Origin of the sequence: Pseudomonas sp. MWU16-30323 (assembly GCF_020515595.1) — a bacterium.
In the GTDB taxonomy this organism is placed as follows: Bacteria; Pseudomonadota; Gammaproteobacteria; order Pseudomonadales; family Pseudomonadaceae; genus Aquipseudomonas; species Aquipseudomonas yamanorum.
In genome coordinates, this window is record NZ_JAIWYM010000022.1 from 1 (window position 1) to 107,229 (window position 107,229).

100 protein-coding genes and 1 pseudogene are annotated in these 107,229 nt (G+C 61.2%); 30 read left to right on the forward strand and 71 right to left on the reverse strand.

Annotation, left to right across the window (positions count from 1 at the left end; genetic code table 11):
- Nucleotides 1-58 precede the first annotated feature (58 nt).
- Genes sixA through LIY45_RS21925 form a run of 3 tightly spaced genes read right to left on the reverse strand, consistent with a single transcriptional unit; the run spans nt 59 to nt 1,888 of the window.
- A complete protein-coding gene (gene sixA, locus LIY45_RS21915; protein ID WP_226477585.1) occupies nt 59-508 on the reverse strand; it encodes a phosphohistidine phosphatase SixA in 450 nt (149 codons plus the stop codon).
- Nucleotides 505-852: a DUF4389 domain-containing protein gene (locus tag LIY45_RS21920; RefSeq protein ID WP_226477586.1), complete on the reverse strand. Its 348-nt coding sequence runs from the start codon at nt 850-852 to the stop codon at nt 505-507. The genes sixA and LIY45_RS21920 overlap by 4 nt, the downstream gene beginning before the upstream one ends.
- Before the next feature lie 10 nt (nt 853-862).
- A complete protein-coding gene (locus LIY45_RS21925; RefSeq protein WP_226477587.1) occupies nt 863-1,888 on the reverse strand; it encodes an NAD(P)H-dependent glycerol-3-phosphate dehydrogenase in 1,026 nt (341 codons plus the stop codon).
- 195 nt (nt 1,889-2,083) lie between these two features.
- Between LIY45_RS21925 and LIY45_RS21930 the strand changes: the two genes are divergently transcribed.
- The 5 genes from LIY45_RS21930 (at nt 2,084) to fabB (ending at nt 9,042) form a co-directional block, all read left to right on the forward strand.
- Nucleotides 2,084-4,216, forward strand: coding sequence for a TonB-dependent receptor (locus tag LIY45_RS21930; protein WP_226477588.1), 2,133 nt, complete (start codon nt 2,084-2,086; stop codon nt 4,214-4,216).
- 20 nt (nt 4,217-4,236) lie between these two features.
- Nucleotides 4,237-5,148 (forward strand): ABC transporter substrate binding protein, encoded by a 912-nt coding sequence (locus LIY45_RS21935; RefSeq protein WP_226477589.1) that lies wholly within the window; start codon nt 4,237-4,239, stop codon nt 5,146-5,148.
- Entirely contained in the window at nt 5,145-7,046 is a 1,902-nt protein-coding gene (locus LIY45_RS21940) for an ATP-binding protein (RefSeq protein WP_226477590.1), read from the forward strand. Before LIY45_RS21935 ends, LIY45_RS21940 begins: the two co-directional genes overlap by 4 nt.
- A gap of 248 nt (nt 7,047-7,294) precedes the next feature.
- Nucleotides 7,295-7,810, forward strand: coding sequence for a 3-hydroxyacyl-[acyl-carrier-protein] dehydratase FabA (gene fabA, locus LIY45_RS21945; protein WP_003210552.1), 516 nt, complete (start codon nt 7,295-7,297; stop codon nt 7,808-7,810).
- Between the two features lie 11 nt (nt 7,811-7,821).
- Nucleotides 7,822-9,042 carry a beta-ketoacyl-ACP synthase I gene (gene fabB / locus LIY45_RS21950; protein WP_017480195.1) on the forward strand — a complete coding sequence of 407 codons (1,221 nt, stop codon included), beginning with the start codon at nt 7,822-7,824 and terminating at the stop codon, nt 9,040-9,042.
- Between the two features lie 360 nt (nt 9,043-9,402).
- On the opposite strand, the pseudogene LIY45_RS21955 reads toward fabB, so the two are convergent.
- Together LIY45_RS21955 and LIY45_RS21960 are read right to left on the reverse strand one after the other, a co-directional pair.
- A pseudogene (locus tag LIY45_RS21955) lies at nt 9,403-9,582 on the reverse strand (methyl-accepting chemotaxis protein); the annotation flags it as partial.
- 147 nt (nt 9,583-9,729) lie between these two features.
- Nucleotides 9,730-10,734, reverse strand: a complete 1,005-nt coding sequence (locus LIY45_RS21960; protein WP_226477591.1) for an amidohydrolase family protein — start codon at nt 10,732-10,734, stop codon at nt 9,730-9,732.
- A 140-nt stretch (nt 10,735-10,874) separates the two neighbouring features.
- Between LIY45_RS21960 and LIY45_RS21965 the strand changes: the two genes are divergently transcribed.
- Together LIY45_RS21965 and LIY45_RS21970 are read left to right on the forward strand one after the other, a co-directional pair.
- Nucleotides 10,875-11,291: an OsmC family protein gene (locus LIY45_RS21965; protein ID WP_226477592.1), complete on the forward strand. Its 417-nt coding sequence runs from the start codon at nt 10,875-10,877 to the stop codon at nt 11,289-11,291.
- A 63-nt stretch (nt 11,292-11,354) separates the two neighbouring features.
- On the forward strand, nt 11,355-12,227 hold the full coding sequence (locus LIY45_RS21970) for a pirin family protein (protein WP_226477593.1): 873 nt from the start codon (nt 11,355-11,357) through the stop codon (nt 12,225-12,227).
- A 135-nt stretch (nt 12,228-12,362) separates the two neighbouring features.
- Here the strand turns inward: LIY45_RS21970 and LIY45_RS21975 are convergent, their stop codons facing one another.
- The 4 genes from LIY45_RS21975 to LIY45_RS21990 all read right to left on the reverse strand — a co-directional run bounded on the left by LIY45_RS21975 (nt 12,363) and on the right by LIY45_RS21990 (nt 16,077).
- Nucleotides 12,363-13,091 carry a dienelactone hydrolase family protein gene (locus LIY45_RS21975; RefSeq protein WP_226477594.1) on the reverse strand — a complete coding sequence of 243 codons (729 nt, stop codon included), beginning with the start codon at nt 13,089-13,091 and terminating at the stop codon, nt 12,363-12,365.
- Between the two features lie 66 nt (nt 13,092-13,157).
- Nucleotides 13,158-15,062: a molecular chaperone HtpG gene (htpG, locus tag LIY45_RS21980; protein WP_026077971.1), complete on the reverse strand. Its 1,905-nt coding sequence runs from the start codon at nt 15,060-15,062 to the stop codon at nt 13,158-13,160.
- 89 nt (nt 15,063-15,151) lie between these two features.
- The gene (locus tag LIY45_RS21985; protein ID WP_226477595.1) at nt 15,152-15,604 is read right to left on the reverse strand and encodes a PaaI family thioesterase; all 453 of its coding nucleotides are present in this window, start codon (nt 15,602-15,604) and stop codon (nt 15,152-15,154) included.
- Nucleotides 15,601-16,077, reverse strand: a complete 477-nt coding sequence (locus LIY45_RS21990; RefSeq protein WP_226477596.1) for a PaaI family thioesterase — start codon at nt 16,075-16,077, stop codon at nt 15,601-15,603. The genes LIY45_RS21985 and LIY45_RS21990 overlap by 4 nt, the downstream gene beginning before the upstream one ends.
- Nucleotides 16,078-16,235: 158 nt before the next feature.
- Between LIY45_RS21990 and LIY45_RS21995 the strand changes: the two genes are divergently transcribed.
- On the forward strand, nt 16,236-16,478 hold the full coding sequence (locus LIY45_RS21995) for a hypothetical protein (RefSeq protein ID WP_017477534.1): 243 nt from the start codon (nt 16,236-16,238) through the stop codon (nt 16,476-16,478).
- 356 nt (nt 16,479-16,834) lie between these two features.
- Here the strand turns inward: LIY45_RS21995 and LIY45_RS22000 are convergent, their stop codons facing one another.
- The 11 genes from LIY45_RS22000 to sdhC all read right to left on the reverse strand — a co-directional run bounded on the left by LIY45_RS22000 (nt 16,835) and on the right by sdhC (nt 30,227).
- Nucleotides 16,835-17,011 carry a hypothetical protein gene (locus tag LIY45_RS22000; RefSeq protein ID WP_226477597.1) on the reverse strand — a complete coding sequence of 59 codons (177 nt, stop codon included), beginning with the start codon at nt 17,009-17,011 and terminating at the stop codon, nt 16,835-16,837.
- 91 nt (nt 17,012-17,102) lie between these two features.
- Nucleotides 17,103-18,416, reverse strand: coding sequence for a branched-chain amino acid transport system II carrier protein (gene brnQ, locus LIY45_RS22005; protein ID WP_063028206.1), 1,314 nt, complete (start codon nt 18,414-18,416; stop codon nt 17,103-17,105).
- Nucleotides 18,417-18,833: 417 nt separating this feature from the next.
- On the reverse strand, nt 18,834-19,715 hold the full coding sequence (gene sucD, locus LIY45_RS22010; protein WP_003210566.1) for a succinate--CoA ligase subunit alpha: 882 nt from the start codon (nt 19,713-19,715) through the stop codon (nt 18,834-18,836).
- Nucleotides 19,715-20,881: an ADP-forming succinate--CoA ligase subunit beta gene (gene sucC, locus LIY45_RS22015; protein ID WP_003210567.1), complete on the reverse strand. Its 1,167-nt coding sequence runs from the start codon at nt 20,879-20,881 to the stop codon at nt 19,715-19,717. The genes sucD and sucC overlap by 1 nt, the downstream gene beginning before the upstream one ends.
- 214 nt (nt 20,882-21,095) lie before the next feature.
- Nucleotides 21,096-22,532 (reverse strand): dihydrolipoyl dehydrogenase, encoded by a 1,437-nt coding sequence (gene lpdA / locus LIY45_RS22020; protein ID WP_017477531.1) that lies wholly within the window; start codon nt 22,530-22,532, stop codon nt 21,096-21,098.
- A gap of 95 nt (nt 22,533-22,627) precedes the next feature.
- Entirely contained in the window at nt 22,628-23,857 is a 1,230-nt protein-coding gene (odhB, locus tag LIY45_RS22025) for a 2-oxoglutarate dehydrogenase complex dihydrolipoyllysine-residue succinyltransferase (protein WP_226477598.1), read from the reverse strand.
- Between the two features lie 44 nt (nt 23,858-23,901).
- Nucleotides 23,902-26,733, reverse strand: a complete 2,832-nt coding sequence (locus LIY45_RS22030) for a 2-oxoglutarate dehydrogenase E1 component (protein ID WP_226477599.1) — start codon at nt 26,731-26,733, stop codon at nt 23,902-23,904.
- 262 nt (nt 26,734-26,995) lie between these two features.
- Nucleotides 26,996-27,700, reverse strand: a complete 705-nt coding sequence (locus tag LIY45_RS22035; RefSeq protein WP_003210571.1) for a succinate dehydrogenase iron-sulfur subunit — start codon at nt 27,698-27,700, stop codon at nt 26,996-26,998.
- An 11-nt stretch (nt 27,701-27,711) separates the two neighbouring features.
- On the reverse strand, nt 27,712-29,487 hold the full coding sequence (sdhA, locus tag LIY45_RS22040; protein WP_226477600.1) for a succinate dehydrogenase flavoprotein subunit: 1,776 nt from the start codon (nt 29,485-29,487) through the stop codon (nt 27,712-27,714).
- A gap of 3 nt (nt 29,488-29,490) precedes the next feature.
- The gene (gene sdhD / locus LIY45_RS22045) at nt 29,491-29,859 is read right to left on the reverse strand and encodes a succinate dehydrogenase, hydrophobic membrane anchor protein (protein WP_003210573.1); all 369 of its coding nucleotides are present in this window, start codon (nt 29,857-29,859) and stop codon (nt 29,491-29,493) included.
- On the reverse strand, nt 29,853-30,227 hold the full coding sequence (sdhC, locus tag LIY45_RS22050) for a succinate dehydrogenase, cytochrome b556 subunit (protein WP_008433998.1): 375 nt from the start codon (nt 30,225-30,227) through the stop codon (nt 29,853-29,855). The genes sdhD and sdhC overlap by 7 nt, the downstream gene beginning before the upstream one ends.
- A 363-nt stretch (nt 30,228-30,590) precedes the next feature.
- Here sdhC and gltA point away from each other — a divergent pair, with 363 nt between their 5' ends.
- Nucleotides 30,591-31,880, forward strand: coding sequence for a citrate synthase (gene gltA, locus LIY45_RS22055; RefSeq protein ID WP_003210575.1), 1,290 nt, complete (start codon nt 30,591-30,593; stop codon nt 31,878-31,880).
- Between the two features lie 162 nt (nt 31,881-32,042).
- Here the strand turns inward: gltA and LIY45_RS22060 are convergent, their stop codons facing one another.
- The 3 genes from LIY45_RS22060 to LIY45_RS22070 form a co-directional block, all read right to left on the reverse strand.
- Entirely contained in the window at nt 32,043-33,701 is a 1,659-nt protein-coding gene (locus LIY45_RS22060; protein WP_017477527.1) for a cation acetate symporter, read from the reverse strand.
- A complete protein-coding gene (locus tag LIY45_RS22065) occupies nt 33,698-34,009 on the reverse strand; it encodes a DUF485 domain-containing protein (RefSeq protein ID WP_017477526.1) in 312 nt (103 codons plus the stop codon). Before LIY45_RS22065 ends, LIY45_RS22060 begins: the two co-directional genes overlap by 4 nt.
- Before the next feature lie 239 nt (nt 34,010-34,248).
- The gene (locus tag LIY45_RS22070) at nt 34,249-35,100 is read right to left on the reverse strand and encodes a glycine betaine ABC transporter substrate-binding protein (protein ID WP_026077970.1); all 852 of its coding nucleotides are present in this window, start codon (nt 35,098-35,100) and stop codon (nt 34,249-34,251) included.
- Nucleotides 35,101-35,431: 331 nt separating this feature from the next.
- Between LIY45_RS22070 and LIY45_RS22075 the strand changes: the two genes are divergently transcribed.
- Nucleotides 35,432-36,985, forward strand: a complete 1,554-nt coding sequence (locus LIY45_RS22075; protein ID WP_226477601.1) for a glycosyl hydrolase family 17 protein — start codon at nt 35,432-35,434, stop codon at nt 36,983-36,985.
- 87 nt (nt 36,986-37,072) lie between these two features.
- Here the strand turns inward: LIY45_RS22075 and LIY45_RS22080 are convergent, their stop codons facing one another.
- Entirely contained in the window at nt 37,073-37,441 is a 369-nt protein-coding gene (locus LIY45_RS22080) for a hypothetical protein (protein WP_063028197.1), read from the reverse strand.
- A gap of 236 nt (nt 37,442-37,677) precedes the next feature.
- On the opposite strand from LIY45_RS22080, the gene LIY45_RS22085 reads away from it, so the two are divergent.
- From LIY45_RS22085 to LIY45_RS22095, 3 genes are all read left to right on the forward strand, one after another.
- The gene (locus tag LIY45_RS22085) at nt 37,678-38,976 is read left to right on the forward strand and encodes a serine protein kinase PrkA (protein ID WP_010166231.1); all 1,299 of its coding nucleotides are present in this window, start codon (nt 37,678-37,680) and stop codon (nt 38,974-38,976) included.
- The gene (locus tag LIY45_RS22090) at nt 38,969-39,757 is read left to right on the forward strand and encodes a VacJ family lipoprotein (protein WP_003210582.1); all 789 of its coding nucleotides are present in this window, start codon (nt 38,969-38,971) and stop codon (nt 39,755-39,757) included. Before LIY45_RS22085 ends, LIY45_RS22090 begins: the two co-directional genes overlap by 8 nt.
- A 153-nt stretch (nt 39,758-39,910) precedes the next feature.
- The gene (locus LIY45_RS22095; RefSeq protein ID WP_226477602.1) at nt 39,911-40,927 is read left to right on the forward strand and encodes a hypothetical protein; all 1,017 of its coding nucleotides are present in this window, start codon (nt 39,911-39,913) and stop codon (nt 40,925-40,927) included.
- A 30-nt stretch (nt 40,928-40,957) separates the two neighbouring features.
- On the opposite strand, the gene LIY45_RS22100 is transcribed toward LIY45_RS22095, so the two are convergent.
- The 5 genes from LIY45_RS22100 to LIY45_RS22120 form a co-directional block, all read right to left on the reverse strand.
- Nucleotides 40,958-41,941 carry a GlxA family transcriptional regulator gene (locus LIY45_RS22100; RefSeq protein ID WP_226477603.1) on the reverse strand — a complete coding sequence of 328 codons (984 nt, stop codon included), beginning with the start codon at nt 41,939-41,941 and terminating at the stop codon, nt 40,958-40,960.
- 95 nt (nt 41,942-42,036) lie between these two features.
- Nucleotides 42,037-43,458: an efflux transporter outer membrane subunit gene (locus tag LIY45_RS22105; protein WP_226477604.1), complete on the reverse strand. Its 1,422-nt coding sequence runs from the start codon at nt 43,456-43,458 to the stop codon at nt 42,037-42,039.
- The gene (locus tag LIY45_RS22110; protein ID WP_275948715.1) at nt 43,455-46,586 is read right to left on the reverse strand and encodes an efflux RND transporter permease subunit; all 3,132 of its coding nucleotides are present in this window, start codon (nt 46,584-46,586) and stop codon (nt 43,455-43,457) included. Before LIY45_RS22110 ends, LIY45_RS22105 begins: the two co-directional genes overlap by 4 nt.
- Nucleotides 46,586-49,648 carry an efflux RND transporter permease subunit gene (locus LIY45_RS22115; protein WP_226477605.1) on the reverse strand — a complete coding sequence of 1,021 codons (3,063 nt, stop codon included), beginning with the start codon at nt 49,646-49,648 and terminating at the stop codon, nt 46,586-46,588. Before LIY45_RS22115 ends, LIY45_RS22110 begins: the two co-directional genes overlap by 1 nt.
- A 13-nt stretch (nt 49,649-49,661) precedes the next feature.
- Entirely contained in the window at nt 49,662-50,789 is a 1,128-nt protein-coding gene (locus LIY45_RS22120) for an efflux RND transporter periplasmic adaptor subunit (protein ID WP_226477606.1), read from the reverse strand.
- 241 nt (nt 50,790-51,030) lie between these two features.
- Here LIY45_RS22120 and LIY45_RS22125 point away from each other — a divergent pair, with 241 nt between their 5' ends.
- Together LIY45_RS22125 and LIY45_RS22130 are read left to right on the forward strand one after the other, a co-directional pair.
- A complete protein-coding gene (locus LIY45_RS22125; RefSeq protein ID WP_177070624.1) occupies nt 51,031-51,636 on the forward strand; it encodes a TetR/AcrR family transcriptional regulator in 606 nt (201 codons plus the stop codon).
- A gap of 206 nt (nt 51,637-51,842) precedes the next feature.
- On the forward strand, nt 51,843-52,301 hold the full coding sequence (locus LIY45_RS22130; protein ID WP_081253099.1) for a transposase: 459 nt from the start codon (nt 51,843-51,845) through the stop codon (nt 52,299-52,301).
- 115 nt (nt 52,302-52,416) lie between these two features.
- On the opposite strand, the gene LIY45_RS22135 is transcribed toward LIY45_RS22130, so the two are convergent.
- The gene (locus LIY45_RS22135; RefSeq protein ID WP_226477607.1) at nt 52,417-52,857 is read right to left on the reverse strand and encodes a heme-binding protein; all 441 of its coding nucleotides are present in this window, start codon (nt 52,855-52,857) and stop codon (nt 52,417-52,419) included.
- A gap of 267 nt (nt 52,858-53,124) precedes the next feature.
- Here LIY45_RS22135 and gcl point away from each other — a divergent pair, with 267 nt between their 5' ends.
- The 8 genes from gcl to LIY45_RS22175 all read left to right on the forward strand — a co-directional run bounded on the left by gcl (nt 53,125) and on the right by LIY45_RS22175 (nt 62,556).
- Nucleotides 53,125-54,900, forward strand: a complete 1,776-nt coding sequence (gcl, locus tag LIY45_RS22140) for a glyoxylate carboligase (RefSeq protein WP_063028181.1) — start codon at nt 53,125-53,127, stop codon at nt 54,898-54,900.
- A 10-nt stretch (nt 54,901-54,910) separates the two neighbouring features.
- Entirely contained in the window at nt 54,911-55,693 is a 783-nt protein-coding gene (gene hyi / locus LIY45_RS22145; protein WP_226477608.1) for a hydroxypyruvate isomerase, read from the forward strand.
- A gap of 163 nt (nt 55,694-55,856) precedes the next feature.
- Nucleotides 55,857-56,747 carry a 2-hydroxy-3-oxopropionate reductase gene (locus tag LIY45_RS22150; RefSeq protein ID WP_226477609.1) on the forward strand — a complete coding sequence of 297 codons (891 nt, stop codon included), beginning with the start codon at nt 55,857-55,859 and terminating at the stop codon, nt 56,745-56,747.
- Between the two features lie 153 nt (nt 56,748-56,900).
- A complete protein-coding gene (locus LIY45_RS22155) occupies nt 56,901-58,181 on the forward strand; it encodes a glycerate kinase (protein WP_226477610.1) in 1,281 nt (426 codons plus the stop codon).
- Nucleotides 58,171-59,586, forward strand: a complete 1,416-nt coding sequence (gene pyk / locus LIY45_RS22160; protein WP_226477611.1) for a pyruvate kinase — start codon at nt 58,171-58,173, stop codon at nt 59,584-59,586. Before LIY45_RS22155 ends, pyk begins: the two co-directional genes overlap by 11 nt.
- Nucleotides 59,587-59,714: 128 nt before the next feature.
- On the forward strand, nt 59,715-60,590 hold the full coding sequence (locus LIY45_RS22165; RefSeq protein WP_226477612.1) for an urea transporter: 876 nt from the start codon (nt 59,715-59,717) through the stop codon (nt 60,588-60,590).
- A 31-nt stretch (nt 60,591-60,621) separates the two neighbouring features.
- Nucleotides 60,622-61,446, forward strand: a complete 825-nt coding sequence (locus LIY45_RS22170; RefSeq protein WP_017477506.1) for an ion transporter — start codon at nt 60,622-60,624, stop codon at nt 61,444-61,446.
- Nucleotides 61,447-61,551: 105 nt separating this feature from the next.
- Entirely contained in the window at nt 61,552-62,556 is a 1,005-nt protein-coding gene (locus LIY45_RS22175) for a sulfate ABC transporter substrate-binding protein (protein WP_226477613.1), read from the forward strand.
- Nucleotides 62,557-62,697: 141 nt separating this feature from the next.
- On the opposite strand, the gene LIY45_RS22180 is transcribed toward LIY45_RS22175, so the two are convergent.
- A complete protein-coding gene (locus LIY45_RS22180) occupies nt 62,698-63,312 on the reverse strand; it encodes a DUF5666 domain-containing protein (RefSeq protein WP_226477614.1) in 615 nt (204 codons plus the stop codon).
- A gap of 178 nt (nt 63,313-63,490) precedes the next feature.
- On the opposite strand from LIY45_RS22180, the gene LIY45_RS22185 reads away from it, so the two are divergent.
- Complete coding sequence (locus tag LIY45_RS22185; RefSeq protein ID WP_226477615.1) at nt 63,491-64,687, forward strand: MFS transporter; 1,197 nt, start codon at nt 63,491-63,493, stop codon at nt 64,685-64,687.
- On the opposite strand, the gene LIY45_RS22190 is transcribed toward LIY45_RS22185, so the two are convergent.
- The 15 genes from LIY45_RS22190 to phnC form a co-directional block, all read right to left on the reverse strand.
- Nucleotides 64,688-65,092: a type II toxin-antitoxin system HicB family antitoxin gene (locus LIY45_RS22190; protein WP_017477502.1), complete on the reverse strand. Its 405-nt coding sequence runs from the start codon at nt 65,090-65,092 to the stop codon at nt 64,688-64,690.
- A 134-nt stretch (nt 65,093-65,226) separates the two neighbouring features.
- On the reverse strand, nt 65,227-66,735 hold the full coding sequence (locus tag LIY45_RS22195) for a M10 family metallopeptidase C-terminal domain-containing protein (RefSeq protein ID WP_226477616.1): 1,509 nt from the start codon (nt 66,733-66,735) through the stop codon (nt 65,227-65,229).
- Nucleotides 66,736-67,080: 345 nt separating this feature from the next.
- Nucleotides 67,081-67,830 carry a phosphonate metabolism protein PhnP gene (gene phnP, locus LIY45_RS22200; RefSeq protein ID WP_226477617.1) on the reverse strand — a complete coding sequence of 250 codons (750 nt, stop codon included), beginning with the start codon at nt 67,828-67,830 and terminating at the stop codon, nt 67,081-67,083.
- On the reverse strand, nt 67,821-68,384 hold the full coding sequence (gene phnN, locus LIY45_RS22205; protein ID WP_226477618.1) for a phosphonate metabolism protein/1,5-bisphosphokinase (PRPP-forming) PhnN: 564 nt from the start codon (nt 68,382-68,384) through the stop codon (nt 67,821-67,823). Before phnN ends, phnP begins: the two co-directional genes overlap by 10 nt.
- Entirely contained in the window at nt 68,384-69,532 is a 1,149-nt protein-coding gene (locus LIY45_RS22210; protein WP_226477619.1) for an alpha-D-ribose 1-methylphosphonate 5-triphosphate diphosphatase, read from the reverse strand. Before LIY45_RS22210 ends, phnN begins: the two co-directional genes overlap by 1 nt.
- The gene (gene phnL / locus LIY45_RS22215; RefSeq protein WP_226477638.1) at nt 69,522-70,241 is read right to left on the reverse strand and encodes a phosphonate C-P lyase system protein PhnL; all 720 of its coding nucleotides are present in this window, start codon (nt 70,239-70,241) and stop codon (nt 69,522-69,524) included. Before phnL ends, LIY45_RS22210 begins: the two co-directional genes overlap by 11 nt.
- A complete protein-coding gene (gene phnK, locus LIY45_RS22220; protein ID WP_226477639.1) occupies nt 70,241-71,050 on the reverse strand; it encodes a phosphonate C-P lyase system protein PhnK in 810 nt (269 codons plus the stop codon). Before phnK ends, phnL begins: the two co-directional genes overlap by 1 nt.
- On the reverse strand, nt 71,011-71,877 hold the full coding sequence (locus LIY45_RS22225; protein ID WP_226477620.1) for an alpha-D-ribose 1-methylphosphonate 5-phosphate C-P-lyase PhnJ: 867 nt from the start codon (nt 71,875-71,877) through the stop codon (nt 71,011-71,013). Before LIY45_RS22225 ends, phnK begins: the two co-directional genes overlap by 40 nt.
- On the reverse strand, nt 71,870-72,946 hold the full coding sequence (locus tag LIY45_RS22230) for a carbon-phosphorus lyase complex subunit PhnI (protein WP_226477621.1): 1,077 nt from the start codon (nt 72,944-72,946) through the stop codon (nt 71,870-71,872). Before LIY45_RS22230 ends, LIY45_RS22225 begins: the two co-directional genes overlap by 8 nt.
- Nucleotides 72,946-73,536 (reverse strand): phosphonate C-P lyase system protein PhnH, encoded by a 591-nt coding sequence (phnH, locus tag LIY45_RS22235; RefSeq protein WP_226477622.1) that lies wholly within the window; start codon nt 73,534-73,536, stop codon nt 72,946-72,948. Before phnH ends, LIY45_RS22230 begins: the two co-directional genes overlap by 1 nt.
- Nucleotides 73,536-73,985, reverse strand: a complete 450-nt coding sequence (phnG, locus tag LIY45_RS22240; protein ID WP_026077963.1) for a phosphonate C-P lyase system protein PhnG — start codon at nt 73,983-73,985, stop codon at nt 73,536-73,538. The genes phnH and phnG overlap by 1 nt, the downstream gene beginning before the upstream one ends.
- Nucleotides 73,985-74,689 carry a phosphonate metabolism transcriptional regulator PhnF gene (gene phnF, locus LIY45_RS22245; protein WP_177025426.1) on the reverse strand — a complete coding sequence of 235 codons (705 nt, stop codon included), beginning with the start codon at nt 74,687-74,689 and terminating at the stop codon, nt 73,985-73,987. The genes phnG and phnF overlap by 1 nt, the downstream gene beginning before the upstream one ends.
- A 36-nt stretch (nt 74,690-74,725) precedes the next feature.
- Nucleotides 74,726-75,508, reverse strand: coding sequence for a phosphonate ABC transporter, permease protein PhnE (gene phnE, locus LIY45_RS22250; protein WP_003210621.1), 783 nt, complete (start codon nt 75,506-75,508; stop codon nt 74,726-74,728).
- 149 nt (nt 75,509-75,657) lie between these two features.
- Nucleotides 75,658-76,659, reverse strand: a complete 1,002-nt coding sequence (phnD, locus tag LIY45_RS22255) for a phosphonate ABC transporter substrate-binding protein (RefSeq protein WP_226477623.1) — start codon at nt 76,657-76,659, stop codon at nt 75,658-75,660.
- 32 nt (nt 76,660-76,691) lie between these two features.
- Complete coding sequence (phnC, locus tag LIY45_RS22260; protein ID WP_226477624.1) at nt 76,692-77,525, reverse strand: phosphonate ABC transporter ATP-binding protein; 834 nt, start codon at nt 77,523-77,525, stop codon at nt 76,692-76,694.
- Nucleotides 77,526-78,035: 510 nt separating this feature from the next.
- Here phnC and LIY45_RS22265 point away from each other — a divergent pair.
- Together LIY45_RS22265 and LIY45_RS22270 are read left to right on the forward strand one after the other, a co-directional pair.
- On the forward strand, nt 78,036-78,458 hold the full coding sequence (locus LIY45_RS22265) for an NUDIX domain-containing protein (RefSeq protein WP_226477625.1): 423 nt from the start codon (nt 78,036-78,038) through the stop codon (nt 78,456-78,458).
- Between the two features lie 298 nt (nt 78,459-78,756).
- A complete protein-coding gene (locus tag LIY45_RS22270) occupies nt 78,757-79,110 on the forward strand; it encodes a DUF6124 family protein (RefSeq protein ID WP_087694315.1) in 354 nt (117 codons plus the stop codon).
- 158 nt (nt 79,111-79,268) lie between these two features.
- Here LIY45_RS22270 and LIY45_RS22275 read toward each other — a convergent pair whose 3' ends face one another.
- Nucleotides 79,269-80,165, reverse strand: a complete 897-nt coding sequence (locus tag LIY45_RS22275; RefSeq protein ID WP_226477626.1) for a LysR family transcriptional regulator — start codon at nt 80,163-80,165, stop codon at nt 79,269-79,271.
- Between the two features lie 136 nt (nt 80,166-80,301).
- Here LIY45_RS22275 and LIY45_RS22280 point away from each other — a divergent pair, with 136 nt between their 5' ends.
- Nucleotides 80,302-81,504, forward strand: a complete 1,203-nt coding sequence (locus LIY45_RS22280) for an MFS transporter (RefSeq protein ID WP_346269019.1) — start codon at nt 80,302-80,304, stop codon at nt 81,502-81,504.
- Between the two features lie 147 nt (nt 81,505-81,651).
- Here LIY45_RS22280 and LIY45_RS22285 read toward each other — a convergent pair whose 3' ends face one another.
- The 10 genes from LIY45_RS22285 to ccmA all read right to left on the reverse strand — a co-directional run bounded on the left by LIY45_RS22285 (nt 81,652) and on the right by ccmA (nt 89,019).
- A complete protein-coding gene (locus LIY45_RS22285; protein WP_003210627.1) occupies nt 81,652-82,056 on the reverse strand; it encodes a hypothetical protein in 405 nt (134 codons plus the stop codon).
- A 15-nt stretch (nt 82,057-82,071) separates the two neighbouring features.
- Nucleotides 82,072-83,265, reverse strand: a complete 1,194-nt coding sequence (gene ccmI, locus LIY45_RS22290; RefSeq protein ID WP_226477628.1) for a c-type cytochrome biogenesis protein CcmI — start codon at nt 83,263-83,265, stop codon at nt 82,072-82,074.
- A complete protein-coding gene (locus LIY45_RS22295; RefSeq protein ID WP_010166149.1) occupies nt 83,258-83,731 on the reverse strand; it encodes a cytochrome c-type biogenesis protein in 474 nt (157 codons plus the stop codon). Before LIY45_RS22295 ends, ccmI begins: the two co-directional genes overlap by 8 nt.
- Nucleotides 83,728-84,264, reverse strand: coding sequence for a DsbE family thiol:disulfide interchange protein (locus LIY45_RS22300; RefSeq protein ID WP_017477483.1), 537 nt, complete (start codon nt 84,262-84,264; stop codon nt 83,728-83,730). The genes LIY45_RS22295 and LIY45_RS22300 overlap by 4 nt, the downstream gene beginning before the upstream one ends.
- Nucleotides 84,261-86,249, reverse strand: coding sequence for a heme lyase CcmF/NrfE family subunit (locus tag LIY45_RS22305; RefSeq protein ID WP_226477629.1), 1,989 nt, complete (start codon nt 86,247-86,249; stop codon nt 84,261-84,263). Before LIY45_RS22305 ends, LIY45_RS22300 begins: the two co-directional genes overlap by 4 nt.
- 3 nt (nt 86,250-86,252) lie before the next feature.
- Nucleotides 86,253-86,708 carry a cytochrome c maturation protein CcmE gene (gene ccmE, locus LIY45_RS22310; RefSeq protein WP_008434786.1) on the reverse strand — a complete coding sequence of 152 codons (456 nt, stop codon included), beginning with the start codon at nt 86,706-86,708 and terminating at the stop codon, nt 86,253-86,255.
- The gene (gene ccmD / locus LIY45_RS22315) at nt 86,705-86,881 is read right to left on the reverse strand and encodes a heme exporter protein CcmD (protein WP_008434788.1); all 177 of its coding nucleotides are present in this window, start codon (nt 86,879-86,881) and stop codon (nt 86,705-86,707) included. The genes ccmE and ccmD overlap by 4 nt, the downstream gene beginning before the upstream one ends.
- A complete protein-coding gene (locus LIY45_RS22320) occupies nt 86,878-87,633 on the reverse strand; it encodes a heme ABC transporter permease (protein ID WP_003210634.1) in 756 nt (251 codons plus the stop codon). The genes ccmD and LIY45_RS22320 overlap by 4 nt, the downstream gene beginning before the upstream one ends.
- A gap of 85 nt (nt 87,634-87,718) precedes the next feature.
- Complete coding sequence (ccmB, locus tag LIY45_RS22325; protein WP_003210635.1) at nt 87,719-88,387, reverse strand: heme exporter protein CcmB; 669 nt, start codon at nt 88,385-88,387, stop codon at nt 87,719-87,721.
- Nucleotides 88,384-89,019 (reverse strand): cytochrome c biogenesis heme-transporting ATPase CcmA, encoded by a 636-nt coding sequence (gene ccmA / locus LIY45_RS22330; RefSeq protein WP_226477630.1) that lies wholly within the window; start codon nt 89,017-89,019, stop codon nt 88,384-88,386. The genes ccmB and ccmA overlap by 4 nt, the downstream gene beginning before the upstream one ends.
- Before the next feature lie 198 nt (nt 89,020-89,217).
- On the opposite strand from ccmA, the gene LIY45_RS22335 reads away from it, so the two are divergent.
- The 3 genes from LIY45_RS22335 (at nt 89,218) to LIY45_RS22345 (ending at nt 92,519) form a co-directional block, all read left to right on the forward strand.
- Complete coding sequence (locus LIY45_RS22335; protein ID WP_226477631.1) at nt 89,218-90,801, forward strand: flagellar hook-length control protein FliK; 1,584 nt, start codon at nt 89,218-89,220, stop codon at nt 90,799-90,801.
- The gene (locus LIY45_RS22340) at nt 90,798-91,127 is read left to right on the forward strand and encodes an EscU/YscU/HrcU family type III secretion system export apparatus switch protein (RefSeq protein ID WP_003210638.1); all 330 of its coding nucleotides are present in this window, start codon (nt 90,798-90,800) and stop codon (nt 91,125-91,127) included. The genes LIY45_RS22335 and LIY45_RS22340 overlap by 4 nt, the downstream gene beginning before the upstream one ends.
- A 228-nt stretch (nt 91,128-91,355) precedes the next feature.
- The gene (locus LIY45_RS22345) at nt 91,356-92,519 is read left to right on the forward strand and encodes a hypothetical protein (protein ID WP_226477632.1); all 1,164 of its coding nucleotides are present in this window, start codon (nt 91,356-91,358) and stop codon (nt 92,517-92,519) included.
- 33 nt (nt 92,520-92,552) lie between these two features.
- Here LIY45_RS22345 and LIY45_RS22350 read toward each other — a convergent pair whose 3' ends face one another.
- The 14 genes from LIY45_RS22350 to flhA all read right to left on the reverse strand — a co-directional run bounded on the left by LIY45_RS22350 (nt 92,553) and on the right by flhA (nt 106,839).
- The gene (locus LIY45_RS22350; RefSeq protein ID WP_226477633.1) at nt 92,553-92,948 is read right to left on the reverse strand and encodes a DUF2802 domain-containing protein; all 396 of its coding nucleotides are present in this window, start codon (nt 92,946-92,948) and stop codon (nt 92,553-92,555) included.
- Nucleotides 92,949-93,434, reverse strand: a complete 486-nt coding sequence (locus LIY45_RS22355) for a chemotaxis protein CheW (RefSeq protein WP_226477634.1) — start codon at nt 93,432-93,434, stop codon at nt 92,949-92,951.
- 73 nt (nt 93,435-93,507) lie between these two features.
- The gene (locus LIY45_RS22360) at nt 93,508-94,311 is read right to left on the reverse strand and encodes a CheW domain-containing protein (protein WP_226477635.1); all 804 of its coding nucleotides are present in this window, start codon (nt 94,309-94,311) and stop codon (nt 93,508-93,510) included.
- Between the two features lie 151 nt (nt 94,312-94,462).
- Nucleotides 94,463-95,251, reverse strand: a complete 789-nt coding sequence (locus LIY45_RS22365) for a ParA family protein (RefSeq protein WP_093207498.1) — start codon at nt 95,249-95,251, stop codon at nt 94,463-94,465.
- A gap of 51 nt (nt 95,252-95,302) precedes the next feature.
- Nucleotides 95,303-96,190 carry a flagellar motor protein MotD gene (gene motD / locus LIY45_RS22370; protein ID WP_003210644.1) on the reverse strand — a complete coding sequence of 296 codons (888 nt, stop codon included), beginning with the start codon at nt 96,188-96,190 and terminating at the stop codon, nt 95,303-95,305.
- Nucleotides 96,191-96,205: 15 nt separating this feature from the next.
- Nucleotides 96,206-96,946: a flagellar motor protein gene (locus LIY45_RS22375; protein WP_017477474.1), complete on the reverse strand. Its 741-nt coding sequence runs from the start codon at nt 96,944-96,946 to the stop codon at nt 96,206-96,208.
- Complete coding sequence (locus tag LIY45_RS22380) at nt 96,946-98,067, reverse strand: chemotaxis response regulator protein-glutamate methylesterase (RefSeq protein ID WP_093207495.1); 1,122 nt, start codon at nt 98,065-98,067, stop codon at nt 96,946-96,948. The genes LIY45_RS22375 and LIY45_RS22380 overlap by 1 nt, the downstream gene beginning before the upstream one ends.
- Nucleotides 98,068-98,116: 49 nt before the next feature.
- Nucleotides 98,117-100,342, reverse strand: a complete 2,226-nt coding sequence (locus tag LIY45_RS22385) for a chemotaxis protein CheA (protein ID WP_226477636.1) — start codon at nt 100,340-100,342, stop codon at nt 98,117-98,119.
- Nucleotides 100,343-100,353: 11 nt separating this feature from the next.
- Nucleotides 100,354-101,142: a protein phosphatase CheZ gene (locus LIY45_RS22390; protein WP_017477471.1), complete on the reverse strand. Its 789-nt coding sequence runs from the start codon at nt 101,140-101,142 to the stop codon at nt 100,354-100,356.
- A gap of 18 nt (nt 101,143-101,160) precedes the next feature.
- Nucleotides 101,161-101,535 (reverse strand): chemotaxis response regulator CheY, encoded by a 375-nt coding sequence (locus LIY45_RS22395; RefSeq protein WP_005790040.1) that lies wholly within the window; start codon nt 101,533-101,535, stop codon nt 101,161-101,163.
- Nucleotides 101,536-101,705: 170 nt separating this feature from the next.
- Entirely contained in the window at nt 101,706-102,446 is a 741-nt protein-coding gene (gene fliA, locus LIY45_RS22400; protein ID WP_003214541.1) for an RNA polymerase sigma factor FliA, read from the reverse strand.
- Entirely contained in the window at nt 102,443-103,276 is an 834-nt protein-coding gene (gene fleN / locus LIY45_RS22405) for a flagellar synthesis regulator FleN (RefSeq protein WP_003192912.1), read from the reverse strand. Before fleN ends, fliA begins: the two co-directional genes overlap by 4 nt.
- A 105-nt stretch (nt 103,277-103,381) precedes the next feature.
- A complete protein-coding gene (gene flhF, locus LIY45_RS22410; protein WP_017477470.1) occupies nt 103,382-104,698 on the reverse strand; it encodes a flagellar biosynthesis protein FlhF in 1,317 nt (438 codons plus the stop codon).
- 11 nt (nt 104,699-104,709) lie between these two features.
- Nucleotides 104,710-106,839 (reverse strand): flagellar biosynthesis protein FlhA, encoded by a 2,130-nt coding sequence (gene flhA / locus LIY45_RS22415; protein ID WP_026077959.1) that lies wholly within the window; start codon nt 106,837-106,839, stop codon nt 104,710-104,712.
- Nucleotides 106,840-107,229: the final 390 nt, after the last annotated feature.

Here is a 107,229-nt window from a genome sequence, read left to right on the forward strand (position 1 = left end):
GGCCGTCACCGAAGAAACGGATATGTCCCCAAACCCAAACCCAAACCCAAACCCAACCTTAAGGATTCCGAACACTCAAAAGACTCATCAACCCCGCCAACGGAAAATCCCCCTCCAACTCCGCCAGACTCGCCGTACTCATAGCCTGCGGCTGCCGCAAATGCCCATGCTGCAAATAACTGATCAGCCCCCCCACAAACGGCTGATGGCTGACCAACAACACATCATCGTCATTATCGAGATGCTTGAGCACCTCCAGCGGATTACTCTCGGGCGTCAACCAAGGCACCGTGCGGACGTCGGGCTCAAACCCCAACGCCTCACGCACCAACTGCGCCGTCTGCTGCGCCCGCACATACGGACTGGCAATAATCGCCCGCACAGGCTGCCCAATCAGATGCCCCGCACTGCGCAAAACCTCCTCGCGCCCATGGGCCGTCAAATTGCGCTCAGCATCCGTGCGCGCATGCCCCTCGGCCTCACCGTGACGCAACACCCACACCTTCATAGCTTCGGCTCCTCATCACGCACAGGATGCGGCGCCGGCGGCACACTGTGGGCGGCCTCACCTTCCGGCGTACGCGGCGTCGGCCAATCAGCAAACGGCCAAGGCTTCTGATCACTGTGAAAGCTGCCAAACCGCCCAATCTGCGCCAAAAACTGACTCAAACTGTCACCAAAATTCATCAGCCCCAGGTTCGGCGCGCCGTACACCAACCGGTAAACCAGTTGCACTACCACCAGCGCACCCAGCAGGAACTGCGCCACTTGCCACACCAGGGCAAACACCAGCATCCACAGGACACGCAGGCCAATGGACTCGTACTTGGGAGCTGCTTTCGGATCGTTCATGACGCGTTCCTCAGTTGAAACCACTGGTGGAAATAAAGTCGACATCGGTCTTAGGCTCGGCCCGCATCAGCAACTCGATGACCTGGTTCAAGGTGCGCCCTTCAAACAGGATCGCGTGCAAACCCGCGACCAGCGGCATATACACCCCGACCTCCTGGGCCTTGGCCTTAAGCACCTTCAGGGTGTTGACGCCTTCGGCCACTTCGCCCAAACGCGTCACGGCGTCTTCCAGGCTCAGGCCCTGGCCAAGGGCAAAACCGACCTGATAGTTGCGGCTTTTCGGTGACGAGCAGGTGACGATCAGGTCACCCACACCCGCCAGGCCAAGAAAAGTCATCGGGTTGGCGCCCTGATTGACCGCAAACCGGGTCATCTCGGCCAGGGCGCGGGTGATCAGCATGCTCTTGGTGTTTTCGCCCATGCCCAGCGCAACCGCCATGCCGGCGATGATCGCGTAGACGTTCTTCAACGCCCCGCCCAGCTCGACGCCGAAACGGTCGGCACTGGCGTAAACGCGGAAGGTGCGACCGTGAAGCACTTCCTGCACCCGCTCGCAGAGTTCTTCGTCTTCACTGGCGATCACCGTGGCAGTCAGCGCGTGCTCAGCCACTTCCCGCGCCAGGTTCGGCCCGGACAACACGCCAATCCGCGCCTCGGGGGCGATTTCTTCAAGGATTTCGCTCATCAACTTGAAGGTGTGCGCCTCGATGCCCTTGGTCAGGCTGACCAGCAGCTTGCCCGCCAGCCGCTCGGCGTGAGGCGCGAGCACCGAACGCAAGGCACTGGAGGGCAACGCGACGAAGCACAGGTCGCACTCGGTCAACGTCGCCAGCAAATCTGTCACCGGCTCCACGGCCGGCAGAATCTTGATGCCTTTAAGGTAACGGGGGTTTTCCCGGTTGACCCGAATGGCCTCGGCTTGCTCGGGGTCACGCATCCATTGGCGCACCCGGTGACCATTTTCAGCCAGCAGATTAGCCACGGCGGTACCAAAACTTCCGCCTCCCAGGACCGCAATAGGGCGCTGTTCAGTCATATGCAATCCGTTAATCCATAGCAGTGGCGATGGCCGCATTATACGGAGCGACCCGCCTGCGGCCAGCCCCCGCGTCAATTCAAGCACTTGTCGGAAAATGCGACATTTGGGCGAAGTAATTACAGGGCCGACGACTGGCAAAAGGCCCCACCTCAGTTAACATGGGCGGCTATCCGTAATTATCAAGGCCGTGCCGTGTATTTGGGCCCTCCTCCTCGCTCATCCCTGCTGCTGACGCTGTTGTGCATGCCATGGTGCAGTGCACCGTTGCTGGCCGACGATCTGTTCCTCGACAGCCAACCGCTGCCACAGGTACTGACCGCCACCCGGCTCAAGCAATCGGCCGCCGCCGTGCCCGGCAGCATGACGGTGATCGACAGCGAGCTGATCAAGGCCAGTGGTGCGCGGGATATCCCCGAGCTGCTGCGGCTGGTACCCGGGATGATGGTCGGCTACACCACCGGCAACCAGGCCGCCGTGAATTACCACGGTACCCAGGCGGGCGACGCGCGGCGCATGCAGGTGCTGATCGACGGTCGCTCGGTTTACCGCGCGGGCCTGGCGACGGTGGACTGGAGCGATATTCCGGTAGCCCTGGAAGACATCGACCGCATTGAGGTCTTCCGCGGTCCCAATACCGTCAGCTACGGCGCCAACGCGCTGATGGCCGTGGTCAACATCCTTACCCGCTCGCCGGCCAACAGCCATGGCACACGGATGAAACTCACCCAGGGCGGCCGGGGGATCAACGACTGGTACGCCAGCAAGGGCATGGGCTGGGAAACCGGCGACTTGCGCCTGTCACTGTCCGGCCAACAGGACGATGGTTTTGACAGCGACCGCGTGGGCGCCGACCGCCGCGACGGTCGCCGCCTGAGCCGCTTCAGCCTGGCGGTAAGCCAGACCCTGAATGCGCAACAAAGCATCGACTGGCAACTGGACGCCAAGGAAGGCACCAACCAGCGCCCTTACACCTACCAACCGGTGTTCGACGGGATTACCGAAGGCGGTGACAATTCCGACGTCAGCGCCAAGGACTATGCCGGCTCCCTGCGCTGGAACTTCGACTTCAACCCCGACCACAGCCTGTATATCCAGGGCTCGGCCCAGCAGTGGGATCGCCGGCAGATCTGGCGCGCGTGCGACGCCAAGGTCTCGTTCAGCCCGGAACTGACCCAGCTGTGGCAACTCAATCCCAACTATGCCGAGCGACTGGCCCGGCACATGAACAACTTCAACCCCGGCAACCTTCCACCCGGCAGCGCCGCCGAGCAGGCACTGGCCCGCCAGGTGCTCCAGCAATGGAAGGACGGCGGCAAGGACCCGGTCTGCGGCAACATCGACCAAAGCACCAAGGAAAGCCGCTACGACCTCGAGATTCAGGACACCCTCAGCCTGTCCGACAGCCTGCGCCTGGTCAGCGGCATGAACTACCGCTACGACCGCGCCGACTCCGACACCTACTTCAACGGCACCCTGGACGACACCACCTGGCGCCTGTTCGGCCACCTGGAATGGCGCGCCAGCGAACACTGGCTGCTCCAGGGCGGTGCGATGTACGAAGACACCCACCTGAGCGGCAACTCGCTGACGCCCCGGGTGGCCGTCAACTACCTGATCAACCCGCGCCACGGCCTGCGCGCGGTGTACTCCGAAGCGATCCGTTCGCCGGACATGTTCGAGAACAACGTCAACTGGAGCTACCGTGTCACCAACCTCAGTTCACCGGCCTACGGCCAGAATTCCGGCCAATATTTCGTGGTGACCCGCGGCCCGGGCAACCTCAACAAAGAGCTGATGCGCTCCCGGGAACTGGGCTACAACGGCTTTTTTGCGGATATCGGGCTGAACGTGGACGTGAAGCTGTTCTACGACGAAATCAGCGACATGGTCAGCGAGCCGCTGCGTAACAACCAGTACATCGCCAGCAACTCGAACAGCTCGCGTTTCACCGGCACCGAGACCCAATTCGACTGGCACATGAGCACCGCCGACCGGCTGCGGCTGACCTATGCTTACGTGGATGCCAGCGCCACCAACCCTCTGGACAGACAGCAAACCGCTCGCAACAGCGGCTCGGCCGGCTGGATGCGGGAATGGGGCCATGGCTGGTCCAGCGCGGTGTTCTACTACGGCGACGACGCGCTCAACCAGTATCGCTTCGAACGGGTCGACCTGCGCGTGGCCAAGCGCATTGCCCTGGGCAAAGCCAACGTGGAGCTGGCCGGCATGTTGCAACAGCGTCTCGACAATCAGCCCACCACCTGGCCCGACAACAACTATGACCAACGCCACGTGCTCTACTTCAGTGCGGAGCTAGAGTTCTAGTGGACAGCGACTCGTCACGGATGACCCCCTCCTTTACCGCCCGACTCTGGCGGTGCTGTGTGTTGCTTGGGGTTTTACTGTTTGCCGCACCGACATGGGCGGCGGAAATCCTGCTGACCGCCGACGAAGACGGCCCGGGCGTACAAGCATTCGTCCAGGCCCTGAGCGAACAGCGCCCCGAAGACCATGTGAAGTTCACCCCGCTCAAAGACCTTCCCGCCCCTGCGCACCTACCGGCCAGCACCCGCCTGATCCTGCTGGACCTGCCCAGCCTCGACTGGCGCCTGCAGGACACCCAGGGCCCTCCGACCCTGGTGCTGCGCATCAGCCGCCTGCAAGCCCGCCAGCGCCTGGGTGACCGCGTGCCGCCCAAGATCAGCCTGTTGTGGAGCGACCCGCCGCTGGACCGCCAACTGCGCCTGATCAGCGGCATCCTGCCCCAGGCCCGGCGCATCGGCGTGCTCTATGGCGTCGACAGCGAATTCCTGCTGCGCGAGCTGAGCCAGTACGCAGCCCCCATGGGCCTCGAGATCGTGCCCCAGCTTTGGGGCAACACTAATGACAGTCGCCCGCTGCAAAGCCTGTTCAAGAACAGCGACGTCTTGCTGGGGCTGGATGATCCCCAGCTGTACAACCCGAAAACCGCGAAAAACCTGCTGCTCAGCAGCTACGCCAGGCAATTGCCCCTGGTCGGACCCAACGCCGGGTTCGTCAAGGCCGGCAGCCTGGCCAGCACCTACAGCGATCAGGCCGACTGGCTGAACGTACTTGACCGGCTACTGGACCATGCGCCCGCCAACTGGCCGCGCTCGCTGTACCCGGAACGTTTCAAAGTCGTGGGCAACCCGCAGGTTGCGCGCTCACTGGGGATCGAACAGGTGGACGAAACCAACGTCGCCGCCCGCCTGGCCGAAGGAGAAAAACGCCCATGACATTTCGTCGCCGTTGGGACATCAACACCCGAACCCAGCTCATCACCCTGGGTCCGGCACTCCTGCTGACACTGCTGTTGATCAGCTTCTTTACCTTCGTGCGGATCCAGGACTTGCGCCAGGAGCTGGACCACACCGGCCAATTGATCGCCAACCAATTGGCACCGGCCACCGAATACGGGGTTATTTCCGGCAACAACGACGTGCTCGAAAGCCTGTTGCGGGCCACCCTGGCCACGCCCCATGTGCGCTTTCTGGAGATACAGGACAGCACGGAAAACATTCTGGTGTATGTCGAGCAACCATCGGAGAAGCACGACCGTTCGCTGTCGGTGAAAGTGTTTCAGGCGCCGATTCGCCTGCAACATATCCAGCTGGGTAATGACTTCTTCCAGGACAACATCGCCGAGCCCAAGGCGCCCCGTGCGGATTACCTGGGCCGGGTGATTGTGGGTATGTCCAACGATGCGTTCAGCCAGCGCCAGCAGGAAATCCTGTTCAAGGCCGGGATTCTCGCGCTGTTCGCCTTGTTGTTTACCTTCCTGCTGGCCCGGCGCCTGGCGGCCAGCCTGTCGCAACCCATCAGCGCCATGGGCAATGCGGTCAAGGCGATCCAGCAGGGCGATTACCAGACGCCACTGCCTATCGTCGATGACTCGGAACTGGGCGACTTGTCGCGCCACATCAATAACCTGGCCGACGGTTTGAACCAGGCCAGTCGTGAACAGCACCAGGCCATGGCCCAGTTGATCCAGACCCGCGAGGAAGCCGAGCGGGCAAACAATGCCAAGTCGGACTTCCTGGCGATGATGAGCCATGAACTGCGCACGCCGATGAACGGGGTGCTGGGCATGCTGCAGCTGCTGGAAACCACCGACATGACCGAGGAGCAAACCGAATACGCGGCGCTGGCCTCGGAGTCCACCGAACACCTGCTGAAGGTGATCAACGACATCCTCGACTTCTCGCGCATCGAGCGCGCGGCCCTGGAGCTTGAGCACATTCCGTTCGACCTGGTGGAGCTGATCGGCAGTTGCGCCCAGGCTTTCCAGCATGCCGCCCAGCAACGCGGGCTGGCGCTTGAAGTGCCGATCCCGCAGGGCCTGGGCTCGCTGCAAGTAAAGGGCGACCCGACCCGCATCCGGCAGATCCTGGTGAACCTGATCGGCAATGCCCTCAAGTTCACCGAGCACGGCACCGTCACCGTCAAACCCCATTGGCAGACCCTGGACCATGAATTGCTGTGGTTCACCTGCACCGTGCGCGACAGCGGGATTGGCATTTCCGCCGAGCGCCTGGAACTGATGTTCGACGCGTTCCAGCAAGCCGACAGTTCCATTTCAAGACGTTACGGCGGCACCGGCCTGGGCCTGCCTATCGCACGCACCCTGGCCGAACGCATGGGCGGCACCCTTCGCGCCCAGAGCCAGGAAGGCCAGGGCTCGGTATTCACCCTGGAAATCCCCCTGGCGATCTACCAGCAGAGCTTGCCGGTGCTCGTGCCGAACGCCGAAGGCAGTGACAGTGCAGGCGAAGGCCGCAACGTATTGCTGGTGGAAGACAATCCGGTGAACCGCACGGTGGTCGAAGCCATGCTGCGCAGCCTGGGGTTCGAGGTGAGCATCGCCACCGACGGTGCCGAGGCGATTCGCAGTGCCGAGAGCCTGATTTTTACTGCGATCCTGATGGACTGCCGACTGCCGGGCATCGATGGCTACGAGGCTACCCGGCAGATTCGCCAGTTGCCCGGCTGTGCCGACCTGCCGATCATTGCCCTCACGGCCAACGCCTTGCAGGGCGACCGCGAAGCCTGTCTGGCAGCCGGAATGAACGATTACCTGGCAAAGCCGTTCAAACGCACGGATTTACAGCAAATCCTGCAGCGATGGGTGCAGTAACACGGTGCCATCAACCAACTGCGACTGGCGTGAAAGACGAAAGTGCGGCAGTCTTAGGCACCCGAACGGGCCCGTAAACCGGCCCGGTTTATAATTTCAGTGCACAAGTGTACATTCATGACCTTGACGCTGTGACTTTCACTACAACGCAATAGTCTATGTGTAGGCTGCCGATATGAGGCATGAACGCTTCAGTCGGCCGGGAAGATTTGCCCTGCCCTGCCGCATGGGATTATTGAGGAGCTCGCATGACCAAACAAAACGCCTTTACTCGGGAAGACCTGCTGCGCTGCAGTCGCGGTGAGCTGTTCGGCCCAGGTAACGCGCAACTGCCCGCCCCGAACATGCTGATGGTGGATCGCATCACCCATATCAGCGAAGAGGGTGGCAAGTACGGCAAAGGTGAATTGGTCGCCGAGCTGGATATCACCCCTGACCTGTGGTTTTTCGCCTGCCATTTCGAAGGCGATCCGGTGATGCCGGGCTGCCTGGGCCTCGACGCCATGTGGCAGCTGGTGGGTTTCTACCTGGGCTGGCAAGGCCTGCCGGGCCGCGGTCGCGCCCTGGGTTCGGGCGAGGTGAAGTTCTTTGGCCAGGTCTTGCCGACCGCCAAGAAAGTCACCTACAACATTCAAATCAAGCGCGTCCTCAAGGGCAAGCTGAACCTGGCCATTGCCGATGGTTCGGTGACTGTCGACGGTCGCGAGATTTATACTGCCGAAGGCCTTCGGGTCGGCGTATTCACTTCCACTGACAACTTTTAAGGGTTATCCGCATGCGCCGCGTCGTTATCACTGGTCTGGGCATCGTTTCGTGCCTGGGCAATGACAAAGAGACCGTCTCCGCTAACCTGCGTGCAAGTCGCCCTGGCATCCGCTTCAACCCGGAATATGCCGAAATGGGTCTGCGTAGCCAGGTTTCCGGCTCCATCGACCTGCCCCTCGAAGAACTGATCGATCGCAAGATCTATCGCTTCGTCGGCCACGCAGCTGCTTACGCCTACCTGGCCATGAAGGACGCGATCACCGATTCCGGCCTGAGCGAAGACCAGGTGTCCAACGTGCGCACCGGCCTGATCGCCGGTTCCGGTGGCGCGTCGACCTTGAACCAGATGGAAGCGCTGGACATCCTGCGCGAGAAAGGCGTCAAGCGTGTTGGCCCGTACCGCGTCACGCGGACCATGGGCAGCACCGTTTCCGCCTGCCTGGCCACGCCGTTCAAGATCAAAGGCGTGAACTACTCGATCTCCTCCGCTTGCGCCACCAGTGCTCACTGCATCGGTACCGCTGTAGAGCAGATCCAGCTGGGCAAGCAAGACATCGTGTTTGCCGGTGGTGGTGAAGAAGAACATTGGAGCCAGTCGTTCCTGTTCGACGCCATGGGCGCCCTGTCGACCCAGTACAACGAAACCCCGGAAAAAGCTTCCCGCGCCTATGACAAAAACCGTGATGGTTTCGTCATTGCCGGCGGTGGCGGCATGGTGGTGGTCGAGGAGCTGGAACACGCCCTGGCCCGTGGCGCGAAGATCTACGCGGAAATCGTTGGCTACGGCGCGACGTCCGACGGCTACGACATGGTTGCGCCAAGCGGCGAAGGCGCCATCCGCTGCATGCAGATGGCCATGTCCACCGTTGATACCCCGATCGACTACCTGAACACCCACGGTACTTCGACTCCGGTCGGCGACTCCAAGGAAATGGAAGGCGTGCGTGCGGTATTCGGCGACAAGGCACCGGCGATCAGCTCTACCAAGAGCCTGTCGGGTCACTCCCTGGGCGCCGCCGGCGTTCACGAAGCGATCTACTGCCTGCTGATGATGGAAGGCAACTTCATGGCAGGTTCTGCCAACATCGAGGAACTGGACCCGGACGTGGCTGACATGCCTATCCTGACCAAGACCCGTGAAGATGCGACCATCAACACTGTGATGAGCAACAGCTTTGGCTTTGGTGGCACTAACGCTACCTTGGTGCTGAAGCGCTGGCAGGGTAAGTAAAAGCCCCTGCGGCTTGATCGTCTGAAAACGCCCCGACTGGTTCGGGGCGTTTTTTTTTGCGTCGGTTGTGGGGTGTATATCCATTATTTGGGGGATGGCGGATAGGGGTTCCGCTTTTACAGCGGGTCACTTTTGGAAAAGAGCCCGGAATGCCGGCCCAGCCAAAAGTAACCAAATGGGCTCTTGCCCCACCACTCGGCACCTCGCCTAGGCTCGGTGTGCCTAAGATCAAGATCAACAGCAAGAGCACAGCGGCCTCCGCTTCAGATTTGGCTTTCGCTCTGGATCTTGCCTTTGCGTTTAACACTCCTTGTTCAGCGTCACCAGTTCACGCAGGGTGCCGGCCAACTCATCGGCCAACTGGTTCATCTCGCCGACCGCCATCACCCTGGGCAGCCAGTTGTTTTCCACCTGGTCCGATTGCTGGCGCATATTGCCCATCTGCAACAAGGCGAACCCGCCCAGGGCAAACACCATCAGCGCCAGCAAACCAAACCCCAGGCCGGCGCGAGGGGCGATATTCAGACTTCTGATATTCATGCTCGGATCCTTCCAAATGCGCTGCATCCACCTGCAGCGGGCTCTTGAAAGGTATCGTCGAGTAGAGACTTTTGCGTAAGACGAAAGCGCGATATCAAAACGCCTTATGATCGCCCCGCCTCGGCTATAGCGATTCAGCTAAACCCATCACCTGGCCTTGGGCAGAATCGCCAGGAAATTGTCCCGTGCGACCTTTCTGGCCACGTCTTCAGGCAGCGCATCAAGGAACGGGTCAAAGCTGCGCATTTCCTTACCCAGCTTGTTGAACCGTCCTACCACGTCTGAGCCGAGCATGAAGCGGTCCGGGAAGCGCTCTACCAGCTTTATCCACTCAGGGCGTGGCTTTCCCGCCTCATCCAGCAAGTAAGGCGTGAGCACGCTCCAGGACAGGTCGACGTACAGGTTCGGATAAGCCTCCAGCATCCGCGCCAGGGTCGGCAGCAGGAAATCCATCTGCGTCTGGTGCCGGTGGATTTCCATGCTGCTGCCCGCGTGGGCCCAGATAAACCGGGTGTGCGGATGATTGCGCAGCGGCTCTTCCATTTCCGCCAGGTACAACGGATTTTTCTCACGCTTGGAGGTGATGTTGGAATGCACCATCACCGGCAGATCGTTCTCCGCCGCCAGGTGATAGATGCGCGTCATCGCCTCGTTATTGGCCCTCGGGGTGTCGCCGGAGGTCAGCGCAGTCAGGTCGTCGTGACGGGTGAAGACTTCACCGATGCCTTGCCACAGCCCTGGATTGAGGTCGAGCATGCGCTGGATGTGGGACGCGGCGTTTTTATCGTTGGGGTTGAAACCGCTGAGGAACGGGTGAAAGTGCCGGCGTTGCTCCGGGGCCAGCTTATTCACCGCATCGGCGACAAAGACGTCAGTGGCGCTGTACCAATACGCGTCGGCATCGTCGCCGGCGTAATAACGCGGACGCTTGGGTTCGTCTTCATGCCATTTCTTGGCCACGGGAATGCCGGAAATCATCACATGCTCGATGCGATTATCGGCCATGGCCTTGAGCAACTTGCCCATGCCCGCCGACTCCTGGAAGAAGTCGACGTAGTGCAGGTGTGCATCGCTGTAGGCATAGTCGCGGGCCTGCACCGCAAGGCTCGCGGCGGCCAGTAACAGGGCAATACTCAGGCGGGTCCGGCGCACAGGGGTCTCTCAAACAAGGGCTAATGAAGGTAGACCTCAGGCCTCATCCGCGGGTTCAGCGGTAAACAATGGGGAACACCAAGGTGCCAGCATGCTCTATAACTGCATGACCTTCTCCCTGCCACCCTGTGAGGTTTGCCATGCCTGTTACCGTGAACACGCTGAACGCCGAAAACTTTCGCCACAGCGTCAACATCAATAACCATGAGCTGTTTACCGACCTGCCCAAGAGCCTGGGCGGCGACGATTCGGCGCCCTCTCCCCACGATTACTTCGATGCCGCGCTGGCGTCGTGCAAAGCCCTGACGGTCAAGCTCTATGCGCAGAAAAAAGACATTCCGCTGACCGGCGTCACCGTGGAAGTCACCCACGACAGCACCGAAGAGCAAAAGGGCAAATACAAGCTCAGCGTCAAACTCACCCTCAAGGGCGTACTCACCGACGAGCAGCGTGATGAACTGCATCGCGTGGCGGATCGCTGCCCGGTGCACAAGCTGATGACCACCGCCGAAGTCACCATCGAGACCCAGCTCTCGGAAGGCGCCTTCAGCCAGTAGCGGCAACCTCCCGTCGAGCGGGTTATGCTCATGCCATCTAACCCGCTCAGACTGGGATGCACCATGACCACAACGACCGTGATCCGCCCGCGCGCCGAAGATGTGGAAGGCCAACCGATCCTGCGCCCGCTGCCCTCCCGGCAATGCCGCAGCGTCGGGCCTTTCGTGTTTTTCGACCATATGCTGCAAACCCGTTATGCCCCGGGCACCGGCATGAATATTCGCCAACACCCGCATATCGGCCTCTCCACCCTGACCTACCTGTTTGAAGGCGAACTCCTGCACAAGGACAGCCTCGGCTCCGACCAGTTGGTCAAGGCCGGGGACGTCAGCTGGATGACCGCCGGCAGCGCCATTGCCCACGTTGAACGTAGCCCTGAGGCGTTGAAGGCCAGTGGTTTCAGCCTGCACGGGTTGCAAGTGTGGCTGGCCTCGCCCCGGGAACATGAGCAAGGACCGGGGCATTACAGCCATCACCCCGCCGCCAGCTTGCCGGTGAGTGACAACCTTGACGTGCAAATTCGCCTGATTGCCGGCAGCGGCTTTTGCCTCGAGTCCCCCGTGCCGGTGTTGTCGCCCACCTTGTATGCCGAGGTGCGGATGCAGACGGCTACGACGCTGCTGATCCCGGATGAGCATGCAGAACGGGCGGTGTATGTGCTCGAGGGTGAGGCGCAGTTGGATGGCGAGGTGCTGGAGGTGCATAGCCTGGTGGTGTTGCCGGCAGGCGAAAGCATGGCGCTGTTTGCCGAGACCGATTGCCATCTGGTGGTGTTCGGCGGCGCGGCGCTGGATGGGCCACGGCGGATTAACTGGAATTTTGTGGCGAGTGATCCTGCGTTGATCGAGCAGGCTCGGCAGCGTTGGGCGGCTGGGGATTGGCCGACAGTGCCGGGGGAAAGTGAGCGGATTGAGTTGCCTGGAGGCAAGGCTTAAACGCTTTATTGCCGGTGAAACAGCCTTCGCGAGCAAGCCCGCTCCCACATTTTGACCGTGTACACCCTGAAGGAACGCGGTCGAAAGGTGGGAGCGGGCTTGCTCGCGAAGGGGCCAGCTCAGGCAACCGAACTATCAGCCCTTGAACACTTCATCCAGCAAGTTATGCATCGACTGGAAGGCCCGTGCAGCGGTCTTCGCGTCATACATCATCTTGCCCGGCACGTTCGCGTGCGGATCGGTAAACGAGTGCACCGCACCGCCGTAGCTCAGCAATTGCCAATCCACACCGGCTGCGTTCATTTCATCTTCAAACGCAGGCAGTTGTTCTTTCGGCACCAACGGGTCGGAAGCACCGTGCAACACCAGCACGGAACCCTTGATGTTTTTCGCATCGGCCGGGTTCGGTGTGTCGAGGCTGCCATGGAACGAAACCGCTGCTTTCAACGGCGCGCCGGTACGCGCCAGTTCCAGGGAGCAGCAGCCACCGAAGCAGAAACCGAAGGTTGCCAGCTTCGAGGTATCCACCGCGGCTTCGGTCTGGGTTTTCAGGTGATCAAGTGCAACCTGCATGCGCTTGTTCAGCAGCACCCGGTCATTCTTCAACGGCATCATCGCCGCACCCGCCTCATCGCCATTCGAGGGGCGAACCGTTTGCCCGTACAGGTCGGCGAGCAGCACCACGTAGCCCTTGCTGGCCACGCTCCTGGCGATCTCTTCAGCACCGGCACTGACACCCATCCAGTTCGGCGCCATCAACAACCCTGGCAGCGGGCCCTTATGACTGGCATCAAACGCCAGGCGGCTTTCATAAGGCTGGCCATCAATCTGATAGACCACGGAACGCACGGTGATTTGGCTCATCATTTACTCCAGGTGAAAGGCTCTAGAACGAAAAAACCCGCCGAAGCGGGTTTTTCTACAACGCTGTTAAACCGACAGTTCAACCAACAGCTTGTTCAGTCGGCGCACATAAGCGGCCGGGTCTTTCAGGCTGTCGCCGGCAGCCAGGGCTGCCTGGTCGAAGAGGATGTGCGACAGGTCGCCAAACCGCTCTTCGCTCTGCTCGCCGTCGAGTTTCTCGATCAGCGGATGAGCCGGGTTGAATTCGAAGATCGGCTTGGAATCCGGAACCTTCTGGCCGCTGGCTTCCAGGATCTGACGCATCTGCATGCCCAGGTCCTGCTCGCCGATGGCCAGGATCGCCGGGGAATCAGTCAGACGGTGGGAAACCCGCACTTCGCTGACGGCATCGCCCAAGGCGGTCTTGATTCGCTCAACCAGGCCCTCTTTGGACTTGGCCACTTCTTCAGCGGCTTTCTTGTCTTCTTCGGAATCCAGGTTGCCCAGGTCCAGGTCGCCGCGGGCGACGTCAACAAAGCTCTTGCCGTCGAAGTCGCTGAGGTAGCTCATCAGCCACTCGTCGATCCGGTCGGTCAGCAGCAGCACTTCGATGCCTTTCTTGCGGAAGACTTCCAGGTGCGGGCTGTTCTTGACCTGAGCGTAGGTTTCGCCGGTCAGGTAGTAGATCTTGTCCTGACCTTCCTTGGCGCGAGCCAGGTAGTCGGCCAGGGAAACGGTCTGCTCACCGTCGTCACCGTGGGTCGATGCGAAACGCAGCAGGCCGGCGATTTTTTCCTTGTTGGCGAAATCTTCTGCCGGGCCTTCTTTCATGACCTGGCCGAAGTTTTTCCAGAAGCCCTTGTATTGCTCAGGCTCGTTCTTCGCCAGTTTTTCCAGCATATCGAGGACACGCTTGGTCAGCGCCGACTTCATCGAGTCGATGATCGGGTCTTTCTGCAGGATTTCCCGCGACACGTTCAGCGACAGGTCGTTGGAGTCGACCACGCCTTTGATAAAGCGCAGGTACAACGGCAGGAAGGATTCCGCCTGGTCCATCACGAACACGCGCTGCACGTACAGCTTCAGGCCTTTCGGCGCTTCACGCTGGTACAGGTCGAACGGAGCACGGGCCGGTACGTAGAGCAGCGAGCTGTATTCCAGCTTGCCTTCGACCTTGTTGTGGCTCCAGCTCAGCGGGTTCTCGTAGTCATGGGCGATGTGCTTGTAGAACTCCTGGTATTCCTCGTCTTTGACTTCGGTACGAGGACGGGTCCACAGGGCGCTGGCACGGTTGACCACTTCCCATTCCTGGGCTGGCGCCTCTTCGCCTTCGGCCGCCGCTTGTTCTTTCGGCAACTCGATCGGCAACGCAATGTGGTCGGAGTACTTCTTGATGATATTGCGCAGGCGCCAGCCATCGGCGAACTCGTCTTCACCGGACTTCAGGTGCAGCACGATGCGGGTACCACGGTCTGCCTTGTCGACGGTGGCGATTTCAAATTCGCCCTCGCCTTTGGACGACCAGTGCACGCCTTCGCTGGCAGCAAGGCCGGCGCGGCGGCTAAATACTTCAACCTTGTCGGCAACGATGAAGGCCGAGTAGAAACCCACGCCGAACTGGCCGATCAGGTGCGAATCTTTCTTCTGGTCGCCCGACAGGTTTTTCATGAAATCAGCGGTGCCGGATTTGGCGATGGTCCCCAGGTGGGTGATCGCATCGTCACGGCTCATGCCGATACCGTTGTCTTCGAGGGTGACGGTTTTCGCGTCTTTGTCGAAGCTCACACGGATTTTCAGTTCCGCGCCGCCTTCCAGCAACTCAGGCTTGGACAGGGCTTCGAAACGTAATTTGTCGACAGCGTCAGAGGCGTTCGAGATCAATTCGCGAAGGAAAATTTCCTTGTTGGAATACAGCGAATGGATCATGAGGTGCAGCAGTTGCTTCACCTCGGTCTGGAAGCCCAGGGTTTCCTTTTGAGTTTCCACACTCATGGTCATCAAACTCCAATTGGATGGCAGTGGCCGCGCCCTTGAGGGTTGGCGGCGGGTTGTCATCAAAGTTGGGGGCTAAGACCAGGATTTCAAGGGCGGCCCGGTTCCTCAATCTTGAAATGTGCACGGGCGGTGGCAATCGGCTCGGCCTGGGTACTTTGCCACGCGGTAATCGCCACATTGGCTACCCGTCGGCCCTGGCGCCACACCTGGCATTTGGCGTAAGTGTCGCGAAACTGGCCGGCGCGCAGGTAATCCAGGGAAAAGTCGATGATTTTGGGGACGCCTGGTGCACCGGTAAATACCAGCAAATGCAAGGCTGCGGACAGCTCCATAAAGCCTGCAATCACCCCACCGTGGATCGCCGGTAATATCGGGTTACCAATGTTGTCCTTGTTGGCCGGCATGCGGAACAGCAATTCGTCCCCCAGCCGCGTGCACTCGATGCCAATCAGCTTGGCGTAGGGAATCAGGTTGAGCAGCGCCTCGTAGTTGCCGCGCTCGTGGGCTTGCTGCAGACGGGTCTTGAACTGATGCTTCATGGCTGCTCTCCCTTGATCGTATTGCCCAGGCCCTGGCTGCCCTTGAGGCGCTTGCCCATGCGCATGAAGGTGCCCACCACATGGGCAATCGGTTGCTGCGGGTCGTCCTGATAGGCGAAGCCGCGGGTGAAGATCACGTCGGTGGTCACCCGGTAGCACTGGGCAAAACCGAATACCGGCTTGTGGGGCTCGGCCGGGTGCATGTAGTCGACACGCAGGTCCAGGGTCGGGCAGACCTCGAACTCCGGCAACACACACAAGGTGGCCATGCCGCAGGCGGTGTCCATCAAGGAGGTGAGCGCGCCGCCGTGGATCACGCCGGTCTGCGGATCACCGACGATATGCGGTCCATAGGGCAGCACCAGCGTCATGCCGTCTTCACTGGCGGCATGGACCTGGATCCCCAGCACCTGGCAGTGGCGCAAGGCTGAAACAAAGCGCGTGGCACGGGATAAAAGAGGATTTTCGGTCATTCAGTCTGGACTCTTATTAGTGTTGACCCGCGGTGTAGACAGTGCGGGTGAAAGTTCCTTGGCGGCTGTGGTTTATATATCTGTGTAATAAAAGGAACTAATGCTGAACCCCTACGCTCGAAAGGCCAGAAGATATCTTCAATAAGGAGAAACACCCAATGCGCAAGACTTTAGCTATTTCCATGATGCTGGCCGCTGCCCTCGGTCTCGCTGCCTGCGACAAGAAATCCGAAGACAAAGCCCAAGATGCCGCAGCACATTCTGAGCAAGCTCAGAAAGACATGGCGAAGGCTCAGGATAAAGTGAATGACGCTGCGAAAGAAAACGCCGATGCTGCCAAAGCTCAGGCCGAATCGAACGAAGCCGCTGCAAAAGAAGCAGCACCTGCAACCGGTTCTTGAGTCTGACGACTTGAACACCGTGGCTTGAAAAGCCAATGCTGCAAAGAAAGCCCGCCAAGTGCGGGCTTTACTTTGCCTGCTGTTTTTAATTGATCCGAATTCCATTCACGTCAAAACGTACGGTCTAACGCCCGGCGCAGAACGCATCCTGACATCTACACAAACGCTGTCCCAGGCACTGTTCGACAAGATCATGGAAGTGAACCTGAACCCGCTCAGCGGTTCGCCTGACAAAGAAACTGAGACCGCCTTTTACATTGATGGTGCATTTGCATCAGGCAGTCGCCCCGGGGTGTACCCCATCAGGATTGATGACAATACCGCCAATGGGGCCCTGCTAACCGACTGCTTCCTTATCACCAGCAAAGACGGATCGTCAGCTGAAGCGCCAGGCCGATGAGGTCAAGGAAACGCTGCAGTTCGCCTTCACCGCCGAGTCCGGCAAATATGGCACCGGGAATTTGCTGGATCCCGCAATCGCCACGGGCATCAATGACGCCGCCGACCTGTCGCTGCAATTTGATGGCAGCCATGCGATGCTCGCACGCAACGAAAAGCTAATGGAAAAATGCCCCGAATCGGTTGATACGGGGCATTTTCGATTACAGCACGTGAACCAGGGTTTTAAGCAATCGCTTCGCTACGTTTGCCCAGCACGCGGTCAACCACCACAGCGACGACCAGGGTCATCACCGAAGGCACCAGCCACGCCAGGCCCTGCTCGCTCAGCGGCAGGTGAGCCAGTTGCGACGGCATCCAGTCGGCCAGGCCAGCGCCCTTCAGTGCGTCAATGCAGCCGAAGATGAACGACACCAGCATCACCGGGCCGACGATCCGGCCCTGCTCCTGCCAAAAGTCCTTACAGAAGCTCAGGGCCACCAGCACGATGCATGGCGGGTAGATCGCGGTCAGTACCGGAATCGAGAACGCAATCAGCTTGGTCAGGCCCAGGTTGGACACAAACAGCGAGAACACCGCGAGGATCACCACCAGGGTCTTGTAGGACAGCGGCAGCACACGGCTGAAGTACTCGGCGCAGGCGCAGGTCAGGCCTACAGCGGTCACCAGGCACGCCAGGGAAATCAGCACGGCGAGGAAGCCGCTGCCCAGGGAGCCGAAGGTGTGCTGGACGTACGCGTGCAGCACGGCGGCGCCATTGGCGGCACCGGCGGCCACTTCATGGCTGCCCGAACCCAGGCGGAACAGGCTGATGTACACCAGCGCCAGGCCCACGCCGGCAATCAGCCCGGCAATGATCGCGTAGCGGGTAATCAGCTTCGGCGACTCGACGCCACGGGAGCGAATCGCGTTGACGATCACGATGCCGAACACCAGGGCGCCAAGGGTATCCATGGTCAGGTAACCATTGATAAAGCCCTGGGAGAACGGTGCAGCGACGTATTCAGGGGTAGCGACACCCACGTCACCGGCCGGCAAGGCAAAGGCAGCGATGCCCAATACGGCCAGGGCGATGATCTTCAACGGCGCCAGGAAGCGACCGACGGTATCCAGCAGACGGCCTGGGTACAGGGAGATGAAGAACACCAACAGGAAGTACACCGAGCTGTAGAGGAACAGCGCCAGCGGGCTTTCACCTGTCAGCGGCGCCAGGCCCACTTCAAACGACACGGTCGCGGTTCGCGGGGTAGCGAACAGCGGGCCGACTGCCAGGTAGGCAGCCGCTGCCAGCAAGCCACCGGCGATCTTGCCGATCGGACTGCTCAACGCGTCCATGCCACCACCGACCTTGGCCAGGGCGACCACGGTGATCACCGGCAAACCGACCGCGGTGATCAGGAAGCCCAGCGCCGCCATCCAGACATGAGGCCCGGACTGCAAACCGACGATAGGCGGGAAGATGATGTTGCCGGCGCCCACGAACAGGGCAAAAGTCATAAAGCCCAACGCCAGGATGTCCTGGCTTTTCAACACTTTCATTTGAGGAAATACCACACTACTGAATCGGAATTTAGAGAGGGCTTCCCTATGGATGAGGGAAATACTGCCGGTCCTGATGGGGACCGACCGGTCTGGCGCGGGGCTTCCTTTTGGGATGCGTACGCATAAAGAGGCGGCTAGCCTAACGAATTTGCGGGTCAAACGCACTGTTGCGGGGCGAACTGTCCGATAAGCGACATTTTTATGTCGCGTTTTTATATTTAAATTTTGAAATGCGATGGAATGTGGGAGCGGGCTTGTTCGCGAAGGCGGTCTTTCAGTTGTGAATCTGTTGACTGATACACCGCCTTCGCGAGCAAGCCCGCTCCCACATGTTGATCTCCACCAACCTGCAGAATGCACAAAGGCCACCCGAAGGTGGCCTTTGTGGGGTGAAGCGTCAGTTAAGCGCGAGGCTTACTTGACAGCCCAACCTGTCAGCTCGGACAAAGCCTTGCCGATGTCTGCCAGCGAACGCACGGTTTTAACGCCTGCGTCTTCCAGGGCAGCAAACTTCTCGTCTGCAGTACCCTTGCCGCCAGAGATGATTGCGCCAGCATGGCCCATGCGCTTGCCAGCAGGGGCAGTCACACCAGCGATGTAGGAAACAACCGGCTTGGTCACGTGTGCCTTGATGTAGGCAGCCGCTTCTTCTTCAGCCGAACCGCCGATCTCACCGATCATTACGATCGCTTCGGTCTTCGGGTCTTCCTGGAACAGCTTCAGGATGTCGATGAAGTTCGAACCCGGGATCGGGTCACCGCCGATGCCGACGCAAGTCGACTGACCGAAACCGGCGTCAGTAGTCTGCTTGACCGCTTCGTAGGTCAGGGTGCCGGAACGCGAAACGATACCGACTTTACCTGGCAAGTGAATGTGACCTGGCATGATGCCGATCTTGCATTCGCCTGGAGTGATCACGCCTGGGCAGTTAGGGCCGATCAGGACTACGCCCAGCTCGTCGCACTTAACTTTAGCGTCCAGCATGTCCAGGGTAGGAATGCCTTCGGTGATGCAAACGATCAGCTTGATGCCGCCGAAGGCTGCTTCCAGGATGGAGTCCTTGCAGAAAGGAGCTGGAACGTAGATCACGCTGGCGGTGGCGCCAGTGGCAGCTACAGCATCTTTCACGGTGTTGAACACTGGCAGACCCAGGTGCTCGGTGCCGCCTTTACCAGGCGTAACGCCACCGACCATCTTGGTGCCGTATTCGATGGCTTGCTGGGTGTGGAAACTACCTTGGGAACCGGTAATACCCTGGCAGATAACCTTGGTGTCTTTATTGATCAGGACGCTCATTATTTGCCCTCCGCAGCTTTGACAACTTGTTGAGCAGCGTCGGTCAGGCTGGTAGCAGCGATGATGTTCAAACCGCTTTCTGCCAGTACTTTAGCGCCCAGTTCAGCGTTGTTACCTTCAAGGCGCACAACAACCGGGATTTTAACGCCGACTTCTTTCACTGCGCCGATGATGCCTTCGGCAATCATGTCGCAACGAACGATGCCGCCGAAGATGTTGACCAGTACTGCAGCGACGTTGGAGTCGGACAGGATGATCTTGAACGCTTCGGTAACGCGTTCTTTGGTGGCACCGCCGCCTACGTCGAGGAAGTTGGCTGGTTTGCCGCCATGCAGGTTGACGATGTCCATGGTACCCATGGCCAGGCCGGCACCGTTGACCATGCAACCGATGTTGCCTTCCAGGGCTACGTAGTTCAGTTCGAACTTGGCAGCGTGCGCTTCGCGCGGATCGTCTTGCGACGGATCGTGGAAAGTCTTCAGCTTAGGCTGACGGTACATGGCGTTGGCGTCGATGTTGATCTTGGCGTCGAGGCAATGCAGATCGCCGTCAGCCTTGATCACCAGCGGGTTCACTTCCAGCAGGGCCAGATCGTGATCCTGGAACAGTTTGGCCAGACCTACGAAGATCTTGGCGAACTGGGCAACTTGCTTGCCTTCCAGACCCAACTGGAATGCCAGCTCGCGACCCTGGAATGGCTGAGCGCCAACCAGTGGATCGATAGTGGCTTTCAGAATTTTTTCTGGGGTTTCTTCGGCGATCTTCTCAATGTCCACGCCACCTTCGGTGGAGGCCATGAACACGATGCGACGGCTCGAACGGTCAACGACAGCGCCCAGGTACAGCTCTTTAGCGATATCAGTGCACGATTCAACCAGGATCTTGGTGACTGGCTGGCCATTGGCATCAGTCTGGTAAGTCACCAGACGCTTGCCCAGCCACTGCTGAGCGAAGGCCTTGGCGTCTTCTTTGCTGCGAACCAGCTTAACGCCGCCCGCTTTACCGCGACCACCAGCGTGAACCTGGGCTTTGACAACCCACTCGGTGCCGCCGATTTTGTCGCAAGCTTCTGCTGCTGCTTCCGGGGTGTCTACTGCGTAACCCTTGGATACTGGCAGGCCGTATTCAGCGAACAGCTGCTTACCCTGATACTCGTGAAGATTCATGCTTATTACCGTCTTCGTTAGGTACTGCGCATTCGGCGCTGCGCTCTTTATTGAGTGCCGCGCCACCTGTGACTGCTGCTTGCACAGTCAAACCACCAAAGGCCTGGACCCTGGGTGGTGAAACTGCGCAAGACTGCGTCCGGCGGATATTCCGCGGTGAGTCTTGCGCACAAGGCTCACGACGGGCAACCGCCGTGGTTTCTTATTATCTCGCTTAGCGCTTCTTCTTGTTGGCGATGTGGATGGCATGGCCATTCACTGCCAACGCGGCTTCGTGCAGCGCTTCAGACAGGGTCGGATGGGAGAAAACCATCATGCCGATGTCTTCGGCGCTGGTGCCGAATTCCATACCGATTGCGCCTTGCTGAACCAGTTCTGCTGCGCCTGGGCCAATCACGTGGACGCCCAATACGCGGTCAGTCTTGGCATCAGCGATGACTTTGACAAAACCACCGGTGTCGTTGGCTGCCATGGCACGGCCAGAAGCGGCAAACGGGAAGGTGCCGACGTTAACTTCAACGCCTTCAGCTTTCAACTGCTGTTCGTTCTTGCCGACCCATGCAATTTCCGGGTGGGTGTAGATAACAGACGGGATCAGGTCGTAGTTCATCTGGGTCTTGTGACCCTTGATGCGCTCGACAACCATGATGCCTTCTTCGGAAGCCTTGTGCGCCAGCATCATGCCGCGAACCACGTCACCAATGGCGTAGACGCCTGGCACGGTGGTAGCGCAGTGATCGTCAACGTGGATGAAGCCACGCTCGTCGATGTTCACGCCGCTGTCGGAAGCCAGCAGATCAGTGGTCACTGGACGGCGACCAACGGCTACGATCAGCTTGTCGAAAGTGATGGTCTTTTCGCCATCCTTGTCGGTGTAGGTCACGACGACTTCTTCGCCGTTAACCTTGGAACCGGTAACGCGAGCGCCCAGCTTGATGTCCAGACCTTGTTTGGTCAGGGTTTTCAACGCTTCTTTGGACACTGCGGTGTCGGCAGCCAGCAGGAACGTGTCCAGGGCTTCCAGCACGGTCACTTCGGAACCCAGGCGGGACCAGACCGAACCCAGTTCCAGGCCGATCACGCCAGCGCCGATCACGCCCAGACGCTTTGGAACCGATTGGAATTCCAGGGCGCCGGTCGAATCAACGATCACCTTCTGGTCAACAGGAGCCGGTGGAATGTCGATTGGACGCGAACCTGGAGCCAGGATCACGTTCTCGGCTTCGATGACTTCTACCGAACCGTCAGGCTTGGTGATTTCAACTTTCTTGCCAGCCAGCAGTTTGCCGTGTCCTTGCAGGGAAGTCACGCCGTTGGCCTTGAACAGGGTGGCAACGCCGGAAGTCAGGCCTTTAACGATGTTGGCCTTGCGGCCGACCATTGCTGGCACGTCCATGGTCACGCCAGCGTGGTTGATGCCGTGGATGGCAAAACCGTCTTGGGCTTCGTGGAATTTCCAGGAGCTGTCCAGCAGCGCCTTGGAAGGAATGCAACCAACGTTCAGGCAAGTACCGCCCAGCGCCAGTTTGCCTTCCTTGTCGGTGTATTTTTCGATGCAAGCAGTCGAGAGGCCCAGTTGTGCGGCCTTGATGGCGGCAACGTAGCCGCCAGGGCCTGCGCCAATCACTACAACGTCAAATTTCTGCGACATGAAAAAAAATCCTCTTTAGCTAAAAGCTTCAAGCCGTGAGCCGCACTCCGGCCTGCCTTGCGGCAGACCGGGCAGTACGGCGCACCGCCGCTTTATCAGATATCCAGCAGCAGACGAGCCGGGTCTTCCAGCAGGTTCTTGATGGTCACCAGGAAAGTCACGGCTTCTTTACCATCGATCAGGCGGTGATCGTACGACAGCGCCAGGTACATCATCGGGCGGATCACCACTTGGCCGTTGATCGCCATAGGACGCTGCAGAATGTTGTGCATGCCCAGGATCGCAGCTTGTGGCGGGTTGACGATCGGAGTCGACATCATCGAACCGAAAGTACCACCGTTGGTGATGGTGAAGGTACCACCGGTCATCTCGTCGATGGTCAGCTTGCCGTCACGGGCTTTCTTGCCGAAGTTGGCGATGCCGCCTTCGATTTCAGCCAGGCTCATCAGTTCGGCGTTACGCAGAACCGGTACCACCAGGCCACGGTCGCTGGAGACGGCAACGCCGACGTCAGCATAACCGTGGTAAACGATGTCGCCGCCATCGATGGAAGCGTTGACTGCCGGGAAGCGTTTCAGCGCTTCGGTGGCCGCTTTCACGAAGAACGACATGAAGCCCAGGCGCACGCCGTTGTGGGACTTCTCGAACAGATCCTTGTACTTCGAACGCAGGGCCATGACTTCGGTCATGTCGACTTCGTTGAAAGTAGTCAGCATCGCCATGTTCGACTGTGCTTCAACCAGGCGCTTGGCCACGGTGGCACGCACGCGGGTCATCGGTACGCGCTTCTCGGTGCGGTCGCCAGCGGCGAACACAGGCGCAGCGGCAGCCGGGGCAGCCGCCTTGGCAGGTGCGGCAGCCGGGGCGTTTTTCTTGGCTTCAACCGCAGCAACCACGTCTTCCTTGGTCACACGGCCGTCTTTGCCGGTGCCCTTGATGGAAGCCAGGTTAATACCGTTTTCGTCAGCCAGCTGACGCGCAGCCGGTGCAGCGATTGGATCTTCGCCACCCGCAGCCGGTGCAGCAGCTGGAGCTGCGGCAGCAGCGGCCGGTGCAGCAGCGGCAGCAGGAGCAGCGGTAGCAGCACCGCCCTCTTCGATCGAGCCCAGAACCTGGTTCGACAGAACGGTAGCGCCTTCTTCGGCAACGATTGCGCCCAGCACGCCGTCAGCTTCAGCCAACACTTCGAGCACGACCTTGTCGGTTTCGATGTCGACGATCAGGTCGTCACGCTTGACGGCCTCGCCTGGTTTCTTGTGCCAGGTGGCAACGGTGCCATCGGCAACCGATTCCGGGAATGACGGGGCTTTGATTTCGATAGCCATTATCTGTGGGTCCTTAAAATTCGGTTTCAGTCAGCGCGAAGGCGTTAAACAGTGAAAGCATCTTGCAGCAGTTTTTCCTGCTGCTCGGCGTGCATCGACGCATAACCACACGCAGGTGCAGCAGAAGCATCACGACCGGCGTACTCCAGGCCCAGGGCCTGTTTGTGGTTGCCGATGCTGCGACGCAGATGATGCTGACTGCTGTACCAAGCGCCCTGGTTCATCGGCTCTTCCTGACACCACACCACGTTGGTGAGGTTGGTGTAAGGCGCGATGGCCTCCATCAGGTCATCTTCCGGGAACGGGTAAAGCTGCTCGATCCGCACGATGGCGATGTCTTCGCGGCCTTCGGCACGGCGTTTTTCCAGCAAGTCGTAGTAAACCTTGCCGCTGCACAGGATCAGGCGAGTGACCTTGGCCGCGTCCAGGGTGTCGATTTCTGAAATAACGGTCTGGAACGAACCATCCGCCAGATCTTCCAGGGTCGAGATGGCCAATTTATGACGCAGCAGCGATTTCGGGGTCAGCACTACCAGCGGCTTGCGCAGCGGGCGGATCACCTGGCGACGCAGCAAGTGGTAGATCTGGGCCGGGGTCGTCGGCACGCACACCTGGATGTTGTGCTCGGCGCACAATTGCAGGTAACGCTCCAGACGGGCCGAGGAGTGCTCCGGCCCCTGACCTTCATAACCGTGTGGCAGCAACATGGTCAGACCGCACAGACGGCCCCACTTGTGCTCGCCGCTGGTGATGAACTGGTCGATAACCACCTGGGCACCGTTGGCGAAGTCGCCGAACTGGGCTTCCCAGATCACCAGCGCCTGAGGCGTGGTGGTCGAGTAACCGTATTCGAACGCCAGTACGGCTTCTTCGGACAGGAACGAATCGAACAGGTCGAAACGTGGCTGGCCTTCGTACAGGTTCTGCAACGGGATGTAGGTGCCCGCGTCTTTCTGGTTGTGCAGCACAGCATGACGGTGCGAGAACGTACCGCGGCCGATGTCCTGGCCAGTCATGCGAATCGGGTGACCTTCGAACGCCAGGGTCGCGTACGCCATGGTTTCAGCGTAACCCCAGTTGATCGGCAGGCCGCCGGCTTGCATCTTCTGACGGTCTTCGTAGATCTTCGCAACCTGGCGCTGTACGACGAAACCGTCTGGAATTTCCAGCAGCTTGGCCGACAGTTCCTGCAGGGTCTTCAGATCGAACGAGGTGTCGTGACGCGCAGTCCAGGCGTGGCCCAGGTACGGACGCCAGTCGACGAACAGCTCTTTGTTCGGTTCTTTAACCAGGCTTTTCACGACATGCAGGCCGTTGTCCAGCGCGTTGCGGTATTCATCGATCTTCGCCTGAACACGCGCATCGTCCACCACGCCGGCCTTGATCAGGCTATCGGCATACAGCTCACGGGTGGTGCGCTGCTTGGTGATTTGCTGGTACATCAACGGTTGGGTGCCGCTAGGCTCATCCGCTTCGTTGTGACCGCGACGACGGTAGCAGACCAGGTCGATGACCACGTCACGCTTGAACTGCATGCGGTAATCGATGGCCAACTGGGTCACGAACAACACGGCTTCCGGATCATCACCATTCACATGGAGGATCGGCGCCTGGATCATCTTGGCAACGTCGGTCGCGTACTCGGTAGAGCGCGCGTCCAGCGGGTTGCTGATGGTGAAGCCCACCTGGTTGTTGATGACGATGTGAACGGTACCGCCGGTCTTGAAGCCGCGAGTCTGCGACATCTGGAAGGTTTCCAGGACCACACCCTGACCGGCGAATGCCGCGTCACCGTGGATGGAAATCGGCAGGACCTTCTCGCCGGTGGAATCGTTACGACGATCCTGGCGAGCACGTACGGACCCCTCGACCACTGGAGAAACGATTTCCAGGTGGGATGGGTTGAACGCCATGGCCAGGTGAACTTCACCGCCGGTGGTCATTACGTTGGACGAGAAGCCCTGGTGGTATTTAACGTCACCGGAGCCCAGCTCGACCTTCTTCTTGCCTTCGAACTCGTCGAACAGCTCGCGCGGGTTCTTGCCGAAGGTGTTGACCAGCACGTTCAAACGGCCACGGTGGGCCATGCCGATCACGATTTCCTTGGTGCCGTAGGAACCGGAACGCTGGATCAGTTCGTCGAGCATCGGGATCAGGCTTTCGCCGCCTTCCAGGCCGAAACGCTTGGTGCCCGGGTATTTGGTACCCAGGTATTTTTCCAGGCCTTCCGCTGCAGTGACGCGCTCGAGCAAGTGGCTCTTGACGTCTGCAGACAGCACCGGGCGACCACGCACGCCTTCAAGACGGTGCTGGAACCAGTGGCGCTGCTCGGAATCAGTGATGTGCGTAAATTCTGCACCGATGGTGCGGCAATATGTCTGCTGCAACGCTTCGTGAATTTCGCGTAGGCTCGCTTCCTCTTTGCCGATGAACAGGTCGCCGGCACGGAAGGTCGTATCAAGATCGGCATTGGTCAAGCCGTAATGATTGATCGACAGGTCTGCAGGTGCAGGACGCTGCCACAGCCCCAGCGGGTCAAGCTGGGCTGCCTGGTGGCCACGCATACGGTAGGCCTGGATCAGTCGCAGTACTTCAACTTGCTTCTTCTCGTGCTCACTGCTCACGCTTGCGGCGGAAACCGGCTGGGCGCGGCGCTGGTTCTTTGCCAGCAGCACGAACTGATCGCGAATTGTTGCGTGCGATACATCGGTGGCAGCGTTGCCGTCTGAAGACAACGTCTGAAATTTGGTGCGCCATTCTTCTGGCACAGCGTTAGGGTCGTGCAGGTAGAGCTCATAAAGCTCTTCCACATAGGCAGCGTTACCACCTGAAAGATAGCCGCTGTTCCACATGCGCTGCATCACGCTTTCTTGCATGCTTGGTCACCCTCGATTTGGGGACACCACCGGCGAAAACACCGAGTTTGCTTGCAAAAGGCCAAGTGCAGCGACCAAAACAAGCCACTTAGGATCACGCTGATAGTTCGGGTACCAACCCGAATGCCCCTGCTTGTCTCATTTCTTCAAAATAAGAGCCGCGTCTTTGTAAGTCGCTGCTCAAGTTAAAACTACGGCGCCGGTTGAAGCCTGCGCCGTAGCATCTACGGGCACAACGGTCCTGCTTTTACTACAACGTCGGTTACACGCCGCTTTGCAGCAGCATGCTACGTACGTGACCAATGGCCTTAGTCGGGTTCAGGCCTTTGGGACATACGTTGACGCAGTTCATGATCCCGCGGCAGCGGAATACGCTGAACGGGTCATCCAGCGAAGCCAGACGCTCGGCAGTCTTGGTGTCACGGCTGTCTGCCAGGAAGCGGTACGCTTGCAGCAGGGCAGCTGGGCCCAGGAACTTGTCCGGGTTCCACCAGAAGGACGGGCAGGAAGTCGAGCAGCAAGCGCACAGGATGCACTCGTACAGACCGTCCAGCTTCTCGCGCTCTTCCGGAGTCTGCAGACGCTCGATGGCCGGAGCCGGCGTGTCGTTCTGCAGGAATGGCTTAACCTTCTCGTATTGCTTGTAGAAGATGCTCATATCGACGACCAGGTCACGGATAACCGGCAAACCTGGCAGCGGACGAACAACCAACTTGTTGCCTTTCACCACGGAAGACAGCGGCGTGATGCACGCCAGGCCGTTCTTGCCGTTGATGTTCATGCCGTCGGAGCCGCAAACACCCTCACGGCAAGAGCGACGATAGGAGAAACCTTCGTCCTGCTCTTTAACCAGGGCCAGCACGTCCAGCACCATCAGGTCTTTACCACCGGTATCGACCTGGAATTCCTGCATGAACGGCGCAGCGTCCTGATCAGGGTTGTAGCGATAAACACTGACTTTCAACATGGCAGCCACCCTTAGTAAGTCCGAATCTTCGGTTCAAACGTCGGAACCGTCTTCGGCGAGAAGTTCACGGCACGCTTGGTTACGCGCTTGTCACCCGGGAAGTACAGGGTGTGGCACAACCAGTTTTCGTCGTCGCGGTCTTCATAGTCTTCACGAGCGTGAGCACCACGGGATTCTTTACGAACCTCGGCGGCGATCGCAGTCGCTTCAGCCACTTCCAGCAGGTTTTGCAGCTCAAGGGCTTCGATTCGAGCGGTGTTGAACGCCTGGCTCTTGTCGTTGATCTTGACGTTGGCGATGCGCGTACGCAGGTCAGCCAGCTGGGCGATACCTTTCTGCATGTATTCGCCGGTACGGAACACACCGAAGTAGTTCTGCATGCAGCTTTGCAGTTCTTTGCGCAACGAGGCAACGTCTTCGCCTTCGGTACGCGAGTTCAGGCCATCCAGACGTGCCAGGGCAGCGTCGATGTCGGACTGGCGTGGACGCGCGTAATCAACGCCTTCCTTCAGGGTCTGTTCCAGGAACAGGCCGGCGGCGCGACCGAATACCACCAGGTCGAGCAGCGAGTTGCCGCCCAGACGGTTGGCACCGTGAACCGATACGCAAGCCACTTCACCTACCGCGAACAGACCAGGGATGATCTGGTCAACGCCGTCGGCGTCCTGGGTGATCGCCTGGCCATGAATGTTGGTGGCAACGCCGCCCATCATATAGTGGCAAGTTGGAACAACCGGGATCGGCGCAACAGCCGGGTCAACGTGGGCAAAGGTCTTGGACAGCTCCATGATGCCTGGCAGACGGCTGTGCAGAACTTCTTCACCGAGGTGATCGAGCTTCAGCATTACGTGGTCGCCATCGGGACCACAGCCGTTACCGGCGATGATCTCTTTAACCATGGAACGGGCTACAACGTCACGACCGGCGAGGTCTTTGGCGTTCGGAGCATAACGCTCCATGAAGCGCTCGCCGTTCTTGTTGATCAGGTAGCCACCTTCACCACGGCAACCTTCTGTAACCAGTACGCCGGCGCCGGCGATGCCGGTCGGGTGGAACTGCCACATTTCGATGTCTTGTACCGGGACGCCTGCACGCAGGGCCATGCCGATACCGTCACCGGTGTTGATCAGGGCGTTGGTCGTCGAAGAGTAGATACGGCCTGCACCGCCTGTCGCCAATACGGTGGCGTTAGCCCGCACGTAAGAGGTTTCGCCGGTTTCGATGCAGATAACGATCATGCCTACGAAGGCACCGTCTTCGTTCTTCACCAGGTCGACGCCGTAGTATTCGTTGAGGAATACGGTGCCGGCCTTCAGGTTGGCCTGGTACAGGGTGTGCAACAGCGCGTGACCGGTACGGTCGGCTGCGGCACAGGTACGAGCGGCCTGGCCACCCTTGCCGAAGTCTTTGGACTGACCGCCGAACGGACGCTGGTAGATGCGGCCCTGTTCGGTACGGGAGAACGGCAGACCCATGTGTTCCAGCTCGAAGACCGCTTCCGGGCCTACGGAGCACATGTATTCGATAGCGTCCTGGTCACCGATATAGTCGGAACCCTTGACGGTATCGTACATGTGCCAGCGCCAGTCATCGTTTGGATCGGCGGAGGCGATGGCGCAGGTGATGCCACCCTGGGCCGAAACGGTGTGGGAACGGGTCGGGAACACCTTGGTGATCACGGCAGTCTTGTGACCGCCCTGGGCCAGTTGCAGCGCAGCGCGCATGCCGGCACCGCCGCCGCCAATGATGATGGCGTCGAATGAAAGCGTATTAACTGTGTTAGCCATGAATCAGATACCCCAAAGAATCTGCACACCCCAGACGAAGTAAGCGAACATCGCGACGCCGCATACTGCCTGGAAGAGAAACCGTACTGCTGTCGCGGACTTGCCCAGCGCCATTGGCGTCAGGTAGTCGGTCGCGATGGTCCACATGCCAACCCAGGCGTGAGCGCCCAGGGCTACAAGGGCCAGCAGACTGAAGATGCGCATCCCGTTATGAGCGAACAGGCCGTGCCATTGTGCGTAGCCAATGCCAGGGTTCGCCGCGAGGTACCCGATCAGGAAGATGAAATAAGCCGCGAGAACAACCGCAGACACACGTTGCGCCATCCAGTCATAGAGGCCCGAACGCGACAGGTTCGTAACGCTGGTTACCATATCCAAACTCCCGCCAGAACGATCAGCACCACGGAAATGGCGATGACGATTTTCGAGCCCAGCTTGCCGCCTTCCAGCGTCTCACCGATACCCATGTCCATGATCAAGTGGCGAATACCGGCCACCAGGTGATAAAGCAGAGCGGACAGGAGGCCCCAGGCGACGAATTTGGCCAGCGGACTGGTCAAGCATGCCTTCACCTCGGCGTACCCTTCTTCCGAACCCAGGGATTTGCTCAATGCATAAAGCATGATGCCCAGGCCAAGAAACAGGATGATGCCGGATACACGGTGCAGGAACGACGTTACGCCGGTGATGGGGAGTTTGATGGTCCTTAGGTCTAGGTTTACAGGTCGTTGGCTATTCACGGCTTTTTTTCACACTGAAGAGCCCCTAACAATCAGGGCAAAGTTGTTGGGGAGTGCACTGGTCAGGTAACCACCACCCAGGGAGTGCGACCCCCATCAAAACGGGCCCAAAAGCCCCTGGCGGTCGGAGGCCGAGTATAGACAGTTAGGCAACTAATGACAACGCGCACTCCTCACCCTAATAGCGCATTGCGCTGGCGGCATAAAAGGCGTAAACGGCAGGTAATTTCGAGGAAAAAGTACGGTTAAAGCCTTCTGGAGCAAGACTTTAGGCAAATTGACATCTGAATTTATCTCACTATAGTGGTGCGGGCCCTGCGTGGGGGGTCTGTCTGATGATTTGAAGCATAAATAGGAGGCCACATGGCTGACAAAAAAGCGCAGTTGATCATCGAGGGCGCAGCCCCCGTCGAGCTGCCCATTTTAACCGGCACCGTTGGTCCCGATGTTATCGACGTACGGGGCCTGACGGCCACGGGCCGTTTTACATTTGACCCAGGCTTCATGTCGACCGCCTCTTGCGAGTCGAAGATCACCTATATCGACGGTGATAACGGTATCTTGCTGCACCGCGGCTACCCGATCGAACAGCTTGCTGAACAGTCGGACTACCTGGAAACCTGCTACCTGCTGCTCAACGGCGAATTGCCAACAGCCGAGCAAAAGGCCCAGTTCGTCAGCACCGTGAAGAACCACACCATGGTTCACGAGCAGTTGAAGACCTTCTTCAACGGCTTCCGTCGCGACGCCCACCCGATGGCCGTCATGTGCGGCGTAGTCGGCGCCCTGTCGGCCTTCTATCACGACTCCCTGGACATCAATAACCCGCAGCATCGCGAAATCTCCGCGATCCGCCTGGTTGCCAAGATGCCTACCCTGGCCGCAATGGTTTACAAGTACTCCATGGGTCAACCCATGATGTACCCGCGCAACGACCTGACGTACGCGGAAAACTTCCTGCACATGATGTTCAACACCCCGTGCGAGATCAAACCGATCAGCCCGGTGCTGGCCGCCGCGATGGACAAGATCTTCATCCTCCACGCCGACCACGAACAGAACGCCTCGACGTCTACCGTGCGCCTGGCGGGCTCTTCGGGTGCCAACCCGTTCGCCTGTATCGCCGCCGGCATCGCCGCACTCTGGGGCCCTGCCCACGGCGGTGCGAACGAAGCCGTATTGACCATGCTCGATGAAATCGGCGATGTGTCCAACATCGACAAGTTCATCGCCAAGGCCAAGGACAAGAACGATCCGTTCAAGTTGATGGGCTTCGGTCACCGGGTCTACAAGAACCGCGACCCGCGCGCAACCGTGATGAAGAAGACCTGCGACGAAGTGTTGAAGGAACTGGGGATCAAGAACGATCCGCAACTCGAACTGGCCATGCGCCTGGAAGAGATCGCCCTGACCGACCCGTACTTCATCGAGCGCTCGCTGTACCCGAACGTCGACTTCTACTCGGGGATCATCCTCAAGGCGATCGGCATTCCAACCAGCATGTTCACCGTGATCTTCGCCCTGGCGCGGACCGTGGGCTGGATCTCCCACTGGAAAGAAATGCTCTCCAGCCCGTACAAGATTGGCCGCCCGCGCCAGCTGTACACCGGCTACGAGTCGCGTGATATCACCAAGCTGGAAGACCGCAAGTAAGCTGACCGCTACTTGGCCACACCGAAAACGGCCTCCTTTGATAGGGAGGCCGTTTTTATTTGTGCCGGTTTTGAGAAACAGTTTTGTCGTATTCGTTACCAATAAAGGCAAAAAAAAAGCCCCGATCTCACGATCGGGGCTTTTTTTGTAACGGTTACACGCTTAGTGGTTGACCGCCCCACTCGCCCCCAGGCCAGTCTGCGAACGCACAAACTGCGGGAAGTACAGCGCACGTTCCTTCTCTGCCGCCGCCGACTTGTCGGTGATGGAGAAGAACCAGATGCCGATGAACGCAATGATCATCGAGAACAGCGCCGGGTACTCGTAAGGGAAAATCGCCTTCTCATGGTGCAGGATCGAGACCCAGATGGTTGGGCCGAGGATCATCAGGCCAACGGCGCTGATCAAGCCCAGCCAGCCACCAATCATTGCACCGCGGGTGGTGAGGTTTTTCCAGTACATGGAAAGCAGCAGCACCGGGAAGTTACAGCTGGCCGCAATGGAGAACGCCAGGCCCACCATGAACGCGATGTTCTGGCTTTCAAACAGGATGCCCAAGCCAATCGCCAGCACTGCCAGGGCGATGGTGGTGATCTTCGATACGCGAATCTCATCCTTCTCGTTGGCCTTGCCTTTCTTGATCACGCTGGCGTACAGGTCATGGGACACCGCCGAAGCACCCGCCAGGGTCAAACCGGCAACCACTGCCAGGATGGTGGCAAACGCCACGGCCGAGATGAAGCCCAGGAAGATACTGCCGCCCACCGCGTTGGCCAGGTGCACCGCCGCCATGTTGTTACCGCCGAGCAAGGCACCTGCAGCATCCTTGAACGCCGGGTTGGTGCTGACCAGCAGGATCGCACCGAAGCCGATGATAAAGGTCAGGATATAGAAGTAGCCGATGAAGCCAGTGGCATACAGCACGCTCTTGCGAGCTTCCTTCGCGTCACTCACGGTGAAGAAGCGCATCAGGATGTGCGGCAGGCCGGCGGTACCGAACATCAGTGCCAGGCCGAGGGAGAACGCCGAAATCGGGTCTTTCACCAGGCCGCCCGGGCTCATGATCGCTTCACCTTTAGGGTGAACCTTGATCGCCTCGGCAAACAGCATGTTGAAGTCGAAGTTGACGTGTTTCATCACCATCAGCGCCATGAACGAGGCACCGGACAGCAGCAGCACTGCCTTGATGATCTGTACCCAGGTGGTCGCCAGCATGCCGCCGAACAACACATAGAGGCACATCAGGATACCCACCAGGATCACCGCGACGTGGTAATCCAGGCCGAACAGCAGCTGGATCAACTTGCCCGCGCCTACCATCTGCGCGATCAGGTAGAACGCCACCACCACCAAAGAGCCGCACGCCGACAGGCTGCGGATCTGGGTTTGCCCGAGGCGGTAGGACGCCACGTCGGCAAAGGTGTATTTGCCCAGGTTACGCAGGCGCTCGGCGATCAGGAACAGAATGATCGGCCAGCCCACCAGGAAGCCGATCGAGTAGATCAGGCCGTCGTAGCCGGAGGTGAACACCAGCGCGGAAATCCCCAGGAAGGACGCCGCCGACATGTAGTCACCGGCAATCGCCAAACCGTTCTGGAACCCGGTGATCTTGCCGCCGGCCGCATAGTAGTCGGCCGCCGACTTGTTGCGCTTGGACGCCCAGTAGGTGATGCACAACGTCGCGCCAACAAAGGCCACGAACATCAGGATCGCTGCGATATTCAGCGGTTGTTTATGCACTTCGCCGGTCAATGCATCGGCCGCCCAGACGGCAGGTGCGAAGGCCGAGGCGCCGAGTACAGCCAATAGACGACGGATCATTGCGCAGCCTCCTTGAGAATCGCATTGTTCAGGTCGTCGAATTCGCCGTTGGCGCGTCGTACATAGATGGCGGTGAGGACGAAGGCCGACACAATCAGCCCAACCCCGATAGGGATCCCCCACGTGATGGACGAACCGGGGCTGATCTTGGCCCCCAGTATTTGCGGCCCATAGGCAATCAGAAGAATGAAAGCGGAGTACAGCCCAAGCATGATTGCCGAGAGAATCCAGGCGAATCGTTCCCTTTTACTAACCAGCTCCTTGAAACGCGGGCTGTTTTGAATCGAGAGGTAAATGCTGTCGTTCATTGTTTTTATCCTCGCAGCACAGCTTTTTATTATTGGAACATATCCACTGTATGCGGCTGAGGAACAGGTTCCAGACGACCTTAGTAGTAGAAGGAGTGTAGCGAGGGATATTGAAGGCGCAGGAATAATTGCTGGGGCGAAATAATGTGGGAGCCGGGCTTGCCCGCGATGGGATCACCTCGATACATCAGGTGCACCGAGGCGTCTGCATCGCAGGCAAGCCAGCTCCCACAAGGGTATTACTTAGCAGTCCACTCGGCGACACGCTCAGGGTGCTTGGCCACCCAGTCCTTGGCGGCCGCTTCAGGCTTGGCGCCCTCTTGGATCGCCAGCATGACTTCGCCGATCTCATCCTTGGAGGCCCACTGGAATTTCTTCAGGAACGCCGCGACTTCCGGGGCTTTCTTTTCCAGGCCTTTGCTGCCGATGCTGTTGACGGTTTCAGCAGCACCATAAATTCCTTTTGGGTCGTCCAGGAAACGCAGTTTCCACTTGGCGAACATCCAGTGTGGCACCCAACCGGTGACCGCAATGGATTCCTGTTTGTCTTCGGCACGGGTCAGCTCGGCGATCATCGCCGCGCCCGAACTGGCTTGCAGCTTGTAGTCCAGGCCATAGGCCTTGATCGCTTCGTCGGTCTTGAGCATCACGCCTGAACCGGCGTCGATGCCGACGATCTTGTTCTTGAAGGTGGTGTCGGTCTTGAGGTCTTCGATGGATTTGGCTTTCACGTACTCAGGCACGATCAGGCCGATCTTGGCGTCCTTGAAGTTGGGGCCGTAGTCGACCACCTTGTCCTTGTTCTTGGCCCAGTATTCACCGTGGGTCACCGGCAGCCAGGCGGAGAGCATGGCGTCGAGTTTGCCAGTGGCCACGCCTTGCCACATGATCCCGGTGGCGACCGCTTGCAGTTTCACGTCATAACCGAGCTTTTGCTTGATCACTTCTGCCGCCACGTGGGTGGTGGCGACACTGTCCGACCAGCCATCCACGTAACCGATGCTCAGGGTTTTGCTGTCGGCGCTGGCCAGTGTGGAGCTCATCGCAACTACCAGCGTGGCAGCTGCGCCCAAGAGTCGTCGCATCTTCATAGTGCTTCCCCGAAAGTGCTGCGCCCGGCGGATGCCGAGCGACGTCAACCTGTTGTTATGTGGTGCACCGCGCCCCCTTCACGCGCATCAATCACGTGGGTGCCTCATCAGTGGAGGGCTGACACTTCGATCATCAACCTGCTGCCACAAGCGACCTGCTCTGACTGCGACCTCAGGTAAGCAAGAAACGACATCACATCGCCAGCAGGACGATTTGTAGGATATTCACCGACGATCCCGCCCGAACTTTGCATGTCAAAACTATGCAGCTCCACTGGGACGGCACAAATCCGGGTAAGATGCGCGCCTTTGCTCCCCAGACGGCCTGATCATGCCCGCGACTGCCCGCTTCCCGCTCCTGCCCTATCTATTTGCCCTGATCCTCGGTGTGTTGGCCCTCGGCGGCTATTGGTATGGCCTCGGCCAACCGGTGGTGCTGCCGGACGTGGCCAGCGCCAGCCACAAGCTGCAATGTGCGTCCTACACGCCCTTCGACAAAGACCAATCGCCGTTCGACCAGCCGTTCAAACTGCGCCCCGAGCGCATGGACGCTGACCTGGCGTTGCTGGCCACCCGTTTTGAGTGCATCCGCACCTACTCCCAGACCGGCCTTGAAGCCTTGCCGGAGCTGGCGCGCAAACACGGCCTGAAGCTGATGAGCGGCGCGTGGGTCAGCAGTGATCCGGTGGCCACCGCCAAGGAAGTCGACGCACTGATCGCCTCGGCCAACGCCAACCCCGACGTCGTCACGTCGGTGATCGTGGGTAACGAAACCCTGCTGCGCAAGGAAGTGACCGCCAAGCAGTTGGTCAAGCTGATCCACCAGGTCAAAAGCCAGATCAAGCAGCCCGTCACTTATGCCGATGTGTGGGAGTTCTGGTTGCAACACCCGGAAATCGCCCCGGCGGTGGACTTTCTGACCATTCATTTGCTGCCTTACTGGGAAGATGACCCGTCGGGCATCGACCAGGCGCTCAAGCATGTAGGCGATGTACGCCAGACCTTCGGCAACAAGTTCGCCCCCAAGGACGTGATGATCGGCGAGACCGGCTGGCCGAGCGAAGGCCGCCAGCGGGAAACCGCGGTGCCGAGCCGGGTCAACGAAGCCAAGTTCATGCGCGGATTCGTGGCCATGGCTGAGGCCAATGGCTGGCACTACAACCTGATCGAAGCCTTTGACCAGCCGTGGAAACGCGCCAGCGAAGGGGCTGTGGGTGGTTATTGGGGTCTGTTCGATGCGGATCGCCAGGACAAGGGCGTTCTCGCCGGCCCGGTGACCAATGTGCCGTACTGGCCCGCGTGGCTGGGGGTTGGCGGGATTATCCTGCTGGGTACCCTGCTGCTGGGCGGTCGCGTACGCAGCACCCGTGCTGCGTTGTTGTTGCCGTTGCTCGGTGCCGTGGCTGCCTGCTCGATCGGCACCTGGGGCGAATTGAACCGGGTCACAGCGCGCTTCACCGATGAGTGGGTGTGGGCTGGATTGCTGGTGGCCTTGAACCTTGCGGTACTGGCTCACGCCGCCCTGGCGTTGAGTGCACGAGAAGGTTGGCGTGAACGCGCCTTCAACTGGCTGGAGCAACGCGCCGGCTGGCTGGTGGCAATCGCCGGATTTGCCGGTGCGGTCATGATGCTGGCACTGGTGTTTGACCCGCGTTATCGCAGCTTCCCGAGTGCCGCGCTGGTGTTGCCGGCGCTGGTGTACCTGGTGCGTCCGGTGAGCGGGCTGCGTCGGGAGATTGCATTGCTGGCGTTCATCATCGGTGCCGGCATTGCGCCGCAGTTGTTCCGTGAAGGGCTGATGAACCAGCAGGCGTGGGGTTGGGCGGTGGTTAGCCTGCTCATGGTCGTAGCCTTGTGGCGTTGCTTGCGGGTGCGCAAGGCTTAAGACCGCTATCGCAGGCAAGCCAACTCCCACATTTGAACTGTGAACACGGTCAAATGTGGGAGCGGGCTTGCCTGCGATGGGGCCCTGTCAGGCTGCCCGAGGCGCCCTGACCAACCGCAACCCCGCAATCACTACCGCAAACACCGCAAAGGTCGTGTTGTACAACGCCAACGCCGGAAACCCGAACACCAGCGCCAACACCGCCAACCCCCACCCGGCCCGGCCCGGCACAAAAAACGCCAGCACCGACGTGATCAACGCCGCCCAGCCCAGCACCTTGAAGTGAATCATCAACCCCAGGTTGGAACGCACCTGGCATTCCCAGCGGCTGGCTTCGTCAGCACAAATGCCCACCCAGCGGCCGTCCTCCATGAATCCGTAACGCGCGCCATAACTGGCGGCCAGCCAAAGCGGCAGGGCGATGAGCAACAGGATCAGCGGAAAACGGCGGGACATGGGGCACTCCGATAGGCGAAAACGGCGCCCAGCTTAATCCCCCGGTGGCCGTTGGCAAGTTTTGCACACAGATAAGTGTTCATCAGGGCGTGCCAAAGTGTATCGTCTCGCTACTATTACCCCGATTCCGACGTTTTTTCCGACTTTTAGTGCCGAAGGCTGGCACTTCGGCAGCAACGCGGTGGTCATAGCCTGCGAACTCCACTTCAGCACGTTTTCCTCTTAGGGATTTAGTCATGCTCCGTTCCTTGCGCTGTGCGGCCCTGTTGGGCAGCCTTTTTCTGAGTGCGTCAGCACTGGCGGTCGATATTGACCAGGCCAGCTATGGCTACCCTTTGACCAACCCATTTGAAGCGACCATCGCGACCACCCCGCCGAACCTGCGGCCGGAACTGCCGTCCGACGATGAAATCAATCAGTCCGACTACACCCTGACGATGCGCCCCGAGCGCGAGTTCAGCCTGCCCGACAACTTCTGGGCGGTGAAGAAACTCACCTACCGCATCGCCAAGCAAGACCGTGCCGCACCGCTGATCTTCCTGATCGCCGGCACCGGCGCACGCTTTGACAGCACCATCAACGAATACCTGAAAAAGCTGTACTACAAGGCCGGTTACCACGTCGTCCAGCTGTCGTCCCCCACCAGCTTCGACTTCATCGCCGCCGCCTCGCGCTTCGCCACGCCCGGCATCAGCCAGGAAGACGCCGAAGACATGTACCGCGTGATGCAGGCCGTACGCGCGCAGAACCCGACGCTGCCCGTGACCGACTTCTACCTCACCGGCTACAGCCTCGGCGCCCTCGACGCAGCCTTTGTCAGCAAGCTGGATGAAACCCGTCGCAGCTTCAACTTCAAGAAAGTCCTGCTGCTGAACCCGCCGGTCAACCTCTATACCTCGATCACCAACCTCGACAAGCTGGTGCAGACCGAAGTGAAGGGCATCAACAACAGCACCACCTTCTATGAACTGGTGTTGAACAAGCTGACCCGCTACTTCCAGCAAAAGGGCTACATCGACCTCAACGACGCCCTGCTGTACGACTTCCAGAACTCCAAGGAACACCTGACCAACGAACAGATGGCGATGCTGATCGGCACCTCGTTCCGCTTCTCGGCGGCCGACATTGCCTTCACCTCGGACCTGATCAACCGCCGCGGCCTGATCATCCCGCCCAAGTACCCGATCAGCGAAGGCACCAGCCTCACCCCGTTCCTCAAGCGTGCGCTGCAGTGCGACTTCGACTGCTACCTCACCGAACAGGTGATCCCGATGTGGCGTGCCCGTTCCGACGGTGGCAGCTTGCTGCAACTGGTTGACCAGGTCAGCCTGTATGCCCTCAAGGACTACCTGCACGACAGCCCGAAAATCGCCGTCATGCACAACGCCGACGACGTGATCCTGGGCCCGGGCGACCTTGGCTTCCTGCGTAAAACCTTCGGCGATCGCTTGACCGTCTACCCCCTGGGCGGCCATTGCGGCAACCTCAATTACCGCGTCAACGCCGACGCCATGCTGGAGTTCTTCCGTGGCTAAATATCTTCTGCTGCTCGCCGCCCTGATGTGCGCGGGCGTGGCCAATGCCGACAACAGCAAGGCCCACACGCCGACTGTAGTGGACTCCGACGGCTTCAAGGAGCCACTGAGCCATCTCAAGTTCAACCCCGGCCTGGACCAGCGTGAGTTCGAGCGTTCGTCGGTCAACGCCCTGAATGTCTACGACCCGCTGGAGTCGTGGAACCGTCGGGTGTACCACTTCAACTACCGCTTCGACCAGTGGGTGTTCCTGCCCGTGGTGGACGGTTACCGCTACGTCACCCCAAGCTTCCTGCGCACCGGCGTCAGCAACTTCTTCAACAACCTGGGGGATGTGCCCAACCTGTTGAACAGCCTGCTGCAACTCAAGGGCCATCGTTCCCTGGAAACCACCGGGCGCCTGCTGCTCAACACCACCATCGGCATCGCCGGCCTGTGGGACCCGGCCACCGCCATGGGCCTGCCGCGCCAGAGCGAAGACTTCGGCCAGACCCTGGGCTTCTACGGTGTACCGGGTGGCGCCTACCTGGTGCTGCCGCTCTTCGGCCCCTCCAACCTGCGGGATACCACGGGCCTGCTGGTGGACTACGGCGCCGAGACCGAGATCAACTTCCTGAACGTGTCCAAGGTCAGCGAAAACCACCCGGAAATCTGGGCCCTGCGCGCGGTCGACAAGCGCTACCAGACCAGCTTCCGCTACGGCCAGATGAACTCGCCGTTCGAGTATGAAAAGGTGCGCTACGTGTACACCGAGGCGCGCAAGTTGCAGATCGCCGAGTAGCACAATACATCAGCAGATCGAGGCCATTGGTGCAGTACCAATGGCCTTTTTTATGGATGCAAATTGCGGTCACAATCGGAAATCTCGATCGCTGGAACGCCCCTGCATAAAGCACCACAGAGATTGCTCACACCTCTGGCGCGAGTATTCTCAATGTCTGTCGACGTACGCAACATCCACCCGTTTCAAACCTTCTCACAGATGGCCCCTGCCCCGGAAACAGAAGGCGCTCTTCCACCGGCTTCCGGCCACTCGCAAACGCCGGGCTCTCGCAACATCGCCCGCTTTCAAACCTTCGAGCAGATGGCCCAAACGCTGACGACTCCCCCTCAAGAAACCGCATCGGAAAAGAACACAGCGTATGCCCCCGCGCAGGCAACGGGGCGACCGAGCGGTGATCGACGAACCGCAGACCAAATCATCAAGGCCAACCCTGTTTTCAAAAACCTTCCGGCATCCATTCCTCTGGCCGACGTGTTCAGGCACACAGGCGACTGGACACCCGACAACCCCGACCCTGATAAGCGCGCCGACGCGGCGTATAACGCAGCGCGGCTACTCAACTACATCGATGACAACCCAAAAGAACCAACGAAAAACCCAATCCGATTTCTGGGCAATAGTGAAATTGATGGCGAAATCCTATCGCCACTTCCGCCGCCATTCGACGAAACCTACCTCTTGCCGGGCAGTGAAGCCGACCTGCTGAAAAAATTCAGCACAGACGGCTATAGCGCACTGCCCGACCACGGTACGCCGTTGGCCACAGACAATGAAAAAAACACCACTCGCGAACCCACTGCCCCTAGCGGCCGGCCGTTTGGCGACACGCGCAGCGCACAGCAGATCCTCAGCGCCAATCCCGTCGTTCAATTGTTTGTCGAACATATTAAAAGTTTGCCCTATGGCCAATGGCACCTGGATGAGCTGAAGCAGCAGATTGGCGACTGGACCGAAAAAAATACCGATCCTGACAGCCGTGCGGACGCGGCTTACAACTTCGCCCAGGTCGGCAATTATCTGCACCCCGGCACGCCAGGATCAGGAGCCTCTGCACTCGATAAAAATCAATGGAGGAAAGAGACCGAACGATACGGCACGGTCCTGAACTCCGAGGCTCACACACTGCTGCGCTTCATCCGATTGGGTTACAGCGCCTTGCGTGAGTAAGGCCGACGCTCAGCACAGGATCAGCGCCGGCTATTTGACCAACCGCTTTTCCTTGGACGGCCGGTAGCCAAAGTACGCGCTGTAGCATTTGCTGAAATGGCTCGGCGAGACAAACCCGCAAGCCACCAGCACATCCACCTGGGACAGCTCGGTGTGCTGCAGCAGCCGGCGGGCCTCGGTGATGCGCAGTTCCAGGTAATAACGCTGGGGCGTGGTGCCCAGTTGCTCCTTGAACAAGCGCTCCAACTGACGCCGGGAACGGCCCGCATAGACGGCCAGCTGCTCAAGTTCCAGAGGCTCTTCGAGGTTGGCGTCCATCAGGTTGACCACCTCGCGCAGCGGCGCGCTCAAGCAGACGTTCTCGGTCGGTTTCACCCGCCGGTAGCGCGACTCCTCAAACGCCAGGATGTCTTCGATCCCCTCCACCAGCGCTTTGCCGTACAGCCCCTTGATCCAGTCCAGCGCCATATGAAACGCCCCGGACGGACTCGATGCCGTCAGCCGGTCGCGGTCAATCACATACGGCTCGCTGCTGACCTGGGTCGCCTTGCAGAACTCCGCCAGGGCCGGGCGATGTTCCGGGTGCACGGCGCAGCGGTAGCCCCCCAGCAAACCCGCACGCCCGAGGAACCAAGCACCATTCCACAAACCGGCGAGGTTCACTCCCTGCTCCGCAGCGCTTTTCAGCAGATGGATGAATTCGTCGCAGGCCTTCAGTTCGGTGCGATAGCCACCGCAAATCACCAACAGATCCAACGCTCTAAGCACCGAAGACTCAAGCCGCGCATCGGGCCGGATCACCAGCCCCAGGTCGCTGGTCACCTCGCCTTCCTGCAAGCCGAAGGTCGAGGTAGAAAACGACGCGGGCCGCAGCAGGTTCGCGGTGATCAGCGTATCCAGCGCCTGGGTAAACGCCGGCAACGAGAAATGTTCGAGCAACACAAATCCCGCACGCACCGTTTGCCGGGGCTCGCCGTTTTTTTCATTCAAGTAGCGCAGGTTCTTGCCTTTCATGCCCCCGCTGAATTGCCGTCGCTCGATCAATACCCGCGTCCCCAGATTCAAAGTGCACCGAGAATAACGCGGTGCCCACCGGGCAGGCGAGCCTGTCAGCGACCGTCGACGTGCCAGCCACCGCCAAGACTCTGGATCAACGCCACACTGCCCTGGCTGAGTTGACCCTGGGTGTCGCGAAGATTCTGCTCGGCTTGCAGCAACACCAGTTGCTGGGTCAGCACGGCTTCCTGGCTGACGGTGCCGGCGCGCAGCTGCGCTTCCTGGCTGCCGAACAGTTGCTGGTTGCGCTGGTAGACCTGCTGGAAGGCGTCGGCCTGGGTTTGCAGGTGGTTGATCGCCGACAGGTTGTCTTCGACGTTCTGCAAGGCGCTGAGCACGGTGCCCCGGTAGTTGGCGGCAATCTGGTCGTAGCTGGCCTCGGCCTGCTTGACCGCCGCTTCACGGGCGCCGCCGTCAAACAGGGTTTCCGCCAGGGCCGGGCCCAGGGTCCAGATGCGATTGGGCAGCGAGAATAGCCCGCCAAGGGCACTGCCCCGATAGCCGGCTTCAGCGGTGAGGTCCAGGGTCGGGAAGAATGCGGCTTCAGCCACGCCAATTTTCGCGTTGGCCGCCGCTGCCGAGCGCTCCGCCGCGACCACATCAGGACGCCGTTGCAGCAGGGTCGATGGCAGGGTCAGCGGGGGTCGCGGCAGGACGAAGCGGTAGTCATCCCGCACAGCCACGGCAAACTCGCTCGGCGCCACGCCCACCAGCACGGCCAGCGCATGTTCGTACTGCTCGCGGTCACGCAGCGAGGTCTGTAGATCGGCGATCGAGGTGGTCAACTGGTCCTGGGCCACCAGCAACTGGTCGTTGGTGGCGACGCCCTGGGTGAACTGCACCTGGATCATGTCCAGCAGTTGCTGATTGATCTTCTGCTGTTGTTGCAACAGGCGCACGTCGATATCCATCTGCCGCAAGGCCAGGTAGTTGCTGGCGACGCTGGAACTGATGGACAAACGTACCCCGGCCAGCAACGCATCCGATTGCTGGGCCGTGGCCTGGCTGGACTCGATCCCCCGCCGCACCAGGCCCCACAGGTCCGGCTCCCAACTGGCGGTGAGGGTTGCGCTGACACTGTTCGAGACCCCGCCCGTCGTGGTGCCGGTAGTCGACGTACCGCTGCCGCTGCCTGTCGAACCCCGCGAACCCGATAACCCTACGCCGACGGTCGGCCACAACCCGGCACGGCTGGACGCCACCTGCGCCTGGGCCAAACGGTAAGCGGCCTCCGCCGCGATGATCGACTGGTTGGCCTTGGCCGAGCGCGCCACCAGGTCGTTCAACACCGGGTCCTGATAAGCCAGCCACCACTGACTGTCCATCGCCCCCTGGGGATTCGACGCCGCACGCTGCCATTGCGCGCCTTCCTTGAATGACTGCGGCAGCTCCATGGCGGGCTTCTGGTAATCGGGCCCGACCATGCAGCCGCCGAGCAGCAGGCTGATGCAAAGCACGCTGTATTTCACATTCATAACCTTGCTTCCTTACGCCGACCCAGGCGCTGTGACGCCCGGTCGAGCCACAGGTAGATCACCGGGGTGGTGTACAGCGTCAGCACCTGGCTGAACAGCAGGCCACCAATAATCGAAATCCCCAACGGCCGGCGCAGCTCCGAACCGTAGCCGGTGCCCAGCACCAGCGGCAGCGCGCCAAGAATCGCCGCCAGGGTGGTCATCATGATCGGCCGGAAACGAATCAGGCACGCCCGGCGAATCGCTTCCTTGGCCGTGAGGCCGAACTCCCGCCGCTCGGTGATCGCGAAGTCGATCATCATGATCGCGTTCTTCTTCACAATGCCAATCAACAGAATCACCCCCACCAGCGCAATGATCGACAGCTCGGTGCCGGTCAGCAACAAGGCGATCAACGCACCGACACCGGCCGAGGGCAAGGTCGAAAGAATGGTCAGCGGGTGCATCAGGTTTTCGTAGAGGATACCCAGCACGATATACACCGAGAGCAACGCGGCGACGATCAGCAACGGTTCGCTGGCCACCGACGACTGGAACACCTGGGCCGTACCGGCAAACTGGCCCACCACACTGGCGGGCATGCGCAGCTGCTTCACCGCGTCGTCCACCATTGCCGTGGCCTGGCCGATGGACGTGCCGGGGGCCAGGTTGAACGAGACCGTCACCGCCGGGAACGTGCCCTGGTGACTGATGGAAATCGCCGTGCGCGCCACCGTGTTATCCGCCAGGGCCGACAGCGGCACCAGGGTCTGTCCGGTGGTCAGGTTGGGCGCTGCCGTGGTGCCTTTGGTGGTCGTGGCCTGGGTGCCCGTCGGCACATAAATCCCCTTGAGCGCTGAAGGGTCGGTCCAGTATTCCGGGGCGATTTCCATCACCACGTGGTACTGGTTGGCCGCGCGATACAGGGTGGCGACCTGACGCTGGCCAAAGGCGTCGTACAGCGCCTGGTCGACCGCCGAGATACTCACCCCGAGGCGCGCCGCCGTGTCGCGATTGATCTGCACATTGGCCAGCAGGCTGTTGTCCTGCTGGTCGGTATTGAGGTCGGTCAGTTGCGGCAACTTGTGCAGCACCTCCACCACCTTGGGCACCCATTCGTCCAGGGATTCCTGGTCATCGGCGGTCAGGGTGTATTGGTATTGCGCGCCACTTTGCCGACCACCTACGGTGATGTCCTGGGCCGATTGCAAATACAGCTTGGTGCCCGGCAGGTCGCCAAGGCTGCGCCGGATCTGCCCGATCACCTCGGTGGCGTTGTCCTTGCGGTCGCCCAGGGGCTTGAGCAAGACAAACATCTGCGCGCTGTTGACCGCCCCGCCGCCGCCTCCGCCCCCCCCGACAAAGCCAGCCACGGTTTCGATGTTCGGGTTCTTCATCACCTTGCGATTGATCTCGGTGAAGTCCTTCTGCATTGCCCCGTAGGAAATGCTCTGATTCGCCAGGATGCTGCCTTGCAAGCGTCCGGTGTCTTCCTGGGGAAAGAAGCCCTTGGGCACCAGCACGTACAGCACGCCAGCGAGGACGATCACCAGCACCGTGACACAGCCCATCAGCACCGTATGGTCGATCACCCAGCCGAGGGTGCGATCGTAGAAGCGGTGAAAGCGCGAATCCGGGTGTTCGTTGCCTTGGTGAATCTCCTTCGGCGCCCGCAGCAGCACACTGGCGAGCATCGGCGTGACGGTCAGGGAGATCAGCATCGAGATCACGATGGCCACCGACAACGACACCGAAAACTCACGGAACAGCCGCCCGACAATCCCGCCCATCAGCAGCAACGGAATAAACACCGCCACCAGGGACACGCTGATAGTCAGTACCGTAAAGCCGACTTCACGGGCCCCTTCCAGCGCGGCCTCCACCCGGGTCTTGCCGCGCTCCAGGTGGCGCATGATGTTTTCCACCACCACGATGGCATCGTCCACCACAAAGCCGGTGGAAATGGTCAGCGCCATGAGGGACAGGTTGTTCAGGCTGTAGCCGAGGAAGTACATCGCGCCGAAGGTGCCAAGCAACGACAGCGGTACCACGATCGCCGGCACCAGGGTGCTGCGCCAGTCGCGGAAGAAACCGAACGTCACCAGGGTCACCAGCAGGATCGACACCAGCAAGGTCACTTCCACGTCGTGCAGCGAGGCACGAATGGTGGTGGTGCGGTCCATCAGCAGGCTGAGCTTGATCGTCGCCGGAATCGAGCTCTGCAAAAACGGCAGCGAGGCTTTCACCGCGTCCACCGTCTCGATCACGTTGGCCCCCGGCTGCTTGAACACCACCAGCAACACCGCCGGCTTGCCGTTGGACAGGCCGAAGTTGCGCAGGTCCTGCACGTCTTCGCGCACGTAGCCCAGGTCGGAGATATGGATCAGGTCGCCATTGTGGGCCTTGACCACCAGCGGCCCGTAGTCCTTTTCATCGAGCAACTGGTCGTTCGCCGCAATCCCGTAGTTACGGTCGCCGATGGCCACGTTGCCCTTGGGCAAGTTGACGTTGGAGGCGTTGATCACCTGGCGCACCTGCTCCAGGCTGACGCCGTACTGGTTGAGCCGGTCGGGGTTCAATTCCACCCGCACCGCCGGCAGCGCGCCGCCGCCCACCGTCACGTCACCGACGCCGGTGGTCTGCAACAACTTCTGCTCCAACAGGGTCGAGGCCACGTCATACATCTGCCCCGGCGTGGCGCTGTCGGAGGTCAGGCTGATGATCAGAATCGGCGAGTCCGCCGGGTTGACCTTGCGGTACGTCGGGTTGCCCGACAGGTCACTGGGCAGGTTGCTGCGGGCGGCGTTGATCGCGGCCTGCACGTCCCGGGCGGCGCCGTCGATGTCGCGGTTCAGGTCGAACTGCAAGATGATCCGCGCCGAGCCGAGGCTGCTGGACGAGGTCATCTGCGTGACCCCGGCAATCTGCCCGAACTGGCGCTCCAGGGGCGTGGCCACCGAACTGGCAACCGTGGTGGGATCGGCACCGGGCAACGAGGCGCTGACGCTGATGGTGGGGAAATCCACCTCCGGCAGCGGCGCCACCGGCAACAGCATAAAGGCCAGCGCGCCAAACAGCGCGAGGCCGGCCGCCATCAAGGTGGTTGCAATCGGGCGGCGAACAAACGGCGCGCTGAGGTTCATCGCCATCAGACCGCTTCAGCCGGACGGCGGCTGAAGCGCTGCCCCAGGCTGTGCATGGCCAGAAAGATTACGGGTGTGGAAAACAGCGTCAGCAACTGACTGAGCAACAACCCGCCGATGATTGCGATGCCCAGTGGATGCCGCAGCTCCGAGCCAATCCCGGTGCCCAGCGCCAGCGGTACCGCGCCGAACAGCGAGGCCATGCTGGTCATCAGGATCGGCCGGAACCGCAACTCCGCCGCCTGACGGATCGCCGCCACAGGGCTCAGGCCCCCCTCACGTAAGAGTTCCAGGGCGAAGTCGACCATCATGATGCCGTTTTTCATCACGATGCCGATCAGCAGCACAATCCCGATCAAACCGATAATGTCGAACTGCGTGCCGGTCACCAGCAGCGCCAGCAACGCCCCGAGCGCCGCCGACAGAAGCGTCGAAAGGATCGTCACCGGGTGCACGAAGCTCTCGTACAGAATCCCCAGCATCAGGTACACCACCACAATCGCCGCCACCACCAGGAACACCTGATTCGACAGCGACTGCTCGAACGTCGCCGCCGCACCTTCGAGGTTGGCCTGCACCGACAGCGGCAAGCCGACCTTGGCCTCGATGTCGTTGAGCCGCGTGACCGCCGCGCCAAGGGTCTGGCCGGGGGCGAGGTTGAAGGACACGTCGGCATACGGAAACTGGCCCAGCCGGTTGATGGTCACGGGCGTACGCACCACCTGCAGGGTCGCCATGCTCGACAACGGCGCAACCCCGCCGCCCGGGATGTCCACGTACAAGCCCGTGAGCAAGTCCGGCAGGTTGCGCGGCGGATGGTCGGTGGCGATCACCACGTGGTACTGGTTGAGCTGGGTGTAGATGGTCGAGACCTGGCGCTGGCCGAAGGCGTCGTACAGCACGTCATCGATCGCCTGGGGCGTGATGCCCAGCCGCGAGGCCGTGGCGCGGTCGAATGTCAGCTGGATCTGGTTGCCGAACTGCATCGCCTGGCTTTGCACATCGGTGAACATCGGGTCTTGCTTGATCGCCGCCAGCAACTTGGTGGTCCACTGTTCCAACTCGTCCGGGTCGGTGGCTTGCAGGCCCAGGCGGTAACTGGTGGTGGACACCGTGGCGTCGAGGGTCAGGTCCTGCACCGAGTGCAGGTACAGGCGGATGCCGGCGTCATCGGCATTGGCATCGGAGAGCCGGCGGATCACCTCGGTGGCGCTGTCACGCTCGCCCCGCGGCTTGAGGTTGATCAGCAGGTTGCCCTGGTTGATGGTCGGGTTGGTCTGGTCGATCCCGACAAAGGACGACAGGCTTTGCACCGCCGGGTCCTTGAGGATTCGGGCGGCCAGGCGCTGCTGTTCGGTCTGCATCTGCTGGAACGAAACCGTCGGCGCCGCCTGGGAGATGCCCTGGATCAGGCCGGTGTCCTGGTCCGGGAAAAAGCCCTTGGGCATGATCACCAGGGTCAGCAGGGTCAGTGCGGCGGTGAGCACCACCGAGATCAGCGTCAGGGTGCGGTGGGCCAGCACCCAGTCGAGGCCACGCACGTAGTGGGTGTTGATGCGGTCGAAGAAATCCGCGCGGCGTTCTTCGTGCTTATTCTTGAGCATCCGCGCGCACATCATCGGCGTCAGGGTCAGCGAGATGAAGGCTGAGATCACGATGGTCACGGCCACCGTCATGGCGAATTCGCGGAACAACCGGCCGACCACATCCCCCATGAACAGCAGCGGGATCATCACCGCAATCAGGGCAATCGACAGCGAAATAATCGTGAAGCCAATCTGCTCCGAGCCCTTGAGGGCCGCCTGCAGCGGCGAGTCGCCCGCCTCGATGTAGCGCGTGATGTTTTCGATCATCACGATGGCGTCATCCACCACGAATCCGATGGCGATGGTCAACGCCATCAACGTCAGGTTGTTCAGGGAAAAGCCTAACGCATAGGCCACCGCCAGGGTGCCCACCAGCGTCAGCGGAATGGTGACGGCGGGAATGATCGTGGCCGGCACATTGCGCAGGAACGCAAAAATCACGATCACCACCAGCCCGATGGCCATGGCCAGTTCGTACTGCACATCGGTGACCGAGGCGCGGATGGTTTGCGTGCGGTCGGTCAGCACATCGACCTTCAAGGTACCCGGCAAACTGGCCCGCAGCTTGGGCAGCAATTGCTGCACGCGGTCGACCACTTGAATCACGTTGGCGCCGGGTTGGCGCTGGATGTTCAGCACAATCGACGGCGTGCTGTTGGTCCACGCAGCCTGGCGCGGGTTCTCCGGGCCCTGGGTGGAAGTGGCGATCTGCGACAGGCGAATCGGTGCGCCGTTTTTATAGGCAATCACCAGGTCGCGGTATTCCTCGGCCGATTGCAACTGGTCGTTGGCACCAATGGAATACGCCTGGAACTTGCCGTCGATATTGCCCTTGGCCTGGTTGACGTTGGCGGTGCCGAGGGAAGTACGCAGGTCATCGATGGACAGGCCCAGGCTGTTGAGCGCCGAGGTATTCGCCTCCACACGCACCGCCGGGCGCTGGCCGCCGCTGATAGTCACCAGGCCGACGCCGGTGATCTGCGAGATCTTCTGCGCCAACCGTGTATCCGCCAGGTCTTCGACCTTGGTCAATGGCAATACGTCGGAGGTCAGGGACAGGGTCAGCACCGGCGCATCCGCCGGGTTGACCTTGCTGTACACCGGCGGGTACGGCAGGTTGGCCGGCAGGAAAGTGCCCGCGGCGTTGATCGCGGCCTGCACTTCCTGTTCGGCGACGTCCAGGGACAGCGACAGGTCGAATTGCAGGGTCACCACCGAAGCGCCGTCGGAGCTGGTGGAGTTCATGGACTTGAGGCCCGGCATCTCACCGAGTTGGCGTTCCAGCGGCGCGGTAATCGACGAGCTGACCACGTCCGGGCTCGCGCCGGGGTACTGGGTGAAGACCTGGATGGTCGGGTAATCGACTTCGGGCAAGGCCGACACCGACAGCAAGTGATACCCCAACAGGCCGAGCAACAGCACCGCCACCATCATCAAGGTGGTGGCGACGGGACGTTCGATAAAGGGCCGCGAAATGTTCATGCTCGGCAGCTCCTCACTGGGCGACGACCTTCACGACCGAACCGTCGTCCAGTTTGTCGGCGCCTTCGGTGATCACCTGCTCCCCCGGCTTGACCCCGTTCTCGAGCACCGCCGATACATCGCCCATGGACGGGCCGGTCTTGATATTGCGCAGGCTGGCCTTGTCGCCATTCACCACGAACACGAAATCGCCTTTGCTGCCATGCTGGATCGCCCGGGTGGGCACCACGGCGACCTGGGCCAGGGTGTCGGCCTTCAGGCGCGCATTGACGAATTGGTTGGGGAACAGCGCATTGCCCGAATCATCGAACTGGGCCTTGACCTTGATGGTGCCGGTGGTGGTGTCCACCTGGTTATCCAGGGCCAATACGCTACCGGTGGCCAACAGCGCTTTTTTGTTGCGGTCGTAGGCCAGCACCGTCACGGCGCCACGGCTCAGGGCTTGGTTGATAGCACCCAAGTCGTCCTCGGGGACCGCGAACACCACGGTGGCCGGGTTCATCTGGGTAATCACCACGATACCGGTGGTGCTGGTGGTGGTGACGTAGTTGCCGGGGTCTACCAGGCGCAGGCCTACCACACCGTCGACCGGCGAGGTGATGGTGCAGTAGCCGACCTGCACTTCAAGGTTCTGCACATTGCCCTGATCGGCGGCCACGGTGCCCAGTTGTTGCTGGACCAGGGAGGCCTGGGTATCGACGGTTTGCTGGCTGGTGGAGCCGGCCTTGACCAGTTCGCGGTAGCGCGCCAGATCGTGCTGGGCATTGCTCAATACGGCCTGGTCATGGGCCAGGGTGCCCTTGGCCACGGCCAGTTGGGCCTTGAGGGCACGGTCATCGATCCGCGCAATCACCTGGCCCTTGCTGACGTGCTGGCCTTCCTTGAATTCCACGCTGCTGAGGATGCCATCGACCTGGCTGACCACGGTCACGCTGCGGGTGGGAGTGACCGTGCCGAGGGCATCGATGTAAACCGGCACGTCCTGCAAGGCGACAGGCACCACGGCTACCGGTTCGCCGGGGGCGGGTGGCTTGCCTTTATGCCCACCTGCAAAGAAGTGCAAACCCAGGGCAATCAACAACGCTACCAGTAACAACGTGCCAACTGCCCAGGCGAACGTACGTCGTCTGCTTCTCTCCACGGTTTCTCTCTCGAACGCCGAAATCAGGATGGAGCGAGCCGCCTGATTGGACGCTCGCTGCCCTGAACTCTAGCAGTGCATACAACTCATGCCTGTACGACCGTGAATGTGTTCAGCATCAAGACAGACAAAGTCAGCTGCAAGCCCCGCCATGCAAGGGCTGAGGTACGATTGTTGAGCCCTGCGCAAAGCCGGTGCTACCATGCCCGACCGCCTGTCTTGGCAAGGAACCTCCTGGTCTATGAGCACCATTCGCGAGCGCAACAAAGAACTGATCCTGCGGGCTGCCAGTGAGGAGTTTGCCGACAAGGGCTTCGCCGCGACCAAAACCAGCGACATCGCCGCCAAGGCCGGGCTGCCCAAGCCCAACGTCTATTACTACTTCAAGTCCAAGGACAACCTCTACCGCGAGGTGCTCGAAAGCATTATCGAACCGATCCTGGCGGCCTCCACCCCGTTCAATCCCGACGGCGACCCCAAGGAAGTGCTGAGCGGGTACATCCGCTCGAAAATCTGCATCTCCCGGGATTTGCCGTTTGCCTCGAAAGTATTCGCCAGCGAAATCATGCACGGCGCCCCGCATTTGAGCCCCGAGCAGGTGGAGCAGCTGAATGCCCAGGCCAAGCACAACATCGACTGCATCCAGAGCTGGGTGGACCGAGGGCTGATTGCGCCGATTGATCCACATCACCTGATGTTCAGCATTTGGGCGGCGACGCAGACGTATGCGGATTTTGACTGGCAGATTTCGGCGGTGACCGGGAAGGCGAAGTTGGATGACGCGGATTATGAGGCGGCGGCGCAGACGATTATTCGGTTGGTGTTGAAGGGGTGTGAGCCGGACTGATAGACCGAGGTGCAGCCCTCGCAGGCAAGCCAGCTCCCACACTGGATTTGTGCCAGACACAGAATGTATGAACGACGCAGATCCCCTGTGGGAGCGGGCTTGCCCGCGATAGCGATCTCCCGGACACATCCCGCCAAAACCTGGAACACCCCTTAAAACATTCCCATCTAGCCTTTCAGAACTCACTTCTGCAAAGGGGCAACGGAATGCCTGATCTACCCGCATCATGTCGTCTACGCACTGGCCGCTACAACGAACCCAACCGAATTTATCTTCTGACCAGCAACACACTGCATCGCGAACCAATATTCAGCGACTTCAAGCTAGGCCGACTGGTAGTGCAGCAATTCAGAATTGCGCAAAACCAGCGACTGGCGACTTCACTCGCCTGGGTAGTGATGCCCGATCATTTCCACTGGTTGATTTCGCTGGAAAGCGGTTCGTTGGCTGACCTGATGCGCCAAGTCAAATCCAAAAGTACTCGAGTCGTGAATGCTGTTGCCGGGCGAAAAGGGCGTCTTTGGCAACCGGGTTTCCATGATCATGCCGTGCGGCGCGAAGAAAACCTTGAGGGCATCGCTCGGTACATCGTGGCCAATCCCTTGAGGGCGGGGCTCGTGCAAAAATATGGCGACTACCCCCTGTGGGATGCGATCTGGCTTTGACTGGAGACCGAGTCGCCGCCATCGCGGGCAAGCCCGCTCCCACATTTTGATTTGTGAATACATTCAACTGTGGGAGCGGGCTTGCCTGCGATGACTGTCCATCAGTCACCTCAATTCAAGCAGACACCCCCGCATCCGCCCACAACCCCTGCCTCTCGATCGCACTGATCGCGCACTGCTCATCAATATCCGACGTATCCCCGCTGATCCCGATCGCCCCCAGCACCACACCCGCCTGATCCCGAATCAACACACCGCCCGGTGCCGGCACCACGCTGCCCTGCCCCAAGCTGTTCAACGCCGCAATAAATGCCGGCCGCTGCTGCGCATCCAGTGCCAGCAGCCGCGAGCCTTTGCCCAGGGCTATCGCCCCCCAGGCCTTGCCGATCGCGATCTGCGGGCGCAGCAGGCTCGCGCCATCTTCGCGCTGCAACGCAATCAAATGCCCGCCGCTGTCGAGTACTGCAATGGTCAGTGGCGCTGACGAAAGGGTGCGGCCTGCCGCGATGGCATGACTGGCCAGGTTGACTGCGACTTTCAAGGTTAAAGCGCTCATGGGTGCCGTCCTTATCTTGTTATGGGAAAGCCGTGGGGCTCTGTTTGATCAGAAGCCGGATCAAACAAATAGAACACAATAGATTTATTTTTTGTATACAATATTTCGAAACATACGCACCACACGTCGAAATATTCCTGTCCAGAAGCCTTCCGACGAACGTAAAGGCCACCCAAGAAAATGGATTGACCTGCCCCGCTCGCCGTGAATACACTTCGGACCAACACCACTTGTATACAATTACAAAACGCAAGAGGCACCAAAACCATGAGCAAAATGAGAGCAATCGAAGCCGCTGTCCTGGTGATGCGCCGTGAAGGGGTCGACACCGCCTTCGGTATCCCGGGCGCCGCGATCAACCCGCTGTATTCGGCCTTGCAGAAGGTCGGTGGCATCGATCACGTCCTTGCTCGCCACGTTGAAGGCGCCTCGCACATGGCCGAGGGCTACACCCGCACCAAGGCCGGCAATATCGGCGTGTGCATCGGCACCTCGGGCCCGGCGGGCACCGACATGGTCACCGGCCTGTACAGCGCTTCGGCGGACTCGATCCCGATCCTGTGCATCACCGGCCAGGCGCCCCGCGCACGCATGCACAAGGAAGACTTCCAGGCCGTCGACATCACCAGCATCGTCAAGCCGGTGACCAAGTGGGCGACCACCGTCCTGGAGCCGGGCCAGGTGCCGTACGCGTTCCAGAAAGCCTTCTATGAGATGCGCTCCGGCCGCCCTGGCCCGGTGCTGATCGACCTGCCATTCGACGTACAAATGGCCGAGATCGAATTCGACATCGACGCCTACCAGCCGCTGCCCCTGGCCAAGCCGTTGGCGACCCGCATCCAGGTGGAAAAAGCCTTGGCCCTGCTGGACCAGGCCGAACGTCCATTGCTGGTGAGCGGTGGTGGCGTGATCAACGCCGACGCCAGCGAGCTGCTGGTGGAATTCGCCGAATTGACCGGCATTCCGGTGATCCCCACCCTGATGGGCTGGGGCACAATCCCGGACGATCACCCGCAGATGGTAGGCATGGTCGGCCTGCAAACGTCCCACCGTTATGGCAACGCGACGATGCTGAAATCGGACGTGGTGCTGGGCATCGGTAACCGCTGGGCCAACCGTCACACCGGCTCGGTGGAGGTGTACACCGAAGGCCGCAAATTCATTCACGTGGACATCGAGCCAACGCAAATCGGCCGCGTGTTCACCCCGGACCTGGGCATCGTTTCCGACGCCGGCTCTGCATTGACTATGTTCATTGAAGTGGCCCGCGAGTGGAAAGCCGCCGGCAAGCTCAAGGACCGCAGCGCCTGGCTCCACGATTGCCAACAGCGCAAGGCCACCCTGCACCGCAAGACCCACTTCGACAACGTGCCGGTGAAACCACAACGGGTATACGAAGAGATGAACCAGGTGTTCGGCAAAGACACCTGCTACGTCAGCACCATCGGCCTGTCGCAGATTGCCGGCGCGCAGTTCCTGCACGTCTACAAACCCCGCCACTGGATCAACTGCGGCCAGGCCGGCCCGCTTGGCTGGACCATCCCGGCAGCGCTGGGTGTGGTCAAGGCAGACCCGACCCGCAAGGTAGTCGCGCTGTCGGGCGACTATGACTTCCAGTTCATGATCGAAGAACTGGCGGTGGGCGCGCAGTTCAAGCTGCCGTACATCCACGTGGTGGTGAACAACTCCTACCTGGGGCTGATCCGCCAGGCCCAGCGCGGGTTTGAAATGGACTACTGCGTGCAACTGTCCTTCGACAACCTCAACGCCCCGGAACTCAACGGTTATGGCGTCGACCACGTGGCCGTCGCCGAAGGCCTGGGTTGCAAGGCCCTGCGCGTATTCGAGCCGGGTCAGATCCAGCCTGCACTGCGCAAGGCTCAGGAGATGATCGAGGAGTTCAAGGTGCCGGTGATCGTTGAAATCATTCTGGAGCGGGTGACCAATATTTCCATGGGCACCGAGATCAACGCCGTCAACGAATTCGAAGATCTGGCACTGGTGGGCAACGACGCGCCGACTGCCATTTCACTGCTCGATTAAGGAGAACCCCATGCCGCGTTTTGCCGCCAACCTGTCCATGCTGTTTACCGAACAGGACTTTCTTGCCCGTTTCAAAGCCGCCGCCGACGCGGGGTTCAGTGGCGTGGAATACCTGTTTCCCTATGAGTTCAGCTCGGCTGAAATCAAGGCGCAACTCGATGCCCACGGCCTGACCCAAGTGCTGTTCAACCTGCCGGCCGGTGACTGGGCCAAGGGCGAACGCGGCCTGGCCTGCCACCCGGACCGGGTCGAGGAATTTCGTGCCGGGGTCAACCTGGCTATCGCCTACGCCCAGGTGCTGGGCAACACCCAGATCAACTGCCTGGCGGGAATTCGTCCTGCCGGCGTGGATGACGAGACGCTTGAAAAAACCTTCGTCGCCAACCTCAAGTACGCCGCCGACAAGCTGCAAGCGGTGGGCATCCGGCTGGTGATGGAGATGATCAACACCCGCGACATTCCGGGTTTCTACCTGAACAACACGGCCCAGGCCCTGTCGATTCGCGAGCAGGTGGGCAGCACCAACCTGTTCCTGCAATACGACATCTATCACATGCAAATCATGGAGGGCGACCTGGCCCGCACCATGGCCGCGCACCTGGGTGAGATCAACCACATCCAGCTGGCGGACAACCCGGGGCGCAACGAGCCAGGCACGGGTGAGATCAACTACCGCTTCCTGTTCGAACATTTGGACCGCATTGGTTATCAGGGTTGGGTCGGCTGTGAGTACAAGCCGTTGACCACCACCGAAGCGGGTTTGGGTTGGCTCAAAAGCCACAACGCGATTTAACCCACAACACAGAACCCAATGTGAAAGCAGGGCTTGTGTGGGAGCTGGCTTGCCTGCGATGCAGGCAACTCGGTCTCTCAGTTAAACCGAGGTGATGCCATCGCAGGCAAGCCAGCTCCCACAAAAAGCAGCTCTCACATCGAATAAAGAGAGGATTTTCATCATGGCTAAAATCGGATTTATCGGCACCGGCATCATGGGCCAACCCATGGCCGCCAACCTGCAAAAGGCCGGTCACCAACTGTTCCTTTCCGAGCATCACGGCAAGGCGCCGGCTGAGTTGATCGACGCTGGCGCGGTGGCCCTGGCCAACCCGCAGCAAGTGGCCCAGGAAGCCGAGTTCATCATCGTCATGGTGCCCGACACCCCACAGGTCGACGATGTGCTGTTCCGCGCCGACGGCGTTGCTGCGGGCCTGGCGCCGAACAAAGTGGTGATCGACATGAGCTCGATCTCGCCCACCGCCACCAAAGCCTTCGCCGCGAAGATCAACGAGACTGGCGCACGTTACCTTGACGCTCCGGTGTCCGGTGGTGAAGTCGGTGCCAAGGCCGGCACCCTGAGCATCATGATCGGCGGCGACCCGCACACCTTCGAACGCGCCCTGCCGCTGTTCCAGGCCATGGGCAAGAACATCACCCTGGTGGGCGGCAATGGCGATGGCCAGACAGCCAAAGTGGCCAACCAGATCATCGTTGCCCTGAACATCCAGGCGGTGGCCGAAGCGCTGCTGTTCGCCTCGAAGAACGGCGCCGATCCGGCCAAGGTGCGTGAAGCGCTGATGGGCGGTTTTGCGTCCTCGAAAATCCTCGAAGTGCATGGCGAGCGGATGATCAAGGGCACCTTCGACCCGGGCTTCCGCATCAACCTGCACCAGAAGGATCTGAACCTGGCCCTGGCGGGTGCCAAGGAGCTGGGGATCAACCTGCCGAACACCGCCGGCACCCAGCAGGTGTTCAGCACCTGCACCGCCATCGGTGGCGGCAACTGGGACCACTCGGCGCTGATCAAGGGCCTGGAACATATGGCGAATTTTTCGATTCGCGATAAATAACGCGCTGATCGTTCCCACGCTCTGCGTGGGAATGCAGCCCGTGACGCTCCGCGTCACAACAGCGGACGCAGAGCGTCCAGTGATTCATTCCCACGCGGAGCGTGGGAACGATCTGATGCCCCCCTGATAACAAGAATCCCCGGGAGCCCGCTTATGTCGGTCGATCCACAACACCTGCTTCGCGAGCTGTTTGCCACAGCCATCGACGCCGCCCACCCCCGGCAAGTCCTCGAGCCCTATCTGCCCGCCGACCGCAGCGGCCGTGTCATCGTGATTGGTGCCGGCAAAGCCGCCGCCGCCATGGCGCTGGTGGTGGAAAACTGCTGGCAAGGCGAAGTCGCGGGCCTGGTGGTGACCCGCTACGGCCACGGCGCACCCTGCAAGAAAATCGAAGTGGTCGAAGCCGCGCACCCGGTCCCGGATGCCGCAGGCCAGGCCGTCGCCAAGCGTGTGCTGGAGCTGATCAGCAACCTCAGCGAAGACGACCGCGTGATCTTCCTGCTCTCCGGCGGCGGCTCTGCACTGCTCGCCCTTCCGGCCGCCGGCATCACCCTGGCAGACAAACAAGCCATCAACAAAGCCCTGCTCAAATCCGGCGCCGCCATTGACGAGATGAACTGCGTGCGCAAGCACCTCTCGGCGATCAAGGGCGGGCGCCTGGCCAAGGCCAGCTGGCCGGCCACGGTCTACACCTATGCGATTTCCGATGTGCCGGGTGACCAGGCCACGGTCATCGCTTCCGGCCCCACCGTCGGCGACCCGAGCACTTCGCAACAGGCGCTGGCGATTCTCAAGCGCTATCAGATTGAAATCCCGGCATCCGTGCGCACCTGGCTGCAAAGCCCGGAGTCGGAAACCGTCAAGCCCGGCGACCCGGTCCTCGCCCGCTGCCATTTCCAACTGATCGCCCGCCCGCAGCAATCCCTGGAAGCGGTGGCGGTGAAAGTCCGCCAGGCCGGTTTCAGCCCACTGATCCTTGGCGACCTGGAAGGCGAAGCCCGAGACGTGGCCAAGGTGCACGCCGGTATCGCCCGGCAGATCATCCAGCACGGCCAACCGCTGGCGGCGCCTTGCGTGATCCTTTCTGGCGGTGAAACCACCGTGACCGTGCGCGGCAATGGCCGTGGCGGGCGCAATGCCGAATTCCTGCTGAGCCTCACCGACAGCCTCAAGGGCCTGCCCGGCGTCTACGCCCTGGCGGGTGACACCGATGGCATCGACGGCTCGGAAGACAACGCCGGCGCGATCATGACGCCCACCAGCTACGCCCGCGCCGAAGCCCTGGGCTTGAGCGCCAGTGACGAACTGGACAACAACAATGGCTACGGCTACTTCGCGGCCCTCGACGGCTTGATCATCACCGAGCCCACCCGCACCAACGTCAACGATTTTCGCGCCATTCTGATCCTGGAGAGCCCCGAACATGACGCCTGACAAGAAGGTCAAGATCCTCGCCACGCTGGGCCCGGCCACCGACAGCATCGACGACATCCGCGAGCTGGTGGAAGCCGGGGTGAATATCTTCCGGCTGAACTTCAGCCATGGCGATCATGCCGACCACGCCCAGCGCTACCAGTGGATTCGCCAGGTGGAACGCCAGCTCAACTACCCCCTCGGCATCCTCATGGACCTGCAAGGCCCGAAGCTGCGGGTCGGGCGTTTTGCCGAAGGCAAGGTGCAACTGATTCGCGGCCAGGCCCTGCGCCTGGACCTCGACCCGACGCCCGGCGACCAGCGGCGGGTCAACCTGCCGCACCCGGAAATCATCGCCGCCCTCAAGCCCGGCATGGACCTGCTGCTGGACGACGGCAAACTGCGCCTGCGGGTGATCACCAAGCACGCCGATGCCATCGACACCACCGTGCTCAATGGCGGCGAACTGTCAGACCGCAAAGGCGTGAACGTGCCCCAGGCGTTGCTGGAACTCAGCCCGCTGACCGCCAAGGATCGCCGCGACCTGAGCTTCGGCCTGGAACTGGGGGTGGACTGGGTGGCGCTGTCGTTTGTGCAACGCCCGGAAGATATCCGCGAAGCCCGCGAGTTGATCGGCGACAAGGCATTCCTGATGGCCAAGATCGAGAAGCCCTCGGCGGTGCAGCGCCTGCAGGAAATCGCCGAGCTGAGCGACGCGATCATGGTCGCCAGAGGGGACCTGGGGGTGGAAGTGCCGGCGGAGAGCGTGCCGCAAATCCAGAAGGACATCATTGGCGTCTGCCGCCAGTTGGGTAAACCGGTGGTGGTGGCCACGCAGATGCTCGAGTCCATGCGCTTCTCACCGGCGCCGACCCGGGCCGAGGTCACGGACGTGGCCAACGCGGTGGCGGAAGGGGCGGATGCGGTGATGCTCTCGGCGGAAACCGCTTCCGGTGAATACCCGCTGGAAGCGGTGTTGATGATGAGCAAGATCATTCGCCAGGTGGAAAACGGCCCGGACTACCAGACGCAACTGGACGTCAGCCGGCCCAAGGCGGATGCCACGGTGTCGGACGCCATCAGCTGCGCGATTCGCCGCATCAGCAGCATTTTGCCGGTGGCGGTGCTGGTGAACTACAGCGAATCGGGCAGCTCCACCCTGCGGGCGGCGCGGGAACGGCCGGCGGTGCCGATTCTGAACCTGACGCCGAACCTGTCCACGGCACGGCGCTTGAGCGTGGCGTGGGGCGTGCATTCGGTGGTGAATGACCGGCTGCGGCAGGTGGATGAGGTGTGTTCCACGGCGCTGGAAATTGCCCAGGCCCAGGGCATGGCGCAGCGCGGGGATACGTTGGTGATCACCGCGGGGGTGCCGTTTGGGCAGCCGGGGTCGACCAATTCGTTGCGGATCGAGACATTGATCTAATCCCCTGTGGCGAGGGAGCTTGCTCCCGCTGGACTGCACAGCAGGCCCATCTTTTGGGGCCGCTGCGCGCCCCAGCGGGAGCAAGCTCCCTCGCCACAGGATTCGGCGCTTTCCTGCAGATATTGATCATGCCCAACCAATCCTGCCCCGACTGGGCCGAAGCCCTGCTCAACGGCTTCAGCCAGATTTTCCTCCAGCGCCAGCCGCTGTGTGGCCTGCTCTGCCTGCTGGCGATCCTGATCGGCGCCCCGGCCCTGCTGGGCGGCGCACTGCTGGGCGGTGTCGCCGGCTTGCTGACTGCCCAACGCCGCGGCTATCCCAAGGCCGAGCGCCAGGCTGGCCTTTATAGCTACAACGGCGTGCTGCTCGGCTTGCTGATCAGCCAGCATTTCACCTGGTCGGCACTCTTGCCACCGTTGATCCTCGCCTGTGGCGGCCTCAGCGCGATCCTCACCCGACAATGGCTCAAGCGCGCCGCCAACCCCGATGACCTGCCCGCCTACACCGCACCGTTTGTGCTGCTCGGCTGGCTGCTGCTGGGCACCCCTGCGCCCGCCGCCTTCGCCGCCAGCGAACCCGGCACCTGGGCGCTGCTCTGCGCACCGTTTAACGGCCTCGCCCAAGTCATCCTGCTGGACCAGCCTCTGGCCGGCCTGTTGATCGCCCTCGGCCTGCTGCTCGCCAACCGCCGCGCCGCGTTGTGGGCCTTGACCGGTGCGAGCCTCGGCGTGCTGCTCGCCCTGCTGATGGACGAGCCCGCCCGCGCCCTGCTCGGCCTGCACAGCTATAACCCGGCGCTGGCCGCCTTGGCCCTCAGCCAGCATCGTCGCCAACCCTGGCTGCCGCTGATCGGCATCCTGCTGGCGATCATCCTCACGCCGGGCTTCACCGGCCTGAACCTGCCCGCGCTGACCGCACCCTTTATCCTCGCCACCTGGCTGGTGCGCGCCAGTCACCGCGTGATGCAGAAAACCCGCATGGACAGCCCCTTCGAATCCCCCTAGGCTTCGCTGATCTTCGATTCAGGCGACTTCCATGGACAGCAACAAACACTGGCGTGAACGTCTCTACGTCATGGTTTTCCAAAGCGACACCCCGGCCGGCCGACGCTTCGACAGCACCCTGCTGCTGATCATCCTTGCCAGCCTGGTGATCGTGATCCTCGACAGCATCCAGGCGGTTCACGACAACTACGCCAACGTGCTGGCCTACATCGAGTGGGGCTTCACCATCATCTTCGCCATCGAGTACGGCCTGCGGCTGTATTGCTCGCCCAAGCCGTTGCGCTATGCCTTCAGCTTTTATGGGCTGGTGGATTTGCTGGCCATCGTGCCCGGGATCCTGGCCCTGTATTACAGCGACGCGCAGTACCTGTTGATCATCCGGATCATTCGGATGCTGCGGATCTTCCGGGTGCTCAAGCTCGGCCCGTATCTCAAGCAGGCCAACTACCTGATGTCGGCGCTGCGGGGCAGCAAGCAGAAGATCGTGGTGTTCCTGCTGAGCGTCTGCACTCTGGTCACGGTGTTCGGCACCTTGATGTACGTGATCGAAGGCCCGGAACACGGGTTTACCAGCATTCCCAAGGGCATCTACTGGGCGATCGTCACCCTGACCACCGTGGGTTTTGGCGATATCGTGCCGAAGACCCCGCTGGGCCAGGTGATTTCGTCGCTGGTGATGATCACAGGTTACTCGATCATCGCCGTGCCCACCGGGATCTTCACCGCCGAGCTGGCCAACGCCATGCGTGGCGAAATGCTGCAAACCGATTGCCCGGTGTGCAAGAAAAACAGCCATGAGCCAAACGCCGCGTTTTGCTCGCGCTGTGGCAATGGGCTTTTCAAGAAAGTGGAATAAGCAAAGTTCTTTTTAATCTTTAAGCGACTATGCGCCCCCCGTTATAGTCGCTGGCATATTGCCCCCATGTGTTTCAAAACCTTCTCGAACAACAAGGAATGAGCAGTGAAAAAACTCGTTAGTGCTTCTCTCCTGGCTGCCGGTCTTGCACTGGCTGGCGTCGTCCAGGCCGCCCCGGTCACCCTGCTCAACGTCTCCTACGACGTGATGCGCGACTTCTACAAAGACTATAACGCCGCCTTCCAGAAGCACTGGGCCGCCGAGCACCCGGACGACAAGCTGACCCTGCAGATGTCCTTCGGGGGTTCGAGCAAACAAGCGCGCTCGGTGATCGACGGCCTGCCGGCTGACGTGATCACCATGAACATGGCCACCGACATCAACGCCCTGGCTGATAACGGCAAGCTGGTGCCCGACAACTGGGTTACCCGCCTGCCGAACAACAGCGCGCCCTTCACCTCGGCCACGGTGTTCATCGTACGTAAAGGCAACCCGAAAGCCCTGAAAGACTGGCCGGATCTGCTCAAGGACGGCGTACAAGTCATCGTGCCGAACCCGAAGACCTCCGGTAACGGCCGCTACACCTACCTGTCGGCCTGGGGTTATGTGCTGAAGAATGGCGGCGACGAGGAGAAGGCCAAGCAGTTTGTCGGTGACCTGTTCAAGCACGCCCCCGTGCTGGACACCGGTGGCCGTGCGGCGACTACCACGTTCATGACCAACCAGATCGGCGACGTGCTGGTGACCTTTGAGAACGAAGCAGAAATGATTGCCCGTGAATTCGGCCGTGATCAGTTCGAAGTGATCTACCCGAGCGTTTCCGCAGAAGCTGAGCCGCCGGTGTCGATCGTCGACAAAGTGGTCGAGAAAAAAGGCACCAAAGCGGCTGCCGAGGAATACCTGAAGTACCTGTGGTCGCCGGAAGGCCAGGAAATTGCCGCCAACAACTACCTGCGTCCACGTGACCCGAAAGTGCTGGCCAAGTACACCGACCGCTTCCCGAAAGTCGACTTCCTGTCGGTAGAGAAAACCTTTGGTGACTGGCGCACCGTGCAGAAGACCCACTTCAATGATGGTGGGGTTTTTGACCAGATCTATTCCGGCCAGTAAACAGCTCTAACTGGAGAAACCCGGTCAAAAATGTGGGAGCGGGCTTGCTCGCGAATGCGGTGGATCAGTCGGTACATCCGGTGACTGTCACACCGCATTCGCGAGCAAGCCCGCTCCCACATTTGTTTCAGTGTTCAGCTGTTACATCGGTGGCGTCACGCCATCCTTGCCCGCAGAAATCGCCTGGGCCGTGACGTTCCCGTCCTCGCCCTTCGCCGCAAACATCACCACTTTCACCCCCGGCTTCAGCAAGCTGCGATCACCCGGTTCCAGGTTGACGATCGGCACATCATCCGGCACCACGATCTTTTGCTCGCCGCCCTTGTACTTGACGGTCAACGTCCGGCCCTTGCTCACCACCAGGTCACCCACGGTACCGTTGGTCATGCTGCTGCCTTCCTTCAAGTCGAACGCCCGATGCCCGTCGCCGGTACCCGCCATGGCCGGTGGGAATACATGCACTTCCAGCGCCGTCAGGGTGCCATCCGCGTTCGGCATGGCCGCCGAGCCGATGTAGCTGCCTGGCTTGATGTCTTCGATCTTGGCCAAGGTGACTGCACGCACCAGCGTGTCCTTGGTCAGGTGCACGGTGACGTCTTCACCGCTGTTGACCTTGACGTGCATCGCGTCGCCGTCCATCGCGGTAATCGCACCCCGCACGCCGACACGCGGGGCATCCGCGGCCTGGGCAACGCCCACGGTCATCAGCGCGGCCAGGCTTGAGGCCAGGAGCATCTTGTTGAATGTCGTCTTCATGGCAGTGGATTTCCTGTTTATGCAGTTGTGACTGAATGTATCATCGACCTTCAGCCCAAAAGTTAACGTTTCAGTCATTAATTCCCGGCATGAGTGTTATCACCGCAGACGGGCTACTCCCGCTCCGGCTCAATCATTATTCTCGCTCGCCTCTTTCCTTCGCTTTTATGAGAACACCATGAACGCTACGCCCCACGCTACAAACACCATGACCCGAGGCATGGTGATGCTGTTTGCGTTCTGTTGCGGCGCCATCGTCGCCAACATCTACTACGCGCAACCGATCATCGAACTGATCGCCCCGGACATCGGCCTCACGCCGGCCATGGCCAGCCTGATCGTGTCCCTGACCCAGATCGGCTATGCCCTGGGCCTGTTCTTCCTGGTGCCGTTGGGCGACCTGCTGGAAAACCGCCGGCTGATGATCATCACCACCGTGGTGGCCATCGCCAGCCTGCTGGGTGCGGCGTTCACCGAACAGCCGAACCTGTTCCTGCTGGTGTCGCTGCTGATCGGCTTCAGTTCGGTGTCGGTACAAATCCTGATTCCGCTGGCGGCGCACCTGGCGCCGGCCGAATCCCGTGGCCGGGTGGTCGGCAGCATCATGGGCGGCTTGTTGCTGGGTATCCTGCTGGCCCGGCCGGTGTCCAGCGTGGTGGCCGACCACTTCGGCTGGCGCGCCATGTTCATGGCCGCCGCAGCCCTGATGGCGTTTATCAGCGTGGTGCTGATGCTGACCATCCCCAAGCGCCAACCCGATCACGCCGCCAGCTATGGCCAGCTGCTGGGCTCCCTGGGCACCCTGCTGCGCCGCCAGCCGGTGCTGCGCCAGCGCGCGTTTTACCAGGGCTGCATGTTCGCCACCTTCAGCCTGTTCTGGACTGCCGCCCCGCTTGAACTGTCCCGCAACAATGGCCTGAGCCAAAGCCAGATTGCCCTGTTTGCCCTGGTCGGAGCCCTGGGCGCCATCGCCGCTCCCATCGCCGGGCGCCTGGCGGATGCCGGTCACACCCACCGCGCTTCGCTGCTGGCGATGCTGTTTGCCGCGCTGAGCTTCCTGCCGGCCTTTGTGCACCCGCTGTACAGCGTGATTGGCCTGGCGGTGACCGGCGTGGTCCTGGACTTCTGCGTGCAGATGAACATGGTCCTCGGCCAACGTGCCATCTACGCCCTCGACGCCAACAGCCGCAGCCGCCTGAACGCGCTGTACATGACCAGCATCTTCATCGGCGGCGCCTTCGGCTCGGCGATTGCCAGCAGCGTGTATGAACATGGCGGCTGGCTGGGGGTGATGCTGGTAGGCAGCGCCTTCCCGCTGGTGGCCTTGTTGCGCTTCCTGAGTGCCTCGCGGCAAGGGGCGGTAGCAACTGCCTGATTACAACCGCACCAACTTCTCCAAAGCCGCATCCGCCAGAAATGACGAGCGGCTTTTCACTTTGTGCTCCCGCACATAACGGTCGATGCGCTGGATCACATAGCCGGGCAGGGTCACGTTGACCTTCTCGGTCTTGCCCAGATACGGCGAGATGTCGAGCTCCAACATCCCCCAGCCCATGCCGGCGTAATCCTCATTATCGTGATGGGCGGCCACCGACGTTGGCATCGGAATCACCCGGCCTTCTGCGGCGATCTCTTGCAGCATGATGTGCGCCACTTCAACCGCCGCGTTGTAAGCCTCTTCAAAACTGTCCCCGGCGGTCACCGCACCTGGAATGTCGGGGATCTGGATACCGGTGGCGACAAAGTCATCGCCCCATTCGATACAGATTGGGTATTGCATGGAAAATCTCCTTAAACCGTCCCAAATCAATAGCCTGCTTTGCACCACAGCCTCCTTGCTCTGGCTCGAATAAAGGCAACTCCAGAGTTATCTTTACTCAAGCACAGAATTCATCAGGCTGACTGGCGGCTGTTTTACCGGATGTTTGGAGTCGAGGAAGACGACCGTTTGGCAAGGCGTTGAATCAACTGCAGCAAGGCTGACAACGTCTTCGCGACCCTCTCGCTTAGCTGTGAAAGCAGGTCCGGCTTCACATCAACCGGCGGCGTCGGCGAAGGCTCCGGAGCCGGTTGCGGCACTACGTTCGGCACCGGCTGCACATTGGGCTTTTGCCGCTGCCACTGCACATCCCAAGGCTTGATCTCGCCAATGCCCCTGACCAGAAAATCGCCAGTGCCACTGCCCTTCAGGTCGATCTCCAGGCTTGAACGCCCCGTCGCAGCATCATGCTTGAGTATCGCCTCACCCGCCCGACCACTGAACCGATCAGTAAACACAAGGCCGCTGACGCCCGCCTCTTTCAAAACGCCCGAGACATCTATTTTGTCGGAGCCACTGGTAAAGTTCTCGATCAGGTCAGGATTCTGCGGCGTGGAATCACTGGCCTTGTCGTAGGTACAAACATCCGCCCCGCCGCCGCAGCGCAACGTGTCGCCACCCGCGCCACCCTTGAGCCGACAGCCACCCTGATTCGCGATCAGCAGATCGTTTCCCTTACCGCCGATGGCGTTCTCGACCAAACAGCCCTTGGCGATGGAAACATTGCCCTTCAACCCCCCCACATCCGAAAACGACTCGGCGTTCAAATTGATTGTCTGGTTTTGGGAAAACCCGGAAAAATCCAGCGTATCGTCGCCGCCGCCGTCCCATACACAGAAGATGGGTTTGTCGCTGGCACTCTTGAGGGTCATTGCCTCGCGCTCGGTATTGGAATTAAAACCGTAGGTCGTGTCGGTGTTACGGGTTTGGTGATTGGCCCCGTAAAGCCGTTGGGCCGCCGCAATATCATCCATCATCGGCGCGGACGGGCTCAGCCCTTGGAAGTCTTGACCGGATTGGTTCTTCTCCGACCAGTAACTCATCACACTGCGCGCCTTGGTATCTCCGGCATACACCGCGCCACGGTTGTAACTGGAACCACCACCGTTGTAGTTACCCGGGTGCTGCAAGCCGATGGCGTGGCCGATTTCATGCACGGTGGTCACCGAAAAGTGACTGCCCAGTGCAGGTGAACCGCCAGCCCTGCGCGTGCCGATGGTCGCCGACGTACTGCTGGTGGAGCGCGTGGGCAAGGTGGCGACGCCACCCTCACCGCGACGGTTGTTTTTGATGTTTACCGTGCCGTCCACCCCGGAGGCACGCTCCTTGAAGGTGATGTTTGCAACATCCTGCCAGGACTGCACCGCGTCATGTACACGTCGCTGCTGCTGCGGGGTGAAACTCGGATCAACGGTGTAGGACAGATCGACTTTCTTGTCGCCGTGGCGGTCGTGAAACCGCTGGTTGTCCCGCGTGATCTGTTTCGCGGCCTGATCGGTGGTGTACGTCGGCTTTGTGTTGGCGCCGAAGCCAATGGGACCCGGGTCGGACTCCGGCAAGCTTTTGAGAAAGGGCCTGATGGAAACCGCGTCAGAAGTATTCATGAGACAGAGCACTCTTATAATTAATAAACGAGCCGGAACAATCGGCATCAGCTATTAAATTCCCATGCATAAAAAGCTCGGGACAGCGCTTATTTGGTTCTCACTGAAACACGTTAACGCGGTGAAATACCCATTAAGACATTCAATAAATTACTTGCAATTTAAACAATTCAACACATACCCACAGGGTAAGCACCGGGTTGGTTTATCAGAAAAAAATAAATACCTACAAAATGGCGCCCATTTGAATACGCTAAATCGGTCTTAACAAAGACACATCCCTTCAAACTTTTCATCCAAATGCCCTTGTGATCAGGACTTCACCCCTTGACATAACTTCCCACGCTAAACCACGCGCCCGTCCCACCCCACCGTCACATGGCGCGGCAACTCCCGCCGATGCTGCAACAACCACGCATCCAGCGTGTGCCCCACATGGGTCAGCACGCCCAACTCGGCCTTCACCTCATCAATGCACTGCAACGCCAACGTCAGGTCATTGTGATTGCGCGGTGCCTGGGGTTGCGGCGGCATGGAGCAGTCCAGCACCAGCACATCCAGCGGTTCACGCTGCAGCCAGTCGCGGGTAGCCGGTGGCAGGCCAACGGTGTCGGTGAGGTAGGCGATGCGTCGCCCCTCGCCTTCCAGCAGATACCCCAAGGTGGGTTTGGAATGCACCAACGGCAGTGCAGTGACGCTCAGCTCACCCAACCGGCGGGTTTCAAACTCGGCAAACGGCTGGCTGAAATCGAGGATGCCGGGGTGCTTGTACAGGTCGGACAACCCTTCCGGGTCCACCGGACCATGCACCGGAATCACCAGCCCTTGCCCCCAGCGCAAATGCAGCAGGCCTTGGGCGTGATCGGCATGGTAGTGGGTCTGGAGAATCCCGTTGAAACTGCGGGGCGGGAAGCGTTCGGTGAGGTCGGGCAACCCGCTGTCGATCAGCCAGCGCTGGTCGCCGCACTCGATCAACGCGCTGCATGGGCGACGCCGCTGGCGCTCGTCACGGCGGGCCAAATCACAGGCCGCGCACTCACAGCCATACACCGGGACTTGCCGCGCATCGCCGGTGCCCAGCAGGGTCAGGCGCATGCCGGTTGCCCGTCGAGGCAGCCCAACAGGCGCTCGACCGTGTGTTCCAGTTGGCCGGAGTTGTCGAGCAGGAACACATCCGGTGCCGTGCTCAAACCTTCGGCGAATCGCGCATTGCGTGCCAGCCGCTGATCAATCTCCGCCACGGATTCGCGGCCCCGCGCCAGCAAACGCTGGCGCAACACCCCTTGATCCACCGTCAGCAACACCACCAGCAGGTTCGGGTAACGCAAGCGGGTTGGCGCCAGGTGGCCGCGAGAACCGTTGACCAGCACGTCATCTCCCGCCGCCAGCCACCCATCGATTTCCCGGGGGATGCCGTAGGACAACCCGTTGGCGTGCCAACTGAGGGCAAACGCGCCCTCAGCTTCCATCGCGGCAAACTGCCCGGGGCTCACGCCCTGCGCGGCTTCGCCCACCGCTTCCGCCGAACGGGTGATAACCCGCCGCACAATGCGGCAGCCACGCTCGGCCAAACGCGGGCGTGCGGCATCCAGCAGGCTGTCCTTGCCCGAACCCGACGGTCCGATGAGATAGATCAACCTGCCTGCCATCAAAACACCCTCTTCGCTTGTCGCCAGACTTGTTGGACCACGGGCAGTCCGTCGCGGCTTTTTTTGGCTTGCACCAAGTCGGCCCGCAGACCGACAGCGATTTCGCCGCGATCACTCAGGCCCGCCGCGTGTGCGGGTGCCAGGCTGATCATCTTGACCGCACGGGAGAGGTCGCCGCCGTCCTGTTGATCGGCCAGCACGAACGCCGCCTGCAGCAGGCTGGCCGGGTAGTAGTCACTGGAAAGTATATCCAGCAATCCTTCGGCAGCCAGGCCGGCGGCGGCCACATTACCCGAGTGGGACCCGCCACGCACCACGTTCGGCGCGCCCATCAGAACTTTCATGTTCAGTTCCTGGCAGCCACGCGCCGCTTCCAGGGTGGTGGGGAATTCGGCGATGGTCATGCCGAAGCGTGCCGACTCCTCAACGTGGGCCAATGTCGCATCGTCGTGACTGGCCACCGACAGCCCGCGCGCCAGGCAATGCTCGACGATCGCGGCGCGGTAGCGGTCGCTGTATTCCTTCGAGTTGGCCATCTGCAGCTTGATGAACGCGTCCATGGTCTCGTCGTTCAGGTGGTACTTGCCCATGTAGTACTCACGGTACTTGGATTCGAGCACGAACTGGCGCTGGCCCGGCGAGTGGTCCATCACCGACACCAACTGCACCAGCGGGTTTTCCACCAGGTCGCGGAACACGCTCAAGGTGTCGGGGTGGCACAGCTCGCAGCGCAGGTGCAGGCGGTGTTCGGCGCGGGTCAGGCCGGCGCTTTCTGCCGAGGCGATGGCATTGAGCATCGCCGGCAGTTTTTGCATGCGGTTGCCCTTGGGGTTCACGTCGCCGATGGACACCGCGTCGAACACCGTGGTGATACCGGCCGCGATGATTTGCGCGTCATGGCTGAGCACCGCCGAGGTCGACGGCCAATCCACGCCGGGGCGCGGGGTCATGTGTTTTTCCAGGTTGTCGGTGTGCAGTTCCACCAGCCCCGGCAGCAGGAAATCACCGTCGAGGTCCTGGGCCTGGGGCAACTGGCTGCGGCCTTCGGCGATGTCGACGATCCGTCCGTCCCTTAGCACTACGCTGCCAAGGAACATGCGATCCGCCGTCACCAGCCGGGCATTACTGAGGATCTGATCAGCGGGCATGGGCGTATTCCTCTTGGGCAACAGGCGCAGGGGTCATGTCGAAATGGCGGTCGGCGACCGCTTCACGGGCGGCGCGGTCGTGGAAGATGCCGATCAGTGCGGCACCGCCGGCCTTGGCTTCGTTCATCAGTTCCAGCACCACCTGGCGGTTGCTGTCGTCGAGGGACGCGGTGGGTTCGTCCAGCAGCATCACCGGCCAGTCCACCATGAAGCCACGGGCGATGTTGACCCGCTGCTGCTCGCCGCCGGAGAACGTGCCGGGTGCCAACTGCCACAGGCGCTGGGGAATGTTCAGGCGGGTCAGCAAGTGTTCAGCCCGCGACTGTGCATTGGCCTTCGACCAGCCACGGGCCTGGGCGGGCTCCATCACTACATCCAGGCAGGCCACACGCGGAATCACCCGCAGAAACTGGCTGACGTAGCCCAGGGTCTGCTGGCGCACTTGCAACACCTCCCGAGGCTCGGCACCGACCAGCTCCAGCCACTCACCGGCATGCCGCACACGAATGCTGCCGCCTGCCGGTAAATAGTTGCCGTACAAGGTGCGCAGCAGCGTACTTTTACCGGCGCCGGACTGGCCATGCAGCACCAGGCATTCACCGCCTTTCACGCTGAACTCCACCCCGCGCAGCACGTTCAGCACCACGCCGTTCTGCTGGTGCAGGGTGAAGGTTTTCGAGAGGTCACGGACCTCGATCAAGGCATTCATCATGGCTGCAATACCGAAGACACCAGCAGTTGAGAGTAAGGGTGCTGTGGATCGTCGAGGATCTGGTCCGTCAGCCCGGTTTCCACCACCCGGGAACGGCGCATCACCATCAGGCGGTCGGCCAGCAGGCGTGCCACGGCGAGGTCGTGGGTCACGATCACCACCGCCAGGTCCAGCTCGCGAACGAGGCCGCGCAGCAGGTCGAGCAAGCGCGCCTGTACCGATACATCCAGGCCGCCAGTGGGTTCGTCCATAAACACAAGGCGCGGGCTGGAGACCAGGTTGCGGGCGATTTGCAGGCGCTGTTGCATGCCGCCGGAGAAGGTCCGGGGCAAGTCGTCGATGCGCTGCGGGTCGATTTCTACCTGGCCGAGCCAGTCGAGGCCGGCGCCACGCAGTTGCTCATAGTTGCGCACGCCTTGAGCCATCAAGCGCTCGCCGATGTTGGCGCCGGCCGACACGCCCATGCGCAAACCGTCCCGTGGGTTTTGCTCGACAAAGCCCCACTCGGTGCGCAGCAAGGTGCGACGTTCGGCTTCGCTGGCGCTGTACAGATCCAGCCACTCGCCACCCTTGCCGCGATAGCCGATGTTCCCGGCCTGCGGCGGCAAGCGTCCGCTGAGCAACGAGAGCAAGGTGGACTTGCCCGAGCCGGATTCGCCGACAATCCCCAGCACTTCGCCGGGGTACAAATCGAAGCTGACGTCCTGGCAGCCCTTCTCTTCGCCGTATAACAACGACAGGTCACGCACTTGCAAAAGAGGCTGGCTCACTGGTGGTTCTCCTTGACCCGTTGGGCGCAATACCAGGTGTCGGAACACACGAAACTCTGGGTACCGGCGTCGTCCAGAATCAGCTCATCGAGGAACGATTCATGGCTGCCGCAGATGGCGCAGTTGTGTTCCCACTTCTGCACTTCGAACGGGTGGTCTTCAAAGTCCAGGCTGGTGACCTGGGTGTACGGCGGCACCGCGTACAGACGCTTTTCGCGACCGGCACCGAACAGCATCAGTGCCGGGCTCATGTCGAGTTTCGGGTTGTCGAATTTCGGGATGGGCGAGGGGTCCATCACGTAGCGCTCATCCACCATCACCGGGTAGGCATAGCTGGTGGCGATATGGCCGAAGGTCGCGATGTCCTCGTAGAGTTTTACGTGCATCACCCCGTAGTCATTCAGGGCGTGCATGGTGCGGGTCTCGGTTTCCGACGGCTCGATAAAGCGCAGCGGCTCCGGGATCGGTACCTGGTAGACCATGATCTGGTCGGCGTGCAACGGGGTTTCCGGGATGCGGTGACGGGTCTGGATCACCGTGGCGTCCGGGGTGCTTTCAGTGGTGGCGACGCCGGCGGTGCGCGCGAAAAAGCGCCGGATCGACACGGCGTTGGTGGTGTCGTCGGCGCCCTGGTCGATCACCTTGAGCACGTCGTCAGCCCCCAGGATCGCGGCGGTCAGCTGCATGCCGCCGGTGCCCCAACCGTAAGGCAGCGGCATCTCGCGGCCACCGAACGGCACCTGGTAACCGGGGATCGCCACGGCCTTGAGCAAGGCGCGGCGGATCATGCGTTTGGTCTGCTCGTCGAGGTAGGCAAAGTTGTACGCCGGGTCACGGGCAGGGGGTTGGGTCAGGTCATTCATGGCGCGTGCCCTCGGCCGGTTGGCGCAGTTTGCGGATCAGTTCCAGCTCGGACTGGAAGTCCACGTAGTGAGGCAATTTGAGGTGGGAAACGAAGCCCGCCGCCTCGACGTTGTCGCAGTGGGACAGCACGAATTCTTCCTGCTGGGCCGGCGAGACGATCTCTTCGTTGAACTCATTGGCCCGCAGCGAGCGGTCCACCAGCGCCATGCCCATCGCCTTGCGCTCGGCATGCCCGAATGCCAGGCCGTAGCCCCGGGTGAACTGCGCCAGCTCGGTGGCCGAGCCGACGAATTGGTTGACCATCTCGCACTCGGTGACTTCGATGCTGCCCAGGCAGATCGGGAAACCCAGCTCTTCGGGGTCGATCCACACCTCGACCTCGCCGATGCGAATCTCGCCAGCGAACGGGTGGTTGCGGCCATAACCACGTTGGGTCGAATAACCCAACGCCAGCAGGAAACCTTCGTCGCCACGGGCCAGGGCTTGCAGGCGCTGGGCGCGGTTGGCCGGGTATTCCAGCGGGTCGCGGGTGATGTCGGCGACGCTGCCGGTGTCGTCGGATTCGTTCTTGATCAGCCCTTCCTTGGCCAGCAAGCCGAGTACCCGAGGGCATGGTTCAAGGGCAGCATTCGGCGTGGTTTGCGGGCCTGGGTATTCACCTTCCGCCAGCAGCGCGAAGTCCAGCAGACGGTGGGTGTAATCGAAAGTCGGGCCCAGCAGTTGCCCGCCCGGTACGTCCTTGAAAGTGGCCGACAACCGCCGGCTCAGCGACATCTGCGCGGTATCGATCGGCAGGCTCGGGCTGAAGCGCGGCAACGTGGTGCGGTAAGCCCGCAGCAGGAAGATCGCTTCCACCAGATCCCCCGCCGCCTGCTTGATCGCCAGCGCAGCCAGCTCTGTGTCGTACAGCGAGCCTTCGCTCATCACGCGCGCCACCGCCAGCGGCAGTTGCTCGCGGATCTGCTCCACGCTCAGTTCCGCAATGGAGGTATCGCCCCGGCGTTTTTTCGCCAGCAGGCGGTGGGCATTGTCGATGGCCTGTTCGCCACCCTTGACGGCTACGTACATCAGGCATGCTCCTGTGCAATTCGGGTGCTGCGTGGCAGGCCGATCAGGTGATGGCCGGCGGCGAACAACACGTCGAGGCCACGGGGAAACGTCTCGCGGCGTTCGCGTTCGAGCCAGAACGCTTGAGGCACCGGCAGGTTCACCTGACGCTGGGTCTTGATCCCCGGACCGCGCCAGTTCAAGGCGCGACCGGCTTCCAGGTCGGTCAACTGAACCAGCAAGGTGCAGGACTGATCGGGGTAGCGGTCATTGCCGTGGTCGAAGCCGCTGAGATCCAGCAGATCCTGTTCACCGAGCAAGGCGAACGCGGCTTCTTCACGGTTGGCGGTCAGCGGGCAGCCGCAGTGGAACGCCAGGTTGGCGCGAATCAGCGGTGTGTCGAAGCACGGTGCCAGCCACAGCGGCGTGTCCATATCCAGCAGCGCGAGGCACAGCGCATAGGTAGCCGGCGCCAGGCCTTCAAGGCTGGGGGCGGCGGGCAAGGACTGGATCAGGCCGGGCTCGGCGAGGGCCTTGAGGGCGCCGCGAAAACCGCGCTGGGCGTCCAGCACCGGGTCTGCAAAGGCCGGTTGCAAGCATTGGGCATTCATCAGTTTTCTCCTCGAACCAGGGTGAAGAACTCGACCTTGGTGGCGGCGGTGTCGGCCTCTTTGTGCGCCCGGCGTTCGGCCTGGGCGTTGGCCAGTGAGCCGATCAGGTCGCTGAGCCAGGGGCTCGGGTGTGCGCCCTGCAAATGCGCATCCGCCAGGGCCGCCAGTTCGGCATGGACCTTGTCGCGCCCGGCCAGGTAGCTGTAGCCGGTGCGCCCGTCGGCCAGGCGCACCACACAGCGGGTCACGCTCATTTCGCCGAGGTTGAACGGCGCGCCATTGCCGCCCATGCGGCCGCGCACCAGGGTCATGCCGATTTCCGGGGCGCGGATCAGTTGGTAATCCACGTCGCGCAGGGCGTCTTCATGGGGCAGCAATTCACTGCGAAAGGCGCGGGCGAGCACGCCGATCCAGTGTTGACGCGGGGACAGGTTCATCGAGGTCTCCATCAGGTCACCACTTGGTACTGGAAGCGATCCGAGCGGCTGGTGGACTGCGCCAGCTCCACCGGGCGGCCGTCGCGATCGCGGGAAAGGGTGAATACGGTGAGCGCCGGCAAGTGCCGGGGCATCATCAGCAGTGCGGCTTCGTCGCGGTTGGGCAAACGCGCGCCAATCAGGCTTTGGGTGCGGGTCAACGGCAGGTCGCGCTCACGCAGGTAGTGGCGCAAGGAGCCGCCGTTGTAGTCCGCCAGCAACGGCGCATGGCTGGCGCAGTAACGATGGCGGATCAGGCTGACCGGCTGGTGGTCGAGCTTGCGCAGGGTTTGCAGCTCGATCATCGGCGCCATCTCGGCGATGCCCAGTTGCTGCGCTTCTTCGCGGCTGGCGAAGCAGTAGCGGCGCTTGAGCAGCATCGCTTCCACGCCCACGCCTTGGGCCGACAAGGACTGGCTGTAGGAGGTCTCGGCGCCCATCGGGTAGATCAGCGGGCGGTCCAACACTTGGGTGCCTTTGCCCTGGCGGCGCAACAAGCTGCCTTCGAACACCAGCTCGTCGATGGCGCGGCGCAGGGTGTGGCGGTTGACGCCGAAGCGTTCGGCCAACTGCACCTCGCCCGGCAGGAATTCTCCGGCCTGGTAGCTGCTCAGTTCGCGGCGCAGGATGTCGGCGAGTTCGCGGTACACCGGCTCATCTTGTCTAGACAACTGCATGCTTAAAAAAAAGCGCCCAGGGGCACCCCTCCGTCGTCAGATGAACTGCTTGCGCAGGCGTTGGGACAGCACGTCGATACAGCTCACCACCACGATGATCACCAGCAGCACCGCGCAGGTCTGCACGAACTGGAAGGCGCGGATGTTCTCCCAGAGGATCACACCGATCCCGCCGGCACCGACCATCCCCACCACCGTCGCCGAGCGCACGTTGGCCTCGAAGCGGTAGAGCGCGTAGGACACCCACAGCGGCATCACTTGCGGGATCACGCCGTAGATCACCTCTTGCAAGGCACTCGCGCCGGTGGCTCGCACACCTTCAACGGGGCCCGGGTCGATGGCTTCGACGGCTTCGGCAAACAGCTTGGCGAGGACCCCGGTGGTGCTGATCCACAAGGCCAGCACACCCGCGAAAGGACCGAGGCCCACCGCGACCACGAACAACATGGCGAACACCATTTCGTTGATCGAACGGAACGCATCCATCACCCGGCGCAGTGGTTGGTGAATCCACCACGGCGTGATGTTGTCGGCGCACAGAATGCCCAGCGGCACCGAGCAGACAATCGCCAGCACCGTGCCCCAGAGGGCGATTTGTACGGTGACGATCATCTCCTTGAGGTAGGAGCGCCATTCGTGGAAGTCCGGCGGGAAGAAGTCGGCGGCGAAGGTCGCCATGTTTCCGGAATCGCGGTACAGCGCCAGCGGGTTCATCTCGGCGCCGTGCCAGGCCCAGGCCAGCAGGATCAGGAACAGGCCCCAGCCGAGGTACTGCGGCCAGGTGCGTTTGCCTACGGCTTCAGCGTGCAACGTAGTCATGGATTGCTCTCGGTAAAGGTGGCAACTGGGCTTGTTGTGGCGAGGGAGCTTGCTCCCGCTGGGGTGCGAAGCGCCCCCAAAAAGCCGACGCCAGCTGCGCTGTCGAACGGGAGCAAGCTCCCTCGCCACAAAAGCCTTCTTCCACAGGATCAGCCGTTGGCGGCCGTCTTCTTGTCCAGTTCGGTGATGCGCTGTTGCAGCTTGGCGAGGTCGGCGTCGATATCCGCGAGCTTCTTGGCCTTGTCAGCCGCTTCCAGCTTGTCGTCGGCACTGATGGTGGTGCGCTGCTTGAACAGCTCCAGTTGGCGGATCGGCAACAGCTGGTCGTCGCTGGACTTGAGGAACTTGCCCAGTTGCATGTTCTTCAGCACGGCCTTCTCTTCGTCGGTGTCACCGTAGTGGGCGAAGAAGTCGCGGATCTTGGTCTTCTCGCTGTCGCTCAGGGCCTTGCTCCACACCATCGGGTCGGCGGGGATCAGCGGCGACTTCCAGATCACCTTGAGCATGGCGGCCTTGTCCGGTTGGGTGACTTCCAGGCGGTCCCAGCTTTCGGTGTTGAAGGTGGCGACGTCCAACTGCCCCTTGGCCACGCTCAGTGCGTTGACTTCATGGCTGGAATTGAGGGTGCGCTTGAACGCGGTGGCGGCGTCGACGTGGTTCTTGGCGAACACGTAGTAGCCGGGTACCAGGTAGCCCGAGGTGGAGTTCGGGTCACCGTTGCCGAAGGTCAGGTTCTTGGCGTTCTTGAGCATGTCATCGACGTTGTTGATCGGGCTGTCCTTGCGCACGATCAGCACGCTCCAGTAGCCGGCGGCACCATTGGCGGCGGCGGTCTGGGCGAAGATTTCGCCGTTGGAACGGTCCACCGCTTCCATCGCGGCCTTGTTGCCCAGCCAGGCCACGTCGACCTTGTTGAAACGCATGCCCTGGATCAGGCCGGCGTAGTCGGAGGCGAAAGTGGCGTTGATGGTGAGGCCGGTCTTCTTGTGCATGTCATCCAGGAAGGGCTGCCAGATGCTCTTGAGGTTCTGCGAAGACTCGGTGGACATGATGCCGAAATTGATCGCCTTGTCGGCGGCCTGGGCAGTGCCCATGGCCACGCTGGCTAACAGCACGGCAGACAGAAACACATGACCGATACGGTTCAACATGGAGAGGATTCCTGTGGGTCGTTAGTAAGGTTTCAAGCGCGGGCCAGGGCCAACCGTGCGGGGACGACGGGTGTGCGGGTCTGGTCGGAAAACATCAGGCTGGTGTCGACATCGGCACCGTACAAATCATTGAGGAACTGGCTGCTCAGGTCGCTGGCCTGCCCATCGAAGTGAATCCGCCCACCCTTGAGCGCCACGGCTCGGGGGCAATAGCGCATGGCGTAATCGACCTGGTGCAGGGTGACCACCACGGTCTTGCCGTCGCGGCCGTTGATGTCGGCGAGGATCTCCATGACCTTGCGCGCCGACTCCGGGTCCAGGGAGGCGATGGGTTCATCGGCGAGGATCACTTCGGCGCGTTGCGTCAAAGCGCGGGCAATGGCTACGCGCTGCTGCTGGCCGCCGGACAAGGTAGAGGCGCGTTGCGCGGCCAGGTCCGCCAGGCCGACACGGGCCAGGGACTCCATGGCGAACTGTTTTTCCTCGGCGTTGAACAACCCGAGGTTGCCACGCCAGCGCGGCATGCGGCCCAGGCACCCGAGCAGCACGTTGTCGAGCACGCTCAGGCGGTTGACCAGGTTGAACTGCTGGAAGATGTAGCCGATGTCGGCGCGCAGGCGCCGCACCTTGCCATTCAACCGCCCGCTGGCCTGCACTTCCCGGCCCAGCACCTTGACGCTGCCGCCGTTGCTCTTGTCGCAACAGGCCAGGCCCGCGAGGTGGCGCAGCAAGGTGGACTTGCCGGAGCCGGAAGCGCCAATCAGCGCGACCATCTCACCCGTGGCAACGGTGAGTTCGAGGTCGACCAATGCGGATTTTTTCGCAAAGGTCTTGTTCAGATGATCGACATGGATAGCTGGAGTCATGGGCTTCTCTGTCTGGTTGAACAGCCGTCCGTGGCTGCGTTTGAGTTCAAACGACAGTAGGCGCGGGCTGTGTCAGCCCTATGACTTGCACATGACTGGAGTAAAACCGTTTGATGAAGGTTTGATGAAAGGTTGGAAGTAGCTGTAGGACCTTGATCGCTCCCACGCTCTGCGTGGGAATGCCGCCTCGGACGCTCTGCGTCCAGCTGGGGATGCAAGGTTGAAGTCTTGCGCAGTGGTGACGCGGAGCGTCACGGGATGCATTCCCACGTAGAGCGTGGGAACGATCCATACCTAACCTGTGGCGAGGGAGCTTGCTCCCGCTGGGCTGCGCAGCGGCCCCAAGCCTGGGTGACACGGTCTGTCAGATGTACTGAAGTGGCTGACTTAGGCCTGCTTCGCAGTCCAGCGGGAGCAAGCTCCCTCGCCACAAGGTCTTCGCCTGGCATTGGAAATGTGCCGGACTGTGGTGCAATAGCTGGCCGCCAATATGTGCAAAAGGACAACGTGATGGGAAAAAACAAGGCATGTCCGGTCATCCTGCGAACCCGCCAATCCCTGGAAATCCTCGCCTTCAAACACCCACTGGCAGGTCTTCAACTGGTCAAGGGCAGCTTGGAGCCTGGCGAAAGTACCGAGGCTGCGGCAGTTAGAGAGTTGCTTGAAGAAGCCGGGATAACCGGCAAGGTGATACGTGACCTGGGCACTTGGCACTCAGCGTCCACGGGGCATACATGGGCCTTTCATCAATGCCTGATCCCTGAAGACCTGCCAGATACCTGGACCCATTTTGCAGAGGATGATGGCGGCCACGAGTTCCAGTTCTTCTGGCACCCGCTGGCGAGCGAGTCGTCAGAAGAGTGGCATCAGGTGTTTAAAGATGCCCTGGAGTTTCTAAAGCCGCGCCTTGCCGAAGTATCGCTTCAGGAATAATCAAGATCCCGGTAGATCGGTGATTTTTCCTACGATCTCTATGGCTTGCAGCAGCCTTAACTCGCCGCTAGCCTCTCCAAGTCGCTGCTCATCAGCGATCGGGTTTGGTCGCCCGGGTTAGAATGGCGCACAGTGCCGCGCAAGCGGCATTATCGTGTTCGCTTTATGGCGAGCTGTGCGTGGGAGGGCCCTGGCCCTGCCGGGTTTCCATTCCCTGGTCGACCAACCTGCGTACAGCTCGCCACCCACCTGCTTGGTCGCAGATGTGGTGAGCTCCAACTGAATGGAGAGTCATTACATGTACAAGGTCACGCCCAATCCGCCAGAAACGTCTGGCTCCAAGTCTGAAAAAAACAAGCTTCAGGACGCCGCCCAGCGGGCCATCGATCACTACCTGAAACCCGCCGAAACCAAAGCGTCCACCAATGAAAAAAACCACTTCAGTCTGTTCACCGTATCAGCCAACGTTGAAACGGAAGCACTGCTGAGCAACGCCTACGAAACACTCCAGTCTGCCAATGCAATGGCGTTGGACCTTTCCGAAAACATTGATGGCAAAGACCGCAGTCTGGTATTGGCGATGCAACAACTGCTGGAGTTGGGATTGTTGTTGGTGGATAGAGCGCTGGATCGAGAGTGCCCGGTGGCTTGATCAAAACCGAAATCCAACTGGCAACATAAATCCAATGTGGGAGCGGGCTTGCTCGCGAATCCAGAGGGTCAGTCAATACATCTGGTGACTGATCCACCGCTTTCGCGAGCAAGCCCGCTCCCACATTTTGATTTTCATCAGGTTCAAACTGCCCGGTGTTATTGAGCGATGCGGGCGCGCAATCGCGGCATCACAAAATCCAGAAACGCCCGCAGCTTCAGCGGCAACGGCGACTGCCCTTTGTGCACCAGGCTAATGGGCAGCGGCGCCGACTCGAACGCCTCAAGCACCACCGCCAACGCCTCCTCCCGCACTGCATCCGCCACCTGATACGACAACACCCGAATCACCCCAACCCCCAACGTCGCCGCCGCAATCGCCGCTTCTGCGGTGTTCACCGACAACCGCGAGTGCACCGGTACCGACAGCCCGGTTTTGCCCGCACCAAATCCCCACGCCCCTTGGGACGCCAGCACTTCGAAAGTGATGCAGTCATGTGCCGCCAAGTCCCGGGGTTCGGCCGGTACACCGCGAGCGGCCAGGTACGCCGGGCTGGCGCACACCACCCGCCGCACCGCGCCCACCTGCATGGCCTTGAGCGAGCTGTCGGGCAGTTCGCCGATGCGTACGGCCACGTCGCAATGTTCTTCCATCAGGTGCACGACGCGGTCGGTGAGGATCAGGTTGATGTCGATCTCCGGGTACTGCGCCAGAAATTCCGCCACCACCGGCACGATGTGCAGCCGCCCGAAGACCACGGGCGCGGTGACCACCAATTCGCCCCGGGGCTGGGAATATTCGCCAGTGGCCGCGCGCTCGGCCTCGCTGATGTCTTCAAGAATGCGCCGGCATGCGTCGAGGTAAGAGGCGCCGGCATCGGTCAACGACAGCTGGCGCGTGGTGCGGTGCAGCAGGCGGGTTTTCAGGTGCGTCTCAAGTTCAGCCACCTTGCGGCTGACGCTGGCCAGCGGCATGTCGAGGCGCCGCGCGGCAGCGGTCAGGCTGCCTGCATCAACCACGGCAACGAAGATGGACATGGATTCAAGACGGTTCATGGCAACCTATCAAATTCTGGAAGGATGATTCCAAATCCTAGGGGATTATCCTGCCAAGCGCGAGTGCGTAACGTTGGCCACTCATCTCCGCCCCCGGAGACCTGCATTGAAGGAGAGCGCCGTGAGTGGCCAACCGATGACATCCCACACTTCCACAGCCCCTGCGGTCGCGCCGCGCGGCAAGATCATCATGATGGCGGTGATCGCCGGCGCGGTGATCACCAATATTTACTGCACCCAGCCGATCCTGCCACTGATCGCTTCGGACATGGGCGTGGACGTGACCACCGTGGACCTGGTGGCCGGTTCCGCTCTGTTGGGTTTTGCTACCGGGCTGGCGTTACTGCTGCCGATGGGCGACCGTTTTGACCGGCGCAAACTGGTGCTGGGGCAAATCGCCCTGGCGTTCTGCTTCGCCCTGGCGGCGGCGTTTTCACCGGGTATCTGGGCGCTGGTCACAGCATCTTTTGGCTTGGGGATTGTGAGCTGTGTACCGCAGCAGCTGGTGCCGTTCGCGGCGGTGATGTCACAGCCCCACGAACGTGGGCGCAATGTCGGCACGGTGGTCAGCGGGATCATGGTGGGCATTCTGCTGGGGCGCACGATCGCCGGCGTGGTCGGTGAGGCTTATGGCTGGCGGGCGGTGTACGCGATGGAAGCGGCCTTCATGATCCCGGTGTGGATCGCCGCCGCCAAGCTGCTGCCACGGGGCGTGCCCAGCACCAACCTGTCCTACCCTCGCCTGCTGGCTTCGCTGTGGCCGCTGATGCGCGACAACAGCCCGATTCGCCAGTCGATGATGGTGCAGGCGTTGTTGTGGGCTTGCTTCAATGCGTTCTGGGTGAATCTGGCAGCGTTGCTGGCCCACGGGCCGTGGCAGTTGGGCAGTGCCTGGGCCGGTGGCTTCGGGATTATCGGGGCGGCAGGTGCAGTGGCGGCGTCGCTCGGTGGACGGGCTTCCGACCGATTGGGTTCACGCAAGGTGATTGGGGCGAGTATTGGTATTGTCACCTTGGCATTCCTGCTGCTGGCGGGGGCGGAAACCTCGATTATTTTGCTGGTGCTGGGGGTGATCGTGCTGGATATCGGGGTGCAGTCGGGCTTGGTGTCGAATCAGACGCGGGCGTTTGCGGTGGACCCGAAAGCCCAGGGCCGCATCAACAGTTTGTACATGACGGCGACGTTTTTTGGCGGCGCGGTGGGGGCGACGGTCAGCGGCTGGTTGATGGCGCGGTTGGGCTGGATGGGGATTGTCGAGTTTGGGGTGATGCTGGGGGTGATTGCCGGGGTGATCCATTGGATCGGTGGCGCAGGCCAGGCTGAATATCAAAAACAGTAGAAATCCTGTGGGAGCCGGGCTTGCCCGCGATGGCGGTGTATCAGCCACACCTTCATAACCTGACACACCGCTATCGCAGGCAAGCCAGCTCCCACAGTTGATTGCGTTTCACGCTCATGAAAAAGGCGACCCGAAGGTCGCCTTTTCTTATTGCGCGTATTGCTTGCTCAACCCCGGCGGCACGCCATGGACGTCGGTCTCTTCCCAAGGCCCGTTCGGGCTGATGGAGCGGCTCCAGCCGTTGCTCCAGCGGTAGTAGGTGCGCTGGCGGTAGAACGTATCCGGCTGTTCGTCCAGCACATACACCTGCATCTTCCCGTCCCAGTGGCTGGCAGCACCTGGCGGAGGTGCGAAGGTCGGCGAGGAGCTAGGCACCGGCTTCGACGGTTTGATCACCGGGCCCGAAGGCTGGGTGCCTGGCTGTGTGCTCGGCTGGGTCGACGGCCCTGTCGGTGGAATGGTCGGCCCGGTAGGCGACGGAGGCCGATGGACCGCACAAGCACTCAACCCCAATACCAGGCTGAGCAGGGTGATACGTGCGATAGCGGTCATGGGCATTTCCTCGAATTATTTATCCGGACTGTCGATGGTCAGCTGCTGCAGCGCAGTGGTGCTGCTGGCCAAGGGTTGGCTGCGGCCGATCCACTCGCCAGCTGTCGGAACACCTGCCCGGGATAGGCGCGCAACCAGTTGGACTTCGGGAAAGTTGGACAGTTTCAACTGCGGCATCATCGCGTCGGCATCGCCCAGTTCGACGGTGATCGGCAGGTCGGCGACGGTCACGCGCTTGGCCGCCAATGGCGCCGGCGGGCCTTTGACGGCGCGGGCGAAGATGAACACGCTGTCGGTCGGCAAGGCCTTGGCCTTCACATCCGCCGCCAGGTCTACGCGCACTTGCATCTGCTGTTGTGCCTTCACGGGCGCCACGCTACCGCCGCTCTCTCTGAGCTTCTCGGCAGCCCGGTCAATGCCGCCTTGCAGTGCGACACGGGAATTGTCTTCCGGCGGCAGTTGCGCCAGCAGGCGGTTCCAGTAGTCGATCGCTTCCTGGTAACGCTGGCCTTCAAAGGCGGCGATGCCCAGCAGGCCAAGGCTGGTGACTTCTTTCGGATCGAGTTTCAGTGCTTCGTCGGTCAAGGCCTGGACCTTGGGCGACCACTGTTTGTTGTCGGCAAAGTACTGGGCCTGGGCCCACTGGCCAAGCAATTCCGGCTGGCGGCCGGCCAGGGCCACGGTGCGTTCGAAGACTTTGGCCGCATCGGCGGAACGGTCCTGGGCCATGTAGGCGCGACCGAGGAAGTACAGGCCTTCGGGCGAGTCCGGCTGGGCCGCTGCGGCGCGCTCAAGGCGGCGGGTCATGTCTTCCATGGACACCGGCGGCTGGGAGAATTCGCGGGTCAGTTCGACCTTGTCACTGGCCCCGTAATGCAGGTACAGCGCCACGCCCAGCACCGGCACCAGAAAGGCCGCGAGCAACGGCAACGGTTTGCCGAGGCGTGACTCCCGGGGCTTTTCCACACCTTCGGTATCGGCCAGCAACTCGCGAGCTGCTTCAGCGCGACCGCTGTCCAGTTGGGCCGCATCCAGCACGCCTTCGGACTGCTGGGTTTGCAGCTCCGCCACACGTTCTTGATACAGCGCCACGTTCAGCGCGGTGCGATCCTCTTCACGCTGGGCACGGCGGCCGCGTAACACCGGGATCAGCAGGAAACTCAAGGCAATCAGAAGCAGCAGACCGGCTGCGAGCCAGAAATCAATCATCAGTTTTTTTGTCCAGCAGTTGGTCGAGGCGTTGACGCTCATCGACGGAAAGCGAGTCCGAGCCATCGGCCGGGGCGACACGACGGCGGCGCACAATCACCGCCATCACCACGACACCGGCGAGCAACAACCCGGCCGGGCCGAACCACAGCAGCGCAGTCTTGCCGGTGAGCGCCGGCTTGTAGCGCACGAAGTCACCGTAGCGGTCGACCATGAAGTCGATGATCTGCTGATTGTCCTTGCCCTCGCCGAGCATGCGGAAAATCTCTTTGCGCAGGTCGGCGGCGATCGGTGCGTTGGAGTCGGCGATGTCCTGGTTCTGGCACTTGGGGCAGCGCAGTTCCTTGGTCAGTTCGCGAAAACGCTCGCGGTCTCCGTCCTTGGCAAATTCGTAGGTGTCGATGGCGGCGTGGGCCACGCCGACCATGCTCAAGCCCAATACAGCGGCGGCTAACCAACGCTTCATGGCTTGGCCTCATCCACCAGCGCCTGGTATTTGGCGGCCAGTTGTTCGCGCCACACCACTTCATCGATCACGCCCACGTACTTGTCGCGGATCACGCCCTTGGCGTCGATGAAGAAGGTTTCCGGGGCGCCGTAGACGCCGAGGTTCAGGCCGAGGTTGCCGTCTTCGTCGCGGATATCCAGCTGGTACGGGTTGTGGAATTCCGCCAGCCACTTCAGGGCGGCAGCGTTGTCGTCCTTGTAGTTGATGCCGTAGATCACCACGCCCTGCTCCGCCAGCTTGTTCAGCACCGGGTGCTCGACGCGGCAGGAAATGCACCAGGTGCCCCACACATTGACCAGCGCCGGTTTGCCCAGCAAGTCAGCCTGGGTCAGGGTTTTGTCGCCCTGCACGGTCGGCAGCGAGAACGCCGGGAACTGTTTGCCGATCATGGCCGACGGCAACTCGGCCGGGTCCAGGTACAGCCCGCGATACAGGAACACCGCCACCACCAGGAACGCCGCCAGGGGTAACACCATCAACCAACGCTTCATACCGCTGCTCCCTGCAGGCCGAGGGCTTCACGCACCCGGCTCTTGACCTTGACCCGGTAGCGCCGGTCCATCGCTGCCAGCAAACCACCGAAGCCAGTGAGCAGGCCGCCGAACCAGATCCAGCGCACAAACGGTTTGACGTGGACCCGCACGGCCCAGGCGCCATCGCCCAGCGGTTCACCCAGGGCGACGTAGAGGTCGCGGGTGAAACCGGCGTCAATCCCGGCTTCGGTCATCATCGAGCTTTGTACGGTGTACAGGCGTTTTTCCGGGTGCAGCACCGCCACTTCCTTGCCGTTGCGCACCACGCGTACGGTGCCTTTGTCGGAGGTGAAGTTCGGGCCTTCGAAGTGCTTGGCGCCTTCGAAAATAAAGTGGTAACCGGCCAGGTCCATGGACTCGCCCGGTGCCAGGCGCAGGTCGCGCTCGGCACTGTTCTGGCTGGACAACACCACGCCCAACGCACACACGGCGATGCCGATGTGGGCGACCTGCATGCCCCAGTAGCTGCGGGTCATGGTCGGCAGGCCTTTGATCAAACCTTTGTGGCGGGTCTTGTCGATCAGGTCGCGCACGCCGGCCAGCAACACCCAGGCGGCGAGCATGAAGGTGGCGAGCACAGCCCAGTTGAAGTCGCCGTAGGCAATACCGGCGATCACGCCCAGCGCGGCGCTGCCCAGCAGTACCGGGGTGAGCATGCCCACCAGCCATTTCACCGGGGTGTCTTTCCAGCGCACCAGTACCCCGACCGCCATCACCACCATCAACAGCGCCATCAACGGGATAAACAGTGCGTTGAAGTACGGGGGGCCGACGGACAGTTTGGCGCCGCTCAGGGCATCCAGGACCAACGGGTACAAGGTGCCGAGCAGGATCATCGAAGCCGCCACCACCAGCACCAGGTTATTGCCCAGCAACAGGGTTTCCCGGGACCAGAGGTTGAAGCCCACGTGACTCTTGACCACTGGCGCGCGCAGGGCGAACAGGGTCAGCGAGCCGCCGACCACGAACAGCAGGAAGATCAGGATGAACACGCCGCGCTCCGGGTCGGAGGCAAACGCGTGAACCGACGTCAGCACGCCGGAACGCACCAGGAACGTACCCAGCAGGCTCAGGGAAAACGCGGCGATGGCCAGCAATACGGTCCAGCTCTTGAACACGCCACGTTTTTCCGTGACCGCCAGCGAGTGAATCAGCGCCGTGCCCACCAGCCAGGGCATGAAGGAGGCGTTTTCCACCGGGTCCCAGAACCACCAGCCGCCCCAGCCGAGTTCGTAGTAGGCCCACCAAGAGCCCAAGGTGATGCCGATGCCGAGGAACGCCCAGGCGACGATGGTCCACGGCCGCGACCAGCGCGCCCAGGCGGCATCGAGACGCCCGCCGAGCAGGGCAGCGATGGCGAAGGCGAAGGCGACCGAGAAACCGACGTAGCCCATGTAGAGCATCGGCGGGTGCACGATCAGGCCGATGTCTTGCAGCAGCGGGTTGAGGTCGTGGCCGTCTACCGGGATCTGCGGCAGGATGCGAGTAAAGGGGTTGGAAGTCATGATCAGGAACAGCAGGAAGCCGATGCTGATCATGCCCATCACCGCCAGCACCCGGGCCAGCATGACTTGCGGCAACTGCCGGGAGAAGATCGAGACAGCAAAGGTCCAGCCGCCGAGGATCAATGCCCACAGCAGCAACGAACCTTCGTGGGCCCCCCACACGGCGCTGAACTTGTAGTACCAGGGCAAGGCGCTGTTGGAGTTGTTGGCCACATACGCGACGGAAAAGTCGTCCGTCATGAAGGCGTAGGTCAGGCACCCGAAGGCGAACACCAGAAAGGCGAACTGGCCCCAGGCGGCCGGCTGGGCCAGGCTCATCCACAGGCGGTCACCGCGCCAGGCACCCAGCAACGGGACCACGGCCTGGACGATGGCGAAGCACAGGGCCAGGATCATCGCCAACTGGCCCAGCTCTGGAATAAACAATGCGGACGTCATGACTTAGCCCTCCTTGGCGGGGGTCGGGGCGGATTGGCCGCTGTCTTTGAGGGCCTTGGTGACTTCCGGCGGCATGTATTTTTCATCGTGCTTGGCCAGCACTTCATCGGCCACTACCACGCCGTCGGCGTTGAGCTTGCCGAGGGCGACGATGCCCTGCCCTTCGCGGAACAGGTCCGGGAGGATGCCGCGGTAGGTGATGGTCACGGATTTGTTGAAGTCGGTGACGATGAATTTCACGTCCAGGGAGTCCCCGGAACGTTGCAGCGAGCCCTTCTCGACCATGCCACCGGCGCGGATTCGGGTGTCCAGCGGCGCTTCGCCGTTGGCGATCTGGGTCGGGGTGTAGAACAGGTTGATGTTCTCCCGCAGGGCGCTCAGGGCCAGGGTCACGGCAATGCCCACACCGGCCATGATGGCCAGGATGATCAACAGACGCTTTCTACGCAGCGGATTCACTTTTCGGTCTCCCGGCGCAAACGACGCGCCTCTTGTTGCAGGTAACGCTTGCGGGCCAGGATCGGCGCGGCGACGTTGAGGGCCAGCACCGCCAGGCAGATGCCATAGGCCGTCCAGACGTACAGGGCGTGATGGCCCATGGCGAGAAAATCACTGAAAGAGTTGAAGCTCATCCACGGGCTCCCAGGCTGTTTTGCACTTCGGCCTTGACCCAACTGGTGCGGGCTTCACGCTTGAGCACTTCGAGGCGCATGCGCAGCAGCAGCACCGCGCCGAAAAAACAGTAGAACCCCAGCACCATCAGCAGCAGCGGCGCCCACATTTCCACGGGCATGGCCGGCTTTTCGGTGAGGGTGAAGGTGGCGCCCTGGTGCAGGGTGTTCCACCACTCCACGGAGTATTTGATGATCGGGATGTTGATCACGCCGACAATCGCCAGCACCGCGCAGGCCTTGGCGGCGCTGTCACGGTTGCTGATGGCGTTGCCCAGGGCAATCAGGCCGAAATACAGGAACAGCAGGATCAGCATCGAGGTGAGGCGCGCGTCCCAGACCCACCACGAACCCCAGGTCGGCTTGCCCCAGATCGCCCCGGTGACCAGCGCCACGGCGGTCATCCAGGCGCCGATGGGTGCGGCGCATTGCAAGGCCACGTCCGCCAGCTTCATCTTCCACACCAGGCCGACGATGCCGCACACCGCCAGCATCACATAGCAGGACTGGGCCAGCATCGCGGCGGGAACATGGATATAGATGATGCGAAAGCTGTTGCCTTGCTGATAGTCCGGCGGCGCGAAGGCCAGGCCCCAGACCAGGCCGATGCCGATCAGCAATACGGCGGCGATGCTCAACCACGGCAGCAGTTTGCCACTGATGCCGTAAAACCATTTGGGCGAGCCGAGCTTGTGAAACCAGGTCCAGTTCATGCTGTTTCCATCACGGTTGCTTCTCGTCGTTGCGAGAAGCTTAGGGTCTTTACTGGTTAAGGTTATATCGCTTAACCAGACCTCATTATTCGCCGACGCTGATCTTCAGGCCAGCCGCTATAGCAAAGGGTGTCAGGGTTACCGCCAGGGCGGCCAGGCTGCCAAGCCACAGGAGGTAACCGGTCGCCGGCATGCCCTGGAGCGCGGCTTGCAAAGCACCGCTGCCCAGGATCAACACCGGGATATACAAAGGCAGAATCAGCAGGGCCAACAGCAGGCCGCCGCGTTTCAAACCGACCGTCAGCGCCGCACCTACGGCGCCCAACAAACTGAGCACCGGCGTACCCAGCAATAATGACAGGAGCAACACCGGCAGGCACTCGGTGGGCAATCCCAGCATCATCGCCAGCAACGGCGCGAGCAATACCAGCGCCAGGCCGGAAAACGCCCAGTGTGCCAGCACCTTGGCCAATACCAGAAGTGGCAGGGGGTGCGACGAAAGGACCCACTGCTCAAGGGAACCATCTTCGAAATCACTGCGAAACAGCCCGTCCAGCGAGAGCAGGACCGACAAAAGCGCCGCCACCCAGACCAGTCCCGGAGACAAGGTTTGCAACAGTTTAGTCTCGGGGCCCACCGCCAACGGGAACAGCGCAATCACAATCGCGAAGAACACCAGCGGGTTGGCCAATTCGGCCGGGCGGCGACAGAGTAACCGCGCTTCGCGGGCGACCAACAGGGCAAAAACACTCATACCGACCACCGGCCCAGGTCGAGGTCGCGGTAACCGGCAGGCATGCGCGTCAAGGTGTGGTGAGTGGTCAGAACCACCATACCGCCCTGCTCGCAGTGCGCGGCAAGGTGTTCTTCCAGTTGGGCGACGCCTTGTTTGTCGAGGGCGGTGAAGGGTTCGTCGAGAATCCACAGCGGCGGGCCGTCCAGATACAAACGGGCCAGGGCCACGCGGCGCTGCTGGCCGGCGGACAGGGTGTGGCAGGGAACGTCTTCGAAACCCTTCAGGCCAACGGCAGCGAGGGCCTGCCAGATCGCGTCGCGGCTTGCGGGATGATGCAGGGCGCTGAGCCAACTGAGGTTTTCTTCGGCAGTGAGCACATCCTTGATGCCAGCGGCGTGGCCGATCCAGATCAGGTTGCGCGCCAGCTCGGTGCGTTGCTCGTGCAACGGTTTGCCGTTGAGCCGCACTTCCCCCGCCGTCGGCTGCATCAGGCCGGCCAACAGGCGCAACAGGCTGGTCTTGCCGCTGCCGTTGGGGCCGCTGACCTGCACCATGTCGCCGCCCGCCAGACGCAGTTCGAGGTGTTCGAACAGCATCCGCAGGTCACGTTCACAGGCGAGCGCTACGGCTTCTAGAAGAGGGCTGGTCAAGAGATCGCGGGCCTTTACGGTTCAAGTCGGCGGTGGAACGGCCGTTAAAGAGATGCACATTAACTGCTTTGGCGACCGTTTTTAGAGAGCTGGATCAATCAGTTGTGTTGTTTTTAACGCTCTCTTTGAAGACGGGCGGCATTATACATGTGATGCCCTACTCTAAAGAGGGCAATTTCCCTTGAGACGGCGCGCACGATGACCGGTGAGATCAATCTTCCCACGCTTCCTCCGACGCTGCCGGCCGGGCCTGTGCCCGCGCCTGCGACGGGTGAGCTGCTGAAACTGCTGGAGCCGCAGACCGGCCTGATTGACCCCGGGAAAACCGTAAACGCCGAGGTGCTGGCGCTGAAACAAGGCGGCGATGCCTTTCAGTTACTGCTCAAGCTGACCCTGGAAGGCGGCCGGCAAACCCTGGTGCAGGCCAGCAGCAGCCAGCCGCTGCCGCTGGGCGCCCAGGTGGAAGTCAGCCAGACCCCTTCGGGCAATTTGTCCATCAGCCTTCAGCAGGCGTTGAGTTCCAGCGTGGCCGCGCTGACTCGCATCGACACCACCCAACTGCCGGTGGGCACCCTGCTGCAAGGCAAGGTGCTGACCACCCAGGCGCTGCCCCAGGGTGCCAACCAGCCGGTGGTGTATCGCTCGCTGGTGTCGGTGCTCAATAACGTCCTCAGCGGCGCGACCCTGACCGTCGAAAGCCCGCAGCCATTGCGCGTCGGCAGCCTGCTCAGCGCCGTGGTGCAAAGTGCCCAGACCTTGAGCTTTGTGCCCCTGAGCGGGCGCCAGGACCAACTGGCCGTGGCCCAGCAACTCTCCACCCAGCAAAGCCGCCAGGGCTCGCTGGACGTGGTATTCACCGCGTTGCAAAGCCTGCCGGCGACCAGCAGCGACAGCACCTCGGTCGATTTGCGCGCCGCCGCCGAGCGTTTACTAGCGAGCCTGCCCGACCTGGCCCAAGCCAGCAATCCGAAGGTACTGGCGCAACTGATCCAGAACAGCGGCACATTCCTCGAAGCCAAGCTGCTCGCCGGGCAAAACCCGCAGATACCGCCGCTGGACATGAAGGGCGCCCTGCTGCGCTTCGTCGCCGACCTGCTGCCGGCCCTGCCCGCCAACACCAATCTCAATGGGATCCTGGCGTCCAACACCCTGGCGCAACTGCTGCCCAGCTTCGTGCGCAGCCCGCTGGGCACCCTCGGCCAGGTCGGCGCCCGCCAAGCGCCCGCAGGCTTTCCGCTGCCGGATCGGCTGATGCAACGCCTGGAAGGTGAGAGCGACCTGGAAAACCTGCTGCGCCTGGCCGCCGGCGCGATTTCCCGCCTGCAAAGCCATCAGCTGTCGAGCCTGGAACAAACCGGCACCACCGCCGATGGCAAGCTCTTGACCACCTGGCAGTTGGAAATCCCGATGCGTACCTTGCAGGACATCGTGCCGCTGCAGGTCAAGTTCCAGCGCGAAGAGCCCGCCCCCGACAAGGACCAGCCGGAGCGCAAGGACAGCAAGGACCCCAAGCAAATGCTCTGGCGTGTGGAAATGGCCCTCGACATGGAGCCCCTGGGCCCGTTGCAGGTCCAGGCGCAACTGAGCCAGGGCAAACTGTCGAGCCAGCTATGGGCGACCCGCCCGTTCACCGCCAGCCTGATCGAAAGCCACCTGGGCAGCCTGCGCGAGCGCCTGGTGTCGTCGGGGCTCAATGTCGGCGACCTGGACTGCCACCTCGGCACCCCGCCGCGCGGCCCGAAAACCGGACTGGAACAACGCTGGGTGGATGAAACCGCATGAAAAACCCCAACCCGCCCCGCCAGGCCATTGCCCTCAAATACGACGGGCAACAAGCACCGACCCTGACGGCCAAGGGCGACGACGCCCTGGCCGAAGCCATCCTGAAGCTGGCCCGGGAGAACGAAGTCCCGATCTACGAAAATGCCGAGCTGGTCAAATTACTGGCGCGCATGGAGTTGGGGGACAGTATCCCGGAAGAGCTGTACCGCACCGTCGCCGAGATCATCGCGTTTGCCTGGACGCTGAAGGGCAAGTTCCCGGTGGGATATGACCCGGACGCGGGGCCGGTGGAGCGGGACGTGACGGAAAGAGGTGACGATTATTAATGTGGGAGCGGGCTGATCGTTCCCACGCTCTGCGTGGGAACGCCGCCTCGGACGCTCCGCGTCCAACTGGCGCTACCCAGTTCACGTCTTGCGCAGTGGTGACGCGGAGCGTCACGGGATACATTCCCACGCAGAGCGTGGGAATGATCAGTTGCGGCGGGTGATGTATAGCAATTATATCTTTCAAGGTATAGATTATCTCGAACTCGATAGTTCAGGATAAAACCCATGAGCCCCACCCGCCCAATCCTCAGTCGAAAGCTACTCGCCGAAGCGCTCGCCCGTGATTTGGCGGGCGAGTCATTTGCCGATTACAGCTCCGGCATGTTCCTCGCGGCGCCTCGTCGCACCGGCAAAAGTACGTTCCTGCGCAACGACCTCATCCCCGAATGCAAGGCACGAGGCTGGCTGCCGGTGTACGTGGACCTCTGGATGAACCGCGAAATCGACCCCGCCGAGCTGATCGCCGGCGCCATCGGCAAAGCCCTGGGCGAGTTCGAAAGCGCGGTGAGCAAGGCGGCCAAGAAAGCCGGCATCGACAAGATCAGCCTGCTGCGCACCTTGAGCTGGGATTTCACCAAGCCTCAACTGCCCGCCGGCACCACGCTCAGCCACGCCCTGGACGTACTGCATCAGGTCTCGGGGCAAATGATCGTGCTGATCGTCGACGAAGCCCAGCACGCCCTCAACAGCGAAGGTGGGGTGAACGCCATGTTCGCCCTCAAGGCAGCGCGAGATCATCTCAACGGCAGCAGCACCACCGATGGCCTGCGCCTGGTCTTCACCGGGTCCAGCCGGGACAAACTGGCCAACCTGGTACTCAAGAGCAAACAACCGTTCTTCGGCGCCCACATCACGCCGTTCCCACTGCTGAGCCGGGACTTTGTGGAGTTCGTGACGGACCTGTGGAACCAGCGCCTGGCCGCAACCAACCAGTTCAACCTTGAGGATATGGACTATGCGTTCCAGCTCGTCGGCCGGCGCCCGGAAATGCTCAACAAACTGTTGACCGAAGTGAGCGTGGGTCTTGGCGAGGCCAGCAATCTTGGCGAGCTGCTGAGGACGGGAGCACTGAATCACCAGGCCGGCATCTGGAGCGACTACGAGAGCGCCTACAACGACCTCTCCCCCCTGCAACAGGCGGTACTCGAAGTGATGGGCGAACGAACCCTGGGCAAGCAAGCGTTTTCGCCTTTTGCGGAAAAAACCTTCCAGGATGTGAACCGCAAACTGGAGCAGGCCCAGGTCGAGCCGAACGCCAGCACCCCAAACGTGCAGAAAGCACTGGAAGTGCTGCGGGAGAAGGAGTTGGTCTGGAAAGCCAACCGTGGTGAATATGCCCTCGAAGACTCGACCATGGCCGAATGGCTGAGCAATCGGCATCAGCTATAAGCGACAAGCCAACCTGCTTGCCGCTCGTAACCTTCAGTTGTCCTTGTGCAGCCGGCTCATCAACTGCGCTTCAGCCTGGGTCAACCCGCAGGACTGCGTCAGCTCATCCACCGTCGCGCCCATGCCCACCAGCTTCGCCGCCTGGGCGAATGAGAGGCTCGACGGGTCGCGCTGCTCGAGTGCCGACAGCTTGTCCGGCAACGGCGCCAGCACCGCACGCAGTTCGTGCACTTCATCCCCCACACGCACCGCGCTCTGCTGGAAGTGGTCGACCCGCTTGGCCAGCTCCAGGATTCGCCGGTCGCGCGCAGCGTCGCGCTCGACCTGTCGAGCAGCCCATTCCCGTTGCTGGCGCACGTAGCGCAGCAGAAAGCCCAAAGTCCCGGCCCACAGGATGGCCAGGACGATCACCGCTACCTCAAGGAACAATCAGATATTCTCCAGATCCTGCCATTCTTCTTCGCTCATCATCTTGTCCAGCTCAACCAGAATCAGCAGTTCGCCGTTCTTGTTGCAGACACCCTGGATGAACTTGGCCGATTCTTCGTTGCCGACGTTCGGCGCGGTCTCGACTTCAGATTGGCGCAGGTAAACCACTTCCGCCACGCTGTCGACCATGATCCCGACCACTTGCTTGTCGGCTTCGATGATCACGATGCGGGTGTTGTCGTTGACTTCGGTCGGTACCAGGCCGAAACGCTGGCGGGTGTCGATCACGGTTACAACGTTACCGCGCAGGTTGATGATGCCCAGCACGTAGCTTGGGGCACCCGGCACCGGAGCGATTTCGGTGTAGCGCAGCACTTCCTGCACACGCATCACGTTGATGCCGTAGGACTCGTTGTCCAGCTTGAAGGTGACCCATTGCAGGATTGGATCATCCCCCTGACCTTGTGCGGACACTGACTTGTTCATACTCCAGACCCCTTCAAATACCGTTGGTTACGGTGTGTGTTCTTGGGCAGCGCCGTAGCGCTGCTGCTTGTTATCAAGTGCGTTTGTTGAGCGGCATGGCTTTTACCGCGCCGCTGGCAATCAGCTCCGCCAGTTCGGCGACATCCAGCAACGCGCACATGTGTTCGATCACGGTGCCCGCCAGCCATGGCCGCTGGCCGCGGTGGCTGCGCCATTTGATTTCGTTCGGGTCCAGGCGCAATGAACGGCTGACCTGATGCACTGCCAGCCCCCACTCGTAGCCCTGGACCGAAATAACGTATTGCAGGCCCTGGCGGAAATCATCCCGATAGCGGTCGGGCATCACCCAACGCGCGGTGTCCAATACCTTCAAGTTGCCCTGCTGGCTCGGCAGGATCCCGAGGAACCACTCCGGCTGGCCGAACAGCGGCGTCAACTCCTGGCCTTCCAGGGAGTAGATCGACCCCAGGCACACCAGCGGCACCGCCAGGGTCAACCCGGCGACGTCGAACAGCAAGCATTCGAACGGTTCTGCGGCCCACACAGGGCGACCATCGCCCTGCACCGGCGGCGGGGTGATGCTCGGCGGGAGATGAACCTCAACCACCGGCGCGATCACCACAGGCGCAACAGGCGTAACAGGCTCCGGCACAGCCACCGGTTGCGGAACGGCTACGGGAACCACCAACGCATCACGTGCCTGTTCTTCCAGGACCGCCAACTGAAACTCGTCCAGGGCCGCAGGTTCAGGCTCGATGACTTCATCGAGGATCAGAATCGGTTCCGGCATTTCCTCGGTCGCGTCCTGGAGCAAGGCGTCCAGGTAGGACTCCAGCGCCAGTTGCGGCCGGGTCTTGAAATCAACGGGACGGTTCATCTGTATGCCCACGCGCAAGCCCCACTCACCCTGTATGCAGAGGCTATCGGCCTGTAAGTGTCCGGACTTGAATCGAGAGCCGGTTTTGTCAGAAAAACCGCGGCGTCTGCATCGCTGGCAAGCCAGGCGCCTACAGGGCTGTTTATGATCATCACGCCACCTGCGCCACAAGTTGCTGGGACAACAGGTGCTTGAGCAACGCCCGATACGCCAGCACCCCACGGCTCTTGCCGTCGAATTGCGAAGGCGTCAGCCCTGCCCGGCTCGCATCCCGCAGGCGCGTATCCACCGGGATATAGCCTTGCCAGATAGTGTCCGGATAAGCGTCGCGCAATACCCGCAGGGTGCCGAGTGAGGCCTGGGTACGGCGGTCAAACAGGGTCGGCACGATGCTGAACGGCAACGCCTGTTTGCGCGAGCGGTTGATCATTGCCAAGGTGCTGACCATGCGTTCCAGGCCTTTGACGGCCAGGTGCTCGGTCTGCACCGGGATCACCAGCTGTTGGCTGGCGGCCAGGGCGTTGACCATCAGCACACCCAGCAACGGCGGGCTGTCGATGATCGCGTAGTCGAAGTCCTGCCACAGCTGCGCCAGGGTCTTGGCGATCACCAGGCCCAGGCCGCTCTGCCCCGGCGACTGACGCTCAAGGGTGGCCAGGGCGGTGCTGGACGGCAACAGCGAGATCTTTTCATTGCTGGTAGGCAGCAACAGTTGGCCCGGCAAATCGGTCGGCACGCTGCCCTTGTGCAGGAACAGGTCGTAGCAACTGTGCTCCAGGGCATCCGGGTCATAGCCGAAATAGCTGGTCATGGAGCCGTGGGGGTCCAGGTCGACCACGACCACACGCTTGCCGGCCTCTGCCAGCAAGCCGGCCAAGGCGATGGAAGTGGTGGTTTTACCGACACCACCCTTTTGATTGGCAACTGCCCAGACTCTCATTCGGATTGTTCCTCCCGGCAGGCACAGGCTCGACCGAGAAATGGCATGGGGTTATAGAGCCGGTGACGGAGAATTGACGGCACTCCCGCGAACCGGCGCCTTTACGGGCGCTGGTGCAGTTTGTGTGCCAGCCCGCTTCAACGCGGCATCCGGTGTTGCATTGGCGGTGCCGGTACCGGTCAGGCTGCGGCGCACATCCAGGTTGCGCGACACCACCAGCACCACCCGACGGTTGCGCGCGCGGCCTTCTGCCGTGGCGTTATTGGCCACCGGCTGGAACTCGCCATACCCCACCGACGCCAGGCGCCCGGGGTTCACACCCTGCATCGCCAGCATCCGCACAATACTCGCCGCGCGGGCCGAAGACAGCTCCCAGTTGGTCGGATACTGCGCCGTGCTGATCGGCAGGTTGTCGGTAAACCCTTCAACGTGGACCGGGTTCTCAAACGGCTTCAGGATCGCCGCCACCTTGTCGATGATGGTGAACGCCTGGTCGCTGGGCATCGCATCGGCGCTGGCGAACAGCAGGCTGGAATTCAGCTCGATTTCCACCCACAACTCATTGCCGCGCACGGTCATCTGGTTGGAGCTGATCAGGTCGCCAAAGGCTGCACTGATGTTATCGGCGATGCTTTTCAGCGGGTCACTGGTGCCACCAATGCCGGCGGCGGTTTCATCGCTGTCATTGACCAGCGGCTTGGCCGGGGTCACGGTCTTGGGGCGTTCTTCGCCGATGGGAATCGGCTTGAGGGCGCGGTCAGCGTCGTTGAACACGCCGATCAGCGCCTGGGAAATGACTTTGTACTTGCCTTCGTTGATCGAGGAAATGGAGTACATCACCACAAAAAACGCGAACAACAGCGTAATGAAGTCGGCGTAGGACACCAGCCAGCGTTCATGGTTGACGTGTTCTTCAGGCTCGCGGCGGCGACGGCTCACAACAAATACCTCCCATCAATCCATGAAGCCCTGAAGCTTCAATTCGATGGAGCGCGGGTTTTCACCCTCGGCAATCGAGAGGATGCCTTCGAGCAACATCTCGCGATAACGCGACTGGCGCATGGCGATCGACTTGAGCTTGCTGGCCACCGGCAACAACACCAGGTTGGCACTGGCCACGCCGTAGATGGTGGCGACGAACGCCACGGCGATCCCGCTGCCCAGTTGCGACGGATCCGCCAGGTTGCCCATCACGTGGATCAAGCCCATCACCGCACCGATGATGCCGATGGTCGGCGCATAGCCGCCCATGCTTTCAAAGACTTTGGCAGCGTTGATGTCGCGGCTTTCCTGGGTGTAGAAATCCACTTCCAGGATGCTGCGAATCGCTTCCGGCTCAGCGCCGTCCACCAGCAATTGCAGGCCTTTGCGTGCGTAGCTGTCGGGCTCGGCATCGGCCACGCCTTCCAGGCCCAGCAGGCCTTCCTTGCGCGCCGTGAGGCTCCAGTTGACCACCCGGTCGACGCCGCCCGGCAGGTCGACACGCGGCGGGAAAATAATCCAGATAAGGATCTGCATCGCCCGCTTGAACGAACTCATGGGCGACTGCAGCAAGGCTGCGCCCACCGTGCCGCCGATCACAATCAACGCTGCCGGGCCATTGGCCAGGGCACCCAGATGGCCGCCTTCGAGGTAGTTGCCGCCGATAATCGCGACAAACGCCATGATGATGCCAATCAGGCTCAATACATCCATTACAGGCAGGCCTCCACCAGATGCTTGCCGATGTCGTCCAGGCTGTAGACGGCGTCGGCCAGGTCGGCTTTGACGATGGCCATGGGCATGCCATAGATCACGCAGCTGGCCTCATCCTGGGCCCAGATCGCGCTGCCGCCCTGCTTGAGCAGGCGCGCGCCTTCACGGCCGTCGGCGCCCATGCCGGTCAATACCACCGCCAGAACTTTGTCGCCGTAGGACTTGGCGGCGGAACCGAAGGTGATATCTACACACGGTTTGTAGTTCAGGCGCTCGTCACCCGGCAGGATTTTGATCGCACCCCGGCCATCGACCATCATCTGCTTGCCGCCAGGGGCCAGCAGTGCGAGGCCCGGGCGCAGGATGTCGCCATCCTCGGCTTCCTTGACGCTGATGCGGCACAGCTTGTCCAGGCGCTCGGCGAAGGCCTTGGTGAACGCGGCCGGCATGTGCTGGATCAACACGATCGGCGCCGGGAAGTTGGCCGGCAGCTGGGTCAACACCCGCTGCAAGGCAACCGGACCGCCCGTGGACGTACCGATGGCCACCAGCTTGTAGGCCTTGCGCTTGGGTGCAGGCGAATGCGCGGCGGGCGCAGCCGTACGCACAGGGGCTGCGGCCGGGCGCGCAACCGGCGCAGGCGCCGGGCGACCAAAGGTGCTGGGGGCTGCCGGTGGCGGTGTAACAGGTGCCGGCGCCGGTGCACTGAACAGGCTGCGTCGGTTACTGCGGGAGATGCTGTGCACCTTCTCGCAGAGCATCTGCTTGACCTTCTCGGGATTGCGCGAGATGTCTTCGAAATTCTTCGGCAGGAAGTCCACCGCGCCGGCGTCCAGCGCATCCAGGGTGACCCGGGCGCCTTCGTGGGTCAGCGAAGAGAACATCAACACCGGAGTCGGGCAGCGCTGCATGATGTGCCGCACCGCCGTGATGCCGTCCATCATCGGCATCTCGTAGTCCATGGTGATCACGTCTGGCTTGAGGGCCATGGCCTGATCGATCGCCTCTTTGCCGTTGGTGGCCGTGCCGACCACCTGGATATTGGAATCCGATGAAAGAATTTCCGAGACGCGGCGGCGAAAGAAACCTGAATCGTCCACCACCAGGACCTTGACTACCATAAACACTCCGTTAGGCCGGGCGAGGGACAACCGCCCTGCCCGGGCCGAATCAAATACGCCGTGCGGCGTAACGCTTGAGCATGCTCGGAACATCCAGAATCAGCGCGATCCGACCGTCACCGGTAATGGTCGCACCCGACATGCCCGGGGTTCCCTGCAGCATTTTGCCCAAAGGCTTGATGACCACTTCTTCCTGGCCCACCAGCTGATCGACCACAAAGCCGATCCGCTGGGTGCCCACGGAGAGAATCACCACATGGCCATCGCGCTGCTCTTCATGCTTGGCCGAAGCCACCAGCCAGCGCTTGAGGTAGAACAGTGGCAGCGCCTTGTCGCGTACGATCACCACTTCCTGGCCGTCCACCACGTTGGTGCGCGACAGGTCGAGGTGGAAGATTTCGTTGACGTTGACCAGCGGGAAGGCGAACGCCTGGTTGCCCAGCATCACCATCAGGGTCGGCATGATCGCCAGGGTCAACGGCACCTTGATGACGATCTTCGAACCCTGGCCCTTGGTCGAGTAGATGTTGATCGAGCCGTTGAGCTGGCTGATCTTGGTCTTCACCACGTCCATGCCCACGCCACGGCCCGACACGTCGGAAATCTCGGTCTTGGTGGAGAAGCCCGGGGCGAAGATCAGGTTGTAGCACTCGGTGTCGGTGAGGCGGTCGGCGGCGTCCTTGTCCATCACGCCACGCTTGACCGCAATGTTGCGCAGTATCGTGGGGTCCATGCCTTTGCCGTCGTCGGTGATCGACAGCAGGATATGGTCGCCTTCCTGCTCGGCCGCCAGGATCACTTTGCCCTGGCGGTTCTTGCCCGAGGCTTCGCGTTCTTCCGGCGTCTCGACACCGTGGTCGACCGCGTTGCGCACCAAGTGGACCAGCGGGTCGGCCAGGGCCTCGACAAGGTTTTTGTCGAGGTCGGTTTCTTCACCCACCAGTTCCAGGTTGATCTCTTTCTTGAGCTGGCGTGCCAGGTCGCGAACCAGGCGCGGGAAGCGGCCGAAGACTTTCTTGATCGGCTGCATCCGGGTCTTCATGACGGCGGTTTGCAGGTCGGCCGTGACCACGTCGAGGTTCGACACGGCCTTTTGCATGGCCTCATCGCCGCTGTTCAGGCCCAGTCGCACCAGGCGGTTACGCACCAGCACCAGTTCGCCGACCATGTTCATGATGTCGTCCAGGCGCGCGGTATCAACCCGCACGGTGGTTTCGGCTTCACTGGCCGGTTGCTTGTCGGCGACCGGAGCGGCAGCGGCACGCGCGGGTGCTGGGGCCGGTGCAGGTTTGGCAGCTGCAGGCGCAGCGGCCTTGGCGGCCACCGGCGCTGGCGTTGCCACCGCTGCGGCAGCTGTAGCAGCCGGTGCAGCAGCGCCGACCACTTCGGTGAACTTGCCCTTGCCGTGCAGTTCATCCAGCAGGGCTTCGAATTCGTGATCGGAGATCAGTCCATCGGCGGCCGGTGCAGCGTCAGCAGTAGCAGCAGCCGGTGCTGCGGGTGCGGCGGCGGTTGCGGCAACTTCCGGCAGTGCATCGGCAGCAAACGAGCCTTTGCCGTGCAACTGGTCCAGCAGCGCTTCAAATTCGTCGTCGGTGATTTCGTTGCTGGCAGGCGCCGCGGCTTCCGTAGGCGCTGGCGCTGCGGCCACCGCGTCCGGGGCAAACTGGCCCTTGCCGTGCAACTGGTCGAGCAAGGACTCGAACTCGGCGTCAGTGATGTCCTCAGTGGTCGGCACCACGGCCGGCGCACTGGCCGCCGGAGCCTCGGCTTCGGCCTTGACGGCGTTCAGCGAGTCCAGCAGTTGCTCAAATTCGCTGTCGGTCACGTCGCCCGCAGGCTCGGCGACAGGCTCAGCCACCGCCTCGACCACCGGCGCATTGGCCGCCGGTTCCGCCAGGCGCGCCAGGGCGGCCAGCAGTTCCGGCGTGGCGGCCGTGATCGGTGCACGTTCGCGCACTTCACTGAACATGCCGTTGACCGCGTCCAGCGCTTCCAGGATCACGTCCATCAGTTCCGAGTCGACGTGCCGCTCACCCTTGCGCAGGATGTCGAACACGTTCTCGGCGATGTGACAGCACTCCACCAGCTCGTGGAGCTGGAGGAAGCCGGCGCCCCCTTTTACAGTGTGAAAACCGCGAAAAATTGCATTGAGCAGGTTCGCATCATCCGGTCGGCTTTCCAGCTCGACCAGTTGTTCGGACAGTTGCTCTAAAATTTCGCCGGCCTCTACAAGGAAATCCTGAAGGATTTCTTCATCGGCGCCGAAGCTCATGGGTGTGCTCCTTAGAAGCCTAAACTGGACAGCAAATCGTCTACGTCGTCTTGCCCGGATACAACGTCTTCACGTTTATCGGCATGAATCTGCGGACCTTCACCCTTGGCGAGGTGTTTTTGTGGATCTTTTTCAGAAAGGATCGCTTCGCGGTCATGTTCGATGCCGGCAAACCGGTCGACCTGGCCCGCCATCAACACCAGTTTGAGCAGGTTGCTTTCCACTTCGGTGACCAGTTGGGTCACGCGCTTGATCACCTGACCAGTGAGGTCCTGGTAGTCCTGGGCCAGCAGAATGTCATTCAGGTTGCTGGAAACCGTGCGGTTTTCCTGCTCGCTGCGGGACAAAAAGCCCTCGACCCGACGCGCCAGCTCACGAAACTCTTCAGCGCCCACTTCCCGACGCATGAACCGGCCCCAGTCAGTGCTCAGGGCCTTGGCTTCACTGGCCATACCGTTGACCAGAGGCGTGGCGTTTTCCACCAGGTCCATGGTGCGGTTGGCCGCCGCCTCAGTCAGCCTGACCACATAGGACAGGCGTTCGGTGGCATCCGTGATTTGCGAGATTTCTTCGGCCTGGGGCATGTGCGGGTCAATCTGAAAATTGACAATCGCACTGTGCAACTCACGCGTGAGCTTGCCCACTTCCTGGTACAGGCCGCGGTCACGGGTCTGGTTGAGCTCATGGATTAACTGCACCGCGTCACCGAAATGGCCTTTTTCAAGGCTTTCGACAAGTTGGTGAGCATGTTTTTTCAGGGTCGACTCAAAGTCGGCCTGCGATGATTCTTTATGCTCCATAGCTCCCCCGTGGCAGCATCAATGACCGATGCGTTCGAAGATCTTTTCGATCTTCTCTTTCAAGGCCAGTGCAGTGAATGGCTTGACCACGTAGCCGTTAACCCCGGCTTGGGCGGCTTCGATGATCTGTTCACGCTTGGCTTCAGCGGTCACCATCAGCACAGGCAGGCTGCGCAGTTTTTCATCAGCGCGCACGTGGCGCAGCAGATCGATACCGGTCATGCCCGGCATGTTCCAGTCTGTTACCAGAAAGTCGATGCTCCCGCTGTTGAGGATCGGAATCGCCGTAATGCCGTCATCCGCCTCGACCGTGTTAGTGAACCCAAGGTCACGCAACAGGTTTTTTATGATCCGCCGCATCGTTGAGAAGTCATCAACGATGAGGATTTTCATGTTCTTGTCCAATTCGACCTCCAAGCAGTCTTAAACGCGCCCAGCACCTGGGCGCGCCATATCAATCAACAGGCGTTACACAAAAAGGACTACCGGGGGCGCACCACGGGCCAAGCCCGTCCGGGCGCAGAGCCCGGACGGTATCGTTCGCAGTGTCCCCACACTGCCTGTCAGCGCGCTCGCCACTCTCCCAAACGCCCCCGCAAGCGGGCCGCGCACTGGCTGTGTAACTGGCTGACCCGCGATTCGCTGACCCCCAGGACCTCACCGATTTCCTTGAGGTTCAGCTCTTCGTCGTAGTACAGCGCCAACACCAGTCGCTCACGCTCCGGCAAATTGGCAATCGCGTCCGCCAGCGCACGCTGGAATCGTTCATCTTCCAGATCGCGTGACGGTTCGAGATGAGCACTCGCGCCGTCCTCGTGCAGCCCTTCATGTTCGCCGTCCTGCAAAAGGTCGTCGAAACTGAACAGGCGGCTGCCCAAGGTATCGTTCAAAATCCCGTAATAATCGTCGAGACTCAATTGGAGTTCGGCCGCAACTTCGTGATCTTTAGCGTCGCGACCGGTTTTTGCTTCAATTGAGCGAATTGCGTCACTCACCATCCGCGTATTGCGGTGTACCGAACGCGGCGCCCAATCACCTTTACGCACCTCATCGAGCATGGCCCCACGGATACGAATCCCCGCGTAGGTCTCGAAACTCGCGCCCTTGCTCGCGTCGTACTTGGTCGACACTTCGAGCAAGCCGATCATCCCGGCCTGGATCAAGTCTTCGACCTGCACACTGGCAGGCAAGCGCGCCAGCAAGTGATAGGCAATGCGCTTGACCAGGGGCGCATAGCGCTCGATCAATTCGACCTGACTGTCACGTGCCGACTTTTTGTAAAGGTTGTAGCCGCTGGCTGTCATAGCACCGGTCCTGCGCTCGTCTGATGCACCAATCGCTCGACGAAAAACTCCAGATGCCCCCGAGGATTGGCGGGCAACGGCCAGGTATCGACCTTCTGGGCAATAGCCTTGAACGCCAATGCGCACTTCGAACGAGGAAACGCTTCATAGACCGCACGCTGCTTTTGCACGGCCTTGCGTACGCACTCGTCGTAAGGAACTGCGCCAACGTATTGTAAGGCGACATCGAGGAAGCGATCTGTGACCTTGGTCAACTTGGCGAACAGATTCCGCCCTTCCTGCGGGCTTTGGGCCATGTTGGCCAGCACGCGGAAGCGGTTCATGCCGTAGTCGCGGTTGAGCAGTTTGATCAGGGCGTAGGCGTCGGTGATCGAGGTCGGTTCATCGCACACCACCAGCAATACTTCCTGGGCGGCGCGCACGAAGCTGACCACGGATTCGCCGATCCCGGCGGCGGTGTCGATCACCAGCACGTCGAGGTTGTCGCCGATGTCGCTGAACGCCTGAATCAGGCCGGCATGCTGCGCCGGGCTCAGGTGCACCATGCTCTGGGTGCCGGAAGCGGCCGGCACGATGCGGATCCCGCCGGGGCCTTGCAACAGTACGTCGCGCAGCTCACAGCGGCCTTCGATCACATCGGCCAGGGTATGTTTGGGCGTCAGTCCCAGCAGAACGTCAACGTTCGCCAGACCCAGGTCAGCATCCAGCAGCATGACGCGGCGGCCAAGCTCTGCCAGAGCCAGGGACAAATTCACTGACACGTTAGTTTTCCCGACGCCACCTTTGCCGCCGGTCACCGCGATCACCTGTACGGGATGCATGCTGCCCATTTTATTTCTTTACCTTGTCTTGCTTAGACGCAGGCTACATAAGTTGGCCGCGGGAACTGCTGGCAGGCCATCGATGTAGATACTTTGCAATGTGTTCATATTGCCTCAGCCGACTCGCTTGTTCGGGCTGTGGTAGAGGTCAGCAAACATGTCAGCCATCGCTTCCTCACTCGGTTCTTCCTGCATTTGCACGCTGACAGCCCGGCTGACCAACTGATGACGGCGCGGCAGATGCAAATCATCCGGGATCCGCGGCCCGTCGGTCAGGTAGGCGACCGGTAACTCATGACTGATGGCCAGGCTCAATACTTCGCCCAGGCTTGCTGTTTCATCCAGTTTAGTCAGGATGCAGCCCGCCAGCCCACAGCGCTTGTAGCTGTGGTAGGCGGCGGTCAATACCTGCTTCTGGCTGGTCGTGGCAAGTACCAAATAGTTCCTGGATTTGATCCCGCGCCCGGCCAGGCTTTCCAGCTGCATGCGCAGGGCCGGGTCACTGGCTTGCAGGCCGGCGGTGTCGATCAGCACCACGCGCTTGCGCAGCAGCGGGTCGAGGGCGTTGGCCAGGGACTGGCCCGGGTCGACGTGGGTCACCGGCACATTGAGGATGCGGCCCAGGGTCTTGAGTTGCTCCTGGGCGCCAATGCGGTAGCTGTCCATGCTCACCAGCGCGATGTTCTGCGCGCCGTACTTGAGCACATAACGTGCGGCCAGCTTGGCCAGGGTGGTGGTCTTGCCCATGCCGGCAGGGCCGACCATGGCAATCACGCCGCCTTCTTCCAGGGGTTCGATTTCCGGGGTGACGATCATCCGCGCCAAGTGGGCCAGGAGCATGCGCCAGGCCTGGCGAGGTTCTTCAATTTGGGTGGTCAGTTGCAGCAGGTCGCGGGACAACGGGCCGGACAGGCCGATGCGTTGCAGGCGACGCCACAGGTTGGCCTGTTGTGGCTGGCTGCCCTGCAACTGGTTCCAGGCCAGGGAGCCCAACTGCACTTCCAGCAGTTCACGCAGGCCGTTGAGTTCGAAACGCATCGAGTCGAACACCCGCTGGTCTACCGCTGCCGCCGGGGCGGGCGCAGCAGGACGCGGCGGTTCAACAAAAGTCGGCTCTACCAGAGGCTCGGACGCCGTCAGCGGCAACCCGGCAAACAACTGGCGATTGGTGGAAGCGTCGCTGTCGCCACGCATGCTCAGTTCAGCCTGGGCCGAGACAATGCGCGAAGCGGTCTTGCGCAGCTCGTCTTCCAGTTCCATGTTCGGCACGCGCGGCGCCAGGGCCGAGGGCTTGTAATCCAGGGCAGCCGTCAGCTCCACACCGCCGGCAATACGACGGTTACCGATAATCGCAGCGTCGGCGCCCAACTCATCACGTACCAGTTTCATGGCCTGACGCATATCGGCGGCGAAAAAACGCTTCACTTGCATATCCCACTACCTCAGCCGTTGGGCCCTACTGTCGCGACGATAGTCACTTGCTTATTGTCAGGAATTTCCTGGTAAGCCAATACATGCAAATTCGGTATAGCCAGGCGTCCAAACCGAGACAACATCGCCCGGACGGGGCCAGCCACCAGCAGGATCACCGGATGGCCTTCCATTTCCTGGCGCTGCGCGGCCTCAATCAACGAACGCTGCAGCTTCTCAGCCATGCTTGGCTCCAGCAACACGCCTTCATCAGCGCCCTGCCCAGCCTTCTGAATACTATTGAGCAATATTTGTTCCAACCTTGGTTCCAAGGTGATCACAGGCAGCTCAGAGTCAAGCCCTACAATGCTTTGGACGATTGCACGCGACAATCCGACGCGCACTGCGGCCACCAAGGCGGCAGTATCTTGACTCTTGGCGGCATTGTTGGCGATAGCTTCGGCAATGCTGCGAATATCCCGCACCGGCACCTGTTCGGCCAACAGCGCCTGCAGCACCTTGAGCAGTTGCGAGGTAGACAGCACGCCCGGCACCAGCTCTTCGGCCAGCTTTGGCGAGGCCTTGGCCAGCAATTGCAAGAGTTGCTGGACTTCTTCGTGGCCGATCAGCTCGTGGGAATGCTTGTACAGAATCTGGTTGAGGTGGGTCGCGACCACAGTGCTGGCGTCGACCACGGTGTAGCCCAGCGACTGCGCCTGGCTGCGCTGGCTGATTTCGATCCAGACCGCTTCCAGGCCAAAAGCCGGATCTTTGGCGGTAATGCCGTTGAGCGTACCGAACACCTGGCCCGGGTTGATCGCCAGTTCGCGGTCCGGGTAGATCTCGGCTTCGGCCAGGATCACCCCCATCAGGGTCAGGCGGTAGGCGCTGGGAGCCAGGTCGAGGTTGTCGCGGATGTGCACGGTAGGCATCAGGAAGCCCAGGTCCTGGGACAACTTCTTGCGCACCCCCTTGATCCGCGCCAGCAACTGCCCGCCCTGGTTGCGATCCACCAGGGGAATCAGGCGGTAGCCCACTTCCAGGCCGATCATGTCGATCGGGGTCACGTCGTCCCAGCCCAACTCCTTGGTTTCAAGGGCCCGGGCCGGCGATGGCAGCAGTTCTTGCTGACGCGCCACTTCCTGCTGGGCAATCACCTTGATGTTGTTTTGCTTTTTCCAGAACAGGTAGGCACCGCCGGCGGCCATGGCAGCCATGCTCAGGAACGAGACGTGAGGCATGCCCGGCACAATGCCCATGATGGCCATGATGCCCGCCGCCACGGCCAGCGCCTTGGGCGAGGCAAACATCTGCCGGCTGATCTGCTTGCCCATGTCTTCGGAGCCCGAAGCACGGGTCACCATGATCGCCGCCGCTGTAGATAACAACAGTGATGGCAATTGCGCCACTAAACCGTCACCGATGGTCAGCAAGGCGTAAACCTTGCCGGCATCGCCGAAGGTCATGCCGTGCTGGAAGATGCCGACCGCCATGCCGCCGATCAGGTTGATAAACAGAATCAACAGGCCGGCGATGGCGTCGCCGCGCACGAATTTGCTGGCACCGTCCATGGAACCATAGAACTCGGCTTCCTGGGCGACTTCAAGACGACGGGATTTGGCCTGGTTCTGGTCGATGAGGCCGGCGTTGAGGTCGGCGTCGATGGCCATCTGCTTGCCGGGCATCGCGTCGAGGGTGAAACGCGCGCTCACCTCGGAAATCCGCCCGGCGCCCTTGGTCACTACCACGAAGTTGATGATCATCAAGATCGCAAAAACCACGATACCGACCACGTAGTTACCGCCGATCACCACCTCACCGAAAGCCTGGATCACCTTGCCCGCGGCGGCGTGACCGTCCTGGCCGTGGAGCATCACCACCCGGGTGGAGGCCACGTTAAGCGCCAGCCGCAGCAGCGTGGCGATCAGCAGAATCGTCGGGAACACCGCGAAATCCAGCGGCCGCAGGGCGTACACACACACCAGCAGCACGACCACGGACAGCGCAATGTTGAAAGTGAAGAACACGTCCAGCAGGAACGGCGGCATTGGCAACATCATCATTGCCAGCATCACCAGCAACAACAACGGCACACCCAGATTGCCTCGCGAGAGGTCAGTCAGGGTGCCACGGGCCGTGCTGAGCATTTGAGAGCGATCCACCGGTATTCCTCGTTTCCTTGAAGCAAACTTTTGACGCCGGGAGGCGTCCTGAAGGCGGTATTGCAAGAAGCCTTCCAACTTTTGCTTGAGGGAGCAGATCGGTCTCACGGACAGCGAAGGGCTAGCGCCGTACACACATCACCTGTGGCGAGGGAGCTTGCTCCCGTTGGGCTGCGCAGCAGCCCCAGAACGGCTTACGCGTTTTTGCCTGAATAACCGCGATAGCTTTATTGGGGGCGCTTCGCACCCCAGCGGGAGCAAGCTCCCTCGCCACACAAGCTCGTTCGCGGGAGATGGCGAAACGTCCGACAGGTATTCAGAGTCATCGACAGCATCAGTACCGAAGACCTGCTGGTCAACCTCACCGAAACACTGGCTTCAGCCCATGCG

Bases quoted from the DNA above. Each gene is read 5' to 3' on its own strand.
- sucD (WP_003210566.1), bottom strand. From the start codon at position 19,715: ATGAGCGTCCTGATCAATAAAGACACCAAGGTTATCTGCCAGGGTATT.
- phnH (WP_226477622.1), bottom strand. From the start codon at position 73,536: ATGAATGCCCAATGCTTGCAACCGGCCTTTGCAGACCCGGTGCTGGAC.
- LIY45_RS22375 (WP_017477474.1), bottom strand. From the start codon at position 96,946: ATGGATGTATTGAGCCTGATTGGCATCATCATGGCGTTTGTCGCGATT.
- LIY45_RS22100 (WP_226477603.1), bottom strand. From the start codon at position 41,941: ATGAAAGGCAAGAACCTGCGCTACTTGAATGAAAAAAACGGCGAGCCC.
- ccmB (WP_003210635.1), bottom strand. From the start codon at position 88,387: ATGAGTGTTTTTGCCCTGTTGGTCGCCCGCGAAGCGCGGTTACTCTGT.
- phnF (WP_177025426.1), bottom strand. From the start codon at position 74,689: ATGCAGTTGTCTAGACAAGATGAGCCGGTGTACCGCGAACTCGCCGAC.
- LIY45_RS22360 (WP_226477635.1), bottom strand. From the start codon at position 94,311: ATGAACCGTCCCGTTGATTTCAAGACCCGGCCGCAACTGGCGCTGGAG.
- LIY45_RS22385 (WP_226477636.1), bottom strand. From the start codon at position 100,342: ATGAGCTTCGGCGCCGATGAAGAAATCCTTCAGGATTTCCTTGTAGAG.
- phnE (WP_003210621.1), bottom strand. From the start codon at position 75,508: ATGACTACGTTGCACGCTGAAGCCGTAGGCAAACGCACCTGGCCGCAG.
- LIY45_RS22265 (WP_226477625.1), top strand. From the start codon at position 78,036: ATGGGAAAAAACAAGGCATGTCCGGTCATCCTGCGAACCCGCCAATCC.
- LIY45_RS22000 (WP_226477597.1), bottom strand. From the start codon at position 17,011: ATGGCTGCCATCAAATTGCAGCGACAGGTCGGCGGCGTCATTGATGCC.
- LIY45_RS22365 (WP_093207498.1), bottom strand. From the start codon at position 95,251: ATGAGAGTCTGGGCAGTTGCCAATCAAAAGGGTGGTGTCGGTAAAACC.
- LIY45_RS22295 (WP_010166149.1), bottom strand. From the start codon at position 83,731: ATGAAGCGTTGGTTAGCCGCCGCTGTATTGGGCTTGAGCATGGTCGGC.
- LIY45_RS22285 (WP_003210627.1), bottom strand. From the start codon at position 82,056: ATGACCGCTATCGCACGTATCACCCTGCTCAGCCTGGTATTGGGGTTG.
- LIY45_RS22115 (WP_226477605.1), bottom strand. From the start codon at position 49,648: ATGAACATTTCGCGGCCCTTTATCGAACGTCCCGTCGCCACCACCTTG.
- LIY45_RS21935 (WP_226477589.1), top strand. From the start codon at position 4,237: ATGACCCCCTCCTTTACCGCCCGACTCTGGCGGTGCTGTGTGTTGCTT.
- LIY45_RS21940 (WP_226477590.1), top strand. From the start codon at position 5,145: ATGACATTTCGTCGCCGTTGGGACATCAACACCCGAACCCAGCTCATC.
- brnQ (WP_063028206.1), bottom strand. From the start codon at position 18,416: ATGAAAGTGTTGAAAAGCCAGGACATCCTGGCGTTGGGCTTTATGACT.
- hyi (WP_226477608.1), top strand. From the start codon at position 54,911: ATGCCGCGTTTTGCCGCCAACCTGTCCATGCTGTTTACCGAACAGGAC.
- LIY45_RS22030 (WP_226477599.1), bottom strand. From the start codon at position 26,733: ATGCAAGAAAGCGTGATGCAGCGCATGTGGAACAGCGGCTATCTTTCA.
- phnC (WP_226477624.1), bottom strand. From the start codon at position 77,525: ATGACTCCAGCTATCCATGTCGATCATCTGAACAAGACCTTTGCGAAA.
- LIY45_RS22125 (WP_177070624.1), top strand. From the start codon at position 51,031: ATGAGCACCATTCGCGAGCGCAACAAAGAACTGATCCTGCGGGCTGCC.
- LIY45_RS22155 (WP_226477610.1), top strand. From the start codon at position 56,901: ATGTCGGTCGATCCACAACACCTGCTTCGCGAGCTGTTTGCCACAGCC.
- LIY45_RS21995 (WP_017477534.1), top strand. From the start codon at position 16,236: ATGCGCAAGACTTTAGCTATTTCCATGATGCTGGCCGCTGCCCTCGGT.
- LIY45_RS22190 (WP_017477502.1), bottom strand. From the start codon at position 65,092: ATGCAATACCCAATCTGTATCGAATGGGGCGATGACTTTGTCGCCACC.
- LIY45_RS21985 (WP_226477595.1), bottom strand. From the start codon at position 15,604: ATGAAGCATCAGTTCAAGACCCGTCTGCAGCAAGCCCACGAGCGCGGC.
- LIY45_RS22180 (WP_226477614.1), bottom strand. From the start codon at position 63,312: ATGAAGACGACATTCAACAAGATGCTCCTGGCCTCAAGCCTGGCCGCG.
- LIY45_RS21990 (WP_226477596.1), bottom strand. From the start codon at position 16,077: ATGACCGAAAATCCTCTTTTATCCCGTGCCACGCGCTTTGTTTCAGCC.
- sdhA (WP_226477600.1), bottom strand. From the start codon at position 29,487: ATGGCTAACACAGTTAATACGCTTTCATTCGACGCCATCATCATTGGC.
- fliA (WP_003214541.1), bottom strand. From the start codon at position 102,446: ATGACAGCCAGCGGCTACAACCTTTACAAAAAGTCGGCACGTGACAGT.
- gcl (WP_063028181.1), top strand. From the start codon at position 53,125: ATGAGCAAAATGAGAGCAATCGAAGCCGCTGTCCTGGTGATGCGCCGT.
- fabA (WP_003210552.1), top strand. From the start codon at position 7,295: ATGACCAAACAAAACGCCTTTACTCGGGAAGACCTGCTGCGCTGCAGT.
- LIY45_RS22080 (WP_063028197.1), bottom strand. From the start codon at position 37,441: ATGTCCCGCCGTTTTCCGCTGATCCTGTTGCTCATCGCCCTGCCGCTT.
- LIY45_RS22110 (WP_275948715.1), bottom strand. From the start codon at position 46,586: ATGGCGATGAACCTCAGCGCGCCGTTTGTTCGCCGCCCGATTGCAACC.
- LIY45_RS22210 (WP_226477619.1), bottom strand. From the start codon at position 69,532: ATGCCCGCTGATCAGATCCTCAGTAATGCCCGGCTGGTGACGGCGGAT.
- ccmD (WP_008434788.1), bottom strand. From the start codon at position 86,881: ATGAGCTTCAACTCTTTCAGTGATTTTCTCGCCATGGGCCATCACGCC.
- LIY45_RS22320 (WP_003210634.1), bottom strand. From the start codon at position 87,633: ATGAACTGGACCTGGTTTCACAAGCTCGGCTCGCCCAAATGGTTTTAC.
- odhB (WP_226477598.1), bottom strand. From the start codon at position 23,857: ATGGCTATCGAAATCAAAGCCCCGTCATTCCCGGAATCGGTTGCCGAT.
- LIY45_RS22130 (WP_081253099.1), top strand. From the start codon at position 51,843: ATGCCTGATCTACCCGCATCATGTCGTCTACGCACTGGCCGCTACAAC.
- ccmI (WP_226477628.1), bottom strand. From the start codon at position 83,265: ATGATTGATTTCTGGCTCGCAGCCGGTCTGCTGCTTCTGATTGCCTTG.
- LIY45_RS21965 (WP_226477592.1), top strand. From the start codon at position 10,875: ATGCCTGTTACCGTGAACACGCTGAACGCCGAAAACTTTCGCCACAGC.
- LIY45_RS21975 (WP_226477594.1), bottom strand. From the start codon at position 13,091: ATGAGCCAAATCACCGTGCGTTCCGTGGTCTATCAGATTGATGGCCAG.
- htpG (WP_026077971.1), bottom strand. From the start codon at position 15,062: ATGAGTGTGGAAACTCAAAAGGAAACCCTGGGCTTCCAGACCGAGGTG.
- LIY45_RS22230 (WP_226477621.1), bottom strand. From the start codon at position 72,946: ATGTACGTAGCCGTCAAGGGTGGCGAACAGGCCATCGACAATGCCCAC.
- phnN (WP_226477618.1), bottom strand. From the start codon at position 68,384: ATGGCAGGCAGGTTGATCTATCTCATCGGACCGTCGGGTTCGGGCAAG.
- LIY45_RS22065 (WP_017477526.1), bottom strand. From the start codon at position 34,009: ATGAACGACAGCATTTACCTCTCGATTCAAAACAGCCCGCGTTTCAAG.
- LIY45_RS22280 (WP_346269019.1), top strand. From the start codon at position 80,302: ATGACATCCCACACTTCCACAGCCCCTGCGGTCGCGCCGCGCGGCAAG.
- LIY45_RS22390 (WP_017477471.1), bottom strand. From the start codon at position 101,142: ATGGAGCATAAAGAATCATCGCAGGCCGACTTTGAGTCGACCCTGAAA.
- LIY45_RS22150 (WP_226477609.1), top strand. From the start codon at position 55,857: ATGGCTAAAATCGGATTTATCGGCACCGGCATCATGGGCCAACCCATG.
- phnL (WP_226477638.1), bottom strand. From the start codon at position 70,241: ATGAATGCCTTGATCGAGGTCCGTGACCTCTCGAAAACCTTCACCCTG.
- LIY45_RS22355 (WP_226477634.1), bottom strand. From the start codon at position 93,434: ATGAACAAGTCAGTGTCCGCACAAGGTCAGGGGGATGATCCAATCCTG.
- LIY45_RS22345 (WP_226477632.1), top strand. From the start codon at position 91,356: ATGAGCCCCACCCGCCCAATCCTCAGTCGAAAGCTACTCGCCGAAGCG.
- LIY45_RS21920 (WP_226477586.1), bottom strand. From the start codon at position 852: ATGAACGATCCGAAAGCAGCTCCCAAGTACGAGTCCATTGGCCTGCGT.
- phnD (WP_226477623.1), bottom strand. From the start codon at position 76,659: ATGTTGAACCGTATCGGTCATGTGTTTCTGTCTGCCGTGCTGTTAGCC.
- LIY45_RS22105 (WP_226477604.1), bottom strand. From the start codon at position 43,458: ATGAATGTGAAATACAGCGTGCTTTGCATCAGCCTGCTGCTCGGCGGC.
- LIY45_RS22340 (WP_003210638.1), top strand. From the start codon at position 90,798: ATGAAAAACCCCAACCCGCCCCGCCAGGCCATTGCCCTCAAATACGAC.
- LIY45_RS22035 (WP_003210571.1), bottom strand. From the start codon at position 27,700: ATGTTGAAAGTCAGTGTTTATCGCTACAACCCTGATCAGGACGCTGCG.
- LIY45_RS22070 (WP_026077970.1), bottom strand. From the start codon at position 35,100: ATGAAGATGCGACGACTCTTGGGCGCAGCTGCCACGCTGGTAGTTGCG.
- LIY45_RS22185 (WP_226477615.1), top strand. From the start codon at position 63,491: ATGAACGCTACGCCCCACGCTACAAACACCATGACCCGAGGCATGGTG.
- LIY45_RS22195 (WP_226477616.1), bottom strand. From the start codon at position 66,735: ATGAATACTTCTGACGCGGTTTCCATCAGGCCCTTTCTCAAAAGCTTG.
- sdhD (WP_003210573.1), bottom strand. From the start codon at position 29,859: ATGGTAACCAGCGTTACGAACCTGTCGCGTTCGGGCCTCTATGACTGG.
- sucC (WP_003210567.1), bottom strand. From the start codon at position 20,881: ATGAATCTTCACGAGTATCAGGGTAAGCAGCTGTTCGCTGAATACGGC.
- flhF (WP_017477470.1), bottom strand. From the start codon at position 104,698: ATGCAAGTGAAGCGTTTTTTCGCCGCCGATATGCGTCAGGCCATGAAA.
- lpdA (WP_017477531.1), bottom strand. From the start codon at position 22,532: ATGTCGCAGAAATTTGACGTTGTAGTGATTGGCGCAGGCCCTGGCGGC.
- gltA (WP_003210575.1), top strand. From the start codon at position 30,591: ATGGCTGACAAAAAAGCGCAGTTGATCATCGAGGGCGCAGCCCCCGTC.
- phnG (WP_026077963.1), bottom strand. From the start codon at position 73,985: ATGGAGACCTCGATGAACCTGTCCCCGCGTCAACACTGGATCGGCGTG.
- LIY45_RS22165 (WP_226477612.1), top strand. From the start codon at position 59,715: ATGCCCAACCAATCCTGCCCCGACTGGGCCGAAGCCCTGCTCAACGGC.
- LIY45_RS22305 (WP_226477629.1), bottom strand. From the start codon at position 86,249: ATGACGTCCGCATTGTTTATTCCAGAGCTGGGCCAGTTGGCGATGATC.
- LIY45_RS22095 (WP_226477602.1), top strand. From the start codon at position 39,911: ATGTCTGTCGACGTACGCAACATCCACCCGTTTCAAACCTTCTCACAG.
- LIY45_RS22395 (WP_005790040.1), bottom strand. From the start codon at position 101,535: ATGAAAATCCTCATCGTTGATGACTTCTCAACGATGCGGCGGATCATA.
- LIY45_RS21925 (WP_226477587.1), bottom strand. From the start codon at position 1,888: ATGACTGAACAGCGCCCTATTGCGGTCCTGGGAGGCGGAAGTTTTGGT.
- sixA (WP_226477585.1), bottom strand. From the start codon at position 508: ATGAAGGTGTGGGTGTTGCGTCACGGTGAGGCCGAGGGGCATGCGCGC.
- LIY45_RS22085 (WP_010166231.1), top strand. From the start codon at position 37,678: ATGCTCCGTTCCTTGCGCTGTGCGGCCCTGTTGGGCAGCCTTTTTCTG.
- LIY45_RS22135 (WP_226477607.1), bottom strand. From the start codon at position 52,857: ATGAGCGCTTTAACCTTGAAAGTCGCAGTCAACCTGGCCAGTCATGCC.
- fabB (WP_017480195.1), top strand. From the start codon at position 7,822: ATGCGCCGCGTCGTTATCACTGGTCTGGGCATCGTTTCGTGCCTGGGC.
- LIY45_RS22225 (WP_226477620.1), bottom strand. From the start codon at position 71,877: ATGAATGACCTGACCCAACCCCCTGCCCGTGACCCGGCGTACAACTTT.
- pyk (WP_226477611.1), top strand. From the start codon at position 58,171: ATGACGCCTGACAAGAAGGTCAAGATCCTCGCCACGCTGGGCCCGGCC.
- LIY45_RS22275 (WP_226477626.1), bottom strand. From the start codon at position 80,165: ATGAACCGTCTTGAATCCATGTCCATCTTCGTTGCCGTGGTTGATGCA.
- fleN (WP_003192912.1), bottom strand. From the start codon at position 103,276: ATGGGCAGCATGCATCCCGTACAGGTGATCGCGGTGACCGGCGGCAAA.
- LIY45_RS22270 (WP_087694315.1), top strand. From the start codon at position 78,757: ATGTACAAGGTCACGCCCAATCCGCCAGAAACGTCTGGCTCCAAGTCT.
- LIY45_RS22300 (WP_017477483.1), bottom strand. From the start codon at position 84,264: ATGAAGCGTTGGTTGATGGTGTTACCCCTGGCGGCGTTCCTGGTGGTG.
- LIY45_RS22060 (WP_017477527.1), bottom strand. From the start codon at position 33,701: ATGATCCGTCGTCTATTGGCTGTACTCGGCGCCTCGGCCTTCGCACCT.
- LIY45_RS21970 (WP_226477593.1), top strand. From the start codon at position 11,355: ATGACCACAACGACCGTGATCCGCCCGCGCGCCGAAGATGTGGAAGGC.
- phnP (WP_226477617.1), bottom strand. From the start codon at position 67,830: ATGCGCCTGACCCTGCTGGGCACCGGCGATGCGCGGCAAGTCCCGGTG.
- LIY45_RS22335 (WP_226477631.1), top strand. From the start codon at position 89,218: ATGACCGGTGAGATCAATCTTCCCACGCTTCCTCCGACGCTGCCGGCC.
- LIY45_RS22380 (WP_093207495.1), bottom strand. From the start codon at position 98,067: ATGGTAGTCAAGGTCCTGGTGGTGGACGATTCAGGTTTCTTTCGCCGC.
- LIY45_RS22170 (WP_017477506.1), top strand. From the start codon at position 60,622: ATGGACAGCAACAAACACTGGCGTGAACGTCTCTACGTCATGGTTTTC.
- LIY45_RS22075 (WP_226477601.1), top strand. From the start codon at position 35,432: ATGCCCGCGACTGCCCGCTTCCCGCTCCTGCCCTATCTATTTGCCCTG.